Genomic DNA, 115343 nt, shown 5'->3' with positions numbered 1-115343 from the left:
ACTGATAACTATCGGGATTTATTAAGTGAGATCGAATCTCAGCATTCCATCACTTACCTGAGCTTGAATCCTACCACTTTGGTATACGAACAGCAACCTCCATTGACTTTGGAAACTATTCAATTGGCTGAAAACCCTAATTACATCGATACTATATATACCATCGATGGAGAAAAAATAGGGTATTTCATGTATAACTTCTTTGCCCCAGGCAATGGAGGAACAAGTACAACATATGATGATCAGGTCGATGAGATTTTTGCGAAATTCAAATCTGAAAATATCAATCACTTAATAATCGACTTCAGGTATAATGGAGGTGGATATGTTACCTCTGCCACTAATTTGGCAAGTTTGATTGCTCCTGCTGTAACTACCACGGATATTTTCTCAAAAACTAAATACAATAGCTTTTTAATGTCGGAGATTCCTGAATTGAGTGATGTCAAAACCAACTTTAGATCCAAAACTCAGAATCTGGGTAATATTTTGGATGGCAACAGAGTTTATATTTTGACTTCCCCTCGTACAGCATCAGCTTCTGAATTAGTCATTAATGGATTGAAACCCTATATGGATGTCTTCTTAATTGGAGATAAAACCTATGGAAAGAATGTAGGATCCATTCCATTTGAAGATGAAGAAAATCCCGAGAATCCTTACGGTTTATTACCTATCGTTAGTAGAAGCTTTAATAGTCTTGACCAATCAGATTATACAACAGGATTTACTCCTAACATCTCAGTAAAAGAGTCTTCTGAAAGATTGAGACCACTTGGAGATATTACTGAACTATTATTGAGAACGGCAATTTCCCAAATTACTGGAACTCCATCTTCTGGTAGGTTTGAAACTCTTGATCGAGTAGACATAGGAAGTACTTTGGACCGAAAAGTCAGAACGGGAAAAATGATAGAAGAACAGATCATCAAATAAATGCATTTTGGCCTCAAGAAATTGAGGCCATTTTTTTTGACTTATATTTTTTGATAGGAATAATTGGTTTTAACTCAAAATTTCATGACATTTTAAACTCTTAAAACCAAATATCAACCAATCTGGTGTCTAAATCACCAATTTTTAACCAAACAACTTATGAATTACCAAAACAAACTTTGGAGAAAGCCATTGCTATTTGCAGGCTTATCCTTGGGGATTTTGGCATTTTCTTGTCAGCCCCAAGATGAATCGCCTCTATCATCCGACACTGTAGAATTTATCGGATATAATCATGGAGACATTATCCCCGGGAAGTTCATCGTGACTTTACAACCTACCGGTTTAAACTTTAGAAAAGATATGTCTTTCGATGCAGTGCAAGCTGCGATGAGAAAAACCGGCTCTGAACTTCTAGCCAAGTATAGAATCTCTGAAGAGAGTTTAGGATATGTTTACGGAAGCAGTATTGAAGGTTTTTCAGTTACTTTAACGGATGACCAAGCAGAAATTTTAGCAAAAGATCCTTCTATCAAATCTGTTGAACCAGATAGAGTAATTGCTTTGGCACCACCTCCAGGAAAAGGACCAGGAAACGGAGGAGGAGGCACTCCTTCTGGGCAAGAAACCCCTTACGGTATTACACGTGTTGGAGGAGGTCAGGCCTATACAGGAACAAAGAAAGCCTATATCATTGATTCGGGTATTGACTCAAGTCATGAAGATTTGAATGTGGATGCCAACCTTGGATTTAATGCATTTTCAAAAGGAAAAGATGCAGACATCGCAGTGGATGGAAATGGTCATGGAACTCACGTCGCAGGAACAGTAGGCGCAATCGATAATGAAATCGGAGTAGTAGGTGTAGCTGCAGGAGTAAAAGTTGTTCCCGTAAAGGTTTTAGACTCTAGAGGATCAGGTTCTTATTCTGGTGTCATCGCAGGAGTGAACTTCGTTGCAGGCAATGCCTCTGCCGGAGATGTAGCAAATATGAGCTTGGGAGGTCCCGCATCCTCTGCACTTGATGCCGCTGTTGAAGCATTAGGAGCAAGTGGGGTAAAAGTAGCATTAGCTGCTGGGAATGAATCTTCTGATGCAAATAATTCTTCACCTGCACGTGCCAATGGAAATAATATTTACACTGTTTCTGCAATAAACAGTAGTGATGTTTATGCTTCATTCTCTAATTACGGTAACCCTCCTATAGATTTTGCTGCTCCCGGAGTTGGGGTTTTATCCACTGTTCCTGGAGGATATGCAAGCTATAGTGGTACTTCTATGGCATCCCCCCATGTTTGTGGAATCCTGATATGGAACAATCCAAGAGATGGAGGGGCAGTTATCGGTGACCCTGATGGAACCATAGATCAGGTAGCCATCAAATAATAGCTAAGATTAGAAAGTAAAATAAAGCGACTCAAATGAGTCGCTTTTTTGCTTATTATCAAATTGTTAAGTTTTAATATTCTGGTCTCTAAAACTCTACAGAATTTTAAATTTGTAAAAAAGAGATCGACATGGAACTTGTAGCTAGTTTATTATTATTACTTACTGTTTATTTTTTCGGTTCACTCTCACTCATTCAAGAAGTAATCCAACCAAAAGTTTCAATAGAAATTGATCAAGTTTCTCATAAAAAACACATTGTATCTAATTATTCCAAAATTTTGCTTTTAAGCTTTACTACCTCTCTTTTACCTACCACAGTCGCTTACTTTTTATTCTTTTAAATTAAAAATAACATCAAAAAAAAGAGAGCTGAATTGAAATTCAGCTCTCTTTTTTTGATGAAAACTCGACAGTTTATTGTGCCTTTTTCAAGTTCTCTTTAGCTAATTCGTAAGTAGAGTCTAATTGAATGGCTTCTTCAAAAGCAGTTTTAGCCTCTGGCTTTGATCCTTTATCCAAATAAATCATTCCTTTCAAATTTAAAGCAGCTGCTTTCATGCTCACCTCTTGAGTAGCACCTTCAGAGGTATTGAATCCAATCTTATCATCAGCTTTTGCATTTTTAATCAACATATTTGTTGAATTTAAAGCTTCGTCATAACGTTTTAATGAATATTGGATAAACGCTGACTTGTAAAGACTAAAATTATCTCCAGTCAAAAGGTACAAGCTTTCAAAATGCGGCAATGCTCTATCCAAAGCACCAACTTGCTCTAAGGAATATGCTGCTATTTCTAAAGCACCTACACTTTTATCATTTACACTTAATATATCCATTGCCACCAAAGCAGCAGATGTATACAGGTTATTTTCAAAATATAATCCTGCTAATAGCTCTGGATACCGCAAATCTTCTGGGTTCCTCACCATTAATTCATATAGTTTTGTTCTGGCCACTAATGGGTCTGCATAGCGCAAAGCCAATTGGTAAGATGCCTGATCTTGGGTATTCAAAACTTTTCTGGTTTTCTGATCCAATCTAGGGATAGAATCTGCTGTTTGGGCAATAATTGGGCTGGCACAAAGGACCAGGAGCAGCATGAATAATACGCGCTTCATTTTTCGATTAATTTATTTTGATGATGATTTTGGAAGTTCATTGATTGGAAATAGGCCTTTCGACTTGGCTATTTCAAACATCAATGCTCTTGCCTTTTCGGGCTTATTTTGAATTTTGCCCTCCAATATAGCTTCTTTAATTTCTTCTTTTATCTCTCCCACGATTTTTGATGGAGATAGTCCGAAAGTTTGCATAATTTCTTCTCCAGAAACCGGAGGTTGGAAATTCCTCACTTGATCTTTCTCTTCTACTTCTAGCAATTTCTTTTCCACTTTATCAAAGTTGTCAAGATATCGCTTTACACGTCTATTGTTTTTGGATGTTACGTCTGCTCTACAAAGCTTCATTAAGGAATCAATGTCATCCCCGGCATCAAATAAAAGTCTTCTAAGGGCAGAGTCAGTTACTTCATCTTTTACAAGGGCAATAGGCCTTAAATGCAAGCGGACTAACTTTTGGACAAACTTCATACGATCGTCCATTGGCAATTTTAATCTCCGAAAGATTCCCGGAGTCATTTTGGCCCCTTTGTCCTCATGCCCGTGGAAGGTCCATCCCACCTTTGAGTTAAAACGTTTTGTAGCAGGCTTTGCTATATCATGTAATACTGCAGCCCACCTCAACCAGAGGTCATCGCTCATCTGGGACACATTATCCAACACCTGTAAGGTATGATAGAAATTATCTTTGTGGGATTTATCATCTACAGAATCAACTCCTTGAAGATCCACCATTTCCGGAAAAAACTCATGAAGTAGTTTTCCAGCAAACAACAGCTTAAATCCGTAAGAAGGTTTGGGTTCCAATAAAATCTTATTCAACTCGTCAATAATTCTTTCTTTCGAAATTATTTTGAGCCGGGAAGCATTTTGGGTTAGTGCATAAAATGTATCCGCATCAATATCAAAATTCAACTGAGAAGCAAAACGGACAGCTCTCATCATTCGAAGCGGATCATCTGAGAAGGTCACATTAGGATCCAAAGGAGTCCTGATGATTTTTCTTTTGATGTCATTGAGCCCCCCCAAAGGATCTAACAGTTCCCCATAGTTTTCTTTATTTAAGGAAATGGCCATGGCATTGATGGTGAAGTCCCTTCTCTCAAGATCTTCTTGAAGAGTGCCATCTTCTACAATAGGTTTTCTGGATTCACTACGGTAAGACTCTTTTCTGGCCCCTACAAACTCAAGCTCCCAATCATCTAACTTGATCATGGCCGTTCCGAAATTCTTAAAAACGGAAAGAGGAACATGTTCTTCATAGCTCTCTGCTACTTCTTTTGCCAATGCGATCCCACTTCCTACACAAGTGAAATCAATGTCCTTTTTTGATTTTTTATCCCTTTCTAAGATGAGATCACGGACATAGCCTCCCACTACAAATGCTTCCACATTTAGCTTCTCTGCTGCTTTTGCAACTTTTTCAAAGACTTCTATCCCTTCTAAATGTGCTTTAAAATTCATCCTTTTAATATTTTCACATCCCCTTCCGCTCCCAGATACATCTCTTTTGTAGTGGTGCTGAATAAAGGGAAATAAATATTGGTTTTGACCTCAGGCTTTACATCAGAATGTAACTTCACTAATACAGGCTGTGAAATTTGAAAAAGTAGTTTATTCCAATTCGGCTCTCGAATTAATGAAAACTTGATCAATTCATTTCCTCTTGGTCCCTCTTTCAAAATCTGATTTGGCTTGCTATGGTAAATCGTCGGTTTGGAAGCAAACTCAACGATATCCAAAGAGACCTCAGAAAAAGGCTCACAGATTGTTCTGATCTGGAATAGATCAAACAATAAATAAACCCAGTCATTTCCCATGGATGGGGACCATTGATCCTGAGACAGGATGGTTATGGTATTTCCATTTCCTTCTTGGATGGAAAGCTTGCCTTCTTTTCTAAATAATTTTAGATACTCTGAATGGTCCAATGTCTGTTTTTTTGTCACAAAAATAATCAGAATATTGAGAGCAACCCTTTTCTAGCCAATTCAAACAAAAAAACCTCCCGATTAAAGGAGGTTTTCAAGATTAAAACAAGTTGGTTTAGTTTTCCTGTTTCGCAAGTTTTCGATTGATGAAGAAGCTAACCAGCAATCCTAACCCACCGAAAATAAATATGCAGGCAGGATATGAAACATCTGAATCCATTCCCCCTTGTTCCAAGCTAGCTCCAATAAGAACTCCTACACCGATTCCAATTGCAAGCAAAGCAATATTCAAAATACCCTCAGAGAAACTAAATTTCCTTCCTGAATTAAAAACAGAGGCATCTGCGCCCTTTTCAATTAGCGCCAATCTTTCTTTATTTCTACTTGTTAGGTATACATAGATAATCCCAAATAAAGAGGAGAAGATTATCAGGTTTACAAGAACTGTGGTTGCGTCCATAAGTATATTTTTTAGGTTTTATTTTCTTTGATGGGAGCAACACCACAAAAGGTTACAAAAACTAAAATAAAATATTTCGTAACTTCTTAGGAAGTTTTCGCATCTAAGGTAAAAATGCATTTCAAAGAAGACCTCCACTATATAGAAGAGACCTTACAGGGCAACTTAAATGCTTTTGGGCAATTGATCCAAAAGCACGAAAAGTATGCCTTTACTTTAAGCTATAGAATCTTGAGAAATCATGAAGAAGCGGAGGAAGCTACGCAGGATGCATTTATGAAAGTCTATAGTGCGCTTAAGACTTTTGAAAGAAAATCTAAATTTACTACTTGGCTTTATAAGATAGTCTACCATGAGTCTTTGGGTCGATTGAGAAAATCCAAAAAAGACATCATTGAATTAGACCTGATCCTCGAAACAGAAGAAGCTCCTACAGAATTTGTGAATGGGCTAAACCTATTGCATAATCAGGAGAGAAAACAATTGATCAAAAAAGCGTTAAATAACCTGAAGCCAACAGAGTCAGCTGTATTGACTTTATTCTATTTAGAAGAACAAAGCATAAAAGAAATAGAACAAATAACAGATCTGACTGAATCACATATTAAAATACTTTTGCATAGAGGTCGAAAAAACATGTTATCCTCTTTACAAAAGATAACCAAGCAGGAATTAATCAATTTGCTATGAAAAATCTAACTAATCAGGAAGATGCTTTAATGAAAAAACTTTTTTCAGAAGCAGGAAACGAATCCCCTTCTATGGATTTTCATCAAAGAATACTTTCTCGCATAGAAGCAAATAAAACAATTGCATATCAACCTTTAATTTCACCAAGAATTTTAAAATTAATAGGTTTAGGAATTATTTCTTTAGTATTGATCACTGTTTTATTTTTGCCTGGCCAAGAAAGTTCAACGCCTTATTTGAACAATCTATCAAATTTGCTTTCAAGTCCGGTTTCCATCAGTTTACCTAAATTATACTTCCCTAAAATACAATTGGGACCAGTATTTAATACTTCCTTATTTGCTTTTTGTTTTTTAATGGGAACTTGGATAATTTATTTAAGGAAAAAATATGATTTGCAATAAAAAAAGGCAGCTCAAGGGCTGCCTTTTTAATGATATTAAACTGGATATTAATCTCTTAACCAATTAATAAAAGTTTGATAGCCTACTCCAATCTCTCTTGCAAAAGCCGCTTTGGTCTTCTTTCCTGCAGCTTCGACTTTTTTCCACTCTTCTACTATTTTGCTTTTTTCAGAATCGGAAAAAGTCCTTCTTTTGCCAGACTTTCCTTTTGTAGAACCAGAACCACTTAAAAGGGAGATTAATTCATTTAGGTCATTTAAAAATTTAGAATCTGTTAGATCTAAACCTGCAGCTTCAAGCTTTTTGATCACCTCGCTTTTTGGATTCACTGGAGTTACTGCTATTCCTTTTGCAGCAGCCTCATGTAAATCTATTTTTTCACCTTCAGCAGTCACATAAACAAAGCCGTCACTTTTCTTTAGGTCGCTAATAGATTCTTTAATTAAGTCTTTCATAATTCGAATAGTTTGTCCGATTGTTTTTTATTCATGCAATATATATAAATAACTAAATTGGAAAAACTCATCTAATAAATTTTAATATAATTAAACTCATTTATACATATTAAAAAATAATTTTCTCAAAAAAGGATCTAAAATGAATAACTATTAAACAATCAGTGTTCATACAACCCAAATTTAAAATCAATTCAAATCTTATTTTTTCGGGTCCATTGTATTCAAATTATTTTTCCATGAATTAAAAAGAACCATTCATTACGGCATTTGCAATAAATATTCCTTTTAGGTTTGATATTTTTTATTCGTGAACTACATATTCGTTTTAAACGAAGTCACTCTTTAAATTATTTAAATAATAGACGATTTTTTTTTTAAAATGTCCATCTATGGATTACACTTAATTTTTAAAAAAACTTAACATATAAAAGTCATTAAGCATATATTACAATTCCAATGAATCAATTGATTATCAACTCATTTCAACAGGAAAACTTAAAACGTCAATAAATATCAAAATAGAATAATGGCAAAACATCAACTGAAATTGATTGAAGAACTCTTTTAAACCACTAGTATTTGGCTCTCCAGATTTCAAATGAAATAATTTTTGTCACTTATTGTCGAGAAGCGAACTTGCTTTTAGATTAAGTCCTGGAAAATCCTTTTTCGGAAAATGAGAAAAATCAAAAGGATAAAAGCCCTTAATCGGGAATTTTCCGTAATTTTGAGCCCCATAAGAATTAAACCAAAAATCATTCTGCCTCCATTCTTATGGGATCATCAACAAAATACATATTCATTACAGGAGGGGTTACCTCCTCACTTGGAAAAGGCATCATTGCCGCCTCTCTTGGCAAATTGCTACAGTCCAGAGGATTTAAAGTAACCATCCAAAAATTCGACCCCTATCTCAATATCGATCCAGGAACATTAAATCCATATGAGCATGGAGAATGTTACGTGACCGATGATGGAGCTGAAACTGATTTGGATCTTGGACATTATGAGCGGTTTTTGAATATTACCACTTCTCAGAACAATAATGTTACGACCGGGAGAATTTACAACAATGTCATTACCAAAGAACGTAAAGGTGAATTCCTTGGAAAGACCGTTCAAGTAATTCCACATATCACGGATGAAATCAAAGCTAATTTCTATAAGCTTGGAGAAGATGGTAAATACGATGTAGTCATAACGGAAATTGGGGGTTGTGTAGGTGATATTGAATCCCTCCCTTTTATAGAAGCTGTAAGACAGGCCAGATGGGATTTAGGAGCTAATAATTTTCTAGTAATCCATCTTACGCTTATCCCCTACTTAAAAGCAGCAAAAGAATTAAAAACCAAACCCACTCAACATTCAGTTAAACAACTCCTAGAGGCAGGTATCCAACCAGACATCTTGGTTTGTAGAACTGAGCACCATCTTCCAAATGATGTGAAGAAGAAGTTGGCATTGTTCTGTAACGTTCAACTTAACTCCGTTATTGAAGCAATGGATGCCGACTCCATCTATGATGTTCCTTTATTGATGAAAAAGGAAAAATTGGATGAAAGAGTCATGACCAAATTGAAGCTTTCCTCTAAGGAGAATACAGATCTTGAAAACTGGAAAGACTTCTTGGGCAAACTTAAAAACCCTACTCAGGAAGTAACGATTGGTCTGATCGGTAAATATGTATCCTTACCAGATTCCTACAAATCCATCATTGAATCCTTTACCCATGCTGGAGCTTCCATCGAGTGTCATGTCAATCTCAAATTGATGTCCTCTGAAGAAATCAATGCAGGAAATTATATGGAGAAGCTTGAGGAATTAGATGGTATCCTTGTAGCTCCAGGTTTCGGTGAAAGAGGTTTTGAAGGAAAAATTGAGACTGTAAAATATGCGAGAGAGAATAAAATCCCATTCTTTGGTATTTGCTTAGGAATGCAAGTTGCAGTTATAGAATTTGCCAGAAACGTATTGGGCCATGCCAAAGCCAATAGTACTGAAATGGATCCTTATAATCCTTATCCAGTTATTGCTTTGATGGAAGAGCAAAAGAAAATTGACCAAATGGGTGGAACCATGCGTTTAGGATCCTATGCATGCGATTTGAAAAAGGGAAGCAAAGCATTCAATGCCTATGGAAAAACCAAAATCCAGGAAAGACATCGTCACCGCTATGAATTCAATAATGATTTCTTAGAGGAAATTGAAAAAAATGGAATGCTTGCAACTGGTAAAAACCCTGACACTGGGCTAGTGGAAATCGTTGAAATCAAAAACCATCCATGGTTTGTTGGCGTTCAATTCCATCCAGAGTACAAAAGTACTGTTTTAAACCCACAGCCTCTATTTGTGAAATTCATTCAAGCGGCAATTGATAATAAAAAATTAAAGTAACACAGTTTATTTGCGGGATCTAATTCCCGATACTATCCTATTATTATGGACAAAAATCAAGCGACAGGTTTAATCCTTTTTGCTGCAGTAATTCTAATCTACTCCTTTTTCTTTGCGAGTGGCCCAGAAATTCCAGTAGAAGAGACACAAACTCCAGTTCAAACGGAAAGCGCAACTCAGGAACCTCAACCTGCTATGCAAAGTCAGGTTCTAGCAGAAAGCGACAGCTTAGTTTCAGCGGAAAAAATCGCTAAATATGGTGTTGTAGCCACTTTGACTTCAGGAGAGGAAAACCAAGTCACCCTAGAAAACGATCTCATACAGGTTGCTATTTCAACTAAAGGAGCGATAGTAGATGAAGTAAACCTGAAAGAATTCAAGAATTGGAAAGAAGAACCTTTATTGCTTCTTGATGCTGAAAGTTCAACAATGGACTTTAGCATAGAAAGTAGAATGGGGAATATTTCCTTGAATGAGCTATACTATACTTCTGAAGCAAGTACTGAACAGGATGAAGAGGGTATTACCACCCATATTCTGACTCTAAGTGCAGCTACTGAGAGCGGGAAAATTTCTCATATTTTCAAGCTTAAAGACGGAACCTATGAAGTAAACAAGTCATTCAAAATTGAACGTTTTAATGGCTTCTTCACTGGTGACAATATCCAATTAGCGTGGTCTGATTTGGTAAAAGCCCAAGAAAAAGATTTAGCTGAATCCAGGAGAAAATCTCAGGTTAATTATTATTTGAGCTCAGGTTCTTATGAAAACTTGGGAGTTGGTGATGACCTAGAACAAGAACAAGTTGCAGAGCCAGTAAAGTGGATTGGATTCAGCCAGCGCTTCTTTACAGCAGGTATCATAGCTGAGGATTCATTTCAGAATGTAAGTCTCGCACAAAGTACTCCACAGGATAGCTCCATCGTCAGATCTATGGAGGCGTCTTTAAGTATTCCTCTAAAAGATGGATCAGCAAACTACACCTATTACTTTGGTCCTGACAATTATAAAACGTTAAAGAAAGTAACTGAAGGCTTCGAAAAGAATGTCGACATGGGATACTTCTTTGTGAGCTGGGTGAATAAGTACATCATTGTCAACCTATTCGCTTTCCTTGAAAAGTATTTCAGCAATTACGGGGTCATCATTATTCTTATAGTATTGATCATTAAGCTTGCCCTCTCTCCATTGACCTATAAATCTTACATAGGGATGGCTAAAATGCGGGTAATCAAACCGGAAATTGATGAGTTGAAGGAAAAATACGGAGATGACCAAACCAAAATGCAACAAGAGCAAATGAAGCTTTTTGGTCAATTGGGAGTAAGTCCTATTTCAGGTTGTCTACCAATGGTATTGCAGATGCCATTCCTGTTTGCCATGTTCTTCTTCTTTCCTAATGCAATACAACTTAGGCAAGAATCTTTCCTTTGGGCAAGTGACTTATCGACGTACGATACCTTTATCAATTTGCCTTTTACAATTCCATTCTATGGATCACACGTCAGTTTGTTTACCTTATTGATGACGGTTTCACAGTTGATCTATACACATTTCAATAATCAACTGACCACCGCTCAGGGACCAATGAAAAACCTTGGGTACATCATGCCGGTAATGTTCATGTTTATCTTGAACTCCTACCCTGCTGGATTGAGTTTCTATTACTTCGTATCCAACATGGTGACATTTGGTCAGCAGGCATTAATCAAACTGTTTGTAGATGATGATAAAATCAGAGCAAAAGTGGAAGAAAGCAAGGCCAAAAATGTCAATAAAAAGAAATCTAAATTTCAGCAAAAGCTAGAGGAAGCTATGAAAGCTGCTGATGCCAATAGAAAGAAATAAATTTAAAGGGAGCTTCCAAAGAGCTCCTTTTTTTATTTAGGCCATTTGTCCTACATAAAAAGTTCTGACATTAAATGACAGTTTAATAAAATTTCTAAAATTTTGTAGCAGAACATTTTCTGAAAAAGCTCTCCAACCCTGTTGCAAAAACTTGATTTATCGACACTTATAACTTCTACTTAAAAAAAACAATCTGCTAAACGAACAAATACCAATTCTATTGTCAGTTCAAAAAAACCGACTTCATCAGCCATAAAAGAATTGATTTTGCTTAATATTGGTATTCAATTACCCGAGAAAAAATTAACATGGGAAAAATCATTGCCATTGCCAATCAAAAAGGTGGTGTGGGAAAAACCACAACTGCGATGAATCTCGCTGCCAGCCTTGCTGTACTGGAATATAAAACCTTGGTGATCGATGCAGATCCACAAGCAAATACTACATCTGGTTTAGGACAAGATCCCAAATCAATCAATACCAGCATTTATGAATGTATGGTGGATGAAATCGACATCAATGAAATCATCATTAAAACAGAGCTTGAGTACCTGGATTTAGTTCCTTCTCATATTGATTTGGTGGGAGCTGAAGTAGAAATGATTAATTTGGATAATCGTGAAGAAAAGATGCGTGGGGTAATTGCGAATGTTCGGGAACAATACGATTTCATTATTATAGATTGTTCTCCTTCCCTAGGATTGATTACCATCAATGCCCTTACTGCAGCCAACTCCGTGATTATTCCTGTTCAATGTGAATACTTTGCTTTGGAAGGTTTAGGAAAACTCCTGAACACCATTAAAATTATCCAGACAAGACTGAACCCAGATTTGGAAATTGAAGGGATTTTGTTGACAATGTATGACGTGCGTCTACGACTTTCCAACCAAGTAGTGGAGGAAGTGAGAATGCATTTTAAGAACATGGTCTTCGAGACAATTATACCGAGGAATGTACGTTTGAGTGAAGCGCCTTCTTTTGGCCTTCCTGCAATTGCATTTGATGCGGAAGGCAAAGGGGCAGTCGCTTATTTAAACTTGGCGAATGAAATTGCCCAAAAGAATGATCTTCAAAAAGTGAATAGTTAATTATGTCAGACAATAAGCCAAATCGAAAAAAAAGTGCACTTGGCAGAGGCCTTGGAGCTTTACTGGAGGATAGTCCTGCTAAGCACAAGTCTGAGGAAATTCTACCGGAAGTAGTGAAAACTGGAATTTTCGAGATTCCATTGGATCAAATTCAGGTAAACCCTTTTCAACCAAGAGTACATTTCGATAAAGATGCGCTAAGCGAACTGTCTGAATCCATCAAAGTTCAAGGGATCATTCAACCCATCACGGTAAGAAAACTTGATACCAATGAATATCAGTTAATCTCCGGAGAACGAAGATTCCAAGCATCCAAGCTGGCTGGTTTGGCACAAATCCCTGCTTATGTAAGGACTGCCAATGATCAGCAAATGCTGGAAATGGCATTGATAGAAAACATCCAAAGAGAAAATTTAAATGCTTTGGAAATTGCTCACTCCTATCAAAGACTACTTGCTGAATGCGATTTGAAGCAAGAGCAATTGGGGGATAGAGTCGGTAAAAACCGAACAACGGTTAATAATTACCTGAGACTGCTAAAACTTCCACCAACCATTCAAGCTGCTATCAGAGACCAACAAATTTCAATGGGGCATGCGAGAGCCTTGATCAATATAGAGGATGTTGATAAGCAATTAGCTATTTTTAAAAAAGCGGTTGAGGAAGAATTAAGTGTTAGGAAAGTAGAGGCTTTGGTAAAAGCTTTGAATGAAGGTAAACCTGAGAAAAAATCTGCTCCTGAATTAGATCCTGTAAAGAAGTACGAAATCAGTAAAATTCAACAAAGACTGGCTTCACATTTTGGAACAAAAGTCTCTCTCAAGTCAAATGACAAGAACAAAGGAGAAATAAAAATTCCATTTACTTCAACATCAGATCTAAATCGAATTCTGGAAATACTGGAAATCATTTGACCTTTGAAAACCTTAAATTTTCATAAAATTATTAAAATTAAAGCCCCATGGATCTTCATGGGACTTTTGGTTTTGTCCTTATTTGTAACTTGGTCAGCTATGGCTCAGCAAGTAGAGGTGGAGTCAAGACCGAAATCTGAAGAAAAGGAAAAACCTGACTACTCCAATCTTCCAAAAAACCCAAGAAAAGCCACCTTATTGTCTGCTATCCTACCTGGAGCAGGGCAGGTATACAATAATAAAGCATGGAAAGTCCCGATTCTTTATGCTGGAATTATGACTGATATTTACTTCATTCGGTTTAATAATCGCCGGTATCAAGTTTTTCGTCAAGCATTATTTGATTTCGATGATGGGATTTCAAATGACTTCCCAAATTTGAATCGAGAGGCATTAGTTAGGAATGTGGATTATTGGAGAAGAAATAGAGACTTATGTTTCTTACTTTTGGCCGGTATTTATGCATTGAATCTGATTGATGCAAATGTGGATGCTCATCTTTCAGGCTTTGATATTTCTGAAGATTTGGCTTTGGGTTTAGAACCGTATATGGAAAACCTCTCCGCAAACAACAATACAATGGGAGTATCTTTAAAACTCAAATTTTAAAATGAACATATTATTACTTGGATATGGCAAAATGGGAAAGATTATCGGCGAAATCGCTGAATCCAGAGGCCATTCCATCGCTGGCAAAATAAATATCGACAACAAGGAGGATTTACAGAAGCTAGACCCTAAAGATGTAGATGTAGCCATCGAGTTCAGCCAACCTGAAGCCGCTTTTGAGAATATTTCTTGGGCAATCAACCATGGTGTTCCTGTAGTAGTTGGAACCACCGGCTGGCTGGACAAAAAATCTGAAATTGAAAAAATGACCCTCGATAAAAACGGAAGCTTTTTCTACGCTTCCAATTTTAGCATTGGCGTCAATATCTTTTTTAAAGTGAATGAATTCCTTTCCAAGTTAATGAACGAGACTACTGGTTATGGAGTCTCTATAGAGGAAATCCATCATACTGCTAAAAAGGACGCCCCTTCTGGTACTGCTATTACGTTGGCAGAGGGAATCATTAAAAATCTAAATTCGAAAAACACCTGGAATTTGAATGGAGAGACTCCATCTAGTGAAGAGTCTGTAGAGATCACCTCAAAAAGGATTGATCCAGCACCGGGCACCCATATTATTAGATACCAATCTCCTATTGATGACCTAGAAATAACTCATACAGCTCATAGCAGACAAGGGTTTGCACTTGGCGCAGTATTGGTTGCTGAGTGGATTCCTGAAAAGAAAGGAGTGCTTTCAATGGATGATTTTCTATCTTTCTGAAATTATTTAATTAAAAATGAGCCAACCTAAAAAGAAAAAATCCCCTACCCGTGAATGGGTCGATGCTTTGGTTTTCGCTGTAGTGGCAGCAAGCTTGATAAGATGGTTATTGTTGGAGCCTTTTACTATTCCAACTGCTTCCATGGAGAAATCCCTATTAGTAGGAGACTTTTTGTTTGTAAGCAAAATGCATTATGGAACTAGAATTCCTAAAACTCCTCTTCAAGTACCTTTAACGCATCAAAAAATCTGGGGGACTGATCTCCCATCCTATAGTGATGCAATTCAACTTCCTTATTACCGACTTCCGGGTTTTAGTGATGTAGAACGCTATGATGTGGTAGTATTTAATTATCCAGTTGAATTTCAATATCCGCCGGATTTAAAGACCAATTACATCAAAAGAGCTGTAGGGATACCAGGAGATGTAATCGAAATAAAAAGTGCTGAACTATTTATCAATGGGGAATCTGCGATGAAGCCTGAGGAGATGCAGTTTTCTTACGATGTGATTACTTCTCGTCCATTGAATGCGGACTTTTTTATGGAGTACGGAGTAAACCCTGAAAGCTTTTTGGCATTTACAGACGGCTCTGGATATTTAGTCTTTGCTACCGAAGAAGTCATTTCAAGACTTGAATCTTCTCCCGTGGTTACTTCTGTCAATAAAAGGATAGAAAGAGCAGATTTCAGAGACCCTGCCATTTACCCTGCCAATACCAATTATAAATGGAACAGGGACCATTACGGACCTCTAAAAGTTCCTGCTGCGGGTGAGACGATCCAACTCACACAAGAGAATCTAGAAAAGTATTTCTTGGTAATAGAGAAATATGAAGGACATGATTCAGTAGTGATGCAAGATGGAGCATTGATGATTGATGGTCAAAAAGTAGAAAACTATACTTTCAAACAAGATTATTACTTTATGATGGGGGACAACAGGCACGATTCCTTAGACTCCAGATTCTGGGGATTTGTTCCAGAAGATCACATTGTAGGTAAAGCTTGGTTCTTATGGTTATCCTTGGATAAGTACGAATCCATGTTTAATAAAATACGCTGGAGTAGATTCTTTAAGGGAATCGAATAAAATGCTAAAGGCCGGAAAAAACTTCCGGCCTTTTCATTTACCATTCAATAGGATTTATCCCTTTAGAAATAAGATATTCATTTGATTTAGAAAAATGACCACAGCCCAAAAATCCACGATGTGCTGAGAGTGGACTTGGATGAGGAGCCTTTAAGATCAGATGTTTAGACGCATCTATAAGTTCTGCTTTTTTTTGAGCATAAGCTCCCCAGAGTAGAAATACCACATGATCCCTTTTTTCACTGACCTTTTTGATTACTTCATCCGTGAATTCCTCCCAGCCTTTTTTTTGATGGGAACCCGCTTGGTGAGCCCTTACGGTCAAAGTAGCATTTAATAAAAAGACACCCTGATCAGCCCACCGAGTTAAGTCCCCATTCGATGGAAGGTCTTTCCCTAAATCATTTTTTATTTCTTTGAAGATATTTAATAAACTAGGAGGAAATGGGATTCCGGGTTTAACTGAAAAAGAAAGTCCATGAGCTTGACCCGGTCCATGATAAGGGTCTTGACCTAAAATGACCACTTTTATTTGATCCAAAGGACAATGCCAAAAAGCGTTAAAAATATTTTTTCCTTCGGGAAAAATATCCTCTCTTGAATATTCTTCTTTGACAAAAGATGTTAGATTTATAAATGATTCGCTTTGGAATACAGGTTCCAACACCTTTTTCCAACTAGGTTCAATTTTTACATTCATGATCAAAATATTGATTTTCCAATTTCCGATTGTATCTTTACATTCTTTTTAAAATAAACAAGTTATGGTTACTGCTATCACAGAAGGAATTCATGTCAATGTAGAGGTTACCTATCAAGCGGAATTTTCCAGTCCGCATCAGCACCATTATGTTTTCACCTACAAAGTAACTATTCAAAATAAAAGCCCATATACCGTTCAATTATTAAGAAGGAAATGGGAGATTTATGATGCAGCAGAAACCCTAAAAATCGTGGAAGGTGATGGTGTGGTTGGTCAACAGCCAATACTAGAGACCGGCGAATCTCATAGCTATGTTTCTGGTTGCAACCTGAAATCTGGACTTGGGAAAATGAAAGGCATCTATTTCATGGAAAAATTATTTGATGGCAAAAGCATTGAAGTAGAGGTTCCTGAATTCCAAATGATTGCGAATATCTTCCAGAATTGATTTGATCAATAATTTCTTCTCTTTTTACTCCTTTTTAAGCCATTGGCTCAAAAAAGTAGACGGATACTCCCTACAATCCCCATTTGTATTTCAAGTCTATCAGGATTTACAAAACTACCTGAAAACCCAAATTTCGAGCAACCAACAAATAGAGGCAGTAAGGAAGTACCTACTTTCCTCCTCTCAAAACATTAAAGTCCTAGATCTCGGAGCTGGTTCTAAAAAAGTTAATACCCATCAAAGAAAAGTATCGGACATTACCCGGTATAGCACCAGCTCAAAAAAATATGCATTGCTTTACCAGTATTTTTGCCAGCTAACCCCAGCAAATCAGGTGATTGAATTAGGGACCTGTATGGGGATTACTACTCAATATTTATCAAAAGTTACCAAAGGTCATCTATACACTTTTGAAGGTTCAGAAGAGATCCTACAAATCGCCCGTTCCACTGCCCAACTTACCAATGCTTCCTATATCCTAGGAGACATTTCCACTAAACTTCCAGAGATATTATCAACTCTTGATCAGATAGACTTTGCATTAATAGATGCCAACCATACTTACTATGGTGCCACAAACTACTTTGGATTACTCCTTGAAAAAATCCACAAGGACAGCATCATAGCCATAGGGGATATATATTGGTCAAAGGAAATGAACAAAGCCTGGGATGAAATAAAAAGTCACCCTCAAGTCTTTTTGAGTTTGGATTTTTTTGAATGTGGAATTGTCTTCTTTAATCCCAAATTAAAAAAAGACCACTTCACTTTAGGTATTTGACTTTTGAATTTGAATAAATAATTCAGCGCCTTGCCTTTCTGGAATTGAATTGTAACATGGTTCCATTTTCACTTCCTCAAATTTCTTAGAAAATAAAGATTGATATTCTTTCACGTCCCCACCGAAAGGAGGGCCTGCTTTCTCAAAATGTTGATTAAATAACACGCCTACCAATTTACCTCCCGGCTTCAACAGTTCATACATTTTGTTTACGTATTGAATCCTCAGGGAAGGATCCAATGCACAGAAAAAGGTCTGTTCCAAAATGAGATCATATTGATGATTATGGTAGAAAAAATCCTCATGATGGATATGGGATTCCGGAAATGACGGGAATTTCATTTTAAAGCTTTCAAGAGGATGCAAAGAAAAATCCAATAAATGGATGTCTTTAAAGCCATTTTGAAAGGCATAAGCAGCTTCTAGCCCATTCCCAGCCCCTGGAATCAGAATTTCAACCTCCTTATTTACAATTTGGTCTAAATATTGCACAAGTGGATAAGAAGGGTATCCAATATCCCAGCCAGTAGTACCGGTTAAATAACGCTGAGACCAATAATTTTCGTCTAGGTAAGCCATAAAATAAGTCCTATTTCAATTTATTATGAGCACTAATTTCGAATCAGAATCCACAGAAAAGAAAGACCAAGGTAAAAATATTATCATCATTGTTTTGGTGCTTTTAGTCATCATCAGTGGGATAAAGCTTTATACTGATTACGTGGATAGAAGCAAAAAGACTGAGGAGATACTATTATTATCTACAGAAAACAACGAATTGAATAAACGGTTGGATTCAGTCACTTATCAATTGGATCTTCGAATCCAAGAAATTGAAAAATTAGGTGGGAATGTGAAAGCACTGGAAGAAGTAAGAGATCAATTGATTGCAGAAAGAAACACTTCAAGACAAAGAAGTGCGAATGAAATTGCCGTTTTAAATGAAAAAATCAGAAGCTACAGCGGATTGATCGAAGAGAAAGACCAAGAAATCTTAGAGCTTCGTGCAATGAATCAACAACTCTATGCCGAAAACCAAGATTTAAAGACTACTCAAGCTGAAATTGAAGAAGAGGTAGCTCAATTGAATATTCAAAAAGAAGACTTACAGGCCAAAGTGAATATTGCCGCCATGCTTAAAGCAGAAAATATCAATATTGCAGCGGTAAATTCAAGGGGTAAAGAACGGGTCGAGACTACCAAGGATTTCAGAAATAGGCAAATTGAACGCATCAAAGTAAGCTTTAACCTTGCTGACAATCAGGTAGCAGAAAAAGGCCCCAGAAATGTTTACGTCCAGATATTGGCCCCTAACTCCCAACCTATTTTCGATGTAGCCAAAGGATCAGGAACATTCATGATGGACGGTGTCGAAGAATTTTACACTGTCAGACAGGACATCATTTTTGACAATACAGAGCAGGAATTGACCTTTTACTATGAAAAAGGTTCGGATTATAATTCAGGCACTCACGAAGTCAGGATTTTTGTTGACAACTACCAAATAGGATCAAAAACATTCTCAGTTAAATAAAAATCGCCTCTACCAAGAGGCTTTTTTATTTTTATACTTTTTCATCTCTACATACACTTGGAAAACAGCATGATTTATCCTACTTTTGCGGTCTGTTTATTCAAATTCCTTAAACACATTTAAAAATGTTCCAAAGAAATTACGAGACGGTATTCATTTTAACTCCCGTTTTGTCTGATGTTCAGATGAAGGATACCGTAGACAAGTTTGTGAACTTGCTAAAAGAAGAGGGAGCAGATGTTATTAATGTGGAAAACTGGGGTCTAAAGAAGATGGCTTATGCTATTGACAAGAAGACTACAGGTTTTTATGTTTTGGTTGAGTTCAAGGCCGATCCAACTATCATCAGCAAATTCGAGCTAGAATTTAGAAGAGATGAAAAAGTGATGAGATTCTTGACTACTGTTTTGGAAAAGCATGGTATTGCTTATGCCGAAAGAAGAAGAAAAGGAGAGTTTAACAAAAAATCTGAAGCTAAGGAGGAGCAAGCCAAATGACATTAGTAAACGAGCCAATCAATAGAGGCGAAATCAGAAAAAAATACTGCCGTTTTAAGAAGCATGGAATCAAGTACATTGATTACAAAGATCCTAACTTCTTGTTGAAATTTGTGAACGAGCAAGGTAAAATTCTTCCTAGAAGACTTACTGGTAACTCTGCAAAGTATCAGAAGAAAGTGGCTAATGCCATCAAAAAAGCAAGACATTTGGCTTTGTTGCCATTCGTAACCGATGGGTTGAAATAATTCGGTCTTGTATCGTCCAATCACAAAAGATCATTACAAATGGAAATCATTCTAAAAACAGACATCAAAGGTCTTGGCTATAAAAATGACTTGGTTGAAGTAAAGCCTGGTTACGGTAGAAACTATCTTATCCCTCAGGGATACGCAGTTCTAGCTACAGGATCAAACAAGAAAATCCTTGCCGAGAACATCAAGCAAGCTGCTCACAAAGCAGAAAAAATTAAAACTGAAGCTGAGAACATCGCTGAGAAACTACAAGCATTGACGCTTGAAATCAAAGCGAAAATCGGTGAATCAGGTAAAATTTTCGGAAAAGTGACTACTCTTCAAATTGCAGACGCTTTAGCTGCAAACGGAATCGACATCGACAGAAAGAAAATCTCTATCAATGTACCAGTTGATGGTGCAGGAGAATTTGCTGCAGAAGTTGATCTTCACAGAGAAGTGAAAACTGACGTGAAATTTGTGGTAGTAGGCGAATAAGCTTATTCCCTATTGATAAAAAAGAAAAGCTCACCAAATGGTGAGCTTTTCTTTTTATTAGCTTAGAGACTTTTCGAAATCTTCTAGTAACTTTTTAGATACAGCTCTACTATTAGTTTCCCTTGCTTCTTTCAAGAGCTCAATAGCCTTCTGAGACTTTTCTATTACTCCCTCAGGATTATGATCATACTTAAAACTTCCCCAGCACCAAGTAAGCTCTGCTGCTAATGAGTCTCCGATTTTTAATTTTTCTAGCTTCTGAACAACTTCAGGAATTGTTTTTTCAAGTTTTTGAATTTGCATTATTAGTAATTTTTGGTTGGATAGATTTTTATATTCGCATCAAAAAAGAATATTAATTTTCAAATAAACAATACTTATAGAAGTTTTTTAACATTTCTATAATATAAACAAAATGAAGTTTACATATAAAACAGCCATTTAAACCTCTAATAATAGGCAGGAAGCTCTCCTACCAACCAAAATTTTTACCCCTGACTTCAAGAGGGTTAAGCAATAAATCAAAAAATCTTTTTTACACTTCTTGGAAAAAAAGAATTGAAAATCTACCTTTGTGACACTTTAAGAGACACCCACAAGGAGTATCAATTAAAACTGGTCTATGGTGTAACTGGCAACACGTCTGATTTTGGTTCAGAAGAGTCTAGGTTCGAGCCCTAGTAGACCAACAAAAGCCCTAATTCGAAAGATTTAGGGCTTTTTTCATTTTGGAGGAATTAAATCTCAGGAAACCCTAAAGAATTAGCCTACCTACCATTCGTGATGAAAAAATCATTCACTGCTTTTTGATCACCTGGAAAATTGTGAACTTCTTTTATTTTCCCTCCTTGTATCTTCCATAATAAGCAGGACATGACCTCGAACCTTTTCCCATTGAAATCAGTCCAATTTTGATGGCAATCCACGACAAATGATTCATTTACCCCTAAAACAAGGTTTGCAGCCTGAAATTGATAATATTCCATTTCTTTGAAGTAATCCAGAACTTCCTCTACCCCTTTCTTTAAACCACTTAAAGGATGCTCTCCTGGTATATTCCAAGTTATTTCTGAGTCCAAAATATTTCCCAAAGCCTCCATGTCTTTTTGATTATAAGCAATGAAGAAAGATTGAATCAATTCAAGATTTTTATGTTGCTTTTCCATTAGGATTTTGTTTATGTGAACACAATCCTAAGAATTAGAAAATCTGAAAAAATTAAGATTGGTCAATTGGTGGCAATTCTTTTCTCTTATTGAGGACTTTACTTAGATGTTCTTGACTTACCCCTAAAAAACTAGCAATTCTCTTCTGGGAAAGCCTTGATACAAGCAAAGGATTGTTTTGATAAAAAGCTCCAACCTTTTCTTCCAAATTGGATGACATGTCGGCCAGAACCCTCTCTTGCATTTTAATGCTATTATTTTCACTAAGCTTTGCAATGTATCGTTCAAAAACGAGGGAATTTTCGAGCAGATACAAAAAATCAGGTCTTGAAATTTTCAACACACACGTTGGCTCTAATGAAATCAAAGACTTATCCGTTGGTAATTCATGTTTGAAGCTTTTAAAATCTCCAGCCCACCAGTTCTCATGAGGAAATGACAGGGTAAACTCTTTTCCAGATTCATCCATGTAAGAGTGCTGAAGTAATCCTTTTACGACGAAGTACTCAAATTTGCACATTCCTCCCGGAGCCTGAAGAAAAACCTTTGAATTAATATTCTCCGAAGTAAAATGGGCAGATATCATTTCAAAATCACTCACCGCCATCTTTAAGAAAGTGCTGATATGAGATTCCAATATTTCAAGACATGCGTTTTCTGCGATCATCTCTCCCATCTGTCTAATTATATGATTTCAAAATTCTTAATCTAAATGCATTCATAGCAGTTTTACCTAGCTGCTCCGTTAGTTTATAATTGGCGATGGCCCCTACCCCAGCACCAACCAGAGGAACTAACTGAGCCAATTTGGCCAGGTCTATATAATCCCGATAATCCAACTGAAAGGTTTTCCAGTCAAACTCATTTAAATCCTTTGGTAGAGTATCCTTGTAATTATCCCAGTCCTCAATCAACCCTATTAAATCATTCCTCCTTTGTTGAGATGAAAAGCTCAATTGAAACACATAAAGTAAAAAAAGGCGCTCTTGAAAATCTTTGGTATCAAACCCATAAATAGACGCGATATCGAAGAGCATTTTCATTTTGATAGTAAGAAATGCTGGAAAATCCGCAAACCCGAGTAATATTCCTCCAGCTCCTGTGATAGCCCCCTCCACTGAGGCCGTATTTCTATACCATTTTATTCTACTCCTAACCTTGGACTCCCTTTCTTTCAGGCTTAATTCATTTTTAATTTTTGGACGAATTAAGGTTGAACCAGAAATAACGAGCTTTACCATATTTTCAATCGCCGTGGTAATCACTCGATGAACTTTATCAGGAATCCAGTTATTTACTTTCTTTTGCACCCCATGTGTGATTTTACCAAACAAACCCGACTTCTTTTTCATTTTAAAAAGCCAAAGCCCTAATTCGGCATTCACATATTCCATGTAAATATCCATTCAGTTCTATTTTTTTTATACTAAAAGGGGAACTCAGGATCATCTGTCAACTCCTCCTACTCCCTTTACTAAAAATCACTCCGCTAAGTTTAATAAAAAAAAGCTGCCCCAAAAGGACAGCTTTTAAAACTTAACGCCTGATTATATTGCTATTTATATAATCCATTAAATAAAAGTTTGAAGGTACCATGAGATTGAGCTCTAAAGGTAATCTCAGGACCAAAAGCAAACAGTTTTCCTTTACCTATCTGTGCCTCAAATGCAGTCACCCCATTTTTCAGATAGGATTGTCCCCAAGCCCATCCACTTCTCAATGGTTCCTCTTCTCCAAACCAAGCAATAGGCTTCACTCCCATTTTTGCAGCATTTGGAGCCAACTTGAACACGGGACTTCGATTGAACATGATATAAGCGGTTTCTCCCATTCCATAATTCGCTGGAGAATTTGTATCTATATTCATCTCCAATACAGAACCAGGAATGTAATATTTTTCACCACTTAGGGAAATAGCCTTTCCATTAGGGCCAATTTCCGTTAACGCATCCTCCACAGGAAGGTCCAAGTGATAAGCCAAATCCGTCGCGCTACCTACCGCAATTACTTTTCCGCCATTGGAAATAAACTCCTTTAGCTGAGGAATAGACTTGCTAGTGGAAATCCCCCCAAGCATATGACGATACTCTTCAGGAACATCTTCTGCATCAGGTTGTCTTCTACTGTATCCTCTGGAATTCTGACTAGGGATTCCTGGACCTATAAATAATAGAACGTCATATTTATCATTTAAATTGCCATTATCAATTTCTTGAGGGAAAACTAATTCAAATGGGAAATGAAATTGTTCCATCATCCATCTTACCCAACCGGAAGGCATAGAGCCTCCGTAATAATCAAAAAGACCAATTCTTGCGGGCTTGATTTCAGTTGCTCCTGAGGGTTGCTTCGTGGCAATAGGATACACACCATATTCACTTGCAGCTTTTTCAAGGACTTTTTTACCAGCTCCCCCTACGTAAAATGAGCCCGCAGGCAACCCATTTACCGGAGAAGTAGTTCTGTATACTTTGACTTTCGCTTGAAGCAAGTCATTTACAGCCATAAAGCTATTATTTCCTCTTGCATCGAGCAGGTATCCTGAGCCATTGACCAAATCTTTTGACTCCGGAGTCAATAATTCACCATACGGCATTCGCTCAAAAGGCCCGTCAAAATCATCCATGATTCGATCTACCTCAGAACCCATTTGGTAAGCTAAAGTCCAACCTGCAGCATCATAAGGTCTAATAGGAGGTCCTCCTGGGTACAAGAAATCATTCGGATGGTCTTGAGGCTCGAACATGTCAATCACATGAGGTCTAAAAGCCTGATCCGTCTTCACAATGTAGGATCCCGCCGGATAAGACTTCCCATTTACTGTGAAATCTGCCGTCGCTTTATGAACTAAAATCCCTGACTTTATCAATGCATTCAAGAATTTAATCGCAGTTGGGAAATCTGGCTGATCTGCAGACAAAATATAACCTCTTGGGTCTCTTCTGTCAGGGTCTTGGTAAACGGAGTCATAAAACTGTTTTGGGATTCCAGATCTAAAGCCAAAATAAACTGCATCCTCATCTTCCTCAGATTTTTTCTTTTGGGAAGCTTGAAATGCATCCTGTACGGCTTTGGCATATTTTGGATACATGGTCCAGTTGTCCTTGCTCCCCTTTTCAATTGAATTCCTACCCATCAAATAGATGTTGTAAAGCAATTCGTCTCCATGTCTTACTGCATGGTTTAGGATGGCATAGTTGAGAGATACAGAGTAGTCGATGGATCTTCTAAAGTGCCAATCTTGTGGAGCCACTGGGTAAGGAGTACCATTATTAGGAATTAATCTATCCGGAACCAATGGAACAGAAGAAGGGGTCGGACTACCAATAATTTCAGTCAAAATCCCGATGATGTTATGATAGTAAGGAGTAGTTCTTAGGCCTCCATTCCACCAAGTTGAAAAAACTGAACCGTCTAATCTGGTATAACCTGGTTTATCTTCTTGATGTAATCTATTGATCATGGCAGCCCCTACTCCATCTAAACTGGTAATAATTAGCGGATCAAAAACATGGTTGAAGGGATCTCTATAAGGAGGTCCTGCCACTACTGTCCCTGCTGGTCCAGATTGGTGGTGATTGTAAATAATCTGAGGGATCCATTCTACATATTGTTGAAGTGACATATTTGCCGCCTCACTCATATTATTCATGTAAAAATCCCTGTTATTATCATGCCCAACATATTTCTGATAAAGGATGGGAATATTCTGATTTCTTTTTTCGGGGTCTTCCTCACTCATGTACCAATCAGAAACAATCTCCATTCCGTCAGGATTGGCATGAACCAAAAGGATAATAACATTATCCAAAATCTTCATGGTCTCCTCATCAGTTCTGGAAGCCAATTGATACAACGTTTCGATTAATTGATGGGGACCTACCACTTCCGTAGAATGAAGACCTCCATCAATCCAAACTACTGGTTTTCCTTCAATTACCAGGCTCTCTGCCTCTTCTTTGGTTATTTCAGCACGAGCAAGGGTTTGGGAAATTTCCTTATATCGATCTAATTTTTCGAAATTGGCGGGAGCAGTTACGATCATCATGGGATGGGATCTTCCATACTCCGTTTTTCCTATCTCTACCAATTTTACTCGGTCACTGGCATCAGCAACTTTTTTAAAATATTCTTCTGATTGAGAGAAGGTGGCTAGCTTATAATCATCACCAATATCAAACCCAAAATGAGATTTAGGTGTTGGGATGGATTGAGCAAAAAGTCCAAATGACCAAATGCTCAATAGTAATGTAAAGAGCGTAAAACGTTTTTTCATGTGATAATTTTTGGTTGATGGTTGATTAAACCATTTCTAAAATACTATGAAAAAAAAAGGTTTGCATTCCACTTACATACTTTCTGTCTTTTTTTACAGGATCGGAACTATACGTCAATGAAGTTTAATTGAAATAGAAAAATTTCAAATTTTTAAAATAAATCATCGATTTTCAGATCGAAACAAGACCAAAAATTAAGTTTTATTTGGAATGATAAACATGGGCAAACGGAGGGTTGTACAAGAGACCCTTCAGAAATCAGGTCCCTAAAGTCTATTTCATCTTGATTAAAGAATGAAAATTCCAATCAAATAAAGTCTTTGCAAACATATATTTTGAATGAATTCCATTTGATTTAGCCTTACCATCAATTTTTACTATTTTTGCCTCTGAAACCTTTCTTTCTTCTCCGAATAAACCACCGAATATGTCCGAAGTCAAAATCTTCTCAGGCGGAAACAGCCTTGTTTTAGCAGAAAAAATAGCAAAAAACTACGGTAAAAAACTTGGCGATCTAACCATGTCAAAATTCAGCGATGGGGAAATGTCTCCAAGCTTTGATGAGTCAATTCGAGGATGCACTGTGTTTTTAATCCAGAGCACGAACCCACCAAGTGACAATCTTTTGGAACTTTGCCTAATGATAGATGCTGCTAAGCGAGCAAGTGCTTATAAGGTATGTGCTGTTATTCCTTACTTTGGATATGCCAGACAAGATAGAAAAGACCGTCCAAGGGTTTCCATTGCAGCGAAAGCAATTGCCAATATGATTACCTCAGCAGGAGCAGACAGGATTATGACTTGCGACCTACATGCTGGACAAATTCAAGGTTTTTTTGACCTACCTTTGGATCACTTGAATGGATCAGCTATCTTTGTGCCCTATTTGAGCGGACTCAGCTTAAACAACATGATTTTCGCGGCACCAGATGTCGGGGGAGTTGCAAGAGCAAGAGCCTATGCTAAGCACTTTGAAGTGGAAATGGTAGTCTGTGATAAGCACAGAAAAAGAGCCAATGAAATTGCTTCAATGCAGGTAATCGGGGATGTTGAAGGGAAAGACGTGATTTTAGTGGATGATTTGGTGGATACTGCCGGAACCTTGTGCAAAGCAGCTCAAATCATCATGGAAAAAGGAGCTACTTCCGTAAGAGCCATAGTAACTCATGGCGTTCTTTCTGGAAAGGCTTATGAAAATATTGAAAATTCAGTTTTGGAAGAATTGGTGATCACAGACACCATCCCTTTAAAACAAAAATCTTCAAAAATTAAAGTATTGACAGTAGCAGACTTATTTGCCAAAGCTATACATGCGGTAACGGGTCACACTTCTATCAGTTCTTTATTCATTTAAGAACCAATTTTATTAAATATATATCTTATGAAAACACTTGAGATTATAGGGTTTAAAAGAGCAAATCTCGACAGTGCCTCTCTAAATGAAATCAGAGAAAGCGGCAATGTTCCCTGTGTAGTTTATGGACCAGGTATTCCTGAGCAAATCCACTTCTCTTCTCCAATCATTTTGTTTAGAGATTTGATTTACACTCCAGAAGTACATTTAGTAGAATTGAACATTGAAGGAACAATCGTAAAGGCTGTTTTGAAAGATGCGCAATTCCACCCAGTAAGTGAAACTTTGCTTCATGCAGATTTCATGGCTTATACTGAAGACAAGCCAATCAAATTTGAAATTCCTGTAAAAGTTGTTGGTAACTCTCCAGGTATCGCAAAAGGTGGTAAGCTTGAATTCAAAACAAGAAAGCTTAAAGTAAAAGGATTGGCATCTCAACTTCCTGATTTTATCGAAGCAGATATTTCAAACCTTGATTTAGGTAAATCTTTCAAAGTAGCTGAATTATCAGCTGATGGATTCGAAATCCTAACTAGCCCTAATGTTTCTCTTGTTACGATCGGTATTCCAAGAGCACTTAGAGGAAAGAAAACTGAAGAAGCTTAATCTTCATAGCATCAACACAGAAATCCTGCCCTTTAAAACGGGCAGGATTTTTTATTTTTACGCATTGATCAACCCCTCTTATGAAATACCTCATTGTAGGCTTGGGAAATATCGGGCCTGAATACGAATTGACTCGACATAATATTGGTTTTCTTACTGTAGATCGGCTCGCAGACAAAGAATCCATTTCTTGGGAAAGTAATCGACTTGCCTTTAAATCAGAATTTAAATACAAAGGAAGGTCCATCCACTTGATCAAGCCTACTACCTATATGAACCTCAGTGGGAAAGCCATGAACTACTGGATGAAGGAACTGAATATCCCCAAAGAAAATGTCTTGGTTCTGGTTGATGATGTAGCCATTCCTTTTGGAAGTCTTCGAATGAAACCAAAGGGTAGTGCTGCCGGGCATAATGGCCTGAAAAATATTGAAGCACTGACTGGGGGACAAAACTACCCCCGATTGAGAATGGGTATTGGGGATGATTATCCAAAAGGAAGGCAGGTCGATTATGTGTTAGGCAAGTTTACGCAAGATGAATTTATAGAACTTCCTCTCATCATGGATAAAGCCATCGAGATGATATTGTCATTTTGTACGATAGGAATCGAACGAACGATGAATCAATACAATAATTAAATCAATAGATTTGGAAATACCCGAAACACGGGTTTACTTTGTATCACTTCAGGCAACTGATTTATAAAGAAGAGGCGAGAGAATAGGCTCATTGACCCTCTGGCAACCATCCCCCTTGGGCGGAAAGGTGCCAAGTCCTACCCTTAGCGGGAACTATAAATTGGCTTTAAAAACAAAAATCCCCTTTTTAGTTCGATTTGACCGCTTTTGGTTTGACTTTCTCAAACTAACTAGAGCCTATCTATGTCATACCAATAAATAAGGCATTCCGTGATGAGCAAGCATTTTGAAACTAATTCCATCCGAATCACTCCGTCGAAATCGAATCAAAAGGAGCATTCAGCTCCGATTTACCTTACTTCCAGCTTTACATTTGAATCTGCCGAAGAAGCAAGAGCTACCTTTTCTGAAGAGATACAGGGTAATATTTATTCAAGATATGCCAATCCCAATTCAAGCGATCTAATTGAGAAAATCTGTGCAGCAGAAGGTACTGAGATGGGTATTGCCACAGCATCTGGAATGGCAGCCATGTTTGGAAGTATTGCTTCTTTATTACAACAGGGAGATCATGTCCTAGCATCAAGATCTTTGTTCGGGTCTACGCACCAATTGTTAACTCGAGTATTTCCTAAATGGGGCATCACCTCAACTTATGGGGATATTTCTGATATTGACAACTGGGAAAAGTTAGTGCAGCCTAACACCAAAATGCTTTTTATTGAGACTCCGTCCAACCCTGGACTGGAAATTATTGATTTGGAATGGGCGGGCAACTTCGCCAAGGTACATAATCTGATATTGGTAGTGGACAATTGTTTTGCTACTCCTTATTTACAACAACCCGCTAAATGGGGCGCACATATTGTCACCCATAGTGCCACGAAATATATTGATGGTCAGGGAAGAGTGCTTGGAGGCTTGATTCTTGGAACCGCAGAATTAATGAAGGAAGTGCAGTTTTTCACCAGACATACTGGGCCTGCTATTTCCCCATTTAATGCTTGGATACTTTCCAAAAGTATGGAAACCCTGGGGGTGAGAATGGACAGACATTGCGAAAACGCTTTAAAGACTGCCCAGTATTTTGAAGGGAATTCAGAATTAGAAAACGTAAAATATCCTTTCTTAAAATCACATCCCCAACATCATTTGGCCATCAAACAAATGAAACATGGTGGAGGCATTATTACTTTGACCGTAAAAGGTGGAGAAGAGCGTGCAAGGAAATTTATTGATCATCTTCAAATGATTTCAATTACTGCCAATCTAGGGGATAGTAGAAGTATTATTACTCACCCGGCTTCTACTACCCATAGCAAATTATCGGTAGAAGAACGGGCAAGAGTCGGGATTTCTGATGGACTCGTAAGACTATCCGTAGGACTAGAACATGTGGATGATATTATTGAAGATGTAGAGAGAGCCTTGCACTTATCCAAATAAAAAATCAAAATGAAAGCGCCCCCATAAGTATTATATGGGGGCGCTTTCTATTTCTACCAGGTTGTTTGTTTGAGTTTAGGAAAAGCCCTTATGACATCACTTAAACTTATTTGACCAATTAACACTCCATCTTTCAATACTGGAAATCTCCTGATTTTTAGTTCCAAAAACTTTTGTGCAGCATCAAAAAGCGATAATTCCTGACCTAAGGTAATCACATCGGTACTCATATGCTCTTTCACTTTACCAGGGAATTTTGGAGTATTGGTATACTTGCCTTTTATTATTTCTTTTAAACAATCCACCTCTGAAATAATTCCAATCAAAGCACCTGATTCGTCTACAACAGGGGCACCGGAGATTTTCCTTTTAGTCAAAACGTCCAACACCTTGTCAATGGTATCATCCGGATGAAAAGTGACCAAATTGGTACTCATATGATCTTTTACTAAAATTTGGGTTGCAGGAGATTTTTTGGGCTCCACCATTCTTACTCCTTGGAAACTCTTTACCATAGATGAAATAATTTTAAGGTGAAAAATAATTTACTGAAAAATTAGCATTTATCAAAACAGAAATCACTAATCCTTATATATTCAATAAATTGATAATATATTTACACTTAAAACAAAATATTATTTCTTTTGATTTTTAAAAACCACAATAGGAGACCATGCCTCCTGAGGTTGTTTATATAAATCATCAAATTCAAAAACTCCCACCACCAAATCAAGGTCACCATCGGCATCTAAATCCCCTTTGGTCATTGTAAGCCAATGTGAATCCTCTTCAATTACTGGTGAATAAGCTTGAAAATCCATCTTCTCATTCTGTTGAAAATAAAGTAGGTTTTGTTTTGGGCTTTGATTTTGATCTGGAAAAAATGAGAGTACAAAAAAATCTTGATCTCCATCTTGATCAAAATCATCTATTTCAAGGCCACTCGCCCCATGCATGGGATAAAACCAAGAAGGTTCAAAATCTAAATCACCTTGGTTTAAAAAGATTCTCACTCCATGAAAGCTTTTCAAAACCTGAGATAGATCCGCATTATCCCCATTGACCAAAATAAGATCCTTTAGGCCGTCTTGGTTAACATCCAGAAATTGGAAATCACTTGATCCAAATGCTGGATGAAATCTTAATAAGATCTTTTCTCTAAATTCTCCCTCCCCTTGATTTAAGAAAGCAAAAAAACCTTCATTTGCTTGTGTCATTAAAACTAGAATATCCAAATCACCATCATCATCCAAATCCTCAATGACTACCCTCCTAGCTCCTGGAGAATTTTTCAATACCTGTTTCTCCCAATGATCCCCATTCGATAGATACAAACTTAACTCTCCAACATGATTCCCAAACTCGCAGACTACTTTATCCAGTATCCCATCTCCATTAAAATCTGCATATTCCAGATTGACTGGTCTTTTCAGGTTTTCCAAAACGGGCTTACTTTTCCAATCTTGTCCTGATTTATAAAATTCATTTACAACCCCAGAGGAATCATTAGAGGGATCCATCACCCCCATGGTCAACAATTCAAATGAATTGGAGCTCTTATCCCAATGAATATCTATTGGAGCGGTATCTGTCGCGATAGAATCCAAGATTTGAAAATTACGACTTGGATCTAGCACAAAAATCGATTTGAAACGATGTCCCAACCAAAGTTTACCAGAACTAGGTTCCACTCTCAAAAGTGTAACTAAATCAGGGTAAAAGTTTGTGAATTTAGGCCGGACTATTTCGAAACCAGGAACCCCTAAATTGATGGAGGCCTTATCAGCTTGTGGGTTGGGAATATCTGGCGCATTGTCTAAATAATAGGTCTTGAGTTTTTCCCAATTATCTTTATTTATAAAAGGAATATCAGAATAAATCCCTTTTGGCACATCCATATCAATGGGCATGATAGTACCAAAATCCTCTTCTAAATAAAGCCCCATCCTTTTCCTCATATCTGGCAGAACTTTGTCTTTCCATGTAGATTTGTCTAAAATCTGAGGCTCTGGCTTTAGATGACAAGTTGCACAATATGCATTTGCTAATTGCTCTCCATTCAAATTTAAGTCTTCGGAGGCTAGCTGCTCAAGCGTTGGCGGAGGTTGTTTTCGCTCAGAAATCGGCTTACAGAAAACCGCTCCTAGCAGAATCAGTGAATAAATGGCTATTAAACGGAAAGAATTCATATAGATTCGATCGCATCTAAAAATTGGGATACAGTTTCTTGATCTACCCTTAAATCTTTCAGGAAAGCTTCTGGGTCATCAGAAAAAGAAACATCTGGATTGACATAGTTGTTTGGGCTTTTTTTCCAGGTTTTACATGAAGCGTGGATATCTGTTAAATGGCCAGTTTTAGATAAAACCGAAACATGTTCAGGCTTAGTTCCTCCACCAGGCATGATGGAAATTCCTCCATTTGCCTTATTAATTAAGGCAAGAATCACATCCAACCCCTCAGTTACTGAGTTTTTACCGCCTGAAGTAAGTATTCTTTGAAACCCCAAGCTCTTAATTATTTCAAGTGCTTCAAATTGATCTGACAATGCATCAAATGCCCTATGGAAAGTACAAGGCCTACCTGAGGCAGTCCGGATTAATGTTTCACAAGCAGCAACATTTACACTCCCTTCATTGGTTAGAACACCAAATACAAACCCATCAGCCCCCAACTCCCCAAGCAATTCAATATCCCTTTTCATAACCATTAGCTCCTTTTGTGTATAAGCAAAATTACCTCCACTAGGCCTAATCATTACAAAAACCGGGATATCCACTTCAGATTTTAGAAACTTGAGCATGCCCGCACTTGGTGTTTCTCCACCTTCTGGAAAATTAGAACATAATTCAAGTCTATTTACTCCATAAGTTGCTGCCTCCAAAGCAGCTTCTACACTAAATACGGGAGCTTCAAGTGTTATTTTCGCCATCTTAAAAGTAGCTTTTTGAATCTATCAATGCATTGGAGCTTAAAGTACCTTGAGCGAAATTAAATCCTGGATGAATTGCATAAGCTCCTACTTGTCCTTCTTTATTGATCGCTAGGAATCCCGCCTGAACATCTTTGATGTTTTTGCTTTTAGAAACAAGTCTTCTGACAGCCTCCTCACAAGCTTCTTGTGGAGTCCTACCTTGTCTCATCAGCTCAACGATTAAGAAACTTCCACATACTCTGATAATAGTTTCTCCAAGTCCGGTAGCGGTGGCAGCTCCAACCTCATTATCCACGTATAATCCTGCTCCGATAATTGGGCTATCTCCCACTCTCCCGTGCATCTTATAAGCAAGTCCACTTGTGGTACAACTTCCGGCCATTTGACCATTTTTATCAATTCCAATCATACCAATGGTATCATGGTTTTCAATATTGATCACCGGCTTGTATTTACTGGTTACCTTCCATTTTTCATAGGCCTCCTTAGCCTTTGGGCTAAGCTCCTCTTTTTCTATTGGAAATCCTTCCGAAATAGCTAACTGTCTAGCCCCTTCACCTACGATCATGACATGTGGAGTCTTCTCCATAACCACCCTGGCTAATGAAATTGGGTGTTTCACCTGGCGAACAAACGCCACTGATCCACAAGAACCATCTCCAGTCATGATAGAGGCATCCAAAGTGGTAATCCCCTCTCTATCTGGTAATCCTTGTAGACCGACAGAAAGGTTATCCATATCTAATTCGGTATCCATTACCCCAGCTTCCACTGCATCTAGGATACTTCCTGTTTCTTTTAATTTTGAAATAGCAGCAGCATTGGCAGGCAAGCCATGATTCCAAGTTGATAATATCAATGGTTTTTCACCTATTAATTCTTTTTTGGAGGAATTGGCAAACGCACCTGAAATCCCTGGAACTAAAATCGCAGAACCTAAAATGGACTTCTTAATAAACTTTCTTCTTTCAGACATAAAACTTAATTTCGAATGAGGCTTCAAATTATCAAAATTGCCTTTAAAAATGTGAACCTTCTGTCAATTCATTGCTAAAACCCCTCAAAATGAGACCATATATTTTAAAAGAAGCAAGTTGGAAAAATTTAAAATCCGATCGATTTGAACTAGCTGTTCTTCCATGGGGAGCTACCGAAGCTCATAATTATCACTTGCCTTATGGTACAGACATTTACGAGGCCGATGGAGTTGCTGAGGAAAGCGGAAGAAAAGCCTGGGAAAAAGGAGCCAAGGTAATGGTTTTACCTACCATCCCTTTCGGAGTGAATACTGGTCAGTCTGACATCTACTTAGACATGAATCTTAATCCTAGTACTCAACTTGCCATTTTAAGAGATTTGATCACTGTTCTAGACAGGCAGGGAGTGAAAAAGCTCTTGATCGTAAATAGTCATGGTGGCAATGATTTTAAAACCATGCTCAGAGAATTAGGACTTAGTTTTCCCGACATGCTATTATTCACTTGCAATTGGTTTCAAGCATTGGATAAAACCAAATATTTTGAAGAAAAGGGAGATCACGCTGATGAAATGGAAACTTCCTTGATCATGCACCTTCAACCTCATTTAGTTTCTCCTCTAAATGAGGCAGGTAATGGAGCGGAAAAAAAATCAGTGATTTCCGGATTGAGAGAAAAATGGGCTTGGGCCGAACGGAAATGGTCTGAAGTAACGGAGGATACTGGAATTGGAAATCCAAAAAAAGCCTCCCCAGAAAAAGGAAGGCTTTATTTCGAAGATGTCACCAACAAAGTAGCTGAGTTAATCGTAGAGATCTGCGAGGTTCAACCGGACAAACTTTACAAATAATCATTAATCCAGGGAGTTAAGATCAATTATTTCCATTTCACCTTGGTAGTCTATGGTCTTAATTCCCTTTGTACCATTTGGAATGGCTATTTCACGAGTAGATTGAGAAAGAAAACCAGAACCAAAGGTGGTTTCTATTCTTTGTGTCTTTCCGTTTTCTAGTTCTAACAATACTGCCATGACCCCTAATCCAGGACTGAAACTTTTCCCTTTCGGACTTTGGGTTTTAAATACTTTTAAATCACTTCTATTCTGAGAGGCAACAAGCAGTGGAGAGCCTTGAGCAGAAGGTATTTTCACTAAAGCTTTTCCATCTCCAGGCACCAAAAATCCACTTTCCAAAACTTTCATTGGCTCAAAATCACCCTGCCCATTTCCCTTAAGAATTAAGCCAATATGGGCATCAAGTTTCCCGATAAAAATTTCATTTCCATAATCATTACCAATTAAGGCAACATCCAAATTCCCATCCTGATCAAAATCTTCAGAAACAACTCCATTAACCGGTCCTACCTGAGCAATTCTAGGCAATGCTTTTAACTTAAACTGCCCGTTTCCTAAGTTTTCAACATATGCCGAATTATCATAATTACCAGTTAAGATCAACGCTCCTTCTTTCTCTTCGGGAGTAAATAGATCTTCTTCTGTACTTAAAGCATAAGTTTTGTAACGCTCGTATTTCTTTCTAAACAGGGTGCTTTGACCATATAAATCTCCCCAGAAATGACTTGGATACGATTTATAATTACCTTCTCGATCTTTATAGTAAGCAAAAGTCACTGGGTCAACACTTCCATTTTTATCAAAGTCTTTTGCATAGACTTTAACTGGCATCTCTTCACTCGGGTGATGCGGGTTATTTGCACCCAAATTCCCCACTATAAAATCTGTATCTCCATCTTGATCAAAATCTCCGGTAGATATGGAGTTCCACCAACCCAAATAGTCCTCTAATCCCGAACTTTCCAATTTGGTAAACTCTCCATTAGTATTTTTGAATATGGTGATCGCCATTAATTCTCCAACTACCACCAGGTCTACTTGACCATCTGAATCAATATCGGACCAAACTGCATCAGTCACCATTCCTATTTCTCTTAGACCAGGCGCTAAATTTTCCGTCACATCTTCCAGACTTCCATTGTTGTTTTTTAATAAAAAACTCTTTTCAGGCATTGGATATTGGGAAACTGGAGCTCTTCCACCTACAAACAAATCCAAGAAACCGTCTCCATCGAAATCAGCCGCTCTGACTGTGGATCCACTTGCTTTTACAGAAGAAAAATTCTTGTCAAGTGTAAATCCACCACGCCCATCATTTAGATATAATCGATCCCCATATTCCGCAGATTCAGGCAAAAACTCATTACTTCCACTTACTAAATATAAATCCAAATCTGAATCGTTGTCGATGTCTACCAGCAACATACCCATTTCTTCAAAGACTGGATTTTCTCCCTTCAATATATCCACCTCTTCAAACTCACCACTTTGATTTTGAAAATAAGCTTTTGGAAAATAGCCACTTGCAGATCCAACCAACAAATCTTCGATCCCATCTCCATTGATATCTCCCACTGCCAAACTAGGACCATATTGTGTCAGTTTATGAGGAATGGTCCGCTGAATATAAAAATCTACTTTATCCTCCTCTTGATGCGTATAGTTTATCCCTAATGACGCTGAAACTTCAGAAAATAAAGTTGGTCCAGCATGATAGTTCAGAATTGCCCTATTTGCTTTCCCATTGGAAGCATTCTTATAATCCAAAGTAATAACCTGATTTCCGGATACATTAGAAAGAGATTCCAATTTACCGTCAGGCCAAATAATCGTTAACTTTTCTACCTCAGGATTAGCCCCAAGACCAAAATGCAATATCGGATCAATGGAGGACATATATCCTCTTACAACTTGTTGTTCTTGGTATAAAGTAGTGCCGTCTTTCAACTCAAGCGTTAATTTTGACCCTAATCCTTGAGGATTTGCAGCAGTTCCATTTAATTGAATCCGTAGGTAATTCCCTTTTTCTTTTTCTTCTGAAAGTTTATTTTCAAAAACAAAGGCTGGATCATTGATATTATTAACCACATAATCCAGATCCCCGTCCAAATCAAAATCAACTAAGGCAGCACCGTTTGAAAATGAAGGTTTACTCAAACCCCATTCAGCTCCTGTGTCTTCAAATTCCAAATTGCCCACATTTCTAAACGCATAATTGGGAATTTTGACAATAGGAATGGAATCCAATAATTGCCTCGTAGTAGCAATACTTCCTACATCTGCACGATAATTTGCAAAATCCTTATCAGTAATATCTCTTGGAAATCCATTGGTGACGAGCAGATCTCTCATCCCATCGTTATCCACATCACCGAACAAAGGCGCCCAACTCCAGTCTGTCTGATATACTCCAGCCATCATTCCAATTTCACTAAAAGGCATGTCGGGTCCATTATTCATATGTAACATATTTCTTACATACTGGTATTCGTAACCCCATTGCTCGTTGTTGATGTAAGTCTGATATACATTATTTCCGATGGTAGTTTTCTTTCTATAATTCCCCTCCCCCAACATGTCTAAAGTGAAAATATCAGGCAATCCATCATTATTAAAATCAGCGATATCTGATCCCATAGAGAATTGACTTTGATGTCTTAAAGCCTGGCTGATTTTATTTGAAAATGTACCATCTTGGTTATTGATATAAAGAATGTCATTAGTGACGTAGTCATTACTAACATGTATATCGGGCCATCCATCATTGTTGATATCAGCAATCAACAACCCTAAACCAAAGCCTTCAATAGTGATCCCTACTTCTAGCGTTACATTGGTAAACGTCCCATCTCCATTATTTCTATAGAATGCATCATTATTAATAGCACTTCCATCTACAATTTTCTCTTTATAATTACTTGGGGTAACTCTGCTTTGCTCATTGTTGAGAACATACAAATCCAAATCACCATCTAGATCATAATCAATAAAAGCTGCCCCCATTCCATTACCACTATCAGCAATACCATATTGGGAAGCCATTTCCTTGAAGACTACTTTTCCGTTCGCATCAACTCCTTGATTTACAAAAAGTAAATTATTGCGTTCTTCTTCACCTTTCATCATGGCAGCAGCCACATAAAGATCCATCAAACCATCTTGATTGATATCAACAGCAGTAGTTCCGGTACACCACCTGTTAGCAGCTTCAATGCCTGCCTCAGAAGAAACGTCTTTAAATTTAAACCCTCCTTGATTTAAAAAAAGCTTATTAGGCACTTGATTTCCAGTAAAAAAAACATCTGGATATCCATTATTATCAAAATCTGCGATGGCTAATCCTCCACCATTAAATATGTATTCATCGGTGAGAATGTTAAAGGAGTCTGTTTCTACAATATTGTTTGCAAAGTCAATTCCGGTAGATTCCGGAGACTTTAATTCAAATAAACTTGACTCTTTTTGACAGGAGCTTACCAAGATTAGTAAGGCTCCCAAAAAGAGAAAATACTGGGATTTCATAATGGATAAAATTGGGTATGATTGGCTTCAAATTAGCATTTTTGGTAGATATGAGAAAAAATAAAAGTGATTATGTAGTTAAAAAAACAAAAAGAGAAGGCCAAAGACCTTCTCTTTTTAATTATTTCCAAATCTAGGTTTAGAAACCTGGATTTTGTATCAAAATATCAGATCCAACCAAATCTATTTGATCTTGTGGAATTGGAACATACTTGAATTTTTCAGAATAGGATGCACCACCCAAAGCAGCAGCTAATAGCTTACCATCCAAAGCGAAGTAGAAATCAAGTTCTTCTTTCGCAATATTCCATCTTACAAGATCATAGAATCTATGACCTTCCATTCCAAGTTCAAGCATTCTTTCCATTCTAACCGCTCTTCTAGCTAGATCAGCATCAGACCATGGAGAATCATAAGTGCTAATCTGATAGTTAGCTGCCATATCTCCATTTTCTCTCATAAGCTTAGAATTAATTGCTCTAGTTCTTACTCTATTTACATATTCACGAGCTTTCTCTAATCCACCAGTCTCTATCTCAGCTTCAGCAGCCATCAATAGAACATCAGCAAATCGAATGATCATGAAGTTGATACCAGTATAACCTGGAGTCCAAGAACTATTATCTTGATAAGATCCTTCTTCAGCTTTTTGGTAAACATACTTCTTAGGAGAATATGGTCCACCGTTTGGTTGATTTCTGATCCAAGCAGCACCTGGATGATCTTGCCAATCAAGATAAGGAATACCTCTTCTACCTACTGTATGATCCAATCTTGGATCAAGAGGACCTGCATCTGGAGTGAATGGGTCAGCTGATACCAATCCCATATCGTTTTTAACCTGATTAGCAGGATCATTGTATGTTTTATCTAGCAAAGGCAAACCATTGCTTGTTCTAAATGCATTTACGAAAGTAAAGCTTGGCTGGAAGAATCCACAACAGTTACCTGGACCAGAAGGACCAGTATTGTAAGGGAAGTTCAAGTCAAACTCAGGGTTTGCATTCAATACAGAACCAGTACCAGCAGCTGCTTGATAAGCCCAAACAGACTCTTGGTGGTTATCATTTGCACCTCTGAACATATCGTCATAATAATCTACTAGACCATACTTCAAACCATTACTTGTAACACCATTCGCGATAACATCATCAAACATTGATTTTGCTTCAGAGAATTTGTTTTGATACAAGTATACTTTACCTAAATAAGCTTTAGCAGCCCAAGAGTTAACTCTACCCACTTGAGATTGAGTTGCAGGCAAATTATCAACAGCATACTTAAGATCAGCCTCAATAAAAGGCCATAGATCTTGATTGTTACTGATATCTTCTAAGCCACTTCCATAATCTACTGTCTCGTCAACATAAGGAGTATTGTTATAATCCCTTTTCAACTCAAAGTAAAAATGTGCTCTTAAGAAACGAGCCTGAGAAGATATTCTAATTTTATCTGCATCAGTCACATCTTCTTGCGCACTTTCAAGAAGTCTCAAAACGTTATTTGCACGGGCAATACCCTCGTAACAAACGTTCCATTTAGAACCCATATCACCACCCGCAGCATTATTTTCGAAACGCTGGATAGGGTTGATTGTGGTAAAATCACCAGGGTCAGTACCCTTATTAGCTTCACCACCTCTAATACTTCCCCAAACCCAATTGGATGGAGAACCTAATCTATTTCCCCGACCATTGACTTGAGAATAAGCAGCTATCAAAGAGGCATCAATACCTCCAAGTGATGTTAACTGCGCTTCTGCAAGTAAACCTGTCGGCGGCACATCTAGAAAATCATCGCTACAGCTAACTGCCACCATCATGACTGCTGAGGACAAAAGTGCTCCGATTTTTAATTTATAATTCTTCATTTTTTTTAATCAATTATATTGTCTATAACTCGATTCTGATTCTTTTGTTCTCTTAGAAGCTAAGATTGATACCAAAAGTATAACCACGTGTAACTGGGTAGTTACCAACGTCAATACCGAAGCTCAAATCCGCATCTCCACCTACAGCTGGATCCAATCCTGAATATCCAGAGATAGTAAATAAGTTGTTTGCAGATGCAAAAACTCTAACTCTTTCCATTCTCCATCTTTCCAATAAAGAAGCTGGAAGCGTATAACCTAAGCTTACGTTCTGTAATCTTAAGTAAGAACCGTCTTCTACGTAGAATGAATTAGCTACGTTAGAAGTAGAGAAGTTTGAAGTCTTTTCTACTACAGGAATTTCAGCATCCAAATTCTCAGGAGTCCAAGCATCTTTCAAACGCTCAGAAATTGCAGCTCCTTCAAATGTCTGGAAGAAATCAGTAAACCACTTAGACTGATTCCAAATCTCATTACCAATAGAAGTATAGAAATATGCAGAAAGATCAAGTCCTTTGTAACCAACAGTGAAGTTCACACCACCTGTAAAATCAGGAACTGGATTTCCAAGAACTACACGGTCAGCAGGAGTGATTGTACCATCACCATCAGCATCTCTAAACTTAAATCTACCTGGTGCAGCACCATCTTGTACAGCATGGTTAGCTACATCTTCAGCATTTCTGAATAAACCTTCTACATCATAACCAAAGAAAGTAGACAATGGCTCACCCACCTGGTTTCTGATAGGAGTAATTCCACGATATGCTGGGTTTACAGAAGTAATGATTTCCAATCCAGGAGCTAGAGAAACAATCTCGTTTTTCAACGTACTTCCTGTTACTGTCAACTCATAAGTGAAATCACTTGTGAGGTTACCTCTGGTAGACACAAATAAATCCAAACCTCTGTTCAGCATCTGACCGATGTTTACAGCTGGAGGAGCGGCATTAGAACCTGCAGTCAATGGGATAGGTACAGTAAAGAGCAAGTCTTTGGTATCCTTTTTCCACCAATCAAAAATCACGTCTAAACGACCATTGAAGAATGTACCATCAAAACCAATGTTTTGAGTTACAGCAGTCTCCCACTGTGCATTAGGGTTACCAATTCTAGTTCTTCTGAAACCAATTAAGGCAGAACTGTTGGAACCATTAACGTCATAAGAAGATGCACCAACAGTACCTCCGAATAGAGAGTATTGGTTATTAGGGTCTACGTTATTGGAGTTACCCATTTGACCCCAACCACCACGAATCTTCAAGTCATCAATCCATGTAGCACTCTGAAGGAATGGTTCGGAAGATAATCTCCACGCAGCAGAGAATGCTGGGAACACACCATATCTTGAGTTAGAACCAAATCTTGAAGATCCATCTCGTCTAACAACCGCACTTACTAAATACTTGTCATTGAAGGTATAATTCACTCTACCGAAGTAAGAGTTAAAGTTTACTCCTTTAAATAAATCAGAGTTAACCTGTCTTGATGACACTGGAAGGTTTGAAATATTAATGAAGTCAGGATCTCTTGAGAATGGATTCTGTCCACTTGCACTCATATTTCTACCAGCACCGGTATTTAACGCTTCTTGACCAGCAATCACATCAAATGCATGCTTTCCAAATGTATGTTTCCAAGATAGCGTGTTTGTGAAAGTCCATCCGAATACGAAACCTGCACCTTCATTGTATCCAAAAGCAGAGTTGTTTTCAGAGTTTTCATATTGTAGTCTTGAATAACCCCAGAAATAATAGTTGTTATACTGACCACCCATAGATGTTCTGAAAGTCAAATCATCAAGGATATCGTATTCTGCATAAACGTTACCGAAGATATTGGCATTGAAGTTTCTATTGTCTTTTTGACCATCTCTGTTAGCTACAGGGTTTCTTGGGTTATTAAAACCTCTTGCTGCAGTACCACCATATCCACCAAATTCATCATAAACTGGGATAATGGAAGGCATTCTGAAGGCCTGAAGAATATCATTTTCATCATCAGAAACACCTCTACCGCCTGTTCCACCTTGCTGGCCTAACACCTGACGATAAGTAGCCTGGAAGTTCTCACCAATTCTGAATCTTTTGGTCACATCAAATTCAGAGTTAGCTCTTAAGGAATATCTCTTGAAACTATTACCGATCATGATACCAGCTTGATCTTGGTAACCGAAACCGATGTAGAATCTTGAAGTCTCAGAACCACCATTCAAACCAATGGAATGTCTGTTCAATGGAGCATTTCTAGTCAAAGCATCATACCAATCAGTACCTTCACCTGTAGCAGCTCTCACCACTTGATAAACTGGACCTTTGGTAGGATCAATGTTATACTTGGCTCTTTCTTCTTCTAATTGTGCCGCTGTAAAAGGTCCAGGAACACCTGAAGCTCCTCCTACATTAATATAATATGGCAAAACTGGGGAAGTTCCAGAACCAAATTGAGGATGTCCATAAGCTGGATCTCTTCCATCAATGATTGCTTGGTTCGTTTCAGCCAACCAAGTGTATTCTGCGAAATCTTGAGGATTCATCATATCCAATCCTTTGCCTGGTGTAGTAACACCGAACATACCGTTGTAATCAACTCGGATTTTCTGATTTCCTCTTCTTCCTCTTTTAGTAGTATAAATAATTACACCGTTTGCAGCACGCGCACCATAAATGGAAGCAGCAGCAGCATCTTTCAATACAGTAGTTGAAGCAATGTCATCTGGATTCAAGAAGTCGGTAGAACCTACAGGAACTCCATCCACTACATAAAGTGGCTCATTACCACCAAATGCTCCAAAACCTCTAACACGAATAATGGAAGAAGTACCTGGCTGACCGTTTGTAATTACTGTAACACCAGAAACACGACCCTGAAGAGTCTGTTCTACGTTACCTGTTGGAATTATTGTCAAATCTTTAGGATCCACTGTGGCAATCGCACCAGTGGTTTCTCTTCTGCTGTCAATTGTATAACCAGTTACTACAAGTTCAGAAAGTGTAGTTTCATCTGGATTTAATTTGACATCAATTATACTTCTATTGCCTACTAACTGCTCTACTGAGCCGTAACCAATAAAAGAAAAGACCAATACAGCTTGATCATTAGGGACATTGAGGGAGAATTTCCCGTCAATATCAGTGGCAGTACCTGTAGTGGTTCCCTTCACAAGAACTGAAACTCCTGGAAGTCCTACATCATACTCGTCCAACACTGTTCCAGTCACGGTTTTTTGTGCAAATGTTGCCGCACTGGAAAGAACTAAGAGCAAAAATAAGGCGCTTAGACTTTTGTAAACATTTTTCATAAACATAGATAGATTGGGTAACAAGATTAATTGTAAATGCTTGTTTTCAATTGTTAATGCAATCGATTGCGAAAGCTCGCAAATTAACAGCAACTGGTGCTGATCTAAATCAGAAGTTTTTAATAGTTGCTATACCGTGGTAGAATACCTGCAAAGGGGTTTTACCCTATAGGTTTGAGCGCATCGGTAGATGCTGGGTGAGGTACTAGTTGTAGGAAAGATACTTCATTGGCAATCATTTTGGGTTTTATTATTTTACTTGATCGTCAATGTTAAAGATTCTAAAACAAATTTCAAATCCAAAAGCGAAAAATAAAATTTGGTAGAGATATTATTTTTCGAAAAAAAATGAAACTAAAATGATGATATAATTAATAAAGTATCAAAAAATTTAAACATAACTATTTTTTCAGATCGATAATTTAGAGAATTTTCAAAAAATCCTATCTTCCATTAGGAAAATGTAATTTCAATTAATTTTAAAAAGCCTACTTAAATATTTCAAAAAAGGCCTGAGTTTGTCTTAATTCTTCGAATTCAGGGTCAATTAAAGCTTTTTGATAAAGCACCTCACTTTTGTCAATAGCTTGCTTTAAATGGATTAAAGCTACCTCATCCTGCCCACTGACCGCTGCTAACAAAGCAAGCCCATAATAGCCATATCCAAATGACCGTCCTGCTGTGACCGACTCCTCAAAAGAAATACTTGCATTTGCATAATCACCACTCATGAAAAAAGCCAAACCTTTATTAAAAAAATCCTGTGGAGTGGAATATTGATATTGAAAACGCAAAGTAGCCAACTTATAATCCCCTCGGATAATATCTATGGATCCCCTAAGACTTTCATTCAATCTAATAAAGTCTTCGTTTTTGGTGAGCACTGACGCATCCGATAACTTTTTATACGCTTCTTCTACCCTACCTTGAAGGACCAAAATCTGGCCCTGATTATGTAGAACGTAAGGATTATTTTCAATCCGGAGAGCTTGATCAAGGAGACGGTTAGCTTCTTCCCATAATAAACTCTTTTTCTTTGGATCCAAGGTACGCTGTGCTTGCCTCATTTTTACCACTGCCAAATTATTATATGGTAAAGCAGAGCGAAACAATTCTGTCATCTTACTATAAATCTCCTCCTTATCTTCCAACCTTGGAGAAGACTCTCCTGCAATGGCCCAGTCAGCAGGACTTAAACCTGAATTAAACCCAGAGCTTTCCAATGCAGCTCTTAGCTGCGCAGCTTGCTGTTGATCAAGCCCAGCAAGTGGTTTGGCCTGGATTTCTACTTTTGCCGCTCGAAGCTTTGGAAAAAGGTCTCTAGAAACTTCTCTAAACCCATTAATTTTTCTCAAATCATTTGCTTGAGTTTGATAATCTTGCCCATTCAAAAGAACCGAATAAAACTGATCTTTACGCTGAGTAGATAATTTTTCATAATCCCGCAGCAATAGCCTAAAATCAAACCAGTCATTCCACCTTGAACTAATATCCAGTAGGCTATCCAAAATCCGAATATTAGATTTTTTTAAATAATCCAGCGTTGCCTCTGCACGATCCATCCCCAATTTACTGTTTTTGCCTTCGCTATTTTCAGGAGATTGAATACCTGTAATCTTTATACCTGAAATTGAGGGATATAGTAAAATGAAATTCTTGAGACTATCTAAAGTCGCATGGTTTTGATTCGTCTCAACTACTTTGGAAGATCCTGCGGGAAAATAAAAAGAAAAATCTGAGTACCGGGATAAGTCTTTGTCCATACTTCCCGTAGGGATATATAATCCCACCTGGGGAATCGGTTCATCCGGCCTTACTTCTCCTACTTTTACCAATAATGGAGTTGTAATCACTCCTTTTGCCAAAATCTTCTTTTCATTGGGACTACTTTGATCTTTCCCTTGATAAAATAAAGCTTCCAACACTGCCCCTTCCATCCAAGGTTGGTATTGAATGGTAAAATTATTTCCATAGGTATATTTCCCCAATTCCTTTTGGAGCTCAAGCTCACCCAAATTAACTCGTTGATTGGATCCCCTTAACTCAATTTCAACTCGGGGATTCTTAGGACTTAAAGCTGAAATGATTGGGATTTCACCTTTTATGTTGAAGTGTACAGAATCTCTTTGATAGACTAATTTAGAAGGGGTAATTTCAGAATTCTCCAAAAAATTACTTTCAGGCACTATTCTTGAACCACAGGCTGTAAGTAAAAAAGTTATGATAAATAAAGTTATTGTTTTCAAAAACAATCGATTAAACATTTTGCTTTATAGTTTGGATCAACATTTTTTATAAATTTAAATTACTAAACCACTACAAGACCATGGAAAAGATAAAATTATTCTTTGAAGAAAGGGCTTTTGGAGTATGTTCCAGATTAGGTGAGAAGTTAAACTTCCCTATCGACAGCATTCGTTTATTTTTTATTTATACCTCCTTCATCACGATGGGATCACCAGTAATCATTTATGTCAGTATGGCAATGATGATGAAAATTCGGAAATACTTCAGAAAAAGTAATAATCCAATCTTGTTTGACTAAAGAGACTGGAAAGTCTTTTTCTTCAATATCCCCGTATTCAATATTAAGAATTTAACGGGCCCTTTTCCAGGAACTGATTTCCCTTTATTTTCTTTCACAATTTGATCCTCAGAAATGTTTCTATGAATTAGAAACTCTTTATACCCTTTCCAAATCGCTTGTGCATTTGCCTTTTCACCCTTTAGGAAAAATGAAATAGCAGCCATCATCTCTAGGCAAAATTTTGTCAGAAAAATCAAGCCAAAATTCAACCACCCTTCATTCTTAAAAATCATAGAAAGACTATTTCTGATATTAAGAAATAATTTTTTGGGATTAGTTCTTGCCAAAGTGGCACCTCCTACATGATATACTTTGGTTTTTCCATCATATCCGATTTTCCAACCTTTATTCCTCATTCTCCAACAAAGATCAATTTCTTCCATGTGTGCAAAGAAATGCGCATCAAAACCGTTCATTTGATGAAATATCTTGGCATTAACAAGCATGCAAGCGCCAGATGCCCAATCTACATCAATAAAATCATCGTATTGTCCTTCATCCTTTTCAATATGTTCCCAAATTCTCCCTCGACAATAGGGATAAGCTAGAGCATCAATGAATCCTCCTCCTGCACCGGCATAATCAAAATAATCCGGGTTTTGAAAAGAAAGAATTTTAGGTTGTATGGCTGCATATCCAGATTTTAAGTCAGCTGATGCTACCAGGTCCAAATCCCATTCTGGCGTCACCTCCACATCTGAATTGAGCAGTATGTAGTATTTGTATTTCCCCTTTAGTTCTTCTAAACCCCAATTATACCCCCCTGCATACCCAAAATTTGCTTTCAATGGGATTAAATTAACTTGGGGAAATTCTCTTGATAGAAGTGTAGTAGATTGGTCAGTACTCGAATTATCAATTACCCAAACATCCGATTGGCTATATTCTATTACAGAAGGAAGAAATTTTTGAAGCATTTCCTCCCCATTGTAATTGAGAATGACTACTGCACAGGATTTCATGATGAGTTAATTATAATTTTCTCCATGTCAAATGGAATCACGCAAGGATGGACCCTTAGAACGATGTGAATTTCTACTTGCTGGACTTTTACCCAAACATCCCGCCAAGGTCCATTCCCGGAATATTGGGGATAACACCATCTGTCGCAGATTTCATAGCGGCTTTAATCTTTACCTCAATGGCATCCATAGCGATATTGGTTGCTGCAACCACTAGATCGCTCAGCATTTCTTTATCGTTTGGTGTCAGTAAAGATTCATCAATGTCGATTTTCAGAACTTTCCGATTTCCATTTACCGTAACCTTTACCAATCCAGCTCCGGATTCACCTTCTGCTGTAAGGTGAACTAATTTTGCCTGTGCATCTTTAATTTTCGATTGGGCTTCCTTGATCTTGCCCATCATCCCCATGATATCAAACATATTTTTTCTTTATCTCTACTTTAAATTTTATTTCAATTTCAATTTTGGCATCTGTGCTTTTGACGGATATCAACGATTTAAATCAATTTTAAAACGATAATAACCATTTGTAAATTAAAGTTTCTTCCTTTTTAAAAAACATGTAACTTTTATATAGGTTTTTTAGTATTTATACTATCTAATCTTAACCTACATGAAACCAATAGAATCCATTGAAAAAGAGCACATTGCACACCTCTTTTTCAGCAAAAAAGAAGTTCTTCCTGATCCTGATTTACAGAAGTTGAGACTTTCCAAACTATTCAGATCTCAGACGCTAGGAAACCTCCTTCAAACAAAAGTATACCTTACGTTTGAAGCAGCTGACGGAAACATTTATCAAACTCACACCACCGTTTGGGCTGTTGGAAATGATTACATTTCTTTAAAAGGTGGTTTAACGATTCCGGTCTCTTCTATTTTGGAAGTAGATTAATTCCCTTTAAGTAAAGAAATCACTTCTTCTACTTTTAAATTTTCCTGATTCCCCGTCTCCAAGTTCTTCAAAGCAAGGGTCTCAGTCATAATCTCATTGTCTCCACAAATCCCAACAAAAGGGATACCTTTTTTATTGGCAAAATCAAATTGCTTTTTCGCTTTCACTACATCAGGATAAATTTCAGCTTTGATTCCTGCATTTCGGAATTGATTCAATACGTTCAAGGCATAACGGAATCCTTTTTGGTCAAAGTGGGTCAACAACAGAGTGGTTCCTTTTAAGCTTTCCTCTGGAAACAAATCCAACTCTTCCAACACATCATAAAGTCTATCCACACCAAAGGAGAATCCCACTCCAGATACACCGGAAAGGCCAAATACTCCTGTCAAATTATCGTATCGACCACCGCCACTTACGGAGCCTATTGAAACTCCATTCACTTTTACTTCAAAAATAGCTCCTGTATAATAGGACAAACCTCTTGCTAGCATAATATCAAAATCCACATGCTCTAAATTCGCCCCCATCTGATCAAGAATATCAAGCATTTCCTCTAATTCAGAAACGCCTTTCAACCCCACTTCACTAGTCGCTAAGAAATCCTTTAAAAAGGCAATTTTCCCTTTCAGATCCGTTTTCAACTGGACTAGAGGCTCCAATTTATCTACAGAGTGGGAAGCAAATCCTCGTTCACCTAGTTCCTCTTTGACTTTTTGCCAACCTATCTTATCTAGTTTATCTATCGCTACACATAGAGACCCTTCTTTGCCTGCCTCCCCGATGGCTTCAGAAATCCCAGTCAATATTTTCCGATTATTGACTTTTATATCATAATTGGAAAGTCCAAGCTTAGCAAAGACATTACGAATCATTAGAATAATCTCCGCCTCACAAACTAAGCTATCCGTACCTACCACATCTGCATCACATTGGTAAAACTCCCTATATCTCCCCTTTTGTGGTCGGTCAGCTCTCCAAACCGGCTGAATCTGAAATCTTTTAAATGGAAAAGTCAATTCATTTCTGTTCATCACCACAAATCGCGCAAAGGGAACTGTTAAATCATATCGAAGTCCCTTTTCTGCCACTTTTGGTAAAGTGGCAGCTGCTCCTGAAGCAATGTCCTCTGAATTGACTTTTTTAAGAAAATCACCGCTATTTAAAATCTTGAAAAGCAACTGATCTCCTTCATCCCCATATTTCCCTGTCAGGGTACTCAGGTTCTCCATGGCAGGAGTCTCAATCTGTTGGTATCCAAATAGCTGAAAAGTGTCTTTAATCGTATTTAGAATAAAATTTCTTCGAGCCATTTGTATTGGCCCAAAATCTCTTGTTCCTTTTGGAAGACTAGGTTTTTGCATGCTTAATCTGGTGATTTAGACTTCAAATTTATTTAAAAAATGGGAAACAGCCCCCTTAATTGAAATCAATTAGAATTTATTTCAAGAATATACTAGGCTAAAAAGATTTGTTTTCTTAATTTTGCGCTTCGTTTCGGAATAAAAACATATAAAAATATACGACCATGGCAGTTACTACATTAAAGAGAAAGTTGAAAAGAAAAAGATTGTCTCAAAATACTCGCGTAATTAAAATCAAGCAACTGAGCGCTAAGCCAGTAATCAAAAACGTGGACGTTGAAGAATTAAAAAAGTCTTTTGAAAAATAATTGACCTTCACCGTAAGGTATAAAGGCGATCTAACGATCGCCTTTTTTATTTCCCTCTTTTTCCTAATTCCACCACTTTTAGATCTTTCACTTTCCCTTGCTCCAATTCAAATAGCAGCATTGTACGCATATGATGAAATCCTTGTTGACCGATTGCTCCAGGGTTCATATACAGACAGTTTAAAGCAGGATCAAACTCCACCTTGCAAATATGAGAATGTCCACAAATAAAAAGTTGGGGGCTGAATTCCTTGATTTTTGACTTCACTCCTTTCGCATATCGTGGAGGTTTCCCCCCAATGTGAGTCATCAAAACAGTCACTCCCTCAGTCTCCCAGCATTCCCATTCTGGATAAGTTTGTTGAATTCCCATATCATCTATATTCCCAAAAACGGCCCTAATAAGCTTTCCTTTAGGAAGGGACTCCATTACTTTAGGGTCTCCAATATCCCCCGCATGCCAAATCTCATCTACTTCTTGTAAATAGGTAAGGGTTTTGTGATCAATAAAGCTGTGTGAATCAGAAATGAGTGCAATCTTAGTGGACATTTATAAATAAAGGACTTAAATTCCTTTCAATTTGGCCCTCAAAAAGTTCACTTCAAACAATTCACCCATGAAATCTTATCTAAAAACTTTCCTTGCTTTCCTCTTAATGTCGATCCTTGTTGCCTGTTCAACTGAATCCAAAGACGAACCGATCAAGGACATTTCTGTCAAGGAATTTGAGGAGCTGTTATCCCAAAATTCGCAACCGGTTATTTTAGATGTCAGAACACCAGAAGAATATGCTGAAGGTCACATAAATGGAGCCATGCTTACCAACTTTTTGGGAGATGATTTTCAAAAACAAATAGAAAATCTAGACAAAAATAAATCCTATGTGGTCTATTGTAAATCCGGTATCCGGCAAGCAAAGGCCGCAACATACATGAAGGAATCTGGTTTTAAGCATGTCTATCTATTGGAAGGTGGAATCGACAACTGGATGAAAGAAGGCAAACCAACAAAAAAATGAGTGAAATCAAATCGGTTAATCCATACACTGGAGAATTGTTAAAAAGCTATCCCTCTTTAAATGAACCTGGAATTCGGGAAAAGTTAGAATTGTCAGATCAAACCTACAATAATTGGAAAAACACATCTTTTTCTGAACGCGCTGAACTCATGTCAAATGCGGGAAAACAGCTACTAAAGGAAAAACAGAAATATGCCAACATCATTTCTTTAGAAATGGGCAAAGTAATCAAAGAATCCGTAGCAGAAGTGGAAAAATGCGCTTGGGTCTGTGAGTATTATTCCAAAAACGCATCTGAATTCCTTCAAGATGAACCCATCGAATTACCAGATGGAAAGAAGGCAAAACTTAGCCATGAACCCATAGGCGCTGTATTAGCAGTAATGCCTTGGAATTTCCCTTTTTGGCAGGTTTTTCGTTTTGCTGCACCCACTTTGATGGCTGGAAATACCGGACTCTTAAAACATGCATCGAATGTCCCGCAATGTTCTTTGGCAATTGAGGAGGTTTTCGAACGAGCAGGATTCCCAAAAGGTGTTTTTCAAAGTTTATTGATTGACTCAAAAGCCACAACTCAAGTAATTTCCAATCCAATCATCAAAGCCGTCACACTTACTGGAAGCGAAAAAGCAGGTGCCAGTGTAGCATCTGAAGCGGCGAAAAACATCAAAAAAGCCGTTTTGGAGCTTGGGGGAAGCGACCCTTTTATCGTTTTAAAAGACGCAGACATTGATTTAGCAGCTGAAACTGCCGTCAAGGCCAGAATGATCAACAATGGACAAAGTTGTATTGCTGCCAAACGGTTTATTATAGAACAAGACGTCTATTCCAAATTTGTAGAACTTTTCTCTGGAAAATTAAAAGAATTGAATCAAGGTGATCCTTTGGATGAAAAATCAGATTATGCATGTATGGCTAGAGCTGATTTAGCGTCAGAGTTGTATGATCAAGTGAAAACGAGTGTAGAAAAAGGAGCAAAAGTGCTAGTAGGGGGAGTAAAACCTGAGGATGGGAAAGCATTATTCACTCCCACCGTTTTAACGGACATTTCTTCAAATTCTCCAGCCTATTCGGAAGAGCTTTTTGGGCCAGTAGCCACCCTGTTTTCTGTAAAAAATGAGGAAGAAGCCATCAAGTTGGCAAATGATTCTGAATTTGGACTAGGCAGCTCAATTTGGACTAAAGACCTCAAGAAGGGAGAGTTACTGGCGAGTAAAATTGAAAGTGGAGCTGTATTTATCAACTCCATGGTTGCTTCTAATCCTCACCTCCCTTTTGGCGGCATCAAAAAATCCGGATTTGGTCGAGAGCTAGGCAGATATGGCATTTTGGAATTTGTAAACACCAAAACTGTCTATTTGGGTTAAATAAGAATATTAATCACGCGGTGTATTTTTGCAATTGCCCAATTCCTTTCTATTTTTACGAACCAAATTTTGTCTTACACTAATGAGAGAATTACAGTTTCGTGAAGCCCTGAGAGAGGCCATGTCTGAAGAAATGAGACGTGATAAGAGCGTTTTTTTAATGGGCGAAGAAGTTGCTGAATATAACGGTGCATATAAAGTGTCACAGGGGATGCTAGATGAGTTCGGCCCTGAAAGAATTTATGACACTCCGATTGCAGAACTTGGTTTTGCAGGATTAGGGGTAGGTGCAGCCATGAATGGCCTAAAACCTATCATCGAGTTCATGACATTCAACTTTTCTTTGGTTGCCATTGATCAAATCATCAATTCAGCTGCAAAAATGCTAGCAATGACAGGCGGGGCCTATAGTGTGCCTATCGTATTTAGAGGTCCTACTGGAAACGCAGGTCAACTGGGAGCTACGCACTCTTCCAACTTTGAAAACTGGTTTGCAAATACTCCTGGCTTGAAGGTAATTGTTCCTTCTAATCCATACGATGCCAAAGGTTTATTAAAAGCGGCAATACGTGACCCAGATCCAGTAATTTTCATGGAGTCTGAAGTCATGTACAGTGATAAAGGCGAAGTGCCTGATGGGGAATATTTACTTCCTATTGGAATAGCTGACATCAAAAGAAAAGGAAATGATGTGACTGTTATTTCTTTTGGTAAAATGATGAAAGTAGCGCTTCAAGCAGCAGAAGAAATGGCAAAAGAAGGTATCGACTGTGAGGTAATTGACCTAAGAACTGTACGACCTATCGATTATGCTACTTGCGTTGAATCCCTTAAGAAAACAAATAGAGCAGTAATTGTAGAGGAAGCAAATCCATTGGCGGCTATTTCATCTGAATTAACCTATCATTTTCAGAGATATGCATTTGATTATTTAGATGCACCAATAGTTAGAGTAAACTCTATGGATATTCCTTTGAGTTACTCTCCTACTTATATTGATGTGACTATTCCAAACGTTCAAAGAACGGTAGACGCAATCAAAAAAGTAAGCTACAAATAAGAATCCCAAAACATAAAAAAAGCCAACCTCAAAAAGGTTGGCTTTTTTGTTTATACCCAATCTATCTAAAATAGTTTTTTTGATGTTTTATGAAAGCTGGATTTGAGCAACCTCAAACCCAGCATGTTAATTCAATTATTTATTATTTGAAACCCCAGTAGCACCACCACCTTGGTTCATATCGTTTCCATCTCCTCCACTTTTCAGATCATCATTATTGATGGATTTCTTCCTTCTTGATCTTTGATCCATACTCAACTTTCCTATTCTGTAGCTAAAGTTGATTTTGAAATTCATGTTTCGCATCACGTTCGTACTGTTTTGAACGATCGTAGGAGTAACGATTTCATTTCTTACTGTAAACTCTTTAGACAGGAAGTTATCTGCTCCAAATCCAATACTTCCTCTCTTCTCGTTAAACTGCTTGTTGATACCTAAACCATAAGCTGCAAAACCACCAGAAGTACCTTGAAGCTGAACTCTACTACCTCTAGCAAATGTGAACAATTGAATCTGCCAGTCTTTTGGTAAGGAATAGTTACCAAACATACGACCTGAAACTACAAACCCTTGATTAGATGCAGCGTATAGAGGATCGGTCAAACCATTATCAAGCATAGAGTAATATGTTTCAATACTACCGTTCAAAGAGAACTTGCTACTGATGTTGATATTTGTAAAGATATTCACACCAATTGCTTGCTCCTCTCCAATGTTTTCATAAGTAGTGAATATCACTCCATCATTTTGAATTGTTCTAACTGCTTGAATTGAACCCGTAGTATTTCTGAAGTAACCTGTGAAATTTAACATCGTCTCTTTGAAATAGGTACTATATCCAATTTCGTAATTGTCTGTATATTCTGGATCCAATGTTGGGTTACCTTGAGACCATTGTGTTGGGTTAGAAACATCCAAATTAGGGTTCAAGTATCTCATGGAAGGTCTAGAAATACGTCTATTATATGCTGCCTTGATCAGGTTGCCATTCTTCATTTTTCTGCTCAAGTTTACACTTGGCACGAAGGTTCCATAAGAAGGGATATCTGCAGCTGCTTCTGTTTCAAAATCTGCATTAATGGTTGTGTATTCATACCTTAATCCTGGCTTGATGGTATAATTTTTAAATAAGGTAGCGGTATAAGAAACATACCCAGCAGTTACATTTTGATCATAATTAAATGCATTGGAAATGTTTGGATCTGGATTGATCACAAATTCCCCATCTGCTCCTTCTGCTTGGTAATACGTGAAATCAGAAACTGATTTTCTTAATATATTTTTTGCTCCATATTCTAGGATGGACTTACCATCTTTTCCTAAAGGCTCAACAAAATCCAATTGAACTGTGTATTCCTCATTCTTGCTAGGGTTGTCATTCTTCAACCTAGAATCAATAGTTTGGAAATCTTCATTAAATAAGGTGTTAATAAAGGAGCTCTCACGGTTATCTCTACTATACAAAGTCAATAAACTGATTTCCTTTCCTTTCTTTTCAAAAGTTCTGGTATAGTTCAAACTCAGGTCGATCGAGTTAGAATTGTCTTTGGAGTTAGTTTCTCTTAAGGCATTTCTCACCAAATCTCCATTAAGATAATTTTGAGTCAAGAAGTTGTCTTGGCTATTTTTGGAGTTTCTAATACCAAAGTTCACAGCACCAGTCAAGAAATTGTATTTGTCGATTTCGTAATCCACTCCAAAATTGTATCTACCAAACATGTAGGTTCTTTCCGTATCAGCAGATTGAGAAATGGTAGAGATAGAATTATCTGGGTTGGTCAGTACTTGGTTGTTTTCGAAACTTCCTAAAACATTATACCCTGCACGGCCAAAACCTCCAAGAGTAAATCCGAACTTTCCTTTTCTGGCACTTGCGTTCAAACCTAAATCAGAACCTCTTAAGCCAGTTCCAGTACGAACATTCAATGACATACCTTGAAGGTTATTTTTCTTAGTCACAATATTGATCACCCCAGATGTTCCTTCTGCGTCAAACCTAGCGGAAGGCGAAGTAATTACTTCTACAGCCTTAATTTCATCAGCAGGAATCTGCTTCAATGCATCTGTAATACTGCTTGCCGCAATGGCAGAAGGTCTGTTATCAATCAAAACCGTGATATTACTACTTCCTCTCATGGATACGTTACCATCCAAATCAACTGAAAGCATTGGAACCCTTCTAAGAACATCTGTACCATCTCCCCCAGCCGTAGTTTTGTCATTTTCTGCTTTATAGATGGTTCTATCTACTCGCTCTTCGATCAATTCTCTTTGGCCTTGGACAGTAACTTCTTCCAAAGCTACCCCTTCATCTGCCATAAGAATATCTCCTAGATTCACATCTCCATTGGGAGAAGTAACCTGAATATTATCTACTGTTTGAGTTTCGAATCCCAAAAAGCTTACTTTAAGAGTATAGGATCCTGGCTTCATTCCTGTGATAAAGAACTTCCCTTCATCATCAGCCACACCACCGGCAATGTTTTCTTCTGTACCAGCTTTATAAAGAGCGGCAGTCGCATAAGGAACGGCCTCTCCGGTATTTTGATCTTTAGCTACTCCAATAATCCTTGCAGGAGTTTTTTTATCCCCATCAGTACTTTGGGCAAAAATCCCCACCGAAGTAATGGTGCTAAAAATTAAGGTTAAGTAAAATAATTTCTTCATGATAGTTGTTGCTGAGTTGCTTTACACAGTTATGTACAGCAAAACAACACCGATTGTTTTACACTCTAACGGTGTAATAGACCATTCCTTTAGTTTTATCGACTAAACAGGGAAACCGCCGGATTAAACCCAAAAATCAGCCGATAAACGGGTTTATCTATTCAAATGGATGTTCTAGAGATGTAATTCTTAGATTGGTAGATTTTATTTTAGGTGTTTAGGGACTTTTCCTTAGTTTCAGATCGAAATACAAACAAATGCCTCCATTTAGCTCAAAAAAGAACCTTTCATTTATCGTCCATATACTTGGTTGGTTGATGCTCTGCATCATTCTAATCTTGCTATCTCCGCTATCTTGGAGAATGGGAGATAATGAATTACCAGATGCATTTTGGTATAAGCAGGTTTTTCTCATCATATTCCTCATTGGAGTTTTCTACTCCAATGTTTCCATCACCGTCCCGAGGATTCTTCTTAAAGGAAAAAACTATCAATACATCTTATTGGTGGTGGGAGGGGCTATCCTTTTTTACTTTTCCATTATTTATTTTGAGCAATTCATTAAGTATCCCCAAAAGATGCATGAATTCTTCAATCCAAATAAGCCCTATTCACCAAGGGGAAGATGGTTGCCAGGAGATGTCTTCCAGATTCTATTATATATGGTATCTATAGGATTAAGTACTTCTTTGGCATTGGTACAAAAATGGCAGCGGGATGAAGTGGAACGTCAAGATCTTGAAAAGCAGAAAATCAATACAGAACTATCCTATTTAAAAGCACAGATCAATCCTCATTTCTTCTTTAACACCTTAAATAACATCTATTCACTCACCAATCTAGATGTGAAAAAAGCACAGGAAGCTTTATTAAAACTTTCTAGAATGATGCGATATGTACTGTATGAAAATCAAAAGGATGTCACGCTACTAAAAAAAGAAGTCAACTTTATTCAAGACTATATTGAGTTAATGAAGATGAGGCTTTCGAATAATGTCAAATTAAATCTGAAAATAGAAGAGCCCAAAGATGATCATATCATTGCTCCTATGTTATTGCTTCCTTTTTTAGAAAACTCTTTTAAGCATGGAATCAGTAGTCAGAAGGAATGTGAAATAACCATCCGTCTGGAAGTAATGGGTGAAACCTTATTTTTTGAAACTCGAAATCAAATTTTTCCTATCCACTCAGATAGCCCTGAAGCTAAAGAAAATGGGATTGGCATGGTCAATACTCAGAGAAGGCTTGCTTTATTATATCCTGAAAAACATCGGCTTAAATTTGGTAAAGAAGAATCCAATAATGAGTATTGGGTAAACCTTACAATTAATCTTGCATGAAACTCAAATGTGTAGCGATAGATGACGAGCCATTAGCCCTCGACTTGATCTGCAAGTTCATTGAGCAAACCTCTTTCCTACAACTAGAAGGCCGGTTCAGTAATGGAATCGAAGCTTTAGGCTTTATCAACCAAAATGAAGTCCAGTTAATATTCATGGACATCCAAATGCCTGATCTTTCCGGGATGGAACTTGCTAGGGTATTGGATGGAAAAAAGAATTCTGATAAGACAAGAATCATTTTTGCCACAGCTTACCATCAATTCGCCATAGAGGGCTATAAAGTGGAAGCTTTGGATTATTTGCTAAAGCCTTATAGCTACGAAGAATTTCTAAATGCTGCCACAAAGGCTTTTAGCTATTTTGAAAAGTTAAACTCCGCAACACCTATCAGCAGTAATCTAGCTGAGTCTAATGCTGTTCCCGAATACATTTTTTTAAAAGTGGAGTATCAGTTGGTGAAAGTGATTTTAAAAGATATTGCCTACGTAGAAGCTTACAAGGACTATGTCAAAGTTCATTTAATTTCCAAGCCCAACCCTCTACTCTCTTTGACAAGTTTGAAAAGTATGGAAGAGCTACTCCCTTCCTCCCACTTTATGCGGGTACACCGATCCTATATTGTTTCATTAGATCATATTGATTCGGTTTCAAAAAATGTAATTCAGATTGGAAAACACCACATTGCCGTAGGAGATAATTACAAAGAAGCTTTCCTTGAGTTTCTAAGCAAATGGATGAATTAAAGAATTAAAAAAGGGAGCTTGAAGCTCCCTTTTTACTTTTATCTTTTGCCTCCTGGCATCAATCGGCTCATGGCTGCTTTAGCCCCGCCCATTTTATTCATCTGCTTCATCATCTTACGCATATCGCTAAATTGCTTCATCAAATTATTGACTTCAGTAATGGTCCTTCCTGATCCATTTGCAATACGCTTTCTTCTACTTCCATCGATCACATCAGGTTGTTGCCTTTCCAAAGGGGTCATACTTTTGATAATAGCTTCTATAGGTTTGAAAGAATCATCATCAATATCCAAGCCCTTCATAGCCTTGCCCATACCAGGGATCATTCCCATCAAATCTTTGATATTACCCATTTTCTTCACCTGCTCTAGTTGAGAAAGGAAATCATCAAAATTGAAACTGTTGGTTCGGATTTTTGAATTGATCCTTTTGGCCTCTTCCTCATCAAAGGATTGCTGAGCACGTTCTACTAAGGAGATTACATCTCCCATACCCAAAATACGTTGGGCCATTCTATCTGGGTGGAATACGTCAATATTCTCCATCTTTTCACCTGTAGAGATGAATTTGATTGGTTTATTGACTACGTGACGAATAGAAATAGCTGCACCACCACGGGTATCACCATCTAATTTCGTCAACACCACCCCATTGAAATCTAAACGCTCGTCAAAAGTTTTTGCGGTATTTACAGCATCTTGACCAGTCATGGAGTCAACAACAAACAAGGTCTCGGAAGGATTGAGCTCTTTTTTCAACTCCTCAATTTCCTGCATCATTTGCTCATCCACAGCCAAACGACCTGCTGTATCGACAATCACGGTTTTCTTCCCTGATTTCTTAGCATATGCGATCGCATTGTTTGCTATTTCTAATGCATTTTTATTTTCTGGCTCCGCATACACCTCAACCCCTACTTGCTCACCTAGCACTTTCAACTGGTCAATCGCAGCCGGTCTGTAAATATCACAAGCCACTAAAAGAACTTGTCTACCCTGTTTCTTAAGTAAACTTGCTAATTTCCCTGAAAAAGTAGTTTTACCAGAACCTTGAAGACCAGAAATCAATACTACAGAAGGGTCTCCAGATAAATTGATTTCCACTTTGGTGCCACCCATGAGTTTGGTCAGCTCTTCCTGTGTGATTTTAACCAATAACTGACCTGGAGAAACTGAAATCAATACATCGCGACCAAGTGCCTCTTTTTTGATCGTATCAGTTACTTCCTTCGCTACTTTATAGTTAACGTCAGCATCAATTAAGGCTCTTCTTATCTCCTTAACCGTGGTGGCTACGTTTATTTCTGTGATCGTACCAGTACCTTTCAGCGTTTTGAAAGCCCGGTCTAATTTTAAACTTAAATTATCAAACATTCCTATTGCGGCTATTTGTGGCAAAAGTAATGATTTTCATCAGGGATAGAAAGCATCATTTCATCTAATACTGCCACCAAGCAAATAATGTGATTAGGACTCTTTGCCTTTAAATTCCTAATTTGCGGCTGCATCTAAAAAATCCTCGAAATTTCTTTTTCATGACCATAGATTTTAAGAAAGACATTCTCCCTCACGCAGTGGGAATTGCCCTATTTTACGCCATTGTTGCGATCTATTTTTCCCCAGTGGTTTTTGAAAACCAGGTTATATTTCAAGGTGACATCTTGAAATGGGAAGGATCTGCAAAAGAAACAATGGATTTCAGAGAAGCGACCGGTGAGGAAGCGCTTTGGACCAACAGCATGTTTGGTGGCATGCCTGCCTATTTTATAAGCATGGATTTCCCCGGAGACATCACCAATGCTTTAGTCTCCATCCTTTCTTTGGGATTACCTCACCCTGTCAATGGATTGTTTTTTGGAATGGTGGGAATGTACATTCTATTGTTAAGCTTCAGGGTAAGGCCAATATTTGCCATTTTAGGCAGTGTTGCTTTTGCCTTTAACACCTACAATTTACTCAGTTTAGCTGCAGGACATAACGCTAAAATTTGGGCAGAATGTTTAATCCCTCTCATTATTCTAGGCATTCATTTGGCCTTTGAAAAAAAGAGAATCCTAGGTGCATCCATTTTGGCTTTAGGCCTTCTCCTACAATTCAAATTCAATCACGTTCAAATCACTTACTACACATTCCTGATGGCAGGAATATACGTTTTGGTAAGAGTTATTTTTGAATGGAAGAAAGAAGGTCTAGTTCCAATGGCCAAAACAGTAGGAATCTTAGCCATCGGTGCCATATTAGCCATTGGAGGAAATATAGGTAGACTGGCGACTGCGTTGGAATACTCTACCTATTCCACAAGGGGCGAGATAACTATTGAAACAAAAGAAGCTGGACTCGATAAAGAATATGCTTTTGGATGGTCCAACGGAATTATGGAATCCTTCACTTTTTTGATTCCTGATTTTTATGGAGGCGGATCCAATACTCCTTTACCCAAAAATTCAGCTTCAGAAAAAGTACTGAGACAACAAGGCTTAGACCCTGCTCAAATCAATGGTTTTGTTCAAGGAGCGCCCACTTATTGGGGTGACCAACCTTTTACTGGAGGACCTATTTATGGAGGAGTAATACTAGTCTTTTTAGCAGTTTTAGGGATCTGGGCAGCACCTAAGCAAACTCTAGTCATCTTTGGTGCAATTATCGTCTTCTCTTTGATGCTTTCATGGGGTAAAAACTTGTCCTGGTTCAATTACGTGCTTTTTGACTACTTGCCTGGATACAACAAGTTTCGAGCAGTTTCCATGGCTTTGGGTATGACCTTGTTTGCTATTCCTGTTTTAGGAATGGTCTCATTAGAAAAACTTGTCAAAGAGAAAAAATTGAAGTCACTGTATATGGCAGGAGCTGTAACTGGTGGTCTTATTTTACTTTTTGTCCTAGGTGCTGGTATGTTTCGATTTGAAGGAGCGGCAGATCAGGGGCTCCCTGATTGGCTTCTTGGGGCATTGAGAGAAGATAGAAAGGCCATGCTACAATCCAGTGCATTAAAGAGCTTAGGATTCTTAGCAGCTGCCTTTGCCTTGAGTTATTTTACGGTCAAAGGAAAAGTGAGCGATCTTATTCTTGGTGCAGGTCTATTTATTTTAGTCCTATTTGACCTTTGGACCATCAATCGCCCTTATTTAAATTCGGACTCCTTTGAAAAGAGTCCAACCAACACCTATTTTGCTGAAACCCCGGCTGAAACTGAAATCTTAAAGGATGAATCCTATTTCCGAGTTTTGGATTTAACAGAAGGGATACAATCAGCAGGAAAAGCGAGTTATAGATTCCACGCCATTGGAGGATATCATGGTGCCAAATTGAGACGTTTCCAAGACCTGATCGATTACAGACTTTCCAGTGAGCTCAATAATTTTGTCACCAAAGCTCAGGAGGGAGACTTCGATTTTTCAGGCATCCAAACATTTAATATGCTCAACACCAAATACATCATTGCTGGAAAAGCAGCCAATTCAGTATTTGAAAACCCTGAAGCAAATGGGCCTGCATGGATTCCTTCTAGTGTACGCAGTGTTGATTCAAATTTGGAAGAGATCACAGTACTGGGAGAAATCAACACTAAAACTGAAGCAACGATTAACACAGATGAATTTGGTCAAGTTGCTACAGGAGTTGGAACCATTGAGTTAACTTCCTATGCGCCAAACCATCTTTCCTATACCGCCAATATGAGCCAGGGAGGATTGGCTATATTTTCAGAAATCTACTACCCTGTGGGATGGACAGCGACAATTGATGGGCAAGAATCCGAAATTTTAAGAACTGATTATTTGCTTAGAGGGTTAACTATTCCTGCCGGTCAGCATGAAATTGAATTTCATTTTGCCCCAAGCAGCTATACCAAAACCAAAACACCTATGATCATCTTCCAATACCTGATCATTTTAGGATTAATTGGCGGTGTATACTTCACTATAAAAGAAGAAAATGGAAGAGCCTAAAGACAAAATCATCAGCTACTACGACCAGTTTTCCGAAAAACAGGAAAAGACTGGAATCAACTCCAGGCATCTTAGTATTCTGGACAAGGTAATGGCTGCCGGTCTTAAAGAACATCATCGCGTACTTGAAGTAGGCTGTGGCATTGGCACAGTTAGTAGCCTAATTGCAGGTCAGGTTAAAAAAGGTGAAGTATTGGCTGTAGATATCAGTCCAGAAAGTATAGATAAAGCCAAAGTGATCTGGAAGGGTTTTGACAACTTAAAGTTTGAAGTTTCTGACATGTCTGATTTTCACAAAACCAATCAGAAATTTGACTTCTTTGTCTTTCCGGATGTATTGGAACATATTCCAGTGGATCAGCATCCACGTTTATTTCAAACTATTCAGGAACATTCACATCAGGATTCCGTGATTTTTATTCACATACCTGCTCCAAGGTATTTGCAATGGATGATTCAAAATGAGCCTGAAAAACTTCAGGTGATCGATCAGCCTTTAGACTCGGGAGACTTAATCAAAAGCATTACCTCTAGTGGTTTTTACCTTGAAAAAATGGAAACCTATTCCGTCTTTTTTGAAGAAAAAGATTACCAATATTTTGTCTTCAGATCTCAGAAACCTTTGGAACATTCCACCCCAAGAAACAAATGGAAAATTCTCAAGGAAAGACTAAGTATCCGATTAAGACATGGAATTAAATAAAGAAGATATGAAAATTGAAAACAATAAGGTGGTTGGGCTTACTTACGAATTAAAGGTAAGTAAGACTGAAGATGAAATTGAATCAGCTCCTTTCTCCGTAGAAGTTAGAGACACAGAAGACCCATTCTATTTTCTTTTCGGACAAAGTGGACTTCCCGGTAAATTTGAAGAATTGTTGGGTGGTCAATCAGAAGGCGAGGAATTTTCATTTACCCTCTCTGTGGAGGAAGCATATGGTGAAGCCGATGATGAATTAATCATCAACCTTCCCAAATCTCAGTTTTCGGGGGAGCAAGGGTTTAAAAAGGAAATGCTTGAAGAAGGGAACTTTCTTCCTCTCATGGATGAAAACGGATACCCTATGCAGGCAAAAATCTTAAAGGATTTAGGAGAGGATTTGCTGTTGGACTTCAACCATCCTTTAGTCGGCTTTGACTTGCACTTTGATGGAAAAGTAATAGAAGTCCGTGAAGCAACTAAAGAAGAGATAGAGCATGGACACATTCATGGAGAACATGGAACTGACCATTAGAATTATTCTTATTCTATTAAATATGAAGGGCATGAAAATTAATTCATGCCCTTTCTTTATTATATTTTCACAAACATCTTTGGCCAATGACTAGAATATTCCTCCTTCTTTTTTTGTCTTTTGTAGGGTGTACTTCTATTGATAAGAAGAAATCAATTGAAAATGAAGTGATCAGCTCAAAAGCAGATGATTACTTTCGGGTGATTGAGGGTCAAGATGAAGAAATTGACACCTCCTTAGTTAAAAGAGGAGAAATTCTAATCGCTTATTCGGATTGTTTAGACTGCCATAAAATTGAAAATAGAGCAAAGGGACCAGCATTTTTAGACATTTCAAAAAGGTATCCTTACCAAGAGGTTTACATAGATTTACTATCTCAAAGGATCATATCTGGAGGAAATGGATCATGGGGATATCCTGTTATGTCAGCCCATCCTAATCTAACCGTTGAAGATTCAAAGGCCATGGCTGCCTTTGTATTGTCAATGGAAAATTTACGAGATTAAACTTTAATTTTAAACCTGCATAAGTCAGCGGCCACACGATTAATCAGATATTAGATTATTACTTTTTCAATACCATGACTTTATCCTCATCAAACTGAAGATATACCCTGTCACCAATTTTAAATTTGCGGAGCGGATCATCTACTTCCCAAATTTCACCCCCATTTTTCAACCGAACTTGCAGGCTATTAAAATGCACCAAATAACGAGTGTCCACTACATGTCCAAGAAGTGGCCCTTTGGTTCTTAACTTGACATTGGAAGGTCTTATATATGAGTTAAATCGATCTGGAATGAGGTTGATAGGGCTAAACAGCTGAGCAACGTACTTAGACATAGGGTGTTCACACAATTCTTGAGAAGTCCCCTGCTGAACGGTTTTCCCTTTTTGCAAAATCAAAAGGTTATCGGTAAGTCTGAGCGCATCATCCAAGTCATGAGTCACAAAAATCACAGTAGTCCCCAATTCCTGAAATAATTCCTTTAACTCAAATATCAATTGGTGAGTTTGAATGGTATCTAAAGAGCTAAAAGGCTCATCCAGCAATAATAATTCAGGCTCTACACTCAATGCTTTGGCTATAGCCACTTTCTGCTGCTGTCCACCTGAAAGCTGTCTTGGATATCGATCTCTAAACGCTTTTAAACCCAATAAATTCAAAAGATTTTCCACTCTGGATTTTGCATATTCCCTTTCATAATGAAGCAGCGGACGAGCAATATTTTCTTCTACTGAGGAATTTGGAAACAAATGGTAATCTTGATGGATCAATTTGATTTCATCATAGCCTGAAACCAATTTATGCTTCGGGTTTAATATCAACTCTCCATCTAGGTGGACCTCTCCTTCATCTTGGATCTCTAGACCTGCCATAATTCTTAGAAGGGTACTTTTCCCGGATCCACTCGCTCCAACGATGGAAAGGAAATCTCCTTTATTTAGTTCTAGTGAAAAATTAACTAAGGCTGGGTTCTGGTCATAGGATTTTGACACATGACGAACGGAAAAGTAACTCATAGGCGTATTTCTGCCTGGATTTTCTTTGGCAGGCTAGCAAAGATAAGTTCGTAGGAGTGATCTGCCAATTCAAGGATCAAAGGATCTGGAACATTGCCAGTGGTACTGACAGAATTCCATTGTTTTTTGTTCATATGATATCCAGGAGTTATCCCTTCGTACTGCTCACGTAACTCTATGGACCTCTCAGGATCACATTTAAGATTGATGTACTGAAATTGACTGATAGAAGTAATGGAGAATATTTTTCCTCCTACCCGAAAACAAAGTGCATCCTCATCAAATGGAGTATCTTCGGTGGTACCGGGTTTTGACAAACAATAATCTCGATAATAGGTTAATGTCATTGAGCTTCAATAATTCATTGAAAATAAAGAATTCGATCTGAATCTTTATCTCAATTTAAATTTATCAAAAGACAATTTCATATTCAGCAATATTTTTGTGAGGGATGTCACGTAAGGGTTAGGATAAAATAAACATCTTTGTTGCATGGAAAAATACATCAAAGCAATTTCTGACGGCTATTATGGCTATTGGAATTATTTGGTAAATGAAATATTAAATCCTTCATGGCATAATTACTTCTATTGGCTCATTGGAGCCTCTTTTGTGATTTGGCTGCTGGAAGTATTTTTCCCTTGGAGAAAAAACCAACCCGTTATCCGAGAACATTTTTGGCTGGACATTTTCTACCTTTTCTGGAATTATTTCCTTTTTTCCCTTGTGGCTTACAATGCGCTTTCAATGGTCGCAGTAGAAGCCTTCAATGATTTTCTGGGACTATTTGGAATAACCAATACCGTTGCGATCAAAATCGATCAACTCCCAGTCTGGGTTCAATTATTTATCATCTTCATCGTACGAGACTTTATGCAATGGGCGATTCATATGATGTATCATCATGTTGGCTGGATGTGGGAATTTCATAAAGTCCATCACAGCACCCGAGAAATGGGCTTTGCGGCATTACTGAGATACCATTGGATGGAAAATATCTTGTATAGGACACTGGAATATATCCCTTTGGCTATGATTGGGGTGGGGATTACAGACTTTTTCATTGTCCATATTTTCACACTTGTGGTAGGGCAACTGGGTCATTCCAACTTATATATTCCATTAGGGCCTCTCCGATATATTATCAATGGGCCCCAAATGCACCTTTGGCATCATGCAAAAGAACTTCCTGAATCCCATCCAAATGGGTTTAACTACGGGATCTCCTTAAGTCTTTGGGACTTTATTTTTAAGACTAATTATTGGCCTTCTGATGATGAAAATCTTCCAGTAGGGCTTCCCGATGAAGAACACTATCCTGAAGATTTCATAGGTCAAAATCTTGCCCCTTTTCAGCGGATTTTTGGAAAGAAAAAAGGTTAAAAATCACGAATTGTGATTTTGTCCAAATGGGGCAAAGCTTTTTATATTATTGGCAAGGCCATATTTATCTATTTTGGTTAGTTTAGGGTAAAACCCAACCTACAACCAAATGGATTCAACTTTAATCAAGTCTGGAAGGCTTGTTTCACTGGACACCTTTAGAGGGCTGACCATGTTTCTGTTAGTGGCAGAAGCTGCTTCAGTTTATCATAGTTTATTAGAGGCTTTTCCGGAACCTGGATTTTTAAATTCCCTTTTCACGCAGTTTACTCACCATCCTTGGAACGGACTTCGATTTTGGGATTTGATCCAACCCTTTTTCATGTTTATAGTAGGTGTAGCAATGCCCTTCTCTTTGAATAAACGACTAGCAAATCATGAAGACCGATCCAAAGTAACAAGACATATCCTTAAAAGATGTCTATTGTTATTTCTATTTGGCACTGGACTCCATTGCATCTATGCAGGTAAATTAGTATTTGAACTTTGGAATGTATTGACCCAACTTTCCTTCACGATTTTAGTAACCTTCTTCCTCCTTAAGAAATCCTGGAAAATTCAATTGGGAGTTTCCATAGCCTTATTAGCCCTTACAGAAGTTCTTTATAGATGGTATAACCCCGAAGTTCCTTATGAACATGGAACGAATTTCGGTAACTATATCGACATGATTTTGATGGGTAAGATCAACAATGGGGGCTGGGTAGCAATCAACTGCATTCCTACAGCGGCACATACCATTTGGGGAGCTATTTGCGGAAATATCCTTTTATCCAAAAGTCTGCCGAAAGATAAAATTAAGACATTTGTTATTGGAGGAATTATAGGCTTAATCTTAGGATATGGGCTTGACTTGATCGGAATTACTCCTATTATTAAGAGAATCAGCACCAGCTCCTTCGCATTTGCTTCTGGTGGATGGGCTTTATTGGCCTTAGCTTTTTCCTACTGGCTGATTGACGTAAAAAAATACCAATCCAAAGCTTTTCCTTTCATCATAGTAGGAATGAACTCCATCTTCATTTACCTGTTTGCAGAAATACTCGGACATCGCTGGCTTAATAGTACTATAGGGATTTTCACCACCGGTTTTCTTGAGCCAATTGGTTTTGGAGAGCATTCATTAGATATCATCACAGCATTCTGTACCTTGGCTGCCATGTGGGGTCTTTGCTATTTTCTTTACCGCAAAAAAATCTTCTTTAAAATTTAGTCCAAAAAAAGGTCATCTGGAAATTCAGATGACCTTTTACTAGGGTACTCGATTAATCTTATATAAATCTTTTAAGGGTCCAAACGATCAAAGCCAAAATAAAAACAATGATGGAAATCTTATTGATACCATGCATCATTCTCAAATTCAAGTTGGATTTTTGGCTTGGGTCAGGTTTTTGAAAAACTCGCACAAAGTAATTTCCAACTTCGCCTAACTTAAAGAACTCTTTAACTTTATTATTTTCTGACATAGTTTCTGAATTTGAATATTCAACAGGAAAATGGAATAATAAGTTTATTTAAATCGAATCGGATTCACTCCACATCCCATCTTCTTTAATAATCTCTATCAGTTCATCTACCGCACGTTCTGAAGGAACTGATCTTTTCATCACTTCTTTTCCTTTGTAAAGGGTAATTTTTCCCTTCCCTGAACCTACATATCCATAATCTGCATCTGCCATTTCTCCAGGTCCATTCACGATACAACCCATAATTCCAATTTTCACACCTTTCAAATGATCTGTTCTTTTTCGGATCATGGCAGTAGTTTCCTGAAGGTCAAACAAGGTTCTACCACAAGAAGGACAAGATATGTACTCCGTCTTGGACATTCTTGTTCTTGCTGCCTGAAGTACCCCAAAGCCTACAGAATTATGCAATTTTACTTGGTCCAAAACCTCCTGTCGATCCGTCTGGTTTTCTTTTTCCAAAGAAATAAATATTCCATCCCCTAAGCCATCTATTAGCAAGCCTCCAACATCAGTGGCAGCATATAACATGGTTAAATCATGATCCTGATCTGGATAGGCAATTTTTACCACCACAGGTATCTCAGTATTTGATTCCATAAGGCTGACAAAAGCCCTCCTTAAAGCAGGCATCGCATGCTTATTGGAAGTTTTCAAAATTAACACCGTGTCCTTTCTATTGGCAACAAGAGGAATGACTTCCTCTATTTCGGTATCAAAAATTTCCAGGAAATTCAGCTCTAAATGAAAAACCGAAGAACTAACATATTCAGCCAAGTTAAACAACGGAAACTTGTTGATTTGATCTGATTGTTGTTTCCAAATGGCTACATATTGAATTTCCTTCATCCCATTTGGCAACATAAACGGAATGGGGTTGTAGCCTGAAAAAACAAAATCACAACCTTGATCATTCATTTTCCATTTGTCCAATTCCGGTAAATAGAAATGCCCGGTTTGCTTTATTTCCTTCTCTGTAATTTTCTCGATTTTAGATATATCTGTGATGACCCTAGGGACATGATGCCCTCCAAAATTGAAAACCTCGTAGGAATGTCGTTTCTCATGGTCAAAAGGATGAATAGGATATTCGTCTATTTTCTTTATTTCTGCATGAGGAGTCCGATTTGAATACCGATCAATCAATGCTTTGGCTACAGGCGCTTCAAATTCCGGATCCTCTGTTAAGGAAACCCGAACTGTATCACCCAACCCATCTTCCAGCAAGGTACCAATTCCTACTGCGGACTTAATCCTTCCATCCTCCGCTTCACCTGCTTCAGTTACTCCCAAATGAAGAGGGTAAGGTTTGAAGCCCCCTTCGTCTAATTTTTGAACTAACAAACGATACGCCTGCACCATCACCTGCGTATTGGAGGACTTCATAGAAATGACAATATCATGATAGTTTTCGTCCTCACAAATTCTTAAAAACTCCAGTGCAGATTCCACCATTCCCAAAGGAGTATCTCCATAGCGACTCATAATTCTATCCGAAAGAGAACCATGGTTGGTACCAATTCTCATGGCAGTACCATGCTGTTTACAAATCTTTACCAATGGTAAGAATCGGTCGCGGATTCTATTCAATTCCTCCTGGTAAGATTCATCCGTATATTCTATGACTTCAAATTTCTTTTTATCCGCATAGTTACCCGGATTGATTCGAACCTTCTCCACTATTTTTGCAGCAACTTCTGCCGCATTGGGAGTAAAATGAATGTCTGCTACTAAAGGGGTACTATAACCTCTTTTACGTAGCTCATCTTTGATATTTTTTAAATTCTCTGCCTCTTTAATACTTGGAGCCGTAATACGTATCAATTGACAACCTGATTCAATCATTCGAATACATTGCTCCACGGACCCTTGGGTATCCATGGTATCCACGGTCGTCATGGATTGCACCACAATGGGATTATCCCCACCGATCAACACCCCTCCTACATTGACAGGAATGGTTTTCCTTCTCGAATAGGAAGTAAGGCTATTGCAATACAATTGATCCTGCGATTTTATAATTGGCTCCATAATTAAATATCTCCTAATTGGGGTCTGATCACTAATTCTTCAACAACAGTTTGGGGTGAAAGGTTATAAGCAGACCAAACAGATTCTGCTACATCTTCCGCTTTCATAAACCTTTCTTCCGGCAAGTCTACCCCTTCCCAACTAGCTGTATATGTGGCTCCAGGAAGAATGGAAGTAACTTTTATATGATCATCTTTTAATTCCTCTCTAAGGCATTTGGTCATTCCTAACATCGCCCATTTAGAAATGGCATAGCTGCCTCCGTTGGCATAGGCTGTCAGTCCAGCAATGGAGCCCATACTAAAAATATGACCACTTTTTCTGGCTACCATACCAGCTATTAACGCACGAGTTAAATAGTAGGCTGAGTATAAATTGGTATTCATCATCAGCTCAAAATTACCTTCCGGTTCATCCAAAATTGCTCCTGGAAGGAAAACCCCCGTATTGTTCACTAACACATCAGGAACTCCAAAAGCTTTTACCTTTTCAGCAAACTCCAACACTTCTTCTTTTTTGGAAAGGTCAGCTTTCACGGCCAAAACATGGATCAGAGCATGATTTTCCTCTAAAGAAGCTTTCAAGGAGGCTAGTTCCTCTTCATTTCTAGCACAGGTAATCACATCAAACCCCTCATTTGCAAAACGCTCGATAATGGCCCTTCCTATGCCCTTTGTGCCTCCTGTGACCAAGATACTTTTACTCATTTATTTCGTATTTTAATAGTTAGTATGACAACTATCTACCTTGCACAAAGTTACATTTTTTTATCAAAATAGAGCTGAAACTTGCATTCTTCCCACGTGAACCAGCCGGTCAAGGCCCTGAGAATTTCTGCCTTCGTACACTAAATTCAATTGCAGACCTTCCCCTATTTTCTGTAACCAATTTAATGTCCAAGTCACATTGGTACCTGGAGTCAATGCCTGTAACATTTCATACCCTACAGGAGAGTTGGACACTCCATTATAGTCTATTTGAATCAACTTTAAATTCCCGGATAAGGTGGTTTTAATTGCTTTTGCATACCGTAAGTCCAAAGCTACCTGGTGCAATGCTGCCTTCTCCTCAAACTCCATGTTCTCTACATTCTCTTTATCTGTAAAAGAATAGGAAATGGTACTTCGGAAAAAAGGTGATGGCTGCCATGCAAATTCAGGCCCGATGGTTTGTTGTTCAATGGTGTAATTTCTATTCTCAAGAAAATCAGAGCCAGACAGCCTGTTTCCTGTACTCGCGTGAACCCTCAAAGAAGCACTTGGAGTAAAGTTATATCTCGTATTCAGTTTCCAGTCCTTTTGAATTAAATCTTCAAATCCCCCAGATAGTAATTGTTTCAATTGTGAATCAAACAGAGAGAGATCAAACCCATAATTGGCAGAGGCCCTATTAAAGAAAAAAGAAGTCCTGATTACTTGTCGAAGTGAAAGGATATCTTCTCTATCCAAGTGCCCGATAAATGGATTGATTCGATCTCCAAAATCATCAGTAGTCACTTTCTTTTCTATACTTAAGCTGGTCGTATTGGAAAATCTATGCAAAATGGATTTTAATCCACCTGCCTCTTTCCAAGATTGGGGGAAATTGGCTTGAACTCTATAATTCAAAATACTTGTATATGCTTGCACATAGGTATCAGTAGGCACAAAAATTTTAATGTACTGTTTTTCCTCAGGGTTGATCGCTAAATAAAATTCATTCAATTGCTGCACACCATCCCCATTATCATCCCTCCAGGTATGCGTCCCGTCTCCATTAGGTGCCGGTAGAAAAACGAATTCACGTTGAAGTTCCCTCCCATTCCCAATTGCATAACTAACCTCATTTCGAATTACATTTTCTCCAAGACTTCCTTCATAAAATAGTCTCCCCATGACATTTAATTCAGATGGCAATTCTCTTTGTAAATATTCCAACTCTCTATAAGTAAAAGTGCTGCTCAAACTATGTTTGGACCATTGCTTTTTAAAGGTGAAATTGGATGTAAATGCTTTCGTGTCGTTTTCCAGCTTTCCCAAATAAGGAGCTCTATCCTCTCTCCAAGCAGCATCCATCAAAAAAGAAGTAGAAAGTGAGTCGTTACTCTTTATATAGATTAAATGTTGTTGAAAATTCATGGCCGTGCTAAGGATTGAATCACGTCTGGAGTCTCGGAGGGTGTTTCTATCCACAGAAAATTGATATCCGGGGACCAATAATTTACTCTTGAATGAAACATCACCTAGGTATCTTATCCAATCCGTTTTCAGACTATCTTTCTGACTATTCAGTTTGAAAAACTCCTGCCGCAAATCAATTCTCTTCCCCAGTTGCAAATTCCAATTCACTGTATGCTGGCTTCCATTTAGCACATTCTTCCTATTTCGAAGGTAAATCCTATAATCAAATCGATTGGAAAGGTCTTTTGTTAATGAGACCTGGGTCCAAAAAAATTGTTCCTGTGCTGCGAGTTGCAAGTCCTCTTGGGTCAGTCCCCAATCCCTGTCAAATTCAATGTATCTGAATCGATCAATGAAGTTGAAGTTGGTGGAATTATATTCCAGTTCTGTCTGACCTGAAAATTGATACCCATCTAGCCATTTTAGTTTTCTGTTTTCCGATTCCAACCCTATTTTCCAACCTAACCCTTGATTATCTGCATCGTCCAGGTCTGAAAACAAATTTTTATCTAAGGAAGAAAGTGCCAACTCCGTATACACTTTTTCATGGGCTCCTAATTTCACCCGGGTCCCTGCCGTCACCATTCTTTTACTATCAGGTGCTGCCAATTGGCTTAAAATGGAATAATCCCCCTGGGGCTGCCCATTGACACGGGTTACATATTCGTATACCGTACCATTCGCTAATTGACTTTTCCGACGGTAATCCCCATTGCCCAGCCCAACTTGGGAAAATGAAAGGGCAAAATGAGCTAATTCTGGATCTGTGGAATATTCATAATAAACGAATGGCTCTCCCTGACTATCAAAGCCTTGTATTTTTTGATATAGAATTCGATTCTGATCAAATGCTACGCTATCTATTCTAGGAATTAATGCATTTTCTGTTTGATCTCCTACAATGGCCAATAACCGAAGCTCTTCTTGGCTAAATTCTGTAAATAAGGGTCTATTTCTATTATCTTTTTCCTGGTAATAATTCATATAAACATCCACAGAACCATTACTCTGGGTGTGGTTTGCTCCTAAAATTGAGCGGCTATAGTTCCGTTCAGCATATTCAAAATCAACCCTTACTCTAGAATATTGAGTGATCAGCACATTGGGTGTAAAGGTGATTTCAGCCTGGTTATAATCAATTACATAATCCGCATTAAACCCTCTTTGTAATTGCTTTCCATCTAAAAACACGCGCTCCGAGTTTGCCATGATAATTACGAACCGCTCATTTTGGGGACCTTGAATCCGGTAAGGCCCCAAAACTCCTTCTAAAATAGGGAGCTGAATGGAAGCAAATTTTCCTTTCGCGATAGAAGCAAATCCTTGTGAACTTGCTTTCCAACTCCCCTTCATCTTGTAATTAGAGGTAAACTGAAGTCCTTGGACATTTTTGTAATACCTCAAAAACTGCGACTCCCGTTGCTGGAGGACAACATCTCCCGCTGCCAAACTAAAATCATCATTATATAGCTCAATCAAAACATTATCAAAATCCTGTATTTGTTGAGTATTTCCCTCAGGTTGAAAAGGGACATTTTGGTCTGTTATACTGGCTCTGATTTTCAAGTTATCCGAAATACTTCCTTCCAACTGTAAGTTCAAAGCCGAATTGACAAATACATTTTGGGTATTCCCAAAAGAAATCCCACGGGTCAGACTTCCTGATTTATAGAGATCCGTACTTGGAAAAAGTTCTTCTCTAAAATCAAAAGTTGGAGACTCTAATAATCGAGTATCCCGAAATTGGGCCATCGAATCATAGTCCGCAAGTAACGTTCTTCTGGTCACAGCTTGATCTAGGCGAATAGAGAATGTCTGATAACAAATGTTGACAGAATCCGGCAAGGATGCATCCCCGAAAATCACTTGAAGTTTATTGGTGTTGAGATCGTATTGAAAGGCATAGGTTTCTCCGTTACCCCCTTTCACGCGAATACTTTCTTCTAAAATCGAAAGTGAATCAAGTATGGCTGGCTGGACATAATCCGAACTTTTCACCCATAGACATTTTTCCTGAGCTTTTGCAGATGCAAATAAGCCAACTAAAAGTACACAGGAAACAATCCATTTATGCATGTTCAATTAAAGCCCTTTTCCCTTCAAGGTAATAAAAAGGAGAATTTATTCGAGTAATGGAAAAGTAAGATAAAATGTTGTCCCAACATTCATTTCCGTTTCAAACCATATCTTACCTCCTGCAGTTTCTACTCCACTTTTTGCGATTGCCAATCCAAGTCCTGAACCCTGGCTCTTGGTGCTGAAATTAGGAATAAAGATTTTATCCCTTAATTCCGGAGGAATTCCATTTCCATTGTCAGTAATTTCAAGAAATACTGCCTGATCACTCATCCAAAGCCAAATTCTAATTTCTGGCTTTTTACCTGATTCCACCGCTTGAACTCCATTGATAATCAAGTTGGCAATGACTCTTCCAAATAATTTATCATCTCCAAGAATCGGAATATTATCGGTGTAAGAATCATCCTTAAATGTCAAATCCAATCGCTCATCATTTTTAAACAATTCAATCACCTGATTTAAAACTTCCTTGAAATTCATCAAGTCATTCTTTGGAAGTGGCATTTTGGCAAAAGTGGAAAATGAGGAAGCGATTCCACTTAATGCATCAACCTGATGGATCAAAGTCTCCAATGATTTTTTCAGACGCTCATGATCATCTAACTGACCAGCACTTTGCAACCTCAATAAATGCTGCAAAGTCAACTTCATAGGAGTAAGCGGATTCTTAATTTCATGTGCTACTTGCTTTGCCATTTCTCTCCAAGCAGATTCCTTTTCAGTGGATGCCAAGACTTTTTTACTGGATTCCAGCTTAAACAACATGTTATTGTATTCATTTACCAATAGCCCAATTTCATCCTTGGACCCCCAATACATGGGTTCATTATTTTCCAGGTTAGTCGTTTTTAGTTTTTGGGTTAATAACTTAAATGGAAAAGTCAGGTTCTTGGATACAAAATAAGAGACGATCAAGAAAAGGATAAATATCACTACGAATGCATTAAATATATTACTCAACACATCCGAAATCAGTGAATTCAATTCCGCTTCAGATTCAAAGAAAGGAACAGCCAAAATCCCCAAATTACTTTGACTTGTTGTGGAAGGTATGGCCAAATAAACTGACTTATAAATCAGCTTCCCTATTTTTTCCTCTGCCAAAAAGCGAGACTGATTTTTCTCTTCTATTTCTGAAATAGCGACAGGGTTTATCCAATTAGAAAGAATCTTTTTATCGAAAATATTGGGTCTATTGGAAGCTTGCAATTTCCCTTCTCCGGTATAAATATGTAAATCACTTGCAATGGTATTCGCTAAATTATTCACCTCCTCATTCAACACTTCTCTGTCCACGTTTTCTGCACTTTGATTATTCAAAAAACTGGTCAAATTACCACGAATTAAATTTGCTTTCTGAATATACTGCCTATCCAAATCTTCTCGATAACTGTTAGCCAATAAACCAATGGTAATAATGCTGATAATTATGATCGGGAAGAAGAATGCAAAATTAAGGTAAAGCTGAAGCTTGGTAGAATAATTAAATTCAAATTTCTTGTAGCCTTTCAAAAAGGTATTGATCAATATCGTGAGGAAGGTCAGAAACACGAAAGCAACAAAATACAAGGAGATGTTTCCGAAAAAATGGGACAAGGTCCTGTTTGGAGATGAAATGATGATTAAATCCTCTCCATTTCGAATTCCAAAGTGATGATATTGTCCAACATGAATTCCTTGCTCAAACAGCTTTTCTTCCCCAAATCTAGAGGTTAATGCCTGGGATAAGTAATTAAAGCTCCCTGTGTTTCTAAGAAGCTCTTCGCCTCTAAATACTGCATAATCATACCTGATGGGGTCTAATCTTTCAGAATATTTTTTATCTAAAAGCAGCTTAGGATAAACACTAGTCGGTTGAACTCTCAATTGGTTCAACTCAAGAAAAATTGTACCCAGCGAAGCATTGTCCTTTGATAAAGGGATAAAGGCAATGAATTGATTTCCATTATTTCCATCACTACCTCTTATGAAATAGAGATCTTTGACAGAGGTAGCAAAATCGCTATTAATGTATTTAAGTCTTAAATCATTGAGACTTCCCAAATCTAACCCTCCTTGCATTTGCTGTCCTGAGGAGGAATAAATCCCTACTTTCACCTCAAACTGATCGAAATAATTATCTAAGTATATTTTTCTGATTTTGCTTTCGATGGGATCTTTGGAAAGAAGGGGATCTCCCATCCTATTTTGAATAAATAAATCTGACTTAATCCTGGTAAATATTTCGCTGAGGAAAAATTCTGTCATGACATCATTTTCAATCAAGTTTTGATTGGCAAATCTGATTTTTGACTGAATCAATTGATTTCGCTCTGTTTGAAATGTACTGATCCCACAAATTCCCGCTGTAATTAAACAAGCAAAAAAGAAGGTCAAGAATGTATCAAACCCGAGCTTAAAAACATTCCTAAACAATTCAAAACGAATAACTAAGGCAATCAGTAGTAAATGAATTAACCAAACCACAGCTCCCCAAATACTAAAAATCAATAAAACACCCGCGACGGGCAAGCCCAAAATGAGTAACCCTTTGTATAATTCGGCTTTCTTCTTGGCTACTTCCAAAATAAGACTGATGAAGGTCAGGGAAATCAACACATATATCGCTCCCCATAGAAAAAGGATTAAAAAGCTTAGTCCTTTAAACCAATCAAAAGAAGGGATTGAACTAATATCCAATGCCCATTGGGAATTGGATATAATATCTCTTGGAAGTACCCAGACCATCCATAAGGCCATGGAGCTAATGGCCAAAATTATTACTCCAAATACTCTTATTTCTGTAGCTTCTTTCAAGGACTGAACCTTGTACCTCATTTCTTGAGAAGCCAAGTGATAAATGATCATCCCAAATACGATCACCGCACAAACCGTATTGAGCAATAAATCACCAAGGCTTGGGTTCAACCAAGAGGAAGCATAATTAGCTGGATCAAATAGAGAGATATTTAAATAGCTCCCAGGAAAATCCAATAGCAGCATGATTAACCTAAAAGCAATCAAAACTATAATGGCATACCCGATAGCCTGCCATCGATGTTTTTTATTCCATTTGCTTCTTACAAAATCAGAACTCAAAAGGAAGTAGAGTAAAAATACTGAAGTAAAAAAAATGAGGATAGCTGGATTCGCTAATCGATCGGCTGGCTGATAGCCAAATAAGAAATCTATCCCAAAAATAGGAATACCACCTGGGTTTTTGACTTGATACCTACCTTCCTCCGCATTGGTAAAGAGGGTAAATCTATTATTACCAAAAATTTCGGGGTTGGCTCCGGTAACCAGGTAATCATTTTCAATATTCCCAGGATAAATAAGCCGTAGGGCCTGCACCATCAATACAGGGGCTCCATTCCTACTAATTTGCCGGACTTTGATCAATATTGACCCAAAAGGGTCTTCAATCAGCTGATATTCTTTATCCTGGTCTATTTGTTCAAAATCAAAAGAAAAGGTAAAGTCCGACCAATAGATTAAATTCCTATTAGAATCCAATAAAAAGTAAGGATGGATATTGCCAGACAATTCCATTCTTTCAAAAGAAATGGAATCAGTAGACCGGACATTCATAAGAATTTGAATAAAATCCTCATCGAATTCACGATCTACTTTTTGGATTTTCTCTTGTAGAGTTTCCAAAAAACGTTCCTCATTGCTTTTTTGAAAAAAAAAGAAATTCAGAATTAAGACGGCAAGTAGAGAGAACACGCTGACCAAAATGACCAAACGTCGGGATTCATAGCTCATTTATGCTAAAAATATAAAAAGCAAAGCCTGTATCAAACTTTGCTCTCTGTTAGCCATTAATGAAATGACAATTTCGCCTTTTTCTTTTTGGCAGCTCTATACCAAAAAAATCCAATGACCATTGCCATTAAATAAGGCATCACAAATAAGTATAGAATCCCAGCATTCAAACCGGCGCCAATACTCGTCTCCCCATTCGCTACATTATTTTCAACAGAAGCCCTACACATCGCACACTGCGCAAATGTATTTGCCTGTGTCAACAAGAAGAAGGTAAGTAGGAAGAATATCTTTACTAATCGATTCATCATACCAATTTACGATTTTAAACCTATTCGGTTTAGTGTAAATAATAGGGACTGATCATAAAGTAAACAATCACACCCGTAATCGTCACATATAACCAGATAGGATAGGCAAATTTAACCAGTTTTCTGTGTTTTTCACGCTGGTCTGTCAACCCATAATAATAAGCAAACAAAATCGGGAACAAGGCGATAGCCGCAAATGCAATATGAGTCAACAATAAGGTGTAATACACCGGACGAATCCAGCCTTCTCCTCCAAAACTTGTACTCTCTGCTGCACCATGATACACTACGTATGAAACCAGGAATATTGCCCCCAAAATAAAGGCAATACTCATGGATGCTTTATGATAAGCAATGTTCTTTTGCTTGATAAAGATTAACCCAAAAACCAAAGCAATTGATGCTGCCGAATTAATTACAGCATTTAAATGAGGGAGAAAATAAACCCATTCACTTCCTACATCTACTTTTGCAGGCATGAATAATAATACCGCTACAGCTAAAGGAATTACAATAGAGATCGCAATGATCCAGGTTTTTACCTTTTTCTCATCTTGTAATAGGGTCGGTCTACTTGTTTCCATGTAATAAGATCTTTGTTTCAAGCATTAACAAATCAACATCCTCTCTTGAGGTTCCACTATAATAACCTCTTATTCTACCCTGTCCATCTACTAGAGTAAACTTGTCACTGTGAATAAAGTTATCAGGAATTCCGTTCCCATCGATTGTTGGAATTATAAATCCACATCTTGCCAATTTATAGGTTTCCAGTTTGTCTCCGGTAAGGAAATCCCATTTCCCAGCTTGAGCATGGTGATCCTCAGCATATTCCTTCAGGATTTCAGGAGTATCAAATTCAGGGTCTATACTAATTGAAAAAATCTGAACATTAGGTTCATCTTGAAACATATCATAAACCCGCTCCATCTCTTGGGACATCACTGGGCAGATACTTGGGCAAGAAGTAAAGAAGAAATCAACAATGGTAATCTTCCCCTCCATTTGGGCTTTTCCTACTGGCTGTCCTTCTTGATTGGTAAAGGTGAAATCAGGAATATAATGCTGAGTGGTATCTCCTTGAACACACTCGCTAAATGGACTGTCAGTCCCTTTTTGATAGAGTATTGGAATTTCATAGGTATTAGTCCCAAAACCCTTAAGAAACATGAATATCAAAACAGGTATCAATAGGATGCACACCAAAACCATCCCCTGCAAAATCCTTATTCCTCTCATAATATTGTATTTACAAAAAAGAAGGTTGAAGTGTTTCTCTTCAACCTGTACTTTTTTTTCATTTATTTTATGATTACCAGCGCATCATGAATATCTCAGAGCCTTCTTTAGCAAGCGCGATAAGCAACCAGATCAAAAACACCAAAGGAACCATAATAGAGTAAAATAGTGGTTTCACTTCATCTCCTAGGTGCATAAACTCAAGCATGATATATCTGGCCTTCCAAATTGTCAATACAATAAATAGAAAGTACAATAACAAACCTCTAGGCATTGTAAATGCCATGATAAATTCAGCTACCGTGATTGCCAAAAGGATACCAGCAGTTTTCCAGATTTTTTTAATCTTCTCGTCGTTACGTGGTTGAACCTCCAGCGTAGATTTATTTTGTTGAATTTCCATATCTCGAAAATTTTAATGCTTAGATAAGATAGAATAAGGTAAATACGAATACCCACACCAAGTCTACAAAGTGCCAGTAAAGACCAATTTTCTCAACCATTTCGTAATGACCTCTTTGATCATAAATTCCTACTGCCGCTTGGTAGAAGCATAAGAATAATAGGAATACACCGATTGTTACGTGGAAACCATGGAATCCAGTAATGAAGAAGAACAATTGGGCAAAAGACCCAGGTCCATATTCGTTCACGGATAAATTAGCTCCATGTACTACTTCTGTTACTAATTGGTTCATGGAATTAATGAAGGTCATTGTGCTTCCTCCCTCAGTGCCATGAATGAAGTGGTTCCACTCCCAGGCCTGACAGCCAAGGAAAGTTGCGCCACCAAGAATGGTCCAAAGTAACCATTTCACTACATCGTTTCTATCATTTCTGTGTCCAGCTTCTACTGCCAATACCATGGTTACAGAAGATGAAATCAAAATGAATGTCATAATCCCAACGAATACCAAAGGTGCATGAACACCATGTACAAATGGAATGGCATCAAATACCAATTCTGGAACTGGCCAATATTCATTGGATCCAACGAATTCCCCAGCAGGACCGGCATAAGCAGGATAACTTACCCTTATAGAAAGATAAGTAATCAGGAACGCAGCAAAAGTGAAAATGTCGGAGAGTAGGAAAAACCACATCATAAGTTTTCCATAGCTGGCTTTAAGAGGTTCATTACCACCTCCCCAAACGCCTCTTTTTGAGCTTACTCCAATAGCAGTAGAATGCGCAGACATAAATTATCGGTTTGTACTATAGTTATTTTAATGATTCAAAAGCAAAAACATAAACAGGTAAAGCCAAAGCCCACCTAGAAAATGCCAATATGTTGTAGCCATTTCCATTCTGACCATGGCCTTTGAATGAATTTGGTATCTAAAACTCGAAATTAATACAATAATCAGAAATATCACACCGCTGATCAAGTGAAGAGCATGAAGTCCTGTAAATACATAAAGAAAGGATCCAGAAGGATTCCCTACAAAGAAAACCTCTTCATCAACCAATGCTACCCAAGAATACCATTGCCCAACAAGGAAGGCAATCCCAAGAATTACAGCGCCGGCCAATCCTATTTTCAAACCTAGCATATTATCCTTCTTGGCAGAATAATATCCATACTGAAGAAAGACACTGCTCAGTATTACTATTCCAGAAGTTAACCAAAATATCTGAGGTAAATCATATTCAAGCCAATTCCCTTCTGACTGCCTAACAATATAAGCGGATGTCATAGCCGCAAAAATCATGACCACAGTCACCATGAATAACCAAAGAGCGAACTTCTTGGCATGCATGGAAATAGGCTGCTCTACTAAATCAATATACTTCAACTCATGTTCCATCTCAAGGTAATTTATCTAGTAAATAAGCAATTTGAACGATTGGCAAATACAAGAACGAGCCAAACATAATTTTTAAGGCGGATTTTCTTGAACAATCTCTCATCAAAGAAAATGTTTGAGCTAAAAACAACACCCCACAAACGGTAGCCACTATTCCTGAATTCAGTCCTGTTAAGCCAAAATAACTTGGCAATAATCCCAAAGGCAATAAAAATAAGGTATAGATCATAATTTGAATTGCAGTATTCAAATCCTGTCCACCTCCACTAGGTAATAACTTAAACCCTGCTTTTTTATAATCCTCATCACTTACCCAAGCAATTGCCCAGAAATGAGGGAACTGCCAGATAAATTGAATTCCAAAGATGATTAATGCTTCATAGGAAATAGCACCTGTAGCAGCAGTCCAACCTAACAAAGGCGGCATTGCCCCTGGTATCGCACCTACGAAAACAGCAATAGGTCCCACTCTTTTCAATGGAGTATAAACAAAAACGTACAACACCATGCTCAGCACTCCCAACCAAGTAGTCAGAGGATTAGTATACATCCAAAGCAAAGCAAGACCAATAAAGGCAATACCAAAGGTAAACCAATAAGCCTCTGTAAGAGAAATAATCTGTAAAGGAAGAGGACGGTTTTTGGTACGCTTCATCAATTTATCCAGATCCCGCTCCATGATTTCATTGGCGGCACCAGAAGCACCACTAATTAGAAAGCCTCCTAATGCTAATCCAAGAAAACTAGACCACCCAAAGGAACTTCCTGAATCACCTAAGATGAAACCAAATACAGCAGAAAATGTAACTAAAGCAGACAATCTGAATTTCAACAATTCATAGTAAGCCTTTGCTCTAGTGATAACCAAGTGGTAAATACTCTGGTCAGTTACTCCAACTGTCCTCATTATCAATTTGAATTTAATCGATACTGTTTATGCTCTCGCAATTGTAGGATCAAGAAATATTGAATTCCTACTATAATTGTCCCAATCACTAAGTGAATGGGTTGAAGAAATGCTGGAATCGCAAAATATGCCATTCCCATTCCCGTGGCAATTTCAATAATCACCAAAATCATCAATAATTGAGACCATAAACTAATGTTAGAACCTCTCAGGACATATTTATAGGCCCAAAAGAAATATAACACATGTACTCCCAATAAGATGAGTGAGAAAGATCTATGAATGATAAATGGTAACCCCAATTGTTCAATCCATGTTCCTCTCAACATATTCCCTAGTGCGAAAGAAATTTGATCGATCTCTTCCCTTACCTGAGTACCCAAAACAACTTGGATGATCATCAGGATTAGAGCAGCGATTAATACCCATTCAATCTTTGCTGGAACATCCATTACTACACCTTTCCCCTCTTTTAATTTACCTGAACGATGGTACAAATAGATCAACATCAAAACCAGCAAAATAGCAAGCATCATGTGAAAGGTAATCATCCAGGGAAGTAGGTTTGTAGAGACTACCAAAGACCCTATCCATCCCTGAAACAAAACAAGAATCAAAGAGGCTATAGCTATAATCGGAATCCACTTATCTAATTTCCAGATAGGAAAAGATTTCCATACTGTCAAAATGATAAACAGGCCAATCAATACACCCACCAAGCGATTGACGTATTCAATCCAAGTTTTCAATGGATTAAATTCCTGTTCTATCAGAATAGATTTGTCATTTGCTATAGCTTGGGCCGTTTCTACAAATCCAAGATTTTCAAGGGTAGCCACAAACCTTTCGTTTTTGGCAATTCTTTTTTGAAGGTATATCTCTTGATAGTTGTCTGGAAGTTGGTTCACATTCGTTGGAGGAACAACACTTCCAAAACATTTCGGCCAATCAGGACAGCCCATACCAGAACCCGTAGTTCTGACTATCCCACCGACTAAGATTAGGAAATAAACAGCTAACACGGTCAGAAAACTGACTTTACGAAAGCTGTTTATTTTTTTGTTAGTGCTTTGATTCATTAGCTACCAAACCCTCTTCCTCATCTTTCATAATCTCCATCTCTAATTTCACTTGCTCTTGTTCATGTGGCAAGTTAGACTCAGGGGTAGCTGAAAGTGGAACTGTTTGAGGGATGAAGTCTTCCTCTGCTCCTGGCTTAGAATAATCATATGGCCATCTGTATACAGTAGGGATTTCACCAGGCCAGTTTCCATGACCAGGATGCAATGGAGTGGTCCATTCCAAAGTAGTAGATCTCCAAGGGTTCAAAGAAGCTTTGCGTCCTCTGAACATACTATAGAAGAAATTGAACAAGAAGATGAATTGGGCAGCAAACGTGATGATTGCAGCGGCAGAAACAAACATGTTCAAATCAGTATACATGTTGGCGAAATCGAAGTTGGTCCAAGAATAGTATCTTCTTGGGAATCCTGCGATTCCGATGTAGTGCATTGGGAAAAATACCATGTATACTCCCACAAAGGTCAACCAGAAGTGGATGTAACCTAACTTCTCGTCCATCATTCTACCAAACATCTTAGGGAACCAGTGGTACACACCTGCCAAAAGACCGAAGAATGATGCAGAACCCATTACTAAGTGGAAGTGAGCTACTACGAAATAAGTGTCGTGCAATTGAATATCAATTGCTGAGTTTCCAAGGAAAATACCTGTTAAACCTCCAGAAATAAAGAAGGATACCAAACCTATAGAAAACAACATCGCAGGTGTAAAGATCAAATTACCTCTCCAAAGCGTAGTCAGGTAATTAAATACTTTTACTGCTGATGGTACCGCAATAATCAACGTCAAGAACATGAAGATCGAACCTAAGAAAGGATTCATTCCTGACACGAACATGTGGTGAGCCCACACGATAAAAGAAAGAATCGTAATTCCCAACATGGAAATAATCATCGCCTTGTAACCAAAGATTGGTTTCCTTGAGTTAGTTGCTATTACTTCAGAAGTAATACCCAAAGCTGGCAATAATACGATATATACCTCAGGGTGACCTAGGAACCAGAATAAGTGCTGGTAAAGAACTGGGCTACCTCCTGTATTTGGAAGCGCTTCCCCATTGATATAAATATCAGACAAGTAGAAAGAAGTACCGAAGCTTCTGTCAAAGATCAACAACAATGCAGCTGCTACCAAAACTGGGAAAGATAACAAACCGATTACTGCTGTCAAGAAGAACGCCCAGATGGTCAGTGGAAGTCTTGAGAAAGACATCCCTTTGGTTCTAAGGTTAATAACCGTAGTAATATAGTTAATACCACCTAACAACTGAGAAGCAATAAACAAGGTCATAGAGGTCAACCATAAGGTCATCCCTAATCCAGAACCAGGAATTGCTTGTTCCAAAGCAGATAAAGGAGGGTAAACAACCCAACCACCCGCTGCAGGACCAGTTGGAATGAATAAGGAAATAAACATAAGCACTCCGGCCATAAAGAAGAACCAGAATGAAAGCATGTTCATAAAGCCAGATGCCATGTCACGTGCACCAATTTGAAGTGGAATAAGGTAATTAGAGAAAGTACCACTCAAACCAGCCGTCAATACAAAGAATACCATGATGGTACCATGCATTGTTACCAAGGCAAGATAAAATGTAGGATCCAAATGCCCTGCATCATCCAACCAACCACCTAGAATTGGTCGAAGGAATTCAAGGCTCATGTCAGGAAATCCCAGTTGTAATCTGAAAAGAATAGACAAGAGTCCACCTATCAAAGCCCAGAAGATACCTGAAATCAAGAACTGTTTACCGATCATTTTATGATCAGTACTAAATAAATATGTTGTTACAAAATTACCATGATGCTCATGATCGTGATGATCGTGCGCTGTGCTATCATGATTTGCGACAGATGCTGTAGACATAATCTATAATTTTGTTAATTACCTTCGCTTAATTATTTTCTGCAAGTTCCTTTGTCTCAGCTTGAGTACCTTCTGCCAAAGCAGGGTTCATCTGAATAAAAGACTTTTGTTCTGCATACCATTTCTGGTATTCACCTGGCTCCACCACTTCAATAATCTTTCTCATAGAAAAGTGACCACGGCCACAAATCTCAGTACAAGCGATTTCATATTGGAAGTCAGGATTTCCAGTTTCCACACGCATTTCAGCTGTAGTCTTTGTAGGCACAAACCAAAAACGAGTTGGCATCCCAGGAACTGCATCCATTTTCAATCTCATATGAGGAGAGAAAACTGAATGAAGTACATCTCTAGCTCTAATTTTGAAAAGCACAGGCTCTCCTTTAGGAATTACCACTACAGGAGACGGAAAATCATCCATTGAGTTCTTATCTGTAAAGTCAATACCATGTGCATTAGTAGCAGAAGTTAATCTGTAATCGTAATCTCCTAACACGTTGTCCTTACCTGGATATCTTACATCCCACTGGAACTGAGACCCCATAATTTCAACAACATGGGCATTTTCAGGTGCTGGAGCAGTAATATCTGACCATGCCATCCAACCGGAGATAACCAATAGGGCTAATACCACACCAGGAACAGCTGTCCATATAATTTCCAGTTTGTTATTATCAGGGTAGAAAGAAGCCTTTCTATCTTCCTTGTATTGGTACTTGTAAGGGAAGATAAACAATAGCACATGCGTAATCAGGAATACAATTCCAGTTACTGCCATTGTGATCCAAAACAAACGATCCGTCACAACTCCATGCTCAGAGGCAATGGGTAATTGATAGGTATCAAATTCCTTGATGGAATACCAGAACATTAAGAAACCGGTACCCAGCATAAATAGAATAAATAAAATAGCATTTACCTTATTGCTACCTGTAGCGATCTTTTTATCAGATCCTTTTACTACAGATACCAAGGTTTGAATTCTGTAAACCATCCAAATTATGGATAGTAATAATAGAACTCCTACTCCGATCAGAAATCCGTACATAGCTTAATTTTTTCGGCTAATAATTAAATGTGATGATGATAGCTTTCTTCAAGCATTGGATGATTCTTAGGAATCAAGTTTCCTTTAGATAACCCTGTAAGTACAACAAATGTTACAGCGGAACCATAAACTAAGAACATTCCAATTTCCATAAATCCAATTCCTCCATTATGACCTAAGGTACCTGGCTGAACCATTAAGAAGAAATCTACCCAATGGCCTGCAATGATCAAGGTACATACTACTTTAAGGAAAATTCCATGTCTCTTAGCATCCCTTGTCATCAAAATCAAGAAAGGCAAGAAGAAATTCATAATCAGATTCACAAAGATATATGGACCATAGATATCACTTGAAAGTCTCTCTATGAAATACACAGATTCCTCAGGAATGTTTGCGTAATAGATCAAGAGAAACTGAGAGAACCATAAATAAGTCCAGAAAATGGTAAATCCGAATACAAATTTACCCATATCATGAACGTGGTTTTCATTGACCATTTCTAGGTAACCTCTGCTCTTTAAGAAAATTACCAATAAAGTAATTGCAGAAAGACCAGAAACAAACCAAGAAGAAAACACATACCATCCAAATAAGGTAGAGAACCAGTGCGTATCAATTGACATCACCCAATCCCATGCACTTACGGAAGAGGATACTGCAAAGAAAATAATGAAGTAAGCAGACCAACTTCTCATTTTAAACCAATGAGTTGTCCCACCTAACTGATCTTCTTGAGCTGATATTTTTTTGAACTTCGTAAAGAAGAATACCCAGAACCCAAAGAATAAAACCATTCTCAAAATATAGAATGCAGGGAAAGTTCCTTTAGCCATTGGCCAATAGAAGAAAGATCCCTTACCATCAATGATTTTATCATATTCTGGAGAGTTGGTGTCAAATAAATAAGCATGCGTCCAGTGGAACAAGTCATGATTTGCTACGAAGAATGTAACAATCATTAAAATCCCTGCATATGGAAGCCAGTTACCAAATGATAACATCACTCTAGAAATTGGAGCAGACCAACCAGCTTGCGCAGCATACTGCACAGCAAAGAAGAATACTCCGATAATAGCTATTCCTGTAAAGTAGACATTGTTGATCCAAAGGTTGGCATATAAACGCTCATACCAATGAAATGCATGTCCTCCAGCTTCAGCAGCTTCTTCGTGGTGTCCACCAAACATTGCCATCACAATACCAATGACCAACAATGCTGCACCAATGATCAATACCGTGAAAACCGACTTCTTAGTCGCAGCGGTAAAATCAAATTTTTGATCCAAATTATAATGCTGTACGTCGTGAGCCATGATTATTGCTTCTGAATTACTTGTTTAACATAGTGAACAATTTTCCATCTTCTTTCAGGAGAAATCTGAGAACCATGCGCTCCCATTCTTCCTTTTCCCTTAGTAATTACATGGTAAATATGTCCTTCCGGCAGGTTAATGTAAGCGCCACCTGTAAGGTTAGCCACACCACCGATAATTTCTCCTACTTTACCGTCTCCTTGTCCACCTTTTCCATGGCAAGCAGAACAATATTGTAAAAATAACCGCTCTCCATCTTCTAACACTTCATCTGTCAATTCAACCGGGTTTGTCAAATTTGCAGCAGCAGCTTCTACTTCGAAAGCTTTGTATCTATATGGAAGATATCCTCCTTTATTTCTAGGAACTGTTCCTTCAACTGGCTCTCTCATGTTCATTCCATGAGGGTTATACACATTACTGTTGAAAAACTCACCTTTCTCATCTTCTCTGTTAGATAACCAATCTCCCTGAGACTCATCTTTGATTTGAGTCAATGGCTCGTATGCTACAGAGTGATACATCTGTGGAGCATATTCCAGTCCCTGATTATCACCACCAGCCTTACAGCCAGCTAACGTGATTCCAGCAACAGCAAACCCCAATAAACTTAGTGCTTTAGCAATCTTCATTTTTCCAGAATTACTATTCAAAACTTTTATTATTCACCTCTGTAGCACCGGAAGACTTAAGAATCTCCTGAATTTTTGCTACTTCCATACTCGTGTTATTTGCAATATCAATTGCCATGATATGCTTATCATCAGTACTTCTCAAATCAAAGATTCGAGGCTGAGCCCAAGGCTTCAAGTCAGAACTGATCATAAATACACCCACCATTCCAAATGCCGCAAGCAATACAGTCAATTCAAACGTAACTGGAATAAAGTCAGGAATAGCAGCGTAATCCTTACCTCCAATAATCATTGGCCAGTCAAATCTCATCATATATAACTGCATGGTCAAAGCCAAGGAAGTTCCTAACAATCCAAATAGGAATGCAGCAATCGGTAATCGGCTTCTTTTATAACCAAGTACATCTTCCAATCCGTGAACTGGATACGGAGTATATACTTCATGTATTTTGACACCGCTAGTTCTTACTTCAGAAACAGCATGGAGTAATACGTCCTCATCGTCGTAAACTCCCAAAATAAAATTCTTATCTCTTTCCATGATTATTTACGAACTTTTTCAGATGTAGACTTCAATACTGATTTTACTTCAGCCATGTTGATCACCGGGAAGAACTTGGCAAACAAGAAGAATAAAGTAAAGAACAATCCAAAGGTGAATAAGTAAACTCCAATATCTGTAATAGACGGGTAGAACATTGCCCAAGAAGATGGCAAGTAATCTCTGTGAAGAGAAGTAACGATAATTACGAAACGTTCAAACCACATACCGATGTTTACAACAATTGACAAGGCAAATGTCGCAATGATAGAAGTTCTAATTTTCTTGAACCAGAATAACTGAGGAGAGATCACATTACAAGTCATCATTGACCAGTAAGCCCACCAATAAGGTCCAGTAGCACGGTTGATAAACGCATATTGTTCTGCTTCTACGCCAGAGTACCAAGCGATGAAGAATTCAGTGATGTATGCAATACCTACAATTGATCCAGTGATGATAATAACGATATTCATCAATTCAATGTGGGTCATGGTAATGTAATCTTCCAATTTGAACACCTTTCTGGTAATGATCATCAGCGTCAATACCATCGCGAATCCAGAGAAAATCGCACCAGCCACAAAGTATGGAGGGAAGATTGTAGTATGCCAACCTGGAATAACCGAAGTTGCAAAGTCAAAGGATACAATGGTGTGAACCGAAAGTACCAATGGAGTTGCCAAACCAGCCAAAATCAAGGAAACTGACTCATATCTCATCCAAGTTTTAGCAGCTCCGTCCCATCCAAAAGAAAGCGCTCCGTAAATCACTTTTCTTAATCCTGTAGCTCTATCTCTAATGGTAGCAAAATCAGGAATCAAACCTATATACCAGAATACCAAGGAAACTGAGAAATAAGTAGAAATCGCGAATACGTCCCAAAGAAGAGGAGAGTTAAAGTTTACCCAAAGCGAACCAAAAGTATTTGGAAGCGGAAGCGCCCAATAAGCTCCTAACCATGGTCTACCCATGTGAAGAACGGGGAACATTGCCGCACAAATAACCGCGAAAATTGTCATTGCTTCAGCTGCTCTGTTGATAGAAGTTCTCCACTTCTGTCTGAAAAGTAGCAATACTGCTGAAATCAAAGTACCTGCGTGACCAATACCAACCCACCAAACGAAGTTGGTGATATCCCAAGCCCAACCTACTGTCTTGTTCAATCCCCACATCCCGATGCCTTCCCAAACGGTGGCTGTCACTGCAATTAATCCTATAGCCAAAGTACCAGCGGCTGTTAAGAAGGCAAGAAACCAAAGTAAAGTTGGTTTTCCTTCTACCTGACGGGACACATCATGTGTCACATCATGGTAGGTTTTACCTCCGGTAACTAACGGCTCACGTACGGATGAAGTAACCTGCATAGTTTATAAAATTATGATTACGCTTCGTTTTTGTCTTTATTTCTGATTTTGGTAAAGTACCAAACGTTTGGACTCACGTTGATCTCTTCCAATACGTGGTATGCTCTTTCCTCATTTACTTCTTTCAAAGCAGAAGTTGTGTTCTCTTTGATTTTCAATAACTGAGAAACTTTAGAGTTGGCATCATTCATATCACCAAACACAAGAGCATCTGTAGGACAGGCTACCGCACAAGCCACGTTGATTTCTCCATCCTGAACTTTACGCTTCTCACGTTTAGCAGCTAGCTTACCAGCTTGAATTCTTTGCACACACATGGAACATTTTTCCATAACACCACGTGCTCTTACAGTGACATCTGGATTCAAGACCATTTTACCTAGATCATCGTTTTGTGCAATGTTTACACCTGCGAAGTCTTTGTTGTCATGGTATTTAAACCAGTTGAATCGACGTACTTTATAAGGACAGTTGTTTGCACAATATCTTGTACCAATACATCTGTTGTAAGTCATTTGGTTTAGACCCTCAGAAGAGTGAGTGGTTGCAGCAACCGGACAAACTGTCTCACAAGGAGCGTTGTTACATTGCTGACACATCATTGGTTGGAATGTTACTTCTGGATTCTCAGATGCTACTTCCATACCTCTCAAATCATCTGCAGGAGCATCAGAAGAATAATAGCGGTCAATTCTGATCCAAGCCATTTCTCTTCTGTTCAATACTTCTTGCTTTCCTACTACAGCCACGTTGTTTTCAACTTGACAAGCAACAGAACATGCTGAACATCCAATACAGGAGTTCATATCGATAGCAAGACCCCAGTGATGCTGAGAATATTGGTGACCTGACCAAAGAGAGATTTTGCTTGGTTTTACAAACTCTCCGTCTTTGTAGATTTCAGGATGATATCTACCAGCACTTGCATCGGTTTTATATTCAGCAAGAGTGGCTTCTTGGATCACGTTCTCACGACCCATGAAGGTCTGGTGAGTTTGTGTTCTTGCAATTCTATATGCTTCACCAGTAGCAGCTACTTCTACTCCAGCTGTGATGTCAAAGTTTACAAATCCTTTGGATGTATCTGCCAATTCATAAGCATTCACACCCACACCATTTGCAACTCGACCAGCTTTTGTTCTACCGTAACCTACAGCAAGTCCAAAAGTACCTTCAGCTTGACCTGGTTGAACCAAAATAGGAACTACTAAAGATTTTCCATTTACAGTAATAGAAGCTTTCGAAGTCTCTCCTTCAATCATGGTCACTCCATTTTCAGAAGCCCATTTTTGAGAAACTGTCAAATAGTTATCCCAAGTAGCTTTAGTGATTGGATCAGACATTTCCTGAAGCCAAGGCACATTTGCAAATGCACCACTACCAATACCTACTTTGGTATACAATACCAATTCAGCACCAGCATTAGAAGCAGAATAGGTTTTTGCAACAGTTGCAGCTGCAGCACTTACATCTCCAACAGGAGCTAAGGCTTCAGTAGCAGCAGGTGTAATTGCAAAAACACCATTATATAAAGAACGATCCCAGAATTCTTGGAAATCAGTTCCTGTTTCAACTTGGGTGAAAATCTCAGATTCCCAGTTTAGTTGAAGAAATTCATAATAATTAGAAGTAGATCCAGACCAAGTCAAGAATGAATCCTGTGCTTGTCTGGTATCAAAAAGAGGAGAAATGGTCGGCTGACCTAAAGAATAATGACCTTTCTTTGGTTCGAAATCATTCCAGGATTCCAAGAAATGGTGATCTGGAGCAACCATTTGTACCAAAGAAGCTGTCTCATCCATTGTTCCGTTAGTAGAGATACTCACTTTGGCTTTTGCGATGCCTTCAGCAACTTCAGCACCTCTAGCGAAATCATATACAGGGTTACAGTTGTAGAAAATTACCGCTCCAACTTGTCCACCTTTCAATTCATTCACAAATTGATTCATGCGAGCATCATCCCCTTTACGGAAATGCACTGGAGCATTGAAATCAACCGTAGTTCCATTAGCTCCTAATAGCTCATTGATCGCATTTACGACTACCTGAACGTTCGGATCATTTGAACCAGAAACTACCAAGCCTGCAGACTTTGCTGCCCACAGGTCATTTGCTGCTTTATCTAAATGAGCTACTTCAACAGCTGGGGCTGAAACAGTGGCCGCACCAGCTTTCTTTGCAATGGCATTATATAAAGCCAAAACCGCCAATCCACTTTGAGAAGCTTTGATTGGAGTTCTATAATCTGCATTGGCACCAGTTAATGAAAGGTTGGATTCAAACTGATAATGCCTGGACATTTCAGGCTTTTCCTTTGATATCTTTCTGGTTTTGGCATATTGGCCTGCAAACTCAATTGGAGAAATCCAGGTTCCTAAGAAGTCAGCTCCGAAAGAAACGATGGTTTTTGCTTTATCAAAAGAGTAAGAAGGAACTACTGCAGTACCATAATAGGTCTCCGCAGCTTTTGAAATTCCATAATTGGAAATTGGATCGTATTGAATCACTTCAGCACCACCAAATACTTCAGAGAATTGCTGAAGGGCTTTATTGGTAGTTGGAGAAAGGATGGTATTCGAAACAATCTTTACAGAACCAGCAGAACCAAGTTTAGACTTCACTTGAGCATCCAGTGTAGCCCAGTCAGTTTTCTCACCCGCCATGTAAGGTCCAGTTAGTCTTTGCTTATCGTATAGAGAAAGAACAGATCCTTCTACGATCGCATTTACTTTACCTTTATTAATAGGAGAAAGCTCGTTTCCATCGATTTTGATAGGACGACCTTCTCTTGTTTTTACAACAATTGACGCATAATCACCCCCTGAAGAGAAGGTAGATGCGTAATAATTAGGGATAGACGGATTGACATCAACCGGCTTGTTAACATAAGGGATAGCCTTTCTTACCGGAGCCTCACAAGCTGCCAAAGATGCAGCTGCTAAGCTAAATCCCATCAACTTGAGAAAATCTCTTCTGGAGGCACTACCGTCTTCATTCAAAGAAGATGGAAGTTCTGCGAACTCCTTATCGGCATGCTTTACAAACTCCGGATCGTTGCTAAGTTGCTCTAGCCCTTTCCAGTAGGTTTTTTTATTTTCCTTCATTTTATGATCTAGGAATGAATTTGCAAAAAGGATAATGAATTAATAGTGGCACTTAGCACATTCAAGCCCACCGATGTCTTTCACCTTTAGGGCATCTTTTGAATCCACATGAATCTGTACCAACTTATCATAATAGGCATTGCCTTCAGTAGCAATTTCGGTTTGTCTGTGACAATCAATACACCAGCCCATAGTCAAAGCACTATGCTGACCTACCACTTCCATTTCCTGAATAGGGCCGTGGCAAGTTTGACACTCAATTCCACCCACTTTCACGTGTTGAGAGTGGTTGAAGTAAGCTAAATCCGGAAGGTTGTGAACACGTACCCATTCAATAGGAGTGTTGTTGTCCACAGCATCATAGATTTTCTGAATTTCTGGAGAAATACCTTCTTTACCTTGTACATTCTGTACGTGAGTATGACAGTTCATACAGATGTTAGGTGAAGGAATATTCGCTGATCTACCAATCTCAACCCCAGTATGGCAATACTGACATTCGATTTCTAAAGTACCAGCGTGTAATTTATGAGAATAAGCAATCGGCTGTGTTGGAGCGTAACCTTGCTGAACACCAACTGAATAAAGTCCATCAATCGCTGTTTTAGCAACCACCGCTACTACCAAGGCAGTAACAATGATGATGAAGCCATCACTTTTAAAAACTTTACCTAAGTTGAATTTTTGAGTAACGAATTCTTTGTCATCCTCATCAAGTTCCTGCTTATTCAAATACTTGGTTAATACGGAGATAATCAATCCCAAAACAACCAAGATCAATAGCAATACAACTACCAGAACAGCTAGGATTACTGTCAAGTATTCATTAGGTATTCCTCCCCCTGCGGCGGAAGCACCTTCGGCACCACCTTCTACAGCAGCTGCTGCAGCTGGATCTACCTTGTCACCAAATTCGATGTAGGACAGTAAATTATTTAAATCATCATCTGATAAAAATTCATGCGCTGGCATCGCTGTATTGTTGAACTCTTTGTAGAGATCATTGGCGGTTTTATCACCAGAAGCGATTAATGCCTGTGAATTTTTAATGAAAGATTTGATCCAAGGAATTTCTCTTCTATCAGAAACACCTCTTAATGCTGGACCAACTAATTTTTGATCTAATTTGTGGCATGTTTTACAATTTGCATTGAATACAGCCTTACCTGCTGCTACTGCTTCATCGCTACTATCAACTGCAGGATCCGCGGCAAAAGCCTGAATTCCTATCAGCATGAAAAACAGCACTGCCAGTGTGTGGAAATTCCATCGAACCCCTACTAACGAGCGTTTGGATAACATATTATAGCTAATTAAATAGTTTATGCGGTTTTCAATAACCCTTGCAAAGGTACTACCCGGGCTCAATTTTTCAAACAAGATTTCAATTCAAATAACCGGGGGAACTGAGGGCTAAAAGCCAGTTTACCTAGCTGATTTTCAATATTTTACAGTACTTTTTATTAAAGATATTTTATTTAGAATCGTTATAAATAAGTTAGAAAAAAATTCTGGATAGAACTTCAAAAATAATTCGTCGTTACTGGATTTTTTTTAAGGTGTAAATCAATACTTTGAGTAATAGCTCACCATAAATCCAGAAAATAAATGAAGTCTCTATTGCATCGAGAAAGATAATCTCTAAATTTGCATTCCATTTCATAAATGGTCGCGTGGCCGAGCGGCTAGGCAGAGGTCTGCAAAACCTTGTACAGCGGTTCGAATCCGCTCGCGACCTCCACAAAAAGCATCCTGTTATTAGGATGCTTTTTTATTTTAAACAAATTTAAACAGTAGCCTATAAAAAAGTAAAAACCTTTGAAATCTTTAAATCTCAAAGGTGGTAGAAAGGCTGAGGGCCATATTAAAACCGATAAGCTATCCCAAACTGAAGACCGAATTCCTCCAGCAAATACTTATTTTCCGTTTTTTCAAAAGGAATAACATTGTGTCTTTTATAATGAGGGAAAACTAAAAAAACCACCTTACTGGTTGTATACTTAGCCCCTGCTCCTACCACATACCCAACCCCGCTTTGATCTGTGAAATTATGAGTATGAGAGATCTGGAAATCAACTACAGGTCCCGCTGCTCCATATAGGTATTTCAAAAATGTATATTCTAGATATACTGGTATTGTAACCATTTCAAAATCAAGATTATGCACATAGGATGATCTATTCTCCATCCCGCAGTTTGGGCATGGAGCTGGTCTGTAAGAAACCTGGGCCATTGTATAATTCACACCTGCGTTAAGCCTGAATTTTTTGGCTATTCCTTTCGACAGAATCAATCCAAATTCAGATAGGTTTTCCATGTTTACTGAACTCGATCCTGTAAGCTGTATCTTCCTCGCTAACCGAGTCCCAGAAATCCCATAATATCCTTTGAGCTCTATTCCGGATTGAGCCATTACAGAAGTAATACAACAGAAAATGAAGAATATAAACAGTAGATGTTTTCCCATTTGGTAGGAATTTAATTGAAAAATATATCAATCGATACGTGAGTTGATTTCAATCCGCAACTAAACATGGATAAATCAAAAATATAAAAGGACATAAAAAAACGCCGACTTTTCAGCCGGCGTTTTCTATATGAATAAGTTAAGAAATCAAATTCTTACTTTTTTCCACCTTCCATTTGCTCTTTCAATTGAGTCAAAGCATCTAAGTCACCTAGGGTAGACTTCTCAGCTGGAGCTGATGAAGAAGTAGAAGTTTCAGATTTTTTCTTCGCCTCTTTCTTAGCTGGCTTCGCCTCTTCTTTGAATGTAGCAGTGTGAGAAAGAACGATTCTCTTATCGTCTTTAGAGAATTCAGTCACTTTGAAATCTTCAGAGTCACCTGCTTCTACAGAAGAACCATCTGCTTTCTCCAAGTTTTTGATGGTCGCGAAACCTTCTAAACCGTAAGGAAGCTCAAGAACTGCTCCTTTATCATTCTTAGAAACTACAGTACACTTGTGAACAGATCCTACTGGGAACACATTCTCAAAAGTATCCCATGGATTCTCTTCCAACTGCTTATGACCTAGGGCCAATCTTCTGTTGTCAACATCAAGTTCAAGAACAGCTACTTCAAGCTCATCTCCTACTTTTACGAATTCAGATGGATGCTTGATTTTCTTAGTCCAAGAAAGATCAGATACGTGAACCAAACCGTCGATACCTTCTTCCATTTCAAGGAATAGACCGAAGTTAGTCAAGTTTCTAACTACACCAGTGTGCTTAGTACCCACGGCATACTTAGTACCCATATCATTCTTAGTCCAAGGATCTTCAGTCAATTGCTTGATACCCAAAGACATTTTTCTTTCGTCCTTATCCAAAGTCAATACTACTGCATCGATTTCGTCACCAACTTTTACAAAGTCAGCAGGGTTTCTCAAGTGCTGAGACCAGCTCATTTCAGAAACGTGGATCAAACCTTCTACCCCTGGAGCAAGCTCCAAGAATGCACCGTAATCAGCCACGTTTACAATCTTACCTCTTACTTTAGAACCAACTTCAAGGTTAGAAGCCAATGAATCCCAAGGATGCGCAGTCAATTGCTTCATGCCCAAAGAAATTCTCTTCTTATCATCATCAAAGTCAAGAACCACAATCTGAACTTTCTGATCAAGCTGCAATACTTCTTCTGGATGATTGATACGTCCCCAAGAAATGTCTGTAATGTGAAGTAGACCATCTACACCACCCAAATCGATGAATACACCGAAGTTGGTCATGTTCTTGATCACACCTTCCAATACTTGACCTTTTTCTAGGTTGTTTAGGATTTCCGCTTTTTGCTTCTCTAGATCTTTTTCGATCAATACTTTGTGAGAAACAACAACGTTATCATTAGCGTGGTTGATTTTCACCACTTTCACTTCCATCTTCTTACCTACATAGATATCGAAATCTCTGATAGGCTTCACGTCGATTTGAGAACCTGGCAAGAAAGCTTCTACACCGTAGATATCTACGATCAAACCACCTTTGGTTCTTCTTTTCACCAAACCTTCGATCACATTGTCATGCTCAAGCGCATCTTCGATGTCCTGCCATGCACGTACGATCTTGGCTTTCTTACGGGAAAGGATCAATTGACCCAAAGCATTTTCCTGCTCCTCAATGAATACCTCTACCTCATCACCTGGCTTAATGCCATCTAGATCACGGAATTCACTCAAAGGAACCAAACCGTCAGATTTGAAGCCAATGTTGATGATCACATCTTTGTCATTCACTCCTACTACTACACCTTTGATCACTTCTTTCTCAGTGATTTCATTTAGTGTACCAGCATACATTGCTTCCATCTGAGCTTTTTGCTCTTTGGAATAGCCTTCTCCAAAACCTTTGGTTTCGAAGTTGTCCCAGTTAAAATCTTCTTTATTAGACATAATAGTATTGACTCTGAAATCCCATCAGTCCTCGAGTCAGGAGACTGCGGGTTTTTAGTTGTAAATCAATGCTTTAGACAGTTCTAAAACACCCCGATCACCCGAACGGACTGCAAAGGTACGTATTTTCTTTTATTTCGTAAATGCTTGATCAAAAAATGAATTATTTACATGCTCCTTTATTCATAAGGAATTAGAAAAATAAATTCAGGCAGCTTAAATTGAAATAAAAAGCCCCAGAGCGCTCCGGGGCTTATGCAAGCAAAGAGTTAAGATTAAATTTATACCCAAAATTACCAATATTCAGATAGCATGAAAATCCTTCAAGCAATTTTTACCATTTACTCACTAGTAATCTTTGCTATTTTAATGCTGGTTTTTGCTTTATTCATTATCATTCCTGTGCTGATCAGTGACCGAGCCGGGAATCTATCTTTTTTCTTTATCAGGATTTGGGCAAGGATTTGGTCCGGACTATCGGGATTTAGGTTTAAAATACATGGGAAGGAGTATATCAATCCCAAGCAGCCATACATCTTCATTTTTAATCACCGCTCTTTTTTCGATGCTCCTATCATTCCTATTGCAATCCCACAACAAGTAAGAGCTCTTGGAAAAAAAGAACTATCTAAAATCCCGGTTTTTGGATGGGTTGTATCAAAATTTGCCATATGGGTAGACCGGGATAATCCGGAATCTCGAAAAGAAAGCATCCCGAAGCTCATCAAATTTCTCCAAAAAGGCATATCTATTGTAGTCGCTCCAGAAGGCACTAGAAATGATAGTGAAAATGTATTATTACCATTTAGAAAAGGGGCCTTCAAGCTATCTATTGAAACTGGAATCCCTATTTTACCTTTTGCGATCATCGATGCAGATAAAATTCATAAAAGAGGTTCTTTATTACTAAGCCCCGGAAAAGTAAAAGTTTATTTCTCTAAACCGTTTTATCCTACAGACCAACATTCAATAGGTGAATTAACTGAAAAATGCAGAAATAGATTGGAGGCTATAATCCTAAGTCATGAATAACAAGAAGCACTTTCTAACATCAACCTAGTGAACGCTTAAAAAAATAAGATCTTTCAAAGCCTCATGTTCATTCCTTCCTTTGCAGTCTGAATAATAAAAGGTCCTACCTACTCCTTATTCATCAATAACCCCTCTCCTTCTTCATCAGCTGCATCAATAGTCAATTCCTCAAAAAGGACATATATGGAAAGGTAGGTCAATGGAATTGTCACCAATAAGCCTACAATCAAACATAGAAACCCACCAATATTGATCAGTAATAGCAACAGGAGAAATGCAAAGAATTTCCACCAATTGGTGTGAACTAATTTCCGACTGTACTCCATGGCTGGCCAGAAATCAAATCCTCCAAATAGGACAAATAATAAACTGAACACATATCCCACCCCCAGGTAAATCCCCGGCAAAATAAACACCACAAGACCTGCTATGATAAAAATCGCAGTGATAAGATTTACGATGATCAGCGGCAGAATATATTTAAATCCATCAAAGTAATTCTGGAAATCCACATACTCGTTTTGACTCATTCGGTTGGCCACCAAATAAAAACCGGCAACCAATGGAGGGGAAAGAAAGATGGAATAAATAAAAGCAAAGTCCTCCAAATACAGCGTAAAAAATAACTGTATAGTGGAAATCAGAAATGCGAAGCCTATATGAAACATGGCCCGGGCTTTGAACATTTCCCAGGCCTTATCTATGATATTCGAAATATTAAAATCTACTCCAGAATCAATGATTCTTTGAAGTTTAAGTTGGTCCATTATTAATTTTTAATTCGTAAACGCCTCCAAAATATCATGTTTGGTAATGATGTGAATCTGATTGTTCTCATCCCTCACCAAAACTGCTTTCTCCTTTTCTACCATGGAAGAAAGTACGTCCAGCGTACTATCCAATGCGACGAAATGCATGGATTCTTCCATTACATCGGAGACTTTCGCATCTTTCAATTCTGGGTTTTCAATAATTTTTGCCAATAATTTGTTGTCAGTAAGACACCCGACTACCTCTTCATTTTCCATCACAGGAATTTGTGAGACACTAGTTTTATTCATCAAACCAATCGCATTTCTCACTGAATCCGTTTTAAGGGTAGACACCAAATGGTAGCTACCTTTTCTTCCGGAAATAATATCCCTAGCTGTTGCAAATGTCTTATCTTCCAAGAACCCATGATTTCTCATCCATTCGTCATTATAGACTTTCCCTAAGTATCGAGTTCCATGGTCTGGAAGAATGATCACCATTTGATCTCCTTTTTTTAAGTTCTCTTTGGCCCATTCCAATGCCCCATGAACAGCTGATCCACAAGACCAACCTACAAACAGTCCCTCTTCTCTAGCTAACCTGCGGGTCATTACTGCTGCATCCTTATCTGTAACTTTCACAAAGTGATCTATCACATCGAAGTTGACATTCTTTGGGAGAATGTCTTCTCCAATTCCCTCTGTCAGATATGGATATACTTCCTTTTCATCAAAAATTCCAGTCTCCTTATATTTTTTAAATACTGAACCATAGGTATCGATCCCAACGGTAACAATATCCGGATTCTGTTCCTTAAGATATGTAGCCGTACCACACATTGATCCGCCCGTCCCTACACCTGCTGCATAATGGGTTATTTTGCCCTCTGTATCATTCCATATTTCAGGCCCAGTTGTTTCATAATGTGCTGCGGTATTGGAAAGGTTATCGTATTGGTTCGGATAAAAAGAATTTGGAATATCCTGATTCAACTTCTTTGCGACGGAATAATAGGATCTTGGATCTTCCGGGGAAACGTTAGTTGGACAAACAATTACCTCTGCACCTACCGCCTTGAGGATATCTATCTTTTCTTTTGACTGTTTGTCAGCCATGGTGAAAATACATTTATAGCCTTTCGCCACAGCAGCTAAAGCCAAGCCCATTCCAGTATTTCCACTAGTCCCTTCTATGATAGTACCTCCTGGTTTTAAAAGTCCTGCCTTTTCGGCATCCTCCACCATCTTCACGGCCATTCTATCTTTCATAGAATTGCCTGGATTAAAATATTCAACCTTTACTAAAACATCGCCTTTGATTCCCTTGGCGAGTTTATTCAATCGGATCATCGGGGTATTCCCGATGGTTTCAATGATGGAATTATAGATCATAGTCAGTTATATTTGGTATCCAAAAATACAGGAATTTTCTTGCCCTCCTGTCCGCTTCACCTAAAAACAAAATAAAATTCTGAGTTAAAAAGTTCTTTTTTCTAGACTTCTTTAAATTCTACCTTTTTAATCACATCCAAGGTTACATGAAGTAAAATAGCGGTTACAAAGGCTACTCCTAACACTAAAGTCAATAAACCAAACACAAACTTTTTAGTCAGAACAAAAATTAAAATACTGGCAACTCCTGAAGGAATGATTCCAAAAATAAATATTCCACCTATGAGCAAAGGCTTGATTAAGATCCGATCCCAACTTTCATCCAAAGCGATTTGCGGTATCAGATTTATGGAAAATCCAATTAAATAAAACCCTAGCATTCCCAGTAAAAACAAAGGGATGATCGCCCAGTTCAATTCTGCAATAAATACTGATGGAATAATCATTAAGCCAGAAAACAGTAAAATCTGAAAAAGATCCAGTTTGATCATATTCCAGAATTTTGCTGACCAGCTGGCTGGGATTAATATAAAAAATGGCTTTTTTAAATCTCCAACAGATGCCCTTCCAATACCAGCCATAAAGTAGAAAACAAAAAGCACGACCAGGTATCCGTAAAACAACTTATGCGAAAACCAATCAAACCTGGAAAGGATGGCAAATAGAATCCCCAAACCAGTCATGATTAATGAATAAATTCCAAAAAGAGGATGAAAATCCTGTCTGGAGCTATGCACGTAATTTCTCCAATAAAATGCTTTTGCACCCACCCCAAAGTCGGGTAAGGCCAACTGCTTCTTGGCATTCATACTAAAGGAGGCTTCAGAAGCTTGTTTTTTTCCTCTTACTTTTTCAATTTTTTCTTCATTGGACTTGGTAGCTTCCAATACATCTTCATAGTAATAGCCAGAAAACTGAATCACCAATTTTACGATGGTATAATAAGCCAATCCATAAAGCATCAAAAAGCAGGATGATAAAATGACGTTCTGATCCCAGACATAGCTCATGATCCCCCTACTCCAACCCACAATTGGAAAGAAGTTAAACCAAGGGGAGCTCACCCAGGAAAACATCCCTTGCCAGAATTTCTCTGCCATAAGACCTGGAATTAAAATCATCAAACCTAAAACTACCCCTAGTATAGACACTCCAGATTTGATGTAATTCATGATTCCATACTTGGTATGAAGTGTATAGATCAAAAATCTCAGTGGGAAGATCATAAAGAAGAAAAGTGCAAATCCCAAAACCAAGAAAACGATGTTGCCCGCTGTTAGTTCAAACTGATCTGCAAGTTGGCTAGCTCCATAAAATAAAAACAAAATACTACCTCCCAAAGCAGGAAGTATTGATCTTGCCATGTAGTAAATCAAAATATTTTCAGGTTTCACCGGTGCGGTAAATAATAAATTGACATCCGCCATCTTAAAGAAACTGATGTTCTTTTTCGTCGCACGATAAAGCTGGAAAACGAAAAACGACAAGGCCAGAATGGTAATCCCTCCGACCACATTTTGCAAGGCAAAATTCACTTCCGGAATTCCCTCCAAATCTGGAGTTTGCATTCCAGATTCTTCTGGCCTACTCTTCATCCGCATGGTATAGATAAAAAAGAAATAGGCCAACAATCCTCCATATGGCAAGAGCCTAAGTGGATTTTTTAGGATTAGTTTGATATTGTTGAGTAGGATTAAAATATCCTTTCTAAGGAGTATCCGGAATTCAAACATCTTTGGTAAGTTCTAGAAACAAATCCTCTAATGAAGTCCCTTCCTCTTGAACAAACTGTTGCTTAAGATTGGCAATCGTATCATTCCCTACAATTTTCCCCTCTTTCAGGATCATAATTCTATCTGCAATAGACTCTACACTATCAATCAAATGGGTACTCACTAAAATGGTTTTTCCTGCTTCCTTCAGATTCCTGAAAATTTGTCTGGTATTTTTTATGGCTTTTGGATCCAGCCCAATCATGGGTTCATCAAAAAACAAAACTTGAGGATCAGGAATCAAAGCACAAACAATAGACACTTTTTGTCTCATCCCTTTGGAAAGATCCCTTCCTAGTTTATCCTGTTTATCTTCAAGTTCAAATAGCTGAACCAACTCATCTGTTTTTTCTTTCCAATTGGGCACTCCATAAGCTTGACCGATGAATTGAAAATGTTCTTTGACCGTCAATAAATCATACACATATGGGGTCTCAGGAATATAGCTAAATAGTCTCTTAGCCTCCACGGATAAATGATCATACCCGCCAATGGTAATTTCTCCAGAAGTTTTTCTCAAAAGCCCCACTATGCATTTCATGGTGGTACTTTTCCCTGCCCCATTTGGACCCAACAAGCCGACTACTTCTCCACCCTTCAATTCAAAAGATAAGTCGTCCACTGCATTCTGTTTGCCGTACTTTTTTACCAGATTATTGACTATTAACATAAAAGTGAATTTGATCTTAAAACTAATGCGAACAAGTCTAGGTTTCTAAAATTTGGAATCTTTTTTGTTATTCTTTGAAATCACGTTCAAATAAACCACAGACAATGAAAAAACTTTTTGTAATCGCACTACTTCTAACGCTCTGCCAATATACCATGGCTCAGCATGCTGGAAGATTTAGAATGGGGATGGACTTAGGCGCTGCTATTCCCAAAGGAGGTGGCATAGGAGCCTTGGTAAACTTAGAGCCCAAAGTCAACTTAAAAGACAATATGAATGTTGGAATAAGATTTGGAATAGCTGGACTCGCAAAAGATGTGACCTACTATGATTTTACAGAAGATTACGAAGGGGAAATTTCTGCTAACATTTCTATTTCAGGCACCTTTGATTATTATTTTAATCAAGGGGGTACCCAATTGGCTCCTTACATAGGGGCAGGTTTTGGATATTACACTTTAAGCAGTGTTCAAATTGATAATGGGGATTTTGATGTGCCTGATAATTTCGGTGATCTAGAAGCTGATTTTAAATGGGCTCCTATGGTCAGAGCCGGGGTGGAATTAGGCAAGTTCAGAATGGGTGCAGAATACAACTTCGTCCCAAAAAGCAACTTACAAAATGCCTCAGGAGAGGTCATTGGAGAGGCAATCAACCAATATTTTGGATTTACTCTAGGATTCTATGTTGGTGGCGGAAGATGGAGAGGAATGTAACGGTTTATAACTAAAGTTTGAAAAAAAACGGCTGTTACCTTATTGGGAACAGCCGTTTTTTTGAAGTATCACGATTAATTTCTAGCTCCAGCAAGTAAATAGAGTACAGCCATTCTAACTGCCACCCCATTCTGAACCTGTTCCAGAATAATAGCATGCTCTGAGTCAGCAACATCTGAACTCAATTCCACTCCCCTATTGATGGGACCTGGATGCATGATTACAATCTCTTTATCCAACTCTTCCAACATTTTTCGGTTGATCCCATAGTAGAGTGAATATTCTCTTAAGCTTGGGAAGTATTTGATTTGTTGACGTTCCAACTGAATTCTCAAGACATTTGCCACATCGCACCATTGAAGAGCTTTTCTCACATCCAGCTCCACCTTTACTCCTAAGCTTTCTACATATTTTGGCAACAACGTGATTGGACCGCAAACCATGACTTCAGCCCCAAGTTTTTGAAGGCAGAAAATATTGGAGAGTGCAACTCTGGAATGAAGTATATCTCCAATAATGGCCACTTTCTTTCCAGCAACGTCTCCAAGTTTCTCTTTAATAGAGAAAGAATCCAATAATGCCTGGGTTGGGTGTTCATGGGTACCATCTCCGGCATTTACAATATTTGCCTTCACATTTCTACTCAAGAAATGAGGAGCCCCTGGGCTGGAATGCCTCATTACTACCATGTCCACTTTCATAGACAAGATATTATTCACGGTATCTACCAGAGTTTCCCCTTTTTTTACGGAAGAATTGCTGGAAGAGAAATTCACCACATCAGCAGACAATCGCTTTTCTGCCAATTCAAAGGAAAGTTTGGTTCTGGTAGAATTTTCAAAAAACACATTGGCAATGGTAATATCACGCAATGAAGGCACCTTTTTAATGGGCCTATTGATCACTTCTTTGAAATTTGCCGCTGTTTCTAATATTAATTGAACATCACTTTCTGTGATGTTTTTAATTCCTAACAGGTGTTTGGTGCTGAGTTGAGACATGATTAATTTTTATCTTTCTCTGTGATCCAAATTGCGTCTTTTTCGTGCCCTTGCTCCTTCCATTCTACAATTACATATTGGCTTTCCAGGGTATTGATTCGAATACCGTAATAGTCTGGCCTAATAGGGTAATCCCGGGTAAGTTTTCTGTCTACAAGCACCATCAGCTCTACTTTTTGTGGCCTTCCAAAAGCAATCATGGCATCCATGGCTGCTCTCACTGATCGACCTTTGTAAAGCACATCATCTACCACAATCACCTTTTTGCCCTCTACCAAAAAATCAATTTTGGTTTCATTGGCCTTTAGCGGCAAATCTCTTCTACGGAAATCGTCTCGATGGAATGTAGCATCCAAATAACCTGATGGTACTTTGACTCCTGAAATTTCTTCAAGCAAGGAAACAATCTTATCAACCAGCAATGTTCCTCTGGGTTGTAATCCTAAAAGTACCGTATTTTCGAAATCGTCGTGATTTTCGATGAGTTGATGACAGAATCTCCTCAGGGTGATGGCAATCTGTCCTTCGTCTAAGACTAGCCTTTTTTGCATGGGTAAGATTTGGGGGTAAATATAGGAAGAATTTCTAGTCTAGAGACTCTTCTGGCTGGTACAAATCACCGTCTACCAAAATTTTGGTAGCAAAGAAAACATCTCGAACCTGTTCTTTCCCACTTTCATCTTGATATCTAATTCTCTGATTTCCACTCAGTAAAAAATACCGATCATACCAGTGGACAAATTTCAAACTTTCCGGATCAGTATCTTTGATTCGCTCATTTTCTTTAATAAGCTCTAATTCAAAGTGCTGATTTTCAAGTATTTTTTCACCATTTCTGAAAAAACTTAACACCACATCCAAATTTTCTACGTAAACATGGTAAACATCATCTCCCACCACTGCCATTTCTCCAAATGGCTCCGAATAGGTAGTTGTAAAATCATCGTAGGTATTTGAATTATCCCATAATACATTCCCTTCCTTCGCAACCTTCGCAAAATGAGCAGACACATATCTATATTCAGTAGACACTTGAAAATTACTACTATAAGGATAGTTGTTTTGATAAAAGGGGTCCGCAAAATAAGGGGTATACCCCATCCTATTTAAACGATCATAGCGATATGCACTAGATGCTGAATACACTCCAGGTCGAGTATTTCCTCTCGAATTAACCATTGTGTAATGATCAAAGTAAACTACATAGGAGTCATCTGTAGTGTACACGTCTCGGATAGAATAGATATTTCGAATCGTTGGGACCTTCTCCTTTTCAAGATTTTTAATCACCTCAGCATCTCTCCTTTCTTTATCCTTTTCATCGAGGTAATTAAAAAAGTTAGGGAAATCTTCTAATGTGTATTTTTTGAATTGATACTCTCCAAATTCGTTGATATCCATGATATACATCCCTAAATACACATCTCTTTTATCATACCCATATGCACCGATCATGGCCTGTTGGTATTCTGACATAGGCAACAACAAACCATCTAGGATATCTTCATCTGAATCTCCAAAATTATCAACTTTGATTTCCCTCATTAGATTTCCTTGAAGATCATAGGTATTCAGCAAAATCTCTTTCCTTCTATTTTTCACCTCTCTACTGATCACAATTTCTATTTCCTTCAACTCCGGAATTTTTCGAAGTTGTAATACCTGGGTATTAGGATTATATATCCCCTGTACGGTCTGAACGGAATTTAAATTGAGATCAAAAATCTGGAGTACCGGATTTCTTTCTGAAATCCCTAAAAATAAGGCCTTATCCTCCAACACTAAAAATTCCACCAATTCCATATCCAATAAATTATTGGCATCTATCTCCAACCCCTTATTGGTTTCCAAATTGATTTTAAAAATATATTTATCCGAATTTGTTGAAGACCCTTTTTGCAATAAAAGGAACAGGAATCCTTTATCTACATCAAATCCAACAATATCAAAGCCTTCTTTTACCGGGAATTCAATAACTCCAGTACTATTCAGATCAAAGTCACTTTTGAAATACTGTAACTTCCTCCTGAAATTCAGACCTTTTTCGGGAACTGTGCGAAACGCAACTAGCCCATCTTCAAGTCTGGTCATTTCAAAATTTGGCTCATACATCTCCGAAGGCACTTCAAGTCGCTCAATGAACTTTACCTGTGCCCATGCCGAACCAATAAGGAATAAAAAAAAGAAACTTGTTAAGGATAATTTCATGAACTCATTTTAAGGATAATATCAAATTCGTCTTTTTGGAGAGACATTACAGAAAGCCTTGTTTGCCGCAACATCAACATTTCCGATAAGGCATCTTCTGATTTGATTTCTTTTAATGAAACGGGATTATTCAAGTCCCTGTTCACTTTCAATCTTACGGCTAACCAATCCTTATTGGTGGGATCTGGAAAACTTTCCTCCGAAACTTCTGCTATCCCCACTACTGCTTTTTCTTTCCCACTATGATAAAACATCACCAAATCCCCTAACTTCATATCACGTAAAAAGTTACGAGCTTGGTAATTCCTTACTCCATCCCAAACATCTTCTTTCTTTTTTTTGAAATCTTCCCAGGAATATGCCCCTGGCTCCGATTTTACCATCCAATAATTCATTTCTTTAGAATTAAATTTCAATTTTAAGTTAAGGTTTCGACCTTTAATTTGAAACAATAATTAAAGACATTTGTCTCATTCCAACATATAAAGAAAAGATTTTGGACCACAAGACTATCCTGAAAAAATTAAAATTATGTATTCAACTCATGGAGCTTCATGAGGAGAACTCATTTAAAATAAGAAGTTATCAAAGTGCGCTCAATTCCCTCGAACGTGGAGATCAAGATTTAATGGACCTAAGCGAAGAGGAATTACAAAAAATACCCGGAGTCGGAAAAAGTATTTTGGAAGCGATTCTTTCTTTGAAGGAAACAGAAACATTCCCTGCCTTGGAAGAACTCCTGGAAAAAACACCTTCAGGCGTTTTGGAAATCCTTCAAATAAAAGGACTTGGCCCAAAAAAAGTAAAAGTGCTCTGGCAAGAAATAGGAATCACCAGCACCCATGAACTAATGGAAGCCTGTCAATCTGGTAAAGTTGCCAAGACCAAAGGATTCGGGGAAAAAACCCAACAGACCATCATTGAAAATCTTGAGTTTAAAGCCTCAAACGAGGGAAAGTGGTTGTATGCTGATGTAGAAGAAACCATCCTTGCGTTATCGAAAGAATTAGAAGCACTTTATCAGAGATCAGAATTTGGGCTAGTAGGAGATTTTGCAAGAAAAATGGAAATCATTTCCTCTGCAGAATGGCTGATTGGGATGGAGTCTTTGTTCGGTGGCAAGGAGAAACTTAAAAATTGGGACTCCATTACCTGGGACATGTCCGCTTCAGGGCCATTTGCTTGGAGAGGAAAAGTTAATGACCTGGACCTTTTGGTAACAGTTCACTTTTGTAGCAAAAAGGAATTCGTATGTAAAAAAATACTTCTCAGTTCCTCCCCTGCTTTCTTGAGTGAATCAGTCACCGAAAAAGAAAACGTGGGTGATCTCCTCAATAAAAATGACTATTCCAATGAAGAAGAGTTTTTTCAAAATTACAAGTTGGAATTTATTCCTGTAGAAATGCGGGAAGGTTTTGGAGAAGTAGCCTTGGCCAAAGAACATAAGATTGGAAAATTATTGGAGGACTCAGATTTAAAAGGAATTCTTCACAATCATTCAACCTATAGTGATGGAAAGCATAGCTTAAAACAAATGGCAGAATATTGCCGAGATTTAGGCTATGAATACCTTGGGATTTCTGACCATAGCCGCACTGCTTTTTATGCAGGAGGATTGGAAGTGGAACGTATCATCAAACAGCACCAAGAAATCGATGAGCTAAATAAGGAATTGGCACCTTTCAAAATTTTCAAAGGAATAGAAAGTGACATATTACCCGACGGAAGTCTAGATTATCCTGATGATGTCTTGGAAAGCTTTGACTTCATCGTTTCTTCTATTCATTCTATTTTGAACATGGATATCAAAAAGGCTACAAACAGATTGTTGACAGCCATTGAAAATCCATATACGACCATCTTGGGACATCCCACTGGTAGACTATTATTGAGAAGAGCCGGCTATCCTATTGATCATAAGACCATCATTGATGCATGTGCAAAAAACAAGGTGGTCATAGAAATCAATGCCAACCCTTGGAGATTGGACCTTGATTGGAGATGGGTTCGATATGCTATAGACCAAGGCGTCATGCTTTCAATCAATCCAGATGCCCATGAAATGGATGGATATTCGGACATGAAATATGGAGTATTGACCGGTAGAAAAGGTGGCCTCACAAAAGTCATGACCTTAAATGCGCTTTCGAGAGAAGAGATTGACTCTTTCTTTTCCAAAAGAAAGGCTTCGATTAAATCTAAAAGCAAATAATCTCAGTCTTCGCATTCTTTACCTATCTTCGCCTTTCAGTTAAGAATTCAATTATGAAGTGGACAAATCAGCCAGACTCTGTATTATTGGAAAGGTCATTCCTTTTCGGGATAATCGGAATTGTTCTGGGAACTTTATCAATATTAAATAGCAAGTTTTATTTGGTTGACGCTCCTATGGGCCCATTAAATGGGGTGAGCTTTTCATTACAACTGGTAGCTATAAGCTTGGCTATTTTGGTTTTAAGAAAAAGAAAAGTTGACCCAAACATAAAAGAGAAAGCTCAAAAAATGATCGTGGTTTTAGCTGTCGCCTTTTTGTTTTTTATTCTATCTATGTGACCTCAAATTTCAACAAAACTTAAAAACCCCGAATCATTTTTGACTCGGGGTTTTATTTTATCCAAAAGACAAAATTAATCTGCCTTTTCTTTCTTTTTATTTACTGAAATAATCAATTCAGAACCTTCTCCAGGATAATCAGCTGTGATGACATCCCCTTCTGACAAATCACCTTTTAGAATTTCTTCTGCTATGGCATCTTCCAGGTATTTCTGAATGGCTCTATTCAACGGACGTGCACCATACTGCTGGTCATAACCTTTTTCAGCCAAAAATGCTTTCGCCTTATCTGTCAACTCAATTTGGTAGCCCAAATCAGTAATTCTGGAGAACAGCTTATTCAAACTGATATCGATGATTTTGAACAAATGCTCCTGAGTCAAAGAATTGAAGACCACGACATCATCCAAACGGTTCAAGAACTCTGGACTGAAAGCCTTTTTCAAAGCAGACTGAATAGTAGATTTTACCACATCATCCATGTTGTCTTGCTTAGCCTTGTTGGCAAAACCAATTCCAGCTCCGAAATCTTTCAGATCACGAACCCCAATATTGGAAGTCATGATAATGATGGTGTTTCTGAAATCTACTCTTCTACCCAATCCATCTGTCAATATTCCATCATCCAATACTTGTAGAAGGATATTGAATACATCTGGGTGCGCTTTTTCGATTTCATCGAGCAAGACCACTGAATAAGGCTTTCTTCTTACTTTTTCGGTAAGCTGACCACCCTCTTCATAACCAACGTATCCTGGAGGCGCTCCCACCAATCTGGATACGGAGAATTTCTCCATGTATTCAGACATATCTATTCGAATCAAGGAATCATCTTTATCGAATAGGTAAGTAGCAAGCATTTTTGCCAACTCAGTTTTTCCAACACCTGTTGGCCCTAAGAAAATAAAGGAGCCAATCGGCTTTTTAGGATCTTTAAGTCCAACTCTCGTTCGCTGAATTGCCTTCGTTAATTTCTTGATGGCTTCATCTTGACCAATTACTTTTCCAGCCAATTCCTCATTCATGTTGAGCAGTTTTGCTCCTTCATTCTGAGCGATTCTCTTCGCTGGAATACCAGTCATCATTGCAATCACCTCAGCAACATGCTCTTCATCGACTGTAAATCTCTTTGACTTACTTTCTTCTTCCCATTTAATCTTAGCTACATCAAGTTGCTCTAACAACTTCTTCTCTTTATCCCTCAACTGTGCTGCTTCTTCATATTTCTGAGACTTAACAACACGGTTCTTTTCTGTTTTGATATCTTCTACTTCAGCTTCCAGTTTAAGGATTTCCTCTGGAACATGAATATTGTTGATATGCACTCTTGCACCCGCTTCATCTAAAATGTCAATCGCCTTATCTGGCAAGAAACGATCAGAGATATAACGATCAGACAATTTCACACAAGCATCAATGGCTGCGTCGGTATAATTTACATTGTGGTGATCCTCGTACTTGTCCTTGATGTTATTCAAGATTTGGATGGTCTCTTCAGGTGAAGTAGCATCCACCATAACCATTTGGAAACGACGTGCCAAGGCACCATCCTTTTCGATGTATTGTCTATACTCATCCAGAGTAGTTGCTCCAATACATTGGATTTCCCCTCTGGCCAAAGCCGGTTTAAACATATTGGATGCATCTAATGATCCGGATGCTCCTCCAGCTCCCACTATGGTATGAAGCTCATCGATAAACAAGATCACATTTGGAGACTTTTCCAACTCGTTCATCACTGCTTTCATTCTCTCCTCAAACTGTCCTCTATACTTCGTGCCTGCAACCAATGAAGCAAGATCCAAAGTCACCACTCGTTTGTTGAATAAGACTCTTGAAACTTTCTTTTGAACAATTCTAAGTGCTAGACCTTCCGCAATGGCAGTTTTACCAACTCCTGGCTCACCGATAAGAATTGGGTTGTTTTTCTTTCTTCTGGAAAGAATCTGAGCTACTCGCTCAATCTCTTTTTCTCTACCGATGATTGGGTCTAATTTATCATCCTCCGCCATCTTGGTGAGATCACGGCCAAAATTATCCAATACCGGAGTTCGGGATTTTTCAGCACCTGCTTTTGAACTGCCAGAACCACTTCCTGTAGAACCAAATAATTTTGATCCATCCTCATCACCATCCTCTGCTTCTGCTCTTGCTCTAGGTGAGGCACCTCCATCAGATTGCATCTCCAACATTTCTTTTACAGAGTCATAATTGACATCAAATTTATTTAATATCTGAGTGGCAATGTTATCCTCATCTCTAAGAATGGAAAGCAATAGATGTTCTGTGCCAATAAGTTGGCTTTTAAATATTTTGGCTTCCAAATAGGTAATCTTCAATACCTTTTCCGACTGTCTTGTCAGCGGTATGTTGGCCATATTTTTCACATTGTGATTTGCGGTACCTTTTACGGCTCTTTCAATCGCTCCTCTCAATTCATCCAAAGGCACTCCTAGTTTTTTTAGAATGGAAACAGCTACACCTTCCCCCTCTCGTATCATCCCCAGTAAGAGGTGTTCCGTACCAATATAATCATGTCCCAGGCGAAGCGCTTCTTCACGGCTGAGAGAGATCACCTCTTTAACTCTGTTTGAAAATTTAGCTTCCATTTATTTCCTTTCTGATTGTTTAATATTCCTGTACGTATGTTACCGAATTTGTTTTAAAAACACAATCCTTTTAAGGATTGTTCATTAATTTTTTACAGAACTTAACAAAAGCTTTTTTGCTTCTGTTCCCATGCAAAACAACAGATCCAGAACACTTAAATTTGGCTCAAAGTCTGAGCCAAAAAGTTGGGCATAGGGTACAGGCAAGTAAAGTTCCCGCTCTAAAAACGAGCCTGAAGGCTTAATTTGCCCTCTTAAGTCCAAATCCACCTGTTCTTCATCTATCTTTTGGCAAACAGTCAGCTTGCCAGAATACCTTAACAGCTTGAGACATATTGTCAGCATTTCATAATTTAAATCCCATAAACTGGCATGTTTTTTCTCAAAAACAGGCTCGATATATGGAAAAAAAAATTCAAAAAAAGGTGCTTTCCCATAGGCCGACTGGATCCCTCTCACATGAATTTTCTGCCAATTTTGAGAATAATCTATCAAAACTTTGTTTAGAGGAAGTCTTGGTCTCCTGCCTTGAATGGGTATACTTAGGGATTCGACTTTATTTGCCAAGCGAATTCTAGTCCTATTTAGGTATGATTGCCGTTGGTATAATTCATCAGGTGACACGAGGATTTCATCTGCATCTACGACAGCAGTAAAAAACTCTAAGCATGGGATAAAATGTAAGTCAACTACGACTCTCTTCATAAATTTGGATGTTCTTTTTCTAATTTTGAACGGGAAACCTCCAATAAGATTTAGATGATATCATCCACATTTCCTAGCCCCTGTCTTACAATTTCCACTTCATCTCCCAAGCAGTCAAGAATGGTGGAACCCACATTTTGACCATACCCACCATCGATTACTACATCTACCAAATGTTCGTACTTTTCGAATATCAACTCTGGATCCGTGCTATACTCGATTACTTCATCTTCATCTCTAATGGAGGTAGATAACAAGGGTTGTCCTAACTCCTCCACGATCATCCTAGGTACCGAATGATTTGGAACACGGATTCCTACGGTTTTTTTATTGCTATGCAAAATCTTAGGAACTTGGGTATTCGCTTCTAAAATGAAGGTGAAAGGACCAGGGAAAGCCTTTTTCATCATTTTGAAAACTGGCTTGGAAATAACTCTAGTGTATTGGGCGATGTTACTGAGATCTGCACAGATAAATGAGAAGTTATGCTTTTTGGGATTGATTCCTTTGATTCGGCAGATTTTTTCTACCGCTCGCACATTGGTGATATCACAACCCAAACCATAAACAGTATCTGTTGGGTAGATAATCACTCCCCCATCCCTTAAGATATTTACGATTTGACTTATCCTTCTGGGATCAGGGTTTTCTTCATACAAACGAATAAATTCAGCAGCCATCGGTTAATTTTTAGCCCTATTGGTATTCCTACTTCGAAAAGCCTGCCAGTTTTCTAAAAGTTCATTATAAACTGGAATATCAGCAGGAGCCCAATTTAACAATCTTAACTCTTCTATTTCCAGCCAATCGACTCTCTCATGCTCCAAAACACGAATATCTCCTGATTTCCAGCCACATATAAATGGAATTAATTCAATTATTTTTTCTTCGGAATAGGCATACTTAGAAACTGTCAATTGGGAATATACAGAAACCTCCATCCCTAATTCCTCCTTGATTTCCCGAATTAAGCTTTCTTCTGGACTTTCTCCTTGCTCTAGCTTTCCTCCGGGGAATTCCCACATTCCAGGTTGGCTCATAGTAGAAGAACGTTTGGCCACAAGCACTTTATTTAAGTGAATTATGATCGCACAAGAAACTGATATGGTTTTCATGAAGTTAAATATAAAGGAAGGAAAAAGATTCAAAGTAGGAATTGACAGGTAATTCCTAGGAAAGGATTTTTCCCTATTTTTGAAGCGAAATGCAAACAGATAAAAAGAATAAACTATTCCTGGTATTGATCATCTCCTTTTCGGTGTTGGCCATATCTATGTCCTTTTACTTTTACCAGGTCTTTTTCAGCCCAAATGCTTTATTGGAAACCGAACAAAACTATACGCTGAAAATACCAAGTAATGCCACTTTCAAACAAGTGAGCAATCAGCTGTATGATGACAAAGTGATCAATGATGTGGTAAGCTTTTCATTTGTTTCTAAAGTCATGGGGTATCAGGAAGCAGTGAAGCCGGGATTATATATCATCAGTCCAAAGATGACCAATATTGAATTGGTGCGACATCTACGTTCGGGTAACCAGGCACCGGTTAGAATCACATTTAATAATATCAGAACCAAAGAAGATCTAGCGGAAAGGATTACCAAAAACCTGGAAATCGATGAAGATCAATTTTTGAGCCTAATAAAAGACTCTGTTTATATTCGAAAGTTTGATTTCGATGAAGAGACCATCATGAGCATGTTTATCCCAAACACTTATGAAGTTTGGTGGAACACCAGCCCTGAGTCTTTATTTGATCGAATGTATAAGGAGTATCAAGCGTTTTGGACTGCAGAAAGAAAATCCAAAGCTGAAGCCATTGGACTCAATCCAAAAGAGGTTAGTACGTTGGCGTCTATTGTTCAGTCCGAAAGTCAAAAATCCGACGAACGACCCAAGATTGCTGGAGTTTATTTAAACAGACTTCGATTGAATATGCCCCTACAGGCAGACCCTACCCTGGTTTTTGCTTTAGGAGATTTCACGATCAAACGAGTACTGAATGTGCACAAAGAAATAGAAAGTCCTTACAACACCTACAAATATTCAGGGCTTCCTCCTGGACCAATCAATTTGCCAGACATTAACTCATTGGAAGCTGTATTGAATGCTGAAGACCACAAGTATCTTTATTTCTGTGCAAAAGAAGATTTCTCTGGGTATCATGCCTTCGCTACCAATTTAGCACAACATAACGCCAATGCGAGAAGGTACCAAGCTGCACTGAACGCTGCCAAAATTTATTAAAATGTACACTTCAGAAACACAAGTTCGAGTTAGATACGCCGAAACTGACCAAATGAGTTATGTGTATTATGGAAATTATGCCATGTATTTTGAAGTAGGCCGGGTAGAAGCCATGAGAAATATCGGGTTTAGCTATAAGGAAATGGAAGAAAATGGAGTTATGATGCCCGTACTGGAAAGTCATTACACCTACCTTAAACCTGGAAAATACGATGAACTTCTAACCATTCGTACCACCATCCCAACAATGCCTGGGGTAAAAATTAAATTTGAGTACGAAGTATTTAATGAACAAAATGAACTGATTACCAAAGGCTGGACTTCTTTGGCCTTTTTAAAAAAAGACAGCCATCAGCCTACAAGACCTCCACAGAATTTATTAGCTTTATTAAATCCATATTTTTAGAAAAAGCAACTTGTGGTCAAAGAAAAGATTCGACTATTTCAGAATCGCCTGGAAGAAAAGGCTAAGTATTTTCA

At 38.1% G+C, this 115343-nt stretch carries 104 protein-coding genes, 2 tRNA genes and 1 riboswitch (2 of these 107 only partly in view); of the genes, 43 read left to right on the top strand and 63 right to left on the bottom strand.

What is annotated here, in order from left to right; translation table 11 throughout:
- Window positions 1-936: the 3' portion of a S41 family peptidase gene (locus tag BUR11_RS18715; protein WP_074226536.1), read on the top strand. The gene continues 459 nt to the left of window position 1, outside the view; the window shows 936 of its 1395 coding nt (coding positions 460-1395); its start codon lies off the left edge, out of view; its stop codon occupies window positions 934-936.
- 159 nt (window positions 937-1095) lie between these two features.
- Window positions 1096-2322 carry a S8 family serine peptidase gene (locus tag BUR11_RS18710; RefSeq protein WP_074226535.1) on the top strand — a complete coding sequence of 409 codons (1227 nt, stop codon included), beginning with the start codon at window positions 1096-1098 and terminating at the stop codon, window positions 2320-2322.
- A 417-nt stretch (window positions 2323-2739) separates the two neighbouring features.
- On the opposite strand, the gene BUR11_RS18700 is transcribed toward BUR11_RS18710, so the two are convergent.
- The 4 genes from BUR11_RS18700 to BUR11_RS18685 all read right to left on the bottom strand — a co-directional run bounded on the left by BUR11_RS18700 (window position 2740) and on the right by BUR11_RS18685 (window position 5835).
- Window positions 2740-3444 carry a tetratricopeptide repeat protein gene (locus BUR11_RS18700; RefSeq protein WP_074226533.1) on the bottom strand — a complete coding sequence of 235 codons (705 nt, stop codon included), beginning with the start codon at window positions 3442-3444 and terminating at the stop codon, window positions 2740-2742.
- Between the two features lie 12 nt (window positions 3445-3456).
- A complete protein-coding gene (locus tag BUR11_RS18695) occupies window positions 3457-4908 on the bottom strand; it encodes a CCA tRNA nucleotidyltransferase (protein WP_074226532.1) in 1452 nt (483 codons plus the stop codon).
- Window positions 4905-5393, bottom strand: coding sequence for a hypothetical protein (locus tag BUR11_RS18690; RefSeq protein WP_143186079.1), 489 nt, complete (start codon window positions 5391-5393; stop codon window positions 4905-4907). Before BUR11_RS18690 ends, BUR11_RS18695 begins: the two co-directional genes overlap by 4 nt.
- Before the next feature lie 97 nt (window positions 5394-5490).
- Window positions 5491-5835, bottom strand: a complete 345-nt coding sequence (locus BUR11_RS18685; RefSeq protein WP_074226530.1) for a DUF6249 domain-containing protein — start codon at window positions 5833-5835, stop codon at window positions 5491-5493.
- 114 nt (window positions 5836-5949) lie between these two features.
- Here BUR11_RS18685 and BUR11_RS18680 point away from each other — a divergent pair, with 114 nt between their 5' ends.
- Entirely contained in the window at window positions 5950-6525 is a 576-nt protein-coding gene (locus tag BUR11_RS18680) for an RNA polymerase sigma factor (RefSeq protein ID WP_074226529.1), read from the top strand.
- Window positions 6522-6929, top strand: a complete 408-nt coding sequence (locus BUR11_RS18675) for a hypothetical protein (protein ID WP_074226528.1) — start codon at window positions 6522-6524, stop codon at window positions 6927-6929. Before BUR11_RS18680 ends, BUR11_RS18675 begins: the two co-directional genes overlap by 4 nt.
- 47 nt (window positions 6930-6976) lie before the next feature.
- Here BUR11_RS18675 and BUR11_RS18670 read toward each other — a convergent pair whose 3' ends face one another.
- A complete protein-coding gene (locus BUR11_RS18670) occupies window positions 6977-7384 on the bottom strand; it encodes a hypothetical protein (protein WP_074226527.1) in 408 nt (135 codons plus the stop codon).
- 777 nt (window positions 7385-8161) lie between these two features.
- Between BUR11_RS18670 and BUR11_RS18665 the strand changes: the two genes are divergently transcribed.
- From BUR11_RS18665 to lepB, 7 genes are all read left to right on the top strand, one after another.
- Entirely contained in the window at window positions 8162-9781 is a 1620-nt protein-coding gene (locus BUR11_RS18665) for a CTP synthase (RefSeq protein WP_074226526.1), read from the top strand.
- Between the two features lie 45 nt (window positions 9782-9826).
- The gene (gene yidC, locus BUR11_RS18660) at window positions 9827-11629 is read left to right on the top strand and encodes a membrane protein insertase YidC (protein ID WP_074226525.1); all 1803 of its coding nucleotides are present in this window, start codon (window positions 9827-9829) and stop codon (window positions 11627-11629) included.
- 308 nt (window positions 11630-11937) lie between these two features.
- Window positions 11938-12720 carry a ParA family protein gene (locus BUR11_RS18655; protein ID WP_074226524.1) on the top strand — a complete coding sequence of 261 codons (783 nt, stop codon included), beginning with the start codon at window positions 11938-11940 and terminating at the stop codon, window positions 12718-12720.
- A gap of 2 nt (window positions 12721-12722) precedes the next feature.
- On the top strand, window positions 12723-13634 hold the full coding sequence (locus tag BUR11_RS18650) for a ParB/RepB/Spo0J family partition protein (RefSeq protein ID WP_074226523.1): 912 nt from the start codon (window positions 12723-12725) through the stop codon (window positions 13632-13634).
- Window positions 13635-13733: 99 nt separating this feature from the next.
- Window positions 13734-14243: a DUF5683 domain-containing protein gene (locus BUR11_RS18645; protein ID WP_317045295.1), complete on the top strand. Its 510-nt coding sequence runs from the start codon at window positions 13734-13736 to the stop codon at window positions 14241-14243.
- A 1-nt stretch (window position 14244) separates the two neighbouring features.
- Complete coding sequence (dapB, locus tag BUR11_RS18640; protein ID WP_074226522.1) at window positions 14245-14967, top strand: 4-hydroxy-tetrahydrodipicolinate reductase; 723 nt, start codon at window positions 14245-14247, stop codon at window positions 14965-14967.
- Window positions 14968-14983: 16 nt separating this feature from the next.
- Entirely contained in the window at window positions 14984-16060 is a 1077-nt protein-coding gene (lepB, locus tag BUR11_RS18635) for a signal peptidase I (protein ID WP_074226521.1), read from the top strand.
- A gap of 37 nt (window positions 16061-16097) precedes the next feature.
- Here lepB and ung read toward each other — a convergent pair whose 3' ends face one another.
- Window positions 16098-16760: a uracil-DNA glycosylase gene (ung, locus tag BUR11_RS18630; RefSeq protein WP_074226520.1), complete on the bottom strand. Its 663-nt coding sequence runs from the start codon at window positions 16758-16760 to the stop codon at window positions 16098-16100.
- A gap of 64 nt (window positions 16761-16824) precedes the next feature.
- Between ung and apaG the strand changes: the two genes are divergently transcribed.
- The gene (gene apaG, locus BUR11_RS18625; RefSeq protein WP_074226519.1) at window positions 16825-17211 is read left to right on the top strand and encodes a Co2+/Mg2+ efflux protein ApaG; all 387 of its coding nucleotides are present in this window, start codon (window positions 16825-16827) and stop codon (window positions 17209-17211) included.
- On the top strand, window positions 17189-17992 hold the full coding sequence (locus tag BUR11_RS18620; RefSeq protein ID WP_234982199.1) for an O-methyltransferase: 804 nt from the start codon (window positions 17189-17191) through the stop codon (window positions 17990-17992). The genes apaG and BUR11_RS18620 overlap by 23 nt, the downstream gene beginning before the upstream one ends.
- On the opposite strand, the gene BUR11_RS18615 is transcribed toward BUR11_RS18620, so the two are convergent.
- Window positions 17981-18571, bottom strand: coding sequence for a methyltransferase (locus BUR11_RS18615; RefSeq protein WP_074226518.1), 591 nt, complete (start codon window positions 18569-18571; stop codon window positions 17981-17983). The two genes, BUR11_RS18620 and BUR11_RS18615, sit on opposite strands and share 12 nt — an antisense overlap.
- A 25-nt stretch (window positions 18572-18596) precedes the next feature.
- Here BUR11_RS18615 and BUR11_RS18610 point away from each other — a divergent pair, with 25 nt between their 5' ends.
- The 4 genes from BUR11_RS18610 to rplI all read left to right on the top strand — a co-directional run bounded on the left by BUR11_RS18610 (window position 18597) and on the right by rplI (window position 20754).
- Window positions 18597-19526, top strand: coding sequence for a hypothetical protein (locus BUR11_RS18610; protein ID WP_074226517.1), 930 nt, complete (start codon window positions 18597-18599; stop codon window positions 19524-19526).
- A 125-nt stretch (window positions 19527-19651) separates the two neighbouring features.
- The gene (gene rpsF, locus BUR11_RS18605; protein ID WP_074226516.1) at window positions 19652-20023 is read left to right on the top strand and encodes a 30S ribosomal protein S6; all 372 of its coding nucleotides are present in this window, start codon (window positions 19652-19654) and stop codon (window positions 20021-20023) included.
- On the top strand, window positions 20020-20271 hold the full coding sequence (gene rpsR / locus BUR11_RS18600; protein WP_074226515.1) for a 30S ribosomal protein S18: 252 nt from the start codon (window positions 20020-20022) through the stop codon (window positions 20269-20271). The genes rpsF and rpsR overlap by 4 nt, the downstream gene beginning before the upstream one ends.
- 39 nt (window positions 20272-20310) lie before the next feature.
- Window positions 20311-20754, top strand: coding sequence for a 50S ribosomal protein L9 (gene rplI, locus BUR11_RS18595; RefSeq protein WP_074226514.1), 444 nt, complete (start codon window positions 20311-20313; stop codon window positions 20752-20754).
- A gap of 57 nt (window positions 20755-20811) precedes the next feature.
- Here rplI and BUR11_RS18590 read toward each other — a convergent pair whose 3' ends face one another.
- Entirely contained in the window at window positions 20812-21057 is a 246-nt protein-coding gene (locus BUR11_RS18590) for a hypothetical protein (protein ID WP_074226513.1), read from the bottom strand.
- A 313-nt stretch (window positions 21058-21370) separates the two neighbouring features.
- Between BUR11_RS18590 and BUR11_RS18585 the strand changes: the two genes are divergently transcribed.
- Window positions 21371-21443: transfer RNA gene (locus BUR11_RS18585), tRNA-Gln, on the top strand.
- Window positions 21444-21521: 78 nt separating this feature from the next.
- Here BUR11_RS18585 and BUR11_RS18580 read toward each other — a convergent pair.
- The 4 genes from BUR11_RS18580 to BUR11_RS18565 all read right to left on the bottom strand — a co-directional run bounded on the left by BUR11_RS18580 (window position 21522) and on the right by BUR11_RS18565 (window position 26196).
- On the bottom strand, window positions 21522-21920 hold the full coding sequence (locus BUR11_RS18580) for a nuclear transport factor 2 family protein (RefSeq protein ID WP_074226512.1): 399 nt from the start codon (window positions 21918-21920) through the stop codon (window positions 21522-21524).
- Between the two features lie 52 nt (window positions 21921-21972).
- Window positions 21973-22596 carry a Crp/Fnr family transcriptional regulator gene (locus tag BUR11_RS18575; protein ID WP_074226511.1) on the bottom strand — a complete coding sequence of 208 codons (624 nt, stop codon included), beginning with the start codon at window positions 22594-22596 and terminating at the stop codon, window positions 21973-21975.
- A 4-nt stretch (window positions 22597-22600) separates the two neighbouring features.
- Window positions 22601-23326, bottom strand: a complete 726-nt coding sequence (locus BUR11_RS18570) for an EcsC family protein (RefSeq protein WP_074226510.1) — start codon at window positions 23324-23326, stop codon at window positions 22601-22603.
- Window positions 23327-23475: 149 nt separating this feature from the next.
- Window positions 23476-26196 (bottom strand): M14 family metallopeptidase, encoded by a 2721-nt coding sequence (locus BUR11_RS18565; protein WP_074226509.1) that lies wholly within the window; start codon window positions 26194-26196, stop codon window positions 23476-23478.
- 428 nt (window positions 26197-26624) lie between these two features.
- On the opposite strand from BUR11_RS18565, the gene BUR11_RS18560 reads away from it, so the two are divergent.
- The 4 genes from BUR11_RS18560 (at window position 26625) to BUR11_RS18545 (ending at window position 30244) form a co-directional block, all read left to right on the top strand.
- The gene (locus BUR11_RS18560; RefSeq protein WP_074226508.1) at window positions 26625-27551 is read left to right on the top strand and encodes a ribose-phosphate pyrophosphokinase; all 927 of its coding nucleotides are present in this window, start codon (window positions 26625-26627) and stop codon (window positions 27549-27551) included.
- Between the two features lie 27 nt (window positions 27552-27578).
- On the top strand, window positions 27579-28157 hold the full coding sequence (locus BUR11_RS18555; protein ID WP_074226507.1) for a 50S ribosomal protein L25/general stress protein Ctc: 579 nt from the start codon (window positions 27579-27581) through the stop codon (window positions 28155-28157).
- Between the two features lie 80 nt (window positions 28158-28237).
- Window positions 28238-28798 (top strand): aminoacyl-tRNA hydrolase, encoded by a 561-nt coding sequence (gene pth, locus BUR11_RS18550; protein WP_074226506.1) that lies wholly within the window; start codon window positions 28238-28240, stop codon window positions 28796-28798.
- Between the two features lie 58 nt (window positions 28799-28856).
- Window positions 28857-28960, top strand: a riboswitch (SAM riboswitch).
- A 111-nt stretch (window positions 28961-29071) separates the two neighbouring features.
- Entirely contained in the window at window positions 29072-30244 is a 1173-nt protein-coding gene (locus BUR11_RS18545; protein WP_074226505.1) for a trans-sulfuration enzyme family protein, read from the top strand.
- A gap of 53 nt (window positions 30245-30297) precedes the next feature.
- Here the strand turns inward: BUR11_RS18545 and BUR11_RS18540 are convergent, their stop codons facing one another.
- The 4 genes from BUR11_RS18540 to BUR11_RS18525 form a co-directional block, all read right to left on the bottom strand.
- A complete protein-coding gene (locus BUR11_RS18540; RefSeq protein WP_074226504.1) occupies window positions 30298-30759 on the bottom strand; it encodes a CBS domain-containing protein in 462 nt (153 codons plus the stop codon).
- 120 nt (window positions 30760-30879) lie between these two features.
- Window positions 30880-32433 carry an FG-GAP-like repeat-containing protein gene (locus BUR11_RS18535; RefSeq protein WP_084561065.1) on the bottom strand — a complete coding sequence of 518 codons (1554 nt, stop codon included), beginning with the start codon at window positions 32431-32433 and terminating at the stop codon, window positions 30880-30882.
- Entirely contained in the window at window positions 32430-33176 is a 747-nt protein-coding gene (locus BUR11_RS18530; protein WP_074226503.1) for a copper homeostasis protein CutC, read from the bottom strand. The genes BUR11_RS18535 and BUR11_RS18530 overlap by 4 nt, the downstream gene beginning before the upstream one ends.
- A gap of 1 nt (window position 33177) precedes the next feature.
- Window positions 33178-34155, bottom strand: a complete 978-nt coding sequence (locus BUR11_RS18525; protein WP_074226502.1) for a N(4)-(beta-N-acetylglucosaminyl)-L-asparaginase — start codon at window positions 34153-34155, stop codon at window positions 33178-33180.
- 89 nt (window positions 34156-34244) lie between these two features.
- On the opposite strand from BUR11_RS18525, the gene BUR11_RS18520 reads away from it, so the two are divergent.
- Window positions 34245-35006, top strand: coding sequence for a creatininase family protein (locus tag BUR11_RS18520; RefSeq protein ID WP_074226501.1), 762 nt, complete (start codon window positions 34245-34247; stop codon window positions 35004-35006).
- 3 nt (window positions 35007-35009) lie between these two features.
- On the opposite strand, the gene BUR11_RS18515 is transcribed toward BUR11_RS18520, so the two are convergent.
- The 4 genes from BUR11_RS18515 to BUR11_RS18500 form a co-directional block, all read right to left on the bottom strand.
- Complete coding sequence (locus BUR11_RS18515) at window positions 35010-38531, bottom strand: VCBS repeat-containing protein (RefSeq protein ID WP_074226500.1); 3522 nt, start codon at window positions 38529-38531, stop codon at window positions 35010-35012.
- A 139-nt stretch (window positions 38532-38670) separates the two neighbouring features.
- A complete protein-coding gene (locus BUR11_RS18510; protein ID WP_074226499.1) occupies window positions 38671-40401 on the bottom strand; it encodes a RagB/SusD family nutrient uptake outer membrane protein in 1731 nt (576 codons plus the stop codon).
- A 52-nt stretch (window positions 40402-40453) separates the two neighbouring features.
- Window positions 40454-43708 carry a SusC/RagA family TonB-linked outer membrane protein gene (locus BUR11_RS18505; RefSeq protein WP_074226498.1) on the bottom strand — a complete coding sequence of 1085 codons (3255 nt, stop codon included), beginning with the start codon at window positions 43706-43708 and terminating at the stop codon, window positions 40454-40456.
- Between the two features lie 482 nt (window positions 43709-44190).
- On the bottom strand, window positions 44191-45948 hold the full coding sequence (locus BUR11_RS18500) for a TPR end-of-group domain-containing protein (RefSeq protein WP_143186076.1): 1758 nt from the start codon (window positions 45946-45948) through the stop codon (window positions 44191-44193).
- Window positions 45949-46028: 80 nt separating this feature from the next.
- On the opposite strand from BUR11_RS18500, the gene BUR11_RS18495 reads away from it, so the two are divergent.
- A complete protein-coding gene (locus BUR11_RS18495; protein WP_074226496.1) occupies window positions 46029-46247 on the top strand; it encodes a PspC domain-containing protein in 219 nt (72 codons plus the stop codon).
- On the opposite strand, the gene BUR11_RS18490 is transcribed toward BUR11_RS18495, so the two are convergent.
- Together BUR11_RS18490 and BUR11_RS18485 are read right to left on the bottom strand one after the other, a co-directional pair.
- Complete coding sequence (locus tag BUR11_RS18490) at window positions 46244-47251, bottom strand: glycosyltransferase family 2 protein (RefSeq protein ID WP_074226495.1); 1008 nt, start codon at window positions 47249-47251, stop codon at window positions 46244-46246. The two genes, BUR11_RS18495 and BUR11_RS18490, sit on opposite strands and share 4 nt — an antisense overlap.
- 88 nt (window positions 47252-47339) lie before the next feature.
- Complete coding sequence (locus BUR11_RS18485) at window positions 47340-47675, bottom strand: YbaB/EbfC family nucleoid-associated protein (protein ID WP_074226494.1); 336 nt, start codon at window positions 47673-47675, stop codon at window positions 47340-47342.
- 193 nt (window positions 47676-47868) lie between these two features.
- Between BUR11_RS18485 and BUR11_RS18480 the strand changes: the two genes are divergently transcribed.
- A complete protein-coding gene (locus tag BUR11_RS18480; protein ID WP_074226493.1) occupies window positions 47869-48150 on the top strand; it encodes a hypothetical protein in 282 nt (93 codons plus the stop codon).
- Here the strand turns inward: BUR11_RS18480 and hisS are convergent.
- Together hisS and BUR11_RS18470 are read right to left on the bottom strand one after the other, a co-directional pair.
- On the bottom strand, window positions 48147-49514 hold the full coding sequence (hisS, locus tag BUR11_RS18475) for a histidine--tRNA ligase (RefSeq protein WP_074226492.1): 1368 nt from the start codon (window positions 49512-49514) through the stop codon (window positions 48147-48149). The genes BUR11_RS18480 and hisS overlap by 4 nt on opposite strands.
- 354 nt (window positions 49515-49868) lie before the next feature.
- The gene (locus BUR11_RS18470) at window positions 49869-50372 is read right to left on the bottom strand and encodes a metallophosphoesterase family protein (protein ID WP_074226491.1); all 504 of its coding nucleotides are present in this window, start codon (window positions 50370-50372) and stop codon (window positions 49869-49871) included.
- Window positions 50373-50439: 67 nt separating this feature from the next.
- Between BUR11_RS18470 and BUR11_RS18465 the strand changes: the two genes are divergently transcribed.
- The 3 genes from BUR11_RS18465 to BUR11_RS18455 all read left to right on the top strand — a co-directional run bounded on the left by BUR11_RS18465 (window position 50440) and on the right by BUR11_RS18455 (window position 53268).
- Window positions 50440-50841 carry a rhodanese-like domain-containing protein gene (locus BUR11_RS18465; RefSeq protein WP_074226490.1) on the top strand — a complete coding sequence of 134 codons (402 nt, stop codon included), beginning with the start codon at window positions 50440-50442 and terminating at the stop codon, window positions 50839-50841.
- Window positions 50838-52208, top strand: coding sequence for an NAD-dependent succinate-semialdehyde dehydrogenase (locus BUR11_RS18460; RefSeq protein WP_200800427.1), 1371 nt, complete (start codon window positions 50838-50840; stop codon window positions 52206-52208). Before BUR11_RS18465 ends, BUR11_RS18460 begins: the two co-directional genes overlap by 4 nt.
- Before the next feature lie 82 nt (window positions 52209-52290).
- On the top strand, window positions 52291-53268 hold the full coding sequence (locus BUR11_RS18455) for a pyruvate dehydrogenase complex E1 component subunit beta (RefSeq protein ID WP_074226489.1): 978 nt from the start codon (window positions 52291-52293) through the stop codon (window positions 53266-53268).
- A gap of 135 nt (window positions 53269-53403) precedes the next feature.
- Here BUR11_RS18455 and BUR11_RS18450 read toward each other — a convergent pair whose 3' ends face one another.
- The gene (locus BUR11_RS18450; protein ID WP_074226488.1) at window positions 53404-55935 is read right to left on the bottom strand and encodes a TonB-dependent receptor domain-containing protein; all 2532 of its coding nucleotides are present in this window, start codon (window positions 55933-55935) and stop codon (window positions 53404-53406) included.
- 257 nt (window positions 55936-56192) lie between these two features.
- Here BUR11_RS18450 and BUR11_RS18445 point away from each other — a divergent pair, with 257 nt between their 5' ends.
- Both BUR11_RS18445 and BUR11_RS18440 read left to right on the top strand, forming a co-directional pair.
- A complete protein-coding gene (locus BUR11_RS18445) occupies window positions 56193-57275 on the top strand; it encodes a sensor histidine kinase (RefSeq protein WP_074226487.1) in 1083 nt (360 codons plus the stop codon).
- Window positions 57272-58021, top strand: a complete 750-nt coding sequence (locus BUR11_RS18440; RefSeq protein WP_074226486.1) for a LytR/AlgR family response regulator transcription factor — start codon at window positions 57272-57274, stop codon at window positions 58019-58021. The genes BUR11_RS18445 and BUR11_RS18440 overlap by 4 nt, the downstream gene beginning before the upstream one ends.
- Window positions 58022-58059: 38 nt before the next feature.
- On the opposite strand, the gene ffh is transcribed toward BUR11_RS18440, so the two are convergent.
- A complete protein-coding gene (ffh, locus tag BUR11_RS18435) occupies window positions 58060-59394 on the bottom strand; it encodes a signal recognition particle protein (protein ID WP_074226485.1) in 1335 nt (444 codons plus the stop codon).
- 161 nt (window positions 59395-59555) lie between these two features.
- Between ffh and BUR11_RS18430 the strand changes: the two genes are divergently transcribed.
- From BUR11_RS18430 to BUR11_RS18415, 4 genes are all read left to right on the top strand, one after another.
- Window positions 59556-61967: a YfhO family protein gene (locus BUR11_RS18430; RefSeq protein WP_074226484.1), complete on the top strand. Its 2412-nt coding sequence runs from the start codon at window positions 59556-59558 to the stop codon at window positions 61965-61967.
- Window positions 61954-62670: a class I SAM-dependent methyltransferase gene (locus tag BUR11_RS18425; RefSeq protein ID WP_074226483.1), complete on the top strand. Its 717-nt coding sequence runs from the start codon at window positions 61954-61956 to the stop codon at window positions 62668-62670. The genes BUR11_RS18430 and BUR11_RS18425 overlap by 14 nt, the downstream gene beginning before the upstream one ends.
- Before the next feature lie 7 nt (window positions 62671-62677).
- Window positions 62678-63202: an FKBP-type peptidyl-prolyl cis-trans isomerase gene (locus BUR11_RS18420; RefSeq protein WP_074226612.1), complete on the top strand. Its 525-nt coding sequence runs from the start codon at window positions 62678-62680 to the stop codon at window positions 63200-63202.
- Window positions 63203-63288: 86 nt separating this feature from the next.
- The gene (locus BUR11_RS18415) at window positions 63289-63708 is read left to right on the top strand and encodes a c-type cytochrome (RefSeq protein ID WP_074226482.1); all 420 of its coding nucleotides are present in this window, start codon (window positions 63289-63291) and stop codon (window positions 63706-63708) included.
- Window positions 63709-63766: 58 nt separating this feature from the next.
- On the opposite strand, the gene BUR11_RS18410 is transcribed toward BUR11_RS18415, so the two are convergent.
- Complete coding sequence (locus BUR11_RS18410; protein WP_074226481.1) at window positions 63767-64726, bottom strand: ABC transporter ATP-binding protein; 960 nt, start codon at window positions 64724-64726, stop codon at window positions 63767-63769.
- Window positions 64723-65073: an MmcQ/YjbR family DNA-binding protein gene (locus BUR11_RS18405; RefSeq protein WP_074226480.1), complete on the bottom strand. Its 351-nt coding sequence runs from the start codon at window positions 65071-65073 to the stop codon at window positions 64723-64725. Before BUR11_RS18405 ends, BUR11_RS18410 begins: the two co-directional genes overlap by 4 nt.
- A 145-nt stretch (window positions 65074-65218) precedes the next feature.
- Here BUR11_RS18405 and BUR11_RS18400 point away from each other — a divergent pair, with 145 nt between their 5' ends.
- Together BUR11_RS18400 and BUR11_RS18395 are read left to right on the top strand one after the other, a co-directional pair.
- Window positions 65219-66109, top strand: a complete 891-nt coding sequence (locus BUR11_RS18400; RefSeq protein WP_074226479.1) for a sterol desaturase family protein — start codon at window positions 65219-65221, stop codon at window positions 66107-66109.
- 109 nt (window positions 66110-66218) lie between these two features.
- On the top strand, window positions 66219-67322 hold the full coding sequence (locus tag BUR11_RS18395) for an acyltransferase family protein (protein WP_074226478.1): 1104 nt from the start codon (window positions 66219-66221) through the stop codon (window positions 67320-67322).
- A 58-nt stretch (window positions 67323-67380) separates the two neighbouring features.
- Here BUR11_RS18395 and BUR11_RS18390 read toward each other — a convergent pair whose 3' ends face one another.
- The 21 genes from BUR11_RS18390 to BUR11_RS18290 all read right to left on the bottom strand — a co-directional run bounded on the left by BUR11_RS18390 (window position 67381) and on the right by BUR11_RS18290 (window position 94118).
- The gene (locus BUR11_RS18390; RefSeq protein WP_074226477.1) at window positions 67381-67575 is read right to left on the bottom strand and encodes a DUF6728 family protein; all 195 of its coding nucleotides are present in this window, start codon (window positions 67573-67575) and stop codon (window positions 67381-67383) included.
- Between the two features lie 48 nt (window positions 67576-67623).
- A complete protein-coding gene (ispG, locus tag BUR11_RS18385; RefSeq protein WP_074226476.1) occupies window positions 67624-69606 on the bottom strand; it encodes a (E)-4-hydroxy-3-methylbut-2-enyl-diphosphate synthase in 1983 nt (660 codons plus the stop codon).
- Window positions 69607-69608: 2 nt separating this feature from the next.
- Window positions 69609-70313 carry an SDR family oxidoreductase gene (locus BUR11_RS18380; RefSeq protein ID WP_074226475.1) on the bottom strand — a complete coding sequence of 235 codons (705 nt, stop codon included), beginning with the start codon at window positions 70311-70313 and terminating at the stop codon, window positions 69609-69611.
- A 63-nt stretch (window positions 70314-70376) separates the two neighbouring features.
- Window positions 70377-73841, bottom strand: a complete 3465-nt coding sequence (locus BUR11_RS18375) for a hypothetical protein (protein ID WP_074226474.1) — start codon at window positions 73839-73841, stop codon at window positions 70377-70379.
- Window positions 73842-73886: 45 nt separating this feature from the next.
- Entirely contained in the window at window positions 73887-77591 is a 3705-nt protein-coding gene (locus BUR11_RS18370) for an ATP-binding protein (RefSeq protein ID WP_074226473.1), read from the bottom strand.
- Window positions 77592-77647: 56 nt separating this feature from the next.
- A complete protein-coding gene (locus BUR11_RS18365) occupies window positions 77648-77899 on the bottom strand; it encodes a hypothetical protein (protein ID WP_074226611.1) in 252 nt (83 codons plus the stop codon).
- A 32-nt stretch (window positions 77900-77931) separates the two neighbouring features.
- Window positions 77932-78486 carry a DUF420 domain-containing protein gene (locus BUR11_RS18360; RefSeq protein ID WP_074226472.1) on the bottom strand — a complete coding sequence of 185 codons (555 nt, stop codon included), beginning with the start codon at window positions 78484-78486 and terminating at the stop codon, window positions 77932-77934.
- Window positions 78473-79141 (bottom strand): SCO family protein, encoded by a 669-nt coding sequence (locus BUR11_RS18355; RefSeq protein ID WP_074226471.1) that lies wholly within the window; start codon window positions 79139-79141, stop codon window positions 78473-78475. The genes BUR11_RS18360 and BUR11_RS18355 overlap by 14 nt, the downstream gene beginning before the upstream one ends.
- A 73-nt stretch (window positions 79142-79214) precedes the next feature.
- Window positions 79215-79544 carry a cytochrome C oxidase subunit IV family protein gene (locus tag BUR11_RS18350; RefSeq protein ID WP_074226470.1) on the bottom strand — a complete coding sequence of 110 codons (330 nt, stop codon included), beginning with the start codon at window positions 79542-79544 and terminating at the stop codon, window positions 79215-79217.
- Window positions 79545-79563: 19 nt separating this feature from the next.
- Window positions 79564-80340 carry a cytochrome c oxidase subunit 3 gene (locus BUR11_RS18345; RefSeq protein ID WP_074226469.1) on the bottom strand — a complete coding sequence of 259 codons (777 nt, stop codon included), beginning with the start codon at window positions 80338-80340 and terminating at the stop codon, window positions 79564-79566.
- A 27-nt stretch (window positions 80341-80367) separates the two neighbouring features.
- The gene (locus BUR11_RS18340; protein WP_074226468.1) at window positions 80368-80949 is read right to left on the bottom strand and encodes a cytochrome c oxidase subunit 3; all 582 of its coding nucleotides are present in this window, start codon (window positions 80947-80949) and stop codon (window positions 80368-80370) included.
- Window position 80950: 1 nt separating this feature from the next.
- The gene (gene cyoE, locus BUR11_RS18335; protein WP_074226467.1) at window positions 80951-81856 is read right to left on the bottom strand and encodes a heme o synthase; all 906 of its coding nucleotides are present in this window, start codon (window positions 81854-81856) and stop codon (window positions 80951-80953) included.
- Between the two features lie 2 nt (window positions 81857-81858).
- On the bottom strand, window positions 81859-82935 hold the full coding sequence (locus BUR11_RS18330) for a COX15/CtaA family protein (RefSeq protein ID WP_074226466.1): 1077 nt from the start codon (window positions 82933-82935) through the stop codon (window positions 81859-81861).
- Window positions 82919-84805 carry a cytochrome c oxidase subunit I gene (locus tag BUR11_RS18325; RefSeq protein ID WP_074226465.1) on the bottom strand — a complete coding sequence of 629 codons (1887 nt, stop codon included), beginning with the start codon at window positions 84803-84805 and terminating at the stop codon, window positions 82919-82921. The genes BUR11_RS18330 and BUR11_RS18325 overlap by 17 nt, the downstream gene beginning before the upstream one ends.
- Window positions 84806-84833: 28 nt before the next feature.
- Complete coding sequence (locus tag BUR11_RS18320) at window positions 84834-85853, bottom strand: cytochrome c oxidase subunit II (RefSeq protein WP_074226464.1); 1020 nt, start codon at window positions 85851-85853, stop codon at window positions 84834-84836.
- Window positions 85854-85876: 23 nt separating this feature from the next.
- On the bottom strand, window positions 85877-87169 hold the full coding sequence (locus tag BUR11_RS18315) for a quinol:cytochrome C oxidoreductase (protein WP_074226463.1): 1293 nt from the start codon (window positions 87167-87169) through the stop codon (window positions 85877-85879).
- Window positions 87170-87171: 2 nt separating this feature from the next.
- A complete protein-coding gene (locus BUR11_RS18310) occupies window positions 87172-87801 on the bottom strand; it encodes a c-type cytochrome (RefSeq protein ID WP_074226462.1) in 630 nt (209 codons plus the stop codon).
- Between the two features lie 13 nt (window positions 87802-87814).
- Complete coding sequence (locus BUR11_RS18305; RefSeq protein WP_074226461.1) at window positions 87815-88345, bottom strand: DUF3341 domain-containing protein; 531 nt, start codon at window positions 88343-88345, stop codon at window positions 87815-87817.
- A 2-nt stretch (window positions 88346-88347) separates the two neighbouring features.
- Window positions 88348-89712 (bottom strand): NrfD/PsrC family molybdoenzyme membrane anchor subunit, encoded by a 1365-nt coding sequence (gene nrfD, locus BUR11_RS18300; RefSeq protein WP_074226460.1) that lies wholly within the window; start codon window positions 89710-89712, stop codon window positions 88348-88350.
- A gap of 17 nt (window positions 89713-89729) precedes the next feature.
- Window positions 89730-92816, bottom strand: a complete 3087-nt coding sequence (locus BUR11_RS18295; RefSeq protein ID WP_074226459.1) for a TAT-variant-translocated molybdopterin oxidoreductase — start codon at window positions 92814-92816, stop codon at window positions 89730-89732.
- Window positions 92817-92855: 39 nt separating this feature from the next.
- Window positions 92856-94118 carry a c-type cytochrome gene (locus BUR11_RS18290; RefSeq protein WP_074226458.1) on the bottom strand — a complete coding sequence of 421 codons (1263 nt, stop codon included), beginning with the start codon at window positions 94116-94118 and terminating at the stop codon, window positions 92856-92858.
- A 365-nt stretch (window positions 94119-94483) separates the two neighbouring features.
- Between BUR11_RS18290 and BUR11_RS18285 the strand changes: the two genes are divergently transcribed.
- Window positions 94484-94557, top strand: a tRNA-Cys gene (locus BUR11_RS18285).
- Between the two features lie 123 nt (window positions 94558-94680).
- On the opposite strand, the gene BUR11_RS18280 is transcribed toward BUR11_RS18285, so the two are convergent.
- Together BUR11_RS18280 and rpsA are read right to left on the bottom strand one after the other, a co-directional pair.
- A complete protein-coding gene (locus tag BUR11_RS18280) occupies window positions 94681-95283 on the bottom strand; it encodes an outer membrane beta-barrel protein (protein ID WP_074226457.1) in 603 nt (200 codons plus the stop codon).
- 155 nt (window positions 95284-95438) lie between these two features.
- Complete coding sequence (gene rpsA / locus BUR11_RS18275; RefSeq protein WP_074226456.1) at window positions 95439-97205, bottom strand: 30S ribosomal protein S1; 1767 nt, start codon at window positions 97203-97205, stop codon at window positions 95439-95441.
- 312 nt (window positions 97206-97517) lie between these two features.
- On the opposite strand from rpsA, the gene BUR11_RS18270 reads away from it, so the two are divergent.
- On the top strand, window positions 97518-98237 hold the full coding sequence (locus tag BUR11_RS18270) for a lysophospholipid acyltransferase family protein (protein WP_074226455.1): 720 nt from the start codon (window positions 97518-97520) through the stop codon (window positions 98235-98237).
- Between the two features lie 107 nt (window positions 98238-98344).
- Here the strand turns inward: BUR11_RS18270 and BUR11_RS18265 are convergent, their stop codons facing one another.
- The 4 genes from BUR11_RS18265 to BUR11_RS18250 all read right to left on the bottom strand — a co-directional run bounded on the left by BUR11_RS18265 (window position 98345) and on the right by BUR11_RS18250 (window position 102823).
- Window positions 98345-99004: a hypothetical protein gene (locus BUR11_RS18265; RefSeq protein WP_074226454.1), complete on the bottom strand. Its 660-nt coding sequence runs from the start codon at window positions 99002-99004 to the stop codon at window positions 98345-98347.
- 9 nt (window positions 99005-99013) lie between these two features.
- Window positions 99014-100381, bottom strand: a complete 1368-nt coding sequence (locus tag BUR11_RS18260; protein WP_074226453.1) for a pyridoxal-phosphate dependent enzyme — start codon at window positions 100379-100381, stop codon at window positions 99014-99016.
- A 101-nt stretch (window positions 100382-100482) separates the two neighbouring features.
- Window positions 100483-102114: a putative ABC exporter domain-containing protein gene (locus tag BUR11_RS18255; RefSeq protein WP_074226452.1), complete on the bottom strand. Its 1632-nt coding sequence runs from the start codon at window positions 102112-102114 to the stop codon at window positions 100483-100485.
- A complete protein-coding gene (locus tag BUR11_RS18250; protein WP_074226451.1) occupies window positions 102107-102823 on the bottom strand; it encodes an ABC transporter ATP-binding protein in 717 nt (238 codons plus the stop codon). The genes BUR11_RS18255 and BUR11_RS18250 overlap by 8 nt, the downstream gene beginning before the upstream one ends.
- Before the next feature lie 104 nt (window positions 102824-102927).
- Between BUR11_RS18250 and BUR11_RS18245 the strand changes: the two genes are divergently transcribed.
- On the top strand, window positions 102928-103539 hold the full coding sequence (locus BUR11_RS18245) for an outer membrane beta-barrel protein (protein WP_074226450.1): 612 nt from the start codon (window positions 102928-102930) through the stop codon (window positions 103537-103539).
- A gap of 74 nt (window positions 103540-103613) precedes the next feature.
- Here the strand turns inward: BUR11_RS18245 and BUR11_RS18240 are convergent, their stop codons facing one another.
- The 4 genes from BUR11_RS18240 to BUR11_RS18225 are packed head-to-tail and all read right to left on the bottom strand — an operon-like array spanning window position 103614 to window position 107143.
- Window positions 103614-104540 (bottom strand): aspartate carbamoyltransferase catalytic subunit, encoded by a 927-nt coding sequence (locus BUR11_RS18240; RefSeq protein ID WP_074226449.1) that lies wholly within the window; start codon window positions 104538-104540, stop codon window positions 103614-103616.
- A gap of 2 nt (window positions 104541-104542) precedes the next feature.
- Entirely contained in the window at window positions 104543-105091 is a 549-nt protein-coding gene (pyrR, locus tag BUR11_RS18235) for a bifunctional pyr operon transcriptional regulator/uracil phosphoribosyltransferase PyrR (RefSeq protein ID WP_074226448.1), read from the bottom strand.
- A 34-nt stretch (window positions 105092-105125) separates the two neighbouring features.
- Complete coding sequence (locus BUR11_RS18230; RefSeq protein ID WP_074226447.1) at window positions 105126-106748, bottom strand: hypothetical protein; 1623 nt, start codon at window positions 106746-106748, stop codon at window positions 105126-105128.
- Window positions 106745-107143, bottom strand: coding sequence for an EVE domain-containing protein (locus tag BUR11_RS18225; RefSeq protein WP_074226610.1), 399 nt, complete (start codon window positions 107141-107143; stop codon window positions 106745-106747). Before BUR11_RS18225 ends, BUR11_RS18230 begins: the two co-directional genes overlap by 4 nt.
- Before the next feature lie 101 nt (window positions 107144-107244).
- On the opposite strand from BUR11_RS18225, the gene polX reads away from it, so the two are divergent.
- Window positions 107245-108960 carry a DNA polymerase/3'-5' exonuclease PolX gene (gene polX, locus BUR11_RS18220; RefSeq protein ID WP_074226446.1) on the top strand — a complete coding sequence of 572 codons (1716 nt, stop codon included), beginning with the start codon at window positions 107245-107247 and terminating at the stop codon, window positions 108958-108960.
- Between the two features lie 415 nt (window positions 108961-109375).
- Here the strand turns inward: polX and BUR11_RS18210 are convergent, their stop codons facing one another.
- The 4 genes from BUR11_RS18210 to BUR11_RS18195 form a co-directional block, all read right to left on the bottom strand.
- Window positions 109376-111910: an ATP-dependent Clp protease ATP-binding subunit gene (locus BUR11_RS18210; RefSeq protein WP_074226444.1), complete on the bottom strand. Its 2535-nt coding sequence runs from the start codon at window positions 111908-111910 to the stop codon at window positions 109376-109378.
- Between the two features lie 84 nt (window positions 111911-111994).
- Window positions 111995-112615 carry a WbqC family protein gene (locus tag BUR11_RS18205; RefSeq protein WP_074226443.1) on the bottom strand — a complete coding sequence of 207 codons (621 nt, stop codon included), beginning with the start codon at window positions 112613-112615 and terminating at the stop codon, window positions 111995-111997.
- Window positions 112616-112665: 50 nt separating this feature from the next.
- Window positions 112666-113295 carry an L-threonylcarbamoyladenylate synthase gene (locus tag BUR11_RS18200; protein WP_074226442.1) on the bottom strand — a complete coding sequence of 210 codons (630 nt, stop codon included), beginning with the start codon at window positions 113293-113295 and terminating at the stop codon, window positions 112666-112668.
- Window positions 113296-113298: 3 nt separating this feature from the next.
- The gene (locus BUR11_RS18195) at window positions 113299-113730 is read right to left on the bottom strand and encodes a (deoxy)nucleoside triphosphate pyrophosphohydrolase (protein WP_074226441.1); all 432 of its coding nucleotides are present in this window, start codon (window positions 113728-113730) and stop codon (window positions 113299-113301) included.
- Between the two features lie 89 nt (window positions 113731-113819).
- Between BUR11_RS18195 and mltG the strand changes: the two genes are divergently transcribed.
- The 3 genes in view from mltG to BUR11_RS18180 are tightly spaced (at most 12 nt apart) and all read left to right on the top strand, a layout consistent with a single transcriptional unit that may run on beyond the window.
- Complete coding sequence (gene mltG / locus BUR11_RS18190; RefSeq protein WP_074226440.1) at window positions 113820-114863, top strand: endolytic transglycosylase MltG; 1044 nt, start codon at window positions 113820-113822, stop codon at window positions 114861-114863.
- A 1-nt stretch (window position 114864) separates the two neighbouring features.
- Complete coding sequence (locus BUR11_RS18185; RefSeq protein ID WP_074226439.1) at window positions 114865-115269, top strand: acyl-CoA thioesterase; 405 nt, start codon at window positions 114865-114867, stop codon at window positions 115267-115269.
- A 12-nt stretch (window positions 115270-115281) separates the two neighbouring features.
- Window positions 115282-115343, top strand: the beginning of a protein-coding gene (locus BUR11_RS18180; protein ID WP_074226438.1) for a YihY/virulence factor BrkB family protein. 922 nt of this gene lie beyond the right edge of the window; only the first 62 of its 984 coding nucleotides appear in the window; its start codon is at window positions 115282-115284; the stop codon falls past the right edge of the window.

The organism is Algoriphagus halophilus (assembly GCF_900129785.1).
GTDB lineage: Bacteria > Bacteroidota > Bacteroidia > Cytophagales > Cyclobacteriaceae > Algoriphagus > Algoriphagus halophilus.
This window is presented reverse-complemented; position numbering and strand designations above follow the sequence as displayed.

Coding starts and splice junctions, on each gene's coding strand:
- BUR11_RS18210 (WP_074226444.1), bottom strand. CDS start 111,910: ATGGAAGCTAAATTTTCAAACAGAGTTAAAGAGGTGATCTCTCTCAGC.
- BUR11_RS18675 (WP_074226528.1), top strand. CDS start 6,522: ATGAAAAATCTAACTAATCAGGAAGATGCTTTAATGAAAAAACTTTTT.
- BUR11_RS18395 (WP_074226478.1), top strand. CDS start 66,219: ATGGATTCAACTTTAATCAAGTCTGGAAGGCTTGTTTCACTGGACACC.
- BUR11_RS18245 (WP_074226450.1), top strand. CDS start 102,928: ATGAAAAAACTTTTTGTAATCGCACTACTTCTAACGCTCTGCCAATAT.
- BUR11_RS18260 (WP_074226453.1), bottom strand. CDS start 100,381: ATGATCTATAATTCCATCATTGAAACCATCGGGAATACCCCGATGATC.
- BUR11_RS18530 (WP_074226503.1), bottom strand. CDS start 33,176: ATGGCGAAAATAACACTTGAAGCTCCCGTATTTAGTGTAGAAGCTGCT.
- BUR11_RS18680 (WP_074226529.1), top strand. CDS start 5,950: ATGCATTTCAAAGAAGACCTCCACTATATAGAAGAGACCTTACAGGGC.
- BUR11_RS18315 (WP_074226463.1), bottom strand. CDS start 87,169: ATGGCTCACGACGTACAGCATTATAATTTGGATCAAAAATTTGATTTT.
- BUR11_RS18560 (WP_074226508.1), top strand. CDS start 26,625: ATGTCCGAAGTCAAAATCTTCTCAGGCGGAAACAGCCTTGTTTTAGCA.
- BUR11_RS18380 (WP_074226475.1), bottom strand. CDS start 70,313: ATGAGTAAAAGTATCTTGGTCACAGGAGGCACAAAGGGCATAGGAAGG.
- BUR11_RS18665 (WP_074226526.1), top strand. CDS start 8,162: ATGGGATCATCAACAAAATACATATTCATTACAGGAGGGGTTACCTCC.
- dapB (WP_074226522.1), top strand. CDS start 14,245: ATGAACATATTATTACTTGGATATGGCAAAATGGGAAAGATTATCGGC.
- BUR11_RS18325 (WP_074226465.1), bottom strand. CDS start 84,805: ATGTCTACAGCATCTGTCGCAAATCATGATAGCACAGCGCACGATCAT.
- BUR11_RS18330 (WP_074226466.1), bottom strand. CDS start 82,935: ATGAATCAAAGCACTAACAAAAAAATAAACAGCTTTCGTAAAGTCAGT.
- nrfD (WP_074226460.1), bottom strand. CDS start 89,712: ATGCAGGTTACTTCATCCGTACGTGAGCCGTTAGTTACCGGAGGTAAA.
- ffh (WP_074226485.1), bottom strand. CDS start 59,394: ATGTTTGATAATTTAAGTTTAAAATTAGACCGGGCTTTCAAAACGCTG.
- apaG (WP_074226519.1), top strand. CDS start 16,825: ATGGTTACTGCTATCACAGAAGGAATTCATGTCAATGTAGAGGTTACC.
- cyoE (WP_074226467.1), bottom strand. CDS start 81,856: ATGAGGACAGTTGGAGTAACTGACCAGAGTATTTACCACTTGGTTATC.
- BUR11_RS18410 (WP_074226481.1), bottom strand. CDS start 64,726: ATGAGTTACTTTTCCGTTCGTCATGTGTCAAAATCCTATGACCAGAAC.
- BUR11_RS18200 (WP_074226442.1), bottom strand. CDS start 113,295: ATGGCTGCTGAATTTATTCGTTTGTATGAAGAAAACCCTGATCCCAGA.
- BUR11_RS18355 (WP_074226471.1), bottom strand. CDS start 79,141: ATGAGAGGAATAAGGATTTTGCAGGGGATGGTTTTGGTGTGCATCCTA.
- BUR11_RS18360 (WP_074226472.1), bottom strand. CDS start 78,486: ATGGAAACAAGTAGACCGACCCTATTACAAGATGAGAAAAAGGTAAAA.
- BUR11_RS18450 (WP_074226488.1), bottom strand. CDS start 55,935: ATGAAGAAATTATTTTACTTAACCTTAATTTTTAGCACCATTACTTCG.
- BUR11_RS18615 (WP_074226518.1), bottom strand. CDS start 18,571: ATGGCTTACCTAGACGAAAATTATTGGTCTCAGCGTTATTTAACCGGT.
- BUR11_RS18590 (WP_074226513.1), bottom strand. CDS start 21,057: ATGCAAATTCAAAAACTTGAAAAAACAATTCCTGAAGTTGTTCAGAAG.
- BUR11_RS18195 (WP_074226441.1), bottom strand. CDS start 113,730: ATGAAAACCATATCAGTTTCTTGTGCGATCATAATTCACTTAAATAAA.
- BUR11_RS18495 (WP_074226496.1), top strand. CDS start 46,029: ATGGAAAAGATAAAATTATTCTTTGAAGAAAGGGCTTTTGGAGTATGT.
- BUR11_RS18645 (WP_317045295.1), top strand. CDS start 13,734: ATGGCTCAGCAAGTAGAGGTGGAGTCAAGACCGAAATCTGAAGAAAAG.
- ung (WP_074226520.1), bottom strand. CDS start 16,760: ATGAATGTAAAAATTGAACCTAGTTGGAAAAAGGTGTTGGAACCTGTA.
- BUR11_RS18670 (WP_074226527.1), bottom strand. CDS start 7,384: ATGAAAGACTTAATTAAAGAATCTATTAGCGACCTAAAGAAAAGTGAC.
- BUR11_RS18575 (WP_074226511.1), bottom strand. CDS start 22,596: ATGGGAGAGATGATCGCAGAAAACGCATGTCTTGAAATATTGGAATCT.
- BUR11_RS18420 (WP_074226612.1), top strand. CDS start 62,678: ATGAAAATTGAAAACAATAAGGTGGTTGGGCTTACTTACGAATTAAAG.
- BUR11_RS18345 (WP_074226469.1), bottom strand. CDS start 80,340: ATGTCTGCGCATTCTACTGCTATTGGAGTAAGCTCAAAAAGAGGCGTT.
- BUR11_RS18710 (WP_074226535.1), top strand. CDS start 1,096: ATGAATTACCAAAACAAACTTTGGAGAAAGCCATTGCTATTTGCAGGC.
- BUR11_RS18415 (WP_074226482.1), top strand. CDS start 63,289: ATGACTAGAATATTCCTCCTTCTTTTTTTGTCTTTTGTAGGGTGTACT.
- BUR11_RS18375 (WP_074226474.1), bottom strand. CDS start 73,841: ATGCATAAATGGATTGTTTCCTGTGTACTTTTAGTTGGCTTATTTGCA.
- BUR11_RS18540 (WP_074226504.1), bottom strand. CDS start 30,759: ATGGTAAAGAGTTTCCAAGGAGTAAGAATGGTGGAGCCCAAAAAATCT.
- BUR11_RS18580 (WP_074226512.1), bottom strand. CDS start 21,920: ATGGAAAAGCAACATAAAAATCTTGAATTGATTCAATCTTTCTTCATT.
- BUR11_RS18305 (WP_074226461.1), bottom strand. CDS start 88,345: ATGGAAAGAGATAAGAATTTTATTTTGGGAGTTTACGACGATGAGGAC.
- lepB (WP_074226521.1), top strand. CDS start 14,984: ATGAGCCAACCTAAAAAGAAAAAATCCCCTACCCGTGAATGGGTCGAT.
- BUR11_RS18280 (WP_074226457.1), bottom strand. CDS start 95,283: ATGGGAAAACATCTACTGTTTATATTCTTCATTTTCTGTTGTATTACT.
- BUR11_RS18290 (WP_074226458.1), bottom strand. CDS start 94,118: ATGTTATCCAAACGCTCGTTAGTAGGGGTTCGATGGAATTTCCACACA.
- rplI (WP_074226514.1), top strand. CDS start 20,311: ATGGAAATCATTCTAAAAACAGACATCAAAGGTCTTGGCTATAAAAAT.
- BUR11_RS18650 (WP_074226523.1), top strand. CDS start 12,723: ATGTCAGACAATAAGCCAAATCGAAAAAAAAGTGCACTTGGCAGAGGC.
- BUR11_RS18505 (WP_074226498.1), bottom strand. CDS start 43,708: ATGTTTATGAAAAATGTTTACAAAAGTCTAAGCGCCTTATTTTTGCTC.
- BUR11_RS18485 (WP_074226494.1), bottom strand. CDS start 47,675: ATGTTTGATATCATGGGGATGATGGGCAAGATCAAGGAAGCCCAATCG.
- BUR11_RS18230 (WP_074226447.1), bottom strand. CDS start 106,748: ATGAAATTATCCTTAACAAGTTTCTTTTTTTTATTCCTTATTGGTTCG.
- BUR11_RS18685 (WP_074226530.1), bottom strand. CDS start 5,835: ATGGACGCAACCACAGTTCTTGTAAACCTGATAATCTTCTCCTCTTTA.
- BUR11_RS18250 (WP_074226451.1), bottom strand. CDS start 102,823: ATGTTAATAGTCAATAATCTGGTAAAAAAGTACGGCAAACAGAATGCA.
- BUR11_RS18490 (WP_074226495.1), bottom strand. CDS start 47,251: ATGAAATCCTGTGCAGTAGTCATTCTCAATTACAATGGGGAGGAAATG.
- pyrR (WP_074226448.1), bottom strand. CDS start 105,091: ATGCAAAAAAGGCTAGTCTTAGACGAAGGACAGATTGCCATCACCCTG.
- BUR11_RS18525 (WP_074226502.1), bottom strand. CDS start 34,155: ATGTCTGAAAGAAGAAAGTTTATTAAGAAGTCCATTTTAGGTTCTGCG.
- BUR11_RS18520 (WP_074226501.1), top strand. CDS start 34,245: ATGAGACCATATATTTTAAAAGAAGCAAGTTGGAAAAATTTAAAATCC.
- BUR11_RS18695 (WP_074226532.1), bottom strand. CDS start 4,908: ATGAATTTTAAAGCACATTTAGAAGGGATAGAAGTCTTTGAAAAAGTT.
- BUR11_RS18565 (WP_074226509.1), bottom strand. CDS start 26,196: ATGAAAAAACGTTTTACGCTCTTTACATTACTATTGAGCATTTGGTCA.
- BUR11_RS18390 (WP_074226477.1), bottom strand. CDS start 67,575: ATGTCAGAAAATAATAAAGTTAAAGAGTTCTTTAAGTTAGGCGAAGTT.
- BUR11_RS18340 (WP_074226468.1), bottom strand. CDS start 80,949: ATGGAACATGAGTTGAAGTATATTGATTTAGTAGAGCAGCCTATTTCC.
- BUR11_RS18265 (WP_074226454.1), bottom strand. CDS start 99,004: ATGGACCAACTTAAACTTCAAAGAATCATTGATTCTGGAGTAGATTTT.
- BUR11_RS18205 (WP_074226443.1), bottom strand. CDS start 112,615: ATGAAGAGAGTCGTAGTTGACTTACATTTTATCCCATGCTTAGAGTTT.
- mltG (WP_074226440.1), top strand. CDS start 113,820: ATGCAAACAGATAAAAAGAATAAACTATTCCTGGTATTGATCATCTCC.
- rpsF (WP_074226516.1), top strand. CDS start 19,652: ATGTTCCAAAGAAATTACGAGACGGTATTCATTTTAACTCCCGTTTTG.
- ispG (WP_074226476.1), bottom strand. CDS start 69,606: ATGGAGCCAATTATAAAATCGCAGGATCAATTGTATTGCAATAGCCTT.
- BUR11_RS18545 (WP_074226505.1), top strand. CDS start 29,072: ATGAGCAAGCATTTTGAAACTAATTCCATCCGAATCACTCCGTCGAAA.
- BUR11_RS18430 (WP_074226484.1), top strand. CDS start 59,556: ATGACCATAGATTTTAAGAAAGACATTCTCCCTCACGCAGTGGGAATT.
- BUR11_RS18655 (WP_074226524.1), top strand. CDS start 11,938: ATGGGAAAAATCATTGCCATTGCCAATCAAAAAGGTGGTGTGGGAAAA.
- BUR11_RS18480 (WP_074226493.1), top strand. CDS start 47,869: ATGAAACCAATAGAATCCATTGAAAAAGAGCACATTGCACACCTCTTT.
- BUR11_RS18405 (WP_074226480.1), bottom strand. CDS start 65,073: ATGACATTAACCTATTATCGAGATTATTGTTTGTCAAAACCCGGTACC.
- BUR11_RS18535 (WP_084561065.1), bottom strand. CDS start 32,433: ATGAATTCTTTCCGTTTAATAGCCATTTATTCACTGATTCTGCTAGGA.
- BUR11_RS18610 (WP_074226517.1), top strand. CDS start 18,597: ATGAGCACTAATTTCGAATCAGAATCCACAGAAAAGAAAGACCAAGGT.
- hisS (WP_074226492.1), bottom strand. CDS start 49,514: ATGCAAAAACCTAGTCTTCCAAAAGGAACAAGAGATTTTGGGCCAATA.
- BUR11_RS18225 (WP_074226610.1), bottom strand. CDS start 107,143: ATGAATTATTGGATGGTAAAATCGGAGCCAGGGGCATATTCCTGGGAA.
- BUR11_RS18570 (WP_074226510.1), bottom strand. CDS start 23,326: ATGGATATTTACATGGAATATGTGAATGCCGAATTAGGGCTTTGGCTT.
- BUR11_RS18445 (WP_074226487.1), top strand. CDS start 56,193: ATGCCTCCATTTAGCTCAAAAAAGAACCTTTCATTTATCGTCCATATA.
- BUR11_RS18365 (WP_074226611.1), bottom strand. CDS start 77,899: ATGAATCGATTAGTAAAGATATTCTTCCTACTTACCTTCTTCTTGTTG.
- BUR11_RS18270 (WP_074226455.1), top strand. CDS start 97,518: ATGAAAATCCTTCAAGCAATTTTTACCATTTACTCACTAGTAATCTTT.
- BUR11_RS18555 (WP_074226507.1), top strand. CDS start 27,579: ATGAAAACACTTGAGATTATAGGGTTTAAAAGAGCAAATCTCGACAGT.
- BUR11_RS18255 (WP_074226452.1), bottom strand. CDS start 102,114: ATGTTTGAATTCCGGATACTCCTTAGAAAGGATATTTTAATCCTACTC.
- BUR11_RS18240 (WP_074226449.1), bottom strand. CDS start 104,540: ATGTCTCAACTCAGCACCAAACACCTGTTAGGAATTAAAAACATCACA.
- BUR11_RS18295 (WP_074226459.1), bottom strand. CDS start 92,816: ATGAAGGAAAATAAAAAAACCTACTGGAAAGGGCTAGAGCAACTTAGC.
- BUR11_RS18460 (WP_200800427.1), top strand. CDS start 50,838: ATGAGTGAAATCAAATCGGTTAATCCATACACTGGAGAATTGTTAAAA.
- pth (WP_074226506.1), top strand. CDS start 28,238: ATGAAATACCTCATTGTAGGCTTGGGAAATATCGGGCCTGAATACGAA.
- BUR11_RS18510 (WP_074226499.1), bottom strand. CDS start 40,401: ATGAAGAATTATAAATTAAAAATCGGAGCACTTTTGTCCTCAGCAGTC.
- rpsR (WP_074226515.1), top strand. CDS start 20,020: ATGACATTAGTAAACGAGCCAATCAATAGAGGCGAAATCAGAAAAAAA.
- BUR11_RS18440 (WP_074226486.1), top strand. CDS start 57,272: ATGAAACTCAAATGTGTAGCGATAGATGACGAGCCATTAGCCCTCGAC.
- BUR11_RS18400 (WP_074226479.1), top strand. CDS start 65,219: ATGGAAAAATACATCAAAGCAATTTCTGACGGCTATTATGGCTATTGG.
- BUR11_RS18185 (WP_074226439.1), top strand. CDS start 114,865: ATGTACACTTCAGAAACACAAGTTCGAGTTAGATACGCCGAAACTGAC.
- rpsA (WP_074226456.1), bottom strand. CDS start 97,205: ATGTCTAATAAAGAAGATTTTAACTGGGACAACTTCGAAACCAAAGGT.
- BUR11_RS18465 (WP_074226490.1), top strand. CDS start 50,440: ATGAAATCTTATCTAAAAACTTTCCTTGCTTTCCTCTTAATGTCGATC.
- BUR11_RS18700 (WP_074226533.1), bottom strand. CDS start 3,444: ATGAAGCGCGTATTATTCATGCTGCTCCTGGTCCTTTGTGCCAGCCCA.
- BUR11_RS18425 (WP_074226483.1), top strand. CDS start 61,954: ATGGAAGAGCCTAAAGACAAAATCATCAGCTACTACGACCAGTTTTCC.
- BUR11_RS18455 (WP_074226489.1), top strand. CDS start 52,291: ATGAGAGAATTACAGTTTCGTGAAGCCCTGAGAGAGGCCATGTCTGAA.
- BUR11_RS18515 (WP_074226500.1), bottom strand. CDS start 38,531: ATGAAATCCCAGTATTTTCTCTTTTTGGGAGCCTTACTAATCTTGGTA.
- BUR11_RS18470 (WP_074226491.1), bottom strand. CDS start 50,372: ATGTCCACTAAGATTGCACTCATTTCTGATTCACACAGCTTTATTGAT.
- BUR11_RS18370 (WP_074226473.1), bottom strand. CDS start 77,591: ATGAGCTATGAATCCCGACGTTTGGTCATTTTGGTCAGCGTGTTCTCT.
- BUR11_RS18310 (WP_074226462.1), bottom strand. CDS start 87,801: ATGAAGATTGCTAAAGCACTAAGTTTATTGGGGTTTGCTGTTGCTGGA.
- yidC (WP_074226525.1), top strand. CDS start 9,827: ATGGACAAAAATCAAGCGACAGGTTTAATCCTTTTTGCTGCAGTAATT.
- BUR11_RS18350 (WP_074226470.1), bottom strand. CDS start 79,544: ATGGAAATTCAACAAAATAAATCTACGCTGGAGGTTCAACCACGTAAC.
- BUR11_RS18320 (WP_074226464.1), bottom strand. CDS start 85,853: ATGTACGGATTTCTGATCGGAGTAGGAGTTCTATTATTACTATCCATA.